The organism is uncultured Thiohalocapsa sp., assembly GCF_913063425.1.
GTDB lineage: Bacteria > Pseudomonadota > Gammaproteobacteria > Chromatiales > Chromatiaceae > Thiohalocapsa.
The window spans coordinates 56,807-172,149 of record NZ_CAJXYK010000002.1; the positions used below are offsets into that span (position 1 = coordinate 56,807).

Consider the following 115,343-nt stretch of genomic DNA (forward strand, 5'->3'; position numbering starts at 1 on the left):
AGATCATGCTCCTCGGCAAGCTCCGCCCAGCGCGCAACGACGTTGCGGTCGTCCTGGGGCGGCGTGGTCAGCCGCGAGGCATTGTTGACGCCATCGTGATAGAAGAATACACGGAACACCTCATGCCCCTTCTCCAGCGCGGCCTTGGTGAAGAAGTAGGCCGAGTCGGATGACTGGTGCTGATACGGTCCTTCGTTGACTTGGATTGCGAATTTCATGGTGACCTCGGACTGGGTGACCTTGGACCGGGCAACCTTGGGCTCGGTGACCTCGGACTGGGTGACCTTGGGCTGGGTGACCTTGGGCTGGGCGACCTTGGGCTGGGCGACCTCGGACTGAACGACCTCGGAGTGGCTGCCGGCGCCCGACGGGTGTCGGGCACCGGCACTTCTCGTGGCGTCCGGCGGGATCAGGAGCAGACCCCGGCCGGCCCGTCAGAAGCGGATGTAGGACGAGCTGTTGAAGCTGGCCCGCGCACCGCGCCAGGTATCGATGTGATACTTGGTGAACGGCAGCTCCACCTCCTCGAAGAAGCGTGGCCAGCCGATGCGCTCGATCCACTCGTTGATGCGCTCCCAATCCCGCGCGCCTTCCTTGTAGGCCTTCAGGATACGCTTGACGATGGCGGTCGCCTCCGGCCAGCGCGGCGGGTTGTTGGGGATGCCGGCGGCGACCAGCTTCTGGAAGGTCGGCTTGCCGCGGGCGTTGGAGTGGTTACCGCCGACCCAGATGGCGAGCTTGGTGTGCTCGGCGTCGTTGATCTGCATGGGCGGGCACGGCGGATAGCAGGCACCGCAGCAGATGCACTTGCGCTCATCCACCTCCAGAGACGGCTTGCCGTTGACCATCGCCGGGCGGATGGCGGCCACCGGGCAGCGCGCAACCACCGACGGGCGCTCGCAGACGTTGGCGACCAGATCGTGATTGATCTTGGGCGGCTTGGTGTGTTGGACGTTGATGGCGATGTCACCCTGGCCGCCGCAGTTGATCTGGCAGCAGCTGGTGGTGATGTGCACGCGGTTCGGCATGTTGGCGTTGCGGAACTCGTCGATGAGCTCGTCCATCATCGCCTTCACCACGCCGGAGGCGTCGGTGCCCGGGATGTCGCAGTGCAGCCAGCCCTGGGTGTGCGAGATCATGGTGACCGAGTTCTGCGTGCCGCCGACAATGAAGCCGGCGTCCTCCAGCGCGTTGATCAGCGGCTGGACGCGGGACTCTTCGGTGACCATGTACTCGATGTTCGAGCGCAGGGTGAAGTGCACATAGCCGTCGGCGAAGGTGTCACCGATGTCGCAGAGCTTGCGCAGGGTGAACACGTCGAGGATGCGCTGGGTGCCGGCCTTCACAGTCCAGATCTCGTCGCCGCTGTAGGCGACGTGGCGCAGCACGCCCGGGCGCGGGTGCTCATGGTACTTCCACTGCCCGAAGTTCTTGCGCATCACCGGATGCATATATTGCCACGGATCCGGGCAGCCGGATTCGATGGGCTCGCGCATGTCTTTGGCCATCGATGGTCCTCCAGTAAATCAGAAAACAGTTAGGTGCTGATCGAGTCAGGCGAAGCCGATCGGTGCGCGGCAGCGGCCCGGTTGGGCCCGACGCGGCGCACCGATCCCTGCGCGGGCTCGGGTCAGCCCGCAGCCTTCTCGGCCTGCTTCTCGAACCACTCCTCGGCGGCCTCGTCCCAACCGTCCATGCGGACGTACGAGGACTGACGCGGATGGCTCAGCATGTTCGGATCGGCATCGACGCCGATGCCGTCGAGGAAGTTCGCCAGCCCGATGCGCTCGATCATCTCACCGCAGCGCTCGTGCTCGAGACCGTTTTCCGCCCAGAAGTCGATGATGTTCTCGGCGAGCTCCACCATCTCTTCGTAGTCTTCTTCGGTTTCGAGCTTCTTGAAGGGCACGATGACGGTGCCCATCAGATCGCCGATCTTCAGCGTGCGCTTGCCGCCGATGAGGATGGTCACGCCCTTGTCGTCGCCGGGGTGCAGCGCCTTCGGCATGACGTTCAGGCAGTGCATGCAGCGCACACAGTCGCGGTTGTTGACGTTCAGCGTGTCGTCATCGTTGAGCGACAGGGCGTTGGTCGGGCAGCGCGTGATGACGTTGTCGATGATGTACTGACGGCCCTTGGCCTTGACGTAGACCTTCACCTCGTCCTGGTCGACTTTCATGTCGTCACGCCAGGTGCCGAGGACAGCGAAGTCGGACCGCTCGATGGCGTTCTGGCAATCGTTGGCGCAGCCGGAGACCTTGAACTTGAACTTGTAAGGCAGTGCCGGGCGGTGCACGTCGTCGGTGAAGTTGTTCACCAGCATGCGATGCGCCTTGAGCTCATTGGTGCAGGACATCTCGCAGCGCGCCGCGCCGACGCAGGACATCGCCGTGCGCACGCAGGGGCCGGCGCCGCCGAGGTCCCAGCCGTAATCGTTGATTTCGTCGAAGAAGTGCTGGGTCGCCTGGGTATCGGCGCCGATGAACATGATGTTGCCGGTCTGGCCGTGGAAGGTCACCAGGCCCGAGCCGTGCTTCTCCCAGCTGTCGGCGAGCTGCCGCAGCATACCGGTGGTGTAGTGGTTACCCGCCGGCGGCTGCACGCGCAGGGTGTGGAATTCTTTGGACTTGGGGAAGGCCTTACCGACCTCCGAGAAGCGGGGGATGATACCGCCGCCGTAGCCGTAGACCGACACGGTGCCGCCCTTCCAGTAGCCCTTGCGGGTCTCGTAGGAGTGCTCCAGCTGACCGAGCAGGTCGTTCGTGATCTCGTTGATGCGCGCGTCGCCGTGCTCGTCGCGCAGACGCTTGATGCCGGAGATGAAGCTCGGCCAGGGGCCGTCCTCCAGCTGATCGAGCATCGGGGTCTGGTGCTTGTCGATCGCCATGTCGCTGAATCTCCCGTTGAGGTCAGGTCAAACTGCTAAGACCGAATTGGCTTGAGGCCGGGTTGGGCCGGTGTCCGACGGCCTGGGCCGCCGACGCCCGCGCCCAGTAGAGTCTGGGTATTGAGCTTGCTTGCGCTCCCGCCACACACCGGCAGGCCGCTTGCCGCGAATCGCGCTGTCCAGACCAGAGTTTCTGACCAGCGCATCCCGGCAGCGGGCTCTCCCTGAGCCTGGCGGGGCGTCCGGCGGCGCGTCCGGCCGCATCTCGGGCCGCACTATAGCCAGCTCATGCGGCTGGCGACATTCCACGTTCGGGGTGGGTGGGTCCACCCCGCCTATCCCTTTGGGGATAGTTGACCCACGCACTTTTTTCTGTGGACGTTCAAGGCGCTACGACCGCCTGACGCAGCCCCGCACAAGGGAGCTGGAGTCTAGCCACTACCCCCAGGAATGTCAACGGATACTAATATTAATACCCACTCATGCCCGTCGTCGCCGCGACCGAGCGTCGCCGCCGGCGCGTTGCATTCGCCGGCGCCCGTCAGCACATAGCCGCCCAGAGACGACGACACGACAAGCGCCTCCCAGCGAAGTTCCAGATACCAGGAACGCGGGGAGGGGCTTTGGGGAAAACCCGAGCGCCCCAGCCACGCACCTCCGGCCCGGCCAAGCACCCCCGGGTGGTGTCACGCGCACCCGGATGGACTTGCGGCGGTCTGCGGGCAGTGTCCGTCGGCCGCGGGCGCTGACTGCAGGATCGGCCCGGGCCGACCACCGGCCCGCGCAGCCGGCTCCGGGCGTGTCGCCACACACAGGATCACCGATGCCGCACCCACTGCGATGCGACACCAACAAGGCAAATAACGTCATGTTGAAACTCAGCGAGATACTCGTCTCACGCAAGGACATCGAGAGCTTTTCAGGTCTCCAGGACGCCGTTCAGGACGCTGCTCGCGCCGGTGAGCGCTTTTTCCGCATCGACGTCAAGCCGCCCTATCCCGACACACCCGAGGACTGGGAGGAACGGCTCGAGGCGGCCTTCAGCGGCCTGATCCGCTGACGCCCGGCCGTGCACACGGCCCCTTTGATGCATCCCGGCGGCCAGCTGCGCTCTGTACCGGCTACGACACAGCGCACCGCGCCCGCAGGCGAATCCCACCAGGCGAACCCCATGAAGGCTTACGACATCACCCAACGGCTGACCGATACCGCCGCCGACTCCGTTGCCCGGCAGGGCGCCGAAGAGGCAGCGCTGGAGTCGCACCTGCTCGCCCTGCAGGAAGATTACGACACCCTGCAGCGCGTCGGCGCGGACGAGAGCCGCCTCGCCGACGCCAAGCTCAAGATGGCCCGGACCCTGGTGGGACTTGGGCGTGGCGACCAGGCCTGGCCCCTCGGGCGCGAGGCCTTCGATACCTTCATCGCGAACGACCAGTTCGAGTCCGCCGCGGATTGCTGCGAGGTGCTGTTTCGCGCCGAGCAGCCGCAGTCCCTCGCCGCCCTTGGCCAGGGCATCTGGCTCGCGGTGACCTACCCGGTGGACGTGGAGCTCGCCGTGGAGCTGCTGAATCACGTCGTGGACGAGACCCCGGACGACGCCGACGGCGCGGCCGTGGCCGCCACCACTGCCTTGTTCCTGGCCGATGTCCGCGGCGAAGGCACCCAGCGGGAGAATCTGGTGTTCTTCACCTCCCAGATCCTCTCCAACGTGGCGCGCCGGCACAGCGACGTGGACACCCAGGAGGCCTTCGACCTCTGGCGCGATCGCCTGGAGCTGCGCGAGCCGGACAAGTTCCTGGTGCGGCTGCGCAACGTCGTCGACGTCCTGGTGCAGGACGAGTGGTGGTTCGACCGCGATGCCCTGCAGGCGAGTCTGCCGCAGTAGGCCGCCCGCGCGCCCCAGCCGCCACCCGGCAGCCGCGCTGCCCCAGCGACCCGACACGCTTTCGCGAGAAATGCCGCACCCCATGACAGCTGGCACCCTGCCCATGTTCTGGCAAGACGAAGAAGACACCCCTCAAGTCACCGTCCCCGACGATGTCGTGGACGTTATGTTCACGCTGCAATGCCGCTCCATTCCGGTGGATCATGCCTATGCGCTGAGCCGCGCGCTGCTCGACGCCGTGCCCTGGCTCGCCGACACCGGCGCCGGCATTCATACCATCCATGTGGCGGGCTCACAGAACGGCTGGGAGCGCCCGAGCCACGGGGTGGATCAGCACCTGCTGCTGTCGCGGCGCACCAAGCTCAGTATCCGGGTGCCGCAGCAGTGCGTGGCGGACCTGACCACCGCCCTGGCAGGCCGGACCTTCGACGTCGGCGGGGCGGCGCTCGGCATCCGCGAGGGCAAGCCCAAGCCGCTCGGCAAGGAGCCGACGCTCTTCGCCCGCTACGTCGCGGGCTCCGCCGACCTCGACGAAGAGGCCTTCCTGCGCTGGGCGGCGGCGACCTTGCAGGAGCAGCTCGACATCCGCCTGCGCAAGGCCCTGTGCGGCAAAGCAACCCCGCTTGCCACGCCGGAGGGTGCCATTGTCACGCGCAGCCTGATGCTGGCAGACCTCAAGCCCGACGAGTCACTGCGGCTGCAGCAGGCGGGCCTCGGCCCGCATCGGGTGATGGGCTGTGGGCTCTTCATCCCGCACAAGGGCATCGATGCCGTCCACAAGCCCCAATGAGCCGCGCGTTGTGTGGATGACGGCTCAGCCGAATCTCACTAATATTAGCGGGTCATGATGCTGGCGCCGCTCCGGAGGCGGGTCATGCCCGGCGAGCCACCAGGGGCCAACCAGCTCAGCGCGCATCGGGCGCGCCGACACAACAGCTGACAAGAAAGTGCCGGCCCACGGCGGCGTCCGATTGGGGTCGGCGACGACGAGAGGAGCCCTTAACATGTCGATCGAAGTCAACGGCAAGACCATCGAAACCACCGAGAGCGGATACCTGACCGACCCCACCGCCTGGGACGAAGACGTCGCCCGGGTGCTGGCGGACGGCGAGGGCATCGAGCTCACGGACAAGCATTGGGACGTCATCAAGTATCTGCGTGACGAGTATTTCAACAACAACCAGAACCAGCCCATGGAGCGCCAGCTGCTGAAGGACCTGGGCAAGGTCTGGGGCAGCAAGCCCTCCAGCAAGGACGTCTACAAGCTCTTCCCCCTTGCACCCACCAAGCAGGGCACCAAGGTCGCGGGCCTGCCGGAGGTGCACCGCAAGGGCGGTTATTGAGCCGGGCGGGCGCACCCTGCGCGCGCATCCCACGTCGAGCCGGCCGCGTGCCGGCTTTTTTGCGCGCCGTCCCTGACCGCCGGCTGCTGCCCAAGGCCCCGGAAGCCCGCCTGATGAGCCCCGTCCAGGTGCCTCGCCGCGCGGGGATCGCTGCGCGCCTGAGGCCGCCCGGGCCGGCGGCAGCGCCGCCGCCCCACCACAACGACCAACATACGGCCCCGCCATGAAGCTGCGTCGGCTGCGCTACATCCGCCGGGTGCTGCTGTCGCGGCGCGCCTGGCGTGTGCGCGCGGCCTTCCTGCTGGGTGCTGTGCTGGTGGGCATCGTGTCCTCGGCGTTTGGTGTGCTGAGCGAGCAGGCCAACCGGCTGTTCTTTGTCATTGCCGACGCCGAGCCCCTCGCCCCGCTGCTGCTGACACCGCTCGGGCTGGTGCTGGTGGCCTGGCTCGGGCGACGCTTCTTTCCCGGCAGCGAGGGCAGCGGCATCAACCATGTCATCGCCGCGCTGGAAGTGCGCACCAAGGAGCGCTTCCTGACCCTGCGCATCGCCGCCGGCAAGATCCTGCTGACCCTCTTGGGGCAAAGCTGCGGCGCCGCCATCGGCCGCGAAGGGCCCACGGTGCACGTGGCCGCTGCCATCATGTATGCCATGCGCCGGCTGGCCCGGTTCCCGGCGGACTACATGGCCCGCGGCATGCTGCTGGCCGGCGGGGCCGCCGGCATCTCCGCCGCCTTCAACACGCCCCTGGCCGGGGTGGTGTTCGCGTTCGAGGAGATGCTGCGCGGCTTCACGCCCCGGCTCGCCGGCGTCGTGATTCTCTCCGTGGTGCTGTCCGCGCTGGTGTCCATGCTGCTCATGGACCAGCGCTATTACTTCGGCACCGCGGCGGCGGGGCCCACCGCACAGCTCGGCGACTGGCTCGCGGTGGTGCTCTGCGGCGTCGTGGCGGGGCTCGCCGGTGGACTTTTTGCGTTCCTGGTGCTGCGCCTGTCGCGGGCCATAGCGCCGCTCATGGCCACGCATGGGCTCGCGGTCGCCTTCGTCTGCGGGTCTGTGCTGGTGCTGATGGGGGTGCTGACGGACTACCGGGTCATGGGCTCCGGCTACGACGTCGCCAAGGCCCTGGTGCTGGAGGGTGACGCGCCCGCGCCGCTCTATCCGCTGTACAAGTTCATCGCCTCCCTCGCGTCCTACCTGAGCGGTATCCCCGGCGGCATCTTCGCGCCGGCGCTGTCCACCGGGGCCGGCATCGGCGCCGATCTGCACCGCCTGCTGCCGCTGGCCTCGCTGGAGCTGATGGTCCTGCTCGGCATGGTGGCCTACTTCGCGGGCGCCGTGAAATCGCCCATCACCGCGTTCGTCATCGTCATGGAGATGACGGACGATCAAAACACCCTGCTGGCGCTGATGGCGGCAGCCATGGTCGGCTATGGCGTCTCCTTTCTGCTGAGCCCGCAGCCGCTCTACCACTCCCTGGCGCAGATGCTCATCGAGCGCGAGGCGACGCGCAAGGCGCGCTGACCCCTCGTACAGTCCATGCCCTGAATCCGGCATCGTCATCGCCGCCCTGATCTGCCTGATGGCGGTTGCGGCCCCGACACCGACAGCGCCGATGTTGGACCGCGCGGAACGCATCGTGGCGAGCCGCTGATCCCGATCAGGCTTCCGGAGACGCCGTTCATGGGTCTCCTGCCCATCTCCGTCGCCGAAGAAAAGGGCGTGCTCGAGGCGAACAGTCTTGCGCTGCGCTGGATCGGCGTCCGCAATCCAGGACCGGGCGCCAAGATGATGGCGGCCGGCAAAGCGGACTTCATGCTGTCCACCTTCGCCAATCTGATGCCGATGGAGGCGCGACAAACAGGCACGCTGCGTTTCCTGCTCCCGCCCAGCCGCATAGCCGGGATGCAGCGCCGACGGAATCCGGGAGCGGCGGCAGTGCAAACCCCACGCGGTGGCCGACGGGAGCCCCGGATTCCGCTTCATCATGTTGCCGTTGTCCGACCCCGACCGGCCGAGCGGCCCAGCGGCCGCCGACGCCCAAAGGGAAGTCCCAGCTGAGTGCACAGCATCGGCAGGTCGGGCCGGAAACGCCGTCAGGTATCCAGCGGCAAGACTGGCCCGATTCCGAACTGGCGGAAATGCTCGTCGAATGCATAGGCGCTCGTGATGCCGAGGTTCGCCATGACGACGCGACTGGAGCAGTCAGTGAAGCTCCAACCTTTGTCCGAGAACTGCCGGAAAATCTCCCACGCTTGTTGGATATCCTCGCGGGTCATCCAGTGTAGATCCGCCAGCGACCCCTCAAGGAGTGCCGCGCCCACGCGCAGTGCGCGTTCGCGCTCGCCACGGACCAGAAGCAACGTCAGCAACATCAGACGCCGGGTCAATCGGGTCTTCGTTGCGACGACCGTCGCCAATCCCGACGGGATCATCGCCTACTACAGTCTGAGCGCCGGCAGCCTCGACGCCGAGGCATTGCCCGAGGCGTATCGTCGCCGCTTACCCCGGTATCCGGTGCCCGTCGTCTTGCTCCGACGCTTGGCTGTTGCGACCCCACACCAAGGCCAGGGTATCGGCGCCATCCTGCTGGCCAACGCCCTGCGCCGGGTCGCCGCCGCTTTCTACCGCAAATTCGGTTTCATCCCGTTGCCGAGCCGGCCCGAGACAATGTTCCTGCCGCTGGATTCGCTCCTCGAGCTGACTGTGAGCTGAGTCGCGAGCGCACCGTGTTTCGTGGTCTTGATCGTAACGACGCTCCAGCGTCGTTACGCATCCCCCACCGCTCCAGCGGCGCGTGTCGCCCGGCGCAGCGCCTCGGCCAGCCAAGCCGGACCGGACGCCACCGCCCCTCGGGTGCCCGGAACCGATACATCCAGATCCGGCCCCGGCTCATTCCTCGGGCCATTGCCCCTGCGCCTCCCACCCGTCGAGCTTCTGACCGATCCCGCAGGTCTCGCCGTAGCCACGACGGTACGCCTCGGTGACCCGCTGGGTGCGACGCTCGCGCAGGTACGCGGCAGCCGCCTTGCACACTAAGGCTGAGCGACCGTCACCCGTCTGCGCGGTTTGACGCCGCGGGATGAGGTGATACCGCTGCCCATCATGCCGGTGGAGAGGCGTAGACTGAAGCCCGAGCCCGGCCCCAAACCGATCCAGCTCTTCGAGATGACCTGTCATGACGGCCAAACGCAGCCTGCCCATCGGCATCCAGACCTTCAGCAAGATCCGCGAGGGAGACTTCTACTATGTGGATAAGACCGGCCTGGCGCTGCGGCTGATCGCGGAGGGCTCGCATTACTTTCTGTCGCGCCCCCGGCGCTTCGGCAAGTCCCTGTTCCTGGACACGCTCGCGGAGCTCTTCGAGGGCAATGCGGCGCTGTTCCAGGGACTTGCTGCCGAGCAGCGCTGGGACTGGTCGCGGCGCTTTCCGGTGATCCGGTTAAGCTTCGCCGGGGGTGTGCTGCGCAACCGAAGCGAGCTTGATGAGAAGATCGCCGAGCTGCTGGCGGAGAACGAGGCGCGGCTCGGTGTGCGCGGCGAGCAGCGCAGCCTCTCCGGGCGTTTCCACGGGCTGATCGCAGCGGCCCATGCGCAGCACGGCGAGCGCGTCGTCGTGCTGGTGGACGAGTACGACAAGCCGATCCTCGACAACATCACCGACCCGGATACGGCGCGGGCGATGCGCGACGGGCTGCGCAACCTCTATTCCGTCATCAAGGGCCAGGATGCGCACATCCGCTTCGCCTTCCTCACTGGCGTATCGAAATTCAGCAAGGTCAGCCTATTTTCCGGGCTGAACAACCTCAAGGACATCACCGTCGATGCGCGCTACTCGGCCATCTGCGGCTATACGGAGGCGGACCTGGACGAGGTCTTCGCACCGGAGCTGGAAGGGCTGGACCGCGAGCAGGTCCGTGCCTGGTACAACGGCTACAACTGGCTCGGCGAGGCCGTCTACAACCCCTTCGACGTGCTGCTGCTGTTGGACGGGCGCCAATTCCGGCCATGGTGGTTCGAGACCGGCACGCCGACCTTCCTGGTGGACGTGCTGACCGAGCGCGGCTTCTACACGCCGAGGCTCGCGCACCTGCGTGCCGACGAGGCCTTATTGTCGGCGTTCGATGTGGATCATTTGGCAACGGAGGCGCTGCTCTGGCAGACCGGCTATCTCACCTTCACCGGCTCGCGCCAGATCGGCGCCCGCTGGGAGTACAGCCTGGGCTATCCGAACCTGGAGGTGGAGGCGGCCCTCAACGATGCCTTGCTCAAACGGCTGACCGAGCAGCCCGGACAGGCCAGCGAGCTGACCAGCCGGCTCTACGACGTCCTACTCGCCGCCGACCTCGACGGGTTCCGCCAGCACATCATCAGCCTCTTCCACGCCATCCCGCACCAGTGGCACGATGGCAACCAGCTGGCGCGCTATGAGGGCTACTACGCCAGCGTCTTCTACAGCCACCTGGCGGCCCTCGGCCTCGACCTGGCCTGCGAAGACGCCAGCAGCCACGGCCGGCTCGACCTTCGCCTGCGCTTCAACGGCCGGCTCTGGCTGTTCGAATTCAAGGTGGTCGAATTGGCCCCCGAGGGCGCCGCACTGCAGCAGATCAAGGACCGGGGCTATGCCGAGAAGTACCGCGCCGAGGGCCTGCCCATGCACCTGATCGGCATCGAGCTCAGTCGTGAGCAGCGCACGTTGATGGGGTTTGAGGTGGAGACGGTGATGCCATGAGCCGCAGTCCGGCGTGTGACAACTTCCGGACCTGACCAGCGCGCCACCGCACGCCGCGCAATTCTGAGTTGAGCAACGCTGCAATCGCTGATGCAACCACCTGAAGACTTCAAGCGGCAATTCGCCGATACGATCTCACCGGAGCAGCAGTCCGTCCTCGACTTGGCGACTGGCCATCACCTCGTGCAAGCCCCGCCGGGCTCAGGCAAGACGGAATTGCTGGCACTGCGACTGGAACGCGTCCTCGACTCCGGTATGCCTGCCGAATGCTGCGCCTGTTTGACCTTCACCAGTCGCGCGGCACGCAACATGGCAACCCGCCTCGGAGACCGCTGCCGCGGCGCATTCGTGGGCAATCTGCACAGTCTGGCCAGCCGCTATCTGGGCGGGCCGGATGGGGCGGGTGCCCTCGCGGGTATTCTCGACGAAGAGGATACCGGCCTCTTCCTCGACCAAGCGGTTGCAGATGTGCTCAAAGGCTGGCGACCGCAAAGCGACGCCGAGCTGCCAACAGCGAAGACCATCGAGCGACTGCGGAAAAAACCACAAACCGGCAGTGCTCCAGGCCGATCCACTGCGGCAGGTATCGCTTTCGGATCGCCGGCCCTCGAACCATCGCAGCTGCGCAAGGCGGCGCTGCGTTTCATCCCATGGGTCGATCAAGTCTGCGCCGGTTGCCCCGATGCGGTGATCGAGTCGGCCCGCCGCCTTTTCCACGCATCCACGTCGATCCGCTTCGACGATCCCGCGCCCCCTTATTGCCAAGCCCTCCTCTGGGTCCGCGCACACTACCGCCGGCAGAAGCGGGAGCTGCGGGTGCTCGATTTCGACGATCTGCTGCTGAACTGCTGGCGACAGCTGGACACGCAGCCCGATGCCCCACGGTTCAGTTGGATACAGGTCGACGAGGCCCAGGATCTGAACGACCTCCAATGGGAGATTCTTCAACGCATCCTAGCGCCGGAGGGGCATCTCGTTGTCTACGCAGACCCGCAACAAGCGATCTTCTCCTTCATGGGTGCAAGCTATGAACGTCTTCAACAGGTGCGTCAGCGGCTTGAGCTCCATGAGCTCTCGATCAACTTCCGCTCGCTCCCATTCCTGCTGGAGATCCTCGGCCAGTACGCTCGCCAAGAGCTGCGTGCGGACTTGGACTGGCACTCGTTGGTTGCCGGTGAGCTTGGACGTAACGATCTGCTGACCATGGCCTTCGCCAATGAGGACGATGAAGAGGCATATCTGTCCAATCAGGCTGTACCGAAGATCCTGGAGCAGCACCAAGGCAGCGTGGCGCTGCTTGTGCGCACCAACCGACAAGCAGCGCGGCTCTCGGCCAGTCTTTACCACGCGGGCCTCGACCACTTCACGGTATCCAGCCAGGACCTGTTTAGGCTGAAGATCGGCAAGGATTTCATGGCCTGGCTGCAAAGTCTGGCGCGACCCGAAGCCCCGCTGCCCTGGATACGTCTACTCCAGCTATGCGGGGCCGCAAGGTCGCTGAAAGACGCCCATGAGCTGCTACGCCGAATGCGCGAATGCGCCATCCTGCCCCACTGGCTGCTCGGAGACCGAAGCGGGGAGTCCGCTCTGCCTTGGCTCGATTTGATCGCCATGCTCGAACATGGCCGTCTGGTCATCTTCGACACCGAGACAACCGGCACCAACGTCGCCGAGGACGACATCTTGCAGATCGCCGCCGTCGAGCTGATCGACGGGCGTCCGCGGCGCGAGCTTGTCGTCTATCTGCGAAGCGATCGCGACATAGGCGACTCGGTCACCGTGCACGGCATCACACCGGAGCAACTCGCCGAGAAGGGCATGGACCGACGCGAAGGACTGAGCCGCATCGTCGACTTCCTCGGCGACGCCCCACTGGTTGCCCACAACCTCGTCTTCGACCGGTTCATGCTCGACGCCAATCTCGCGCGAGTCGGTATTGAGCCACCCGACACCCGTGGCCGGTATTGCAGCCTGGAAATGGCCCGTGCACTGGACCCGAACGCCCCCTCGCACCGACTGGGCGACCTGCTGGAGCGCCACGGCCTGGAGGGAGACAACAGCCACGACGCCCTCGATGACGTGCGCGCCACGCTGCCCCTGCTGCGGCTGGTCGCGAAACTGGGGCGCGAACGCCGGGCCAAGGCCGAAGCCTTCGTGGCCGAGATCTCGGATGTCTTGCGCCGTCTGGACGCACCGCTGCCGCGGGCCTGGCTGCGCAGACGGGCGGCTTGGCTCGAAAAGACCGACTTCAAAGCCCTATTCGACGAATTGATGCGCGAGCTGCCACAAGATGCGTACGAGCCAGGGCACCGCCGCGACCTGGAAGACAAACTCCTGCGCCACATGCAACGGACCTGCCCGCCGACCACGCTGCAAGACCTGTTGCAGCAGCGTCTGCCGCCTTACCTGCTCTATCGCGAGCCGGACCTGATCCTCGATGAAGACCGCCTTGTGGTCTCCACCGTGCACCGCGCCAAAGGGCTCCAATTCGACTCGGTGCTGATCCCCGGCTGCACCGACAACAACTACCCCTCATGGTTTGCGGCAAACGATGGCGAAGAAGCGCTTCGGGAAGAAGCCCGCCTGTTGTACGTGGCCATGAGCCGCTCGCGCCGTCAGCTGGTGATTTCCTGGCCAAAGTCCACCAGCAACGACTACGGGCGGGTATTCAACGCGATCCCCTCGCGTTTCCTGGCCAGCATCCGCCCTCGCTTTCGCCACTACGATATCCCCGCTGAGCGCATCCGACGCAACCGCGATCACTTCACCTGCCCAAGCTGTGGTCGCAGCTTCAAGTTTGACGGCAGCCGACAGCATGACCGCCGTTGCTTCGCATGCGGCCATGTTCCTGGGGGGTAGTGGAGGCGCGAGGCGACGGCTCGCGACGCCCTTGAGCCTGTAACCCTTAAAATCTAAAGCAATTTCAGAGCTTTCCAGCCAAGCTTCCCTTTCTTGTCTCTGGACATGACAGACACACAGCGAATGCTGTCGATGTCGCCTTGAATGCTGCCCATCAGGTCCGGAGGCACAAAGACGCGGTCGTCGCGGCTTGCGCCGGAGATGAATCCGAAGGCACGCCCTTCGCAGCGCTCGACCTGCCCCGACTTGATTTCGACAAAGCCAGGAATCGGCGCGAACTGGACGGGGTGCCAGTCTCCAGGCGGACCCCCGCCTCGCTCAAAGCCCACCTCAATCAAGTCGCCGAGGGACTGCGATTCGATCCCGTGAAAACGCCGATAGGACAATATGCTGCCTTCTTCCGGACCGAACGCCACATGAGCGAGCGACTTGCCGGGATTGTGATGGTCAAGCACACCAATCCGGTAGACAAGTTGCGCTCGCTGACCCTCCGATAGTATTGCCTGGGCTTCTGCGCGCACGTCGGCCTCCGGTGGGAGGTTCGACCGCTGGCTCAGCTCGACAAACCAGGATGTGGAAGCGAGCTGCTGAAGCTTGGGCGGTATTTTGTACCCGCGCTCGGTACGATCGGCGAGCGCATGCTGGACCTGGACTGTTGCCTCCTCCTGACGACCACGCGCGGCCAACAAGCTCGCCAGCGACGCCCGGGTGTTGAGCACTTCTTGCGGCTGTCGAGCAAGTCGGCAGGCGTGCTGGTAGCAGATGATGGCGCGCTCCGGGTTGCGACGTTCTTCGATGTGCCCAAGCAAGCTCCACGGCCAGGCCGCATTCGCCTGACGGCGCATCACCGGTAGCAGATGCTCTTTCGCCTGCTCCCACTGATCGCGATTGAGGAGCAGTTGGCTCTTGTAGTAGTGCAGCCATTGATCGTTGGGCGCTCGATCCAACTCGGCATCCACCACGGATTCGGCCCAGTTGACCAACCCTGGTTCCGCGTCCGGGGGCGGATGTGCGGCGCCGCGACCGACGGCGTGGGCAAATCTAAGGGCCAGGCTCGCCACCTCGTGCCCGTACGGGGCATGATAGGGCTCGCGATCCTCTGCGCGCAGATGGACGGGATCCCACCAGCGGGCGAATTCCAGAAATCCACGCCATTGCCGGCTGGTTTTCAATACTTGCGTGAGCAGTTGGGAGTGCAGCAGATCGGGGCGGATTTTCTCCCCAAAGCGACGATACTCAGCGAGCAACGCACCGACGTTCGCAGCCAACTGCGCAGGCGGGATCTGATGGTTATCGAAGGATTCGACCTCGGCCTTGATGAGGTCGTAAAGCACCCAGCCGTAGGCGCGCAGCAACCAGATATCATCCGGTGCGACTGCAAACCCCTCGCGCGCCTTGTTGAGGGCGTCGTCCAAACGGTGCTCTTTACGAAGTTGAAAGATCTCTCGCGAGTCGCTCATGCGTCACTCTCCATCAGTTCATGCAGCCGTTGTAGAAGGCCGCGACTGCTGCCCTCACCACCGACTTCGCTTGCACAGGTCCATTGGCGCTTCTTGTTGTACACGAAGTCGATAGCGGAGCACACTCCTTGATGCTCGAAGGTGATCCTGACGCGGAATTGGAGGGGTCCAGGGAAATCAGGCGGATGCCGGTACCTTCAACGACCTGATCAAGTTTGCAACGAAACTCCTCGATGAAAGGCTCCAGATGATGGCTATCGGAACGCTCCGCTGACTGGATCGCGGTCTGCATCAAGGCCATCGCTTGCTCCAGCAAGCCATGATCCGAGTGCGCACCTGGGGCCGCTAAGATTCGAGACAGCCTGTGGTTGCCTTTCTAGTGGTATTGCACCCAGGCATGCTCGACGCCGCGTCGGATCTGATAGCGTTCGGCGTAGGCAAGGTGAGCGAGCGACTCGATCAGGACGGATCGGTCAGCCCAGGCATCACGGAAGGCCGCGTGATAACGGAACAGGTCTTCCTGGCCTGCGGTGAACGCGAAACGTTGCTAATCGGGATCGGCGTGCGACGCCGCAGCGGCGTTGGCATCCGGCGACGCGTCCTCAGCAGCCAAACCCTGCCAAGCCATGTCGGAGGACGCCGTGTACCGTGGCGCGTCGACGGTGACGAGCCTGGTCCGGGCTCGGGTGATCGCGGTATAGGCCCAACGGAAAAACATCTCGTTTCGGGTTCCACCGCCGCCGCTGAAGTCGATGATGGCGGTTTCCCATTCACCACCCTGCGCCTTGTGGCACGTCAGCGCATACCCGTATTTGACCTGCAACGCGTTGAAGAACGGATCATCCCGGAGGGCGATGGAAAACTCGGCACTACCCGGTTTAAGGGCGGGATGGCGCTGACGGAAATCCACGTATAGTCCGCGCACCTCCAAAGGGCTGAGCTCGCGGTCCGGTGAGTCGAGAAGATTTTCGATCAGCAGGCAATCGCTTTGCGTGACGGTATTGTCCGGTTCCTGGTAAAGGATGCGCGCTGGCCGGAAGTATAGGGAGACGCGGGCAGTTCGCTCGTGAATCTCCACATGCCTGGATTCGAAGCTGCGTCTCACCTCCTCGGACTGCGGCTTGACCTTGAGGGATACCGTGTGGGAAATCGGCGCCGGAGATACGGCTTCTACACGCGCCAAATCGCCATTGCTCAGGTTGCAACGGTAGGAATTCTTGTTGATCAGCAGTAAATCGCCCTTGGTCAGCGGGGCATCTTCATCCCCTCTGAGTCGAGCCCGCACGGCCCGGTTGAGCTCGCGGGCACGACCGTTGGTGCGGGTGACGAATACACAGCTCTTGTTGCGCTGGAGCTGCGCAAGTAGGAGGTCCAGACTCTCGGTAACAGAGTGCTGTCGAACCTCGTCGCCGCTCTCGGCGATATCGAACGCTGTGTAGGTCTGCGCATCAATGGCGTCGCGAAGCCCGGTGGCTCGCGCGAGAATCGCGCTACCCTCCTTCTGACGCATGACTTCACAAAGCTCGAAGAACTGACTTTCGAGACCATGTGCTTGAGCCAGATAGTCGGTGCACATGGCTGGCGAGTGCGTCTCACCGACCGGGGGTAGTTGCGCCGGATCGCCCACAAAGATGATCTGGCCCCGAGTGGGACGAGCGACATCCTCTCGATCAAGTCGGGCATAGTTGATCAGGTCGGTGAGGAGACGACCGGAGCCGAACTGCACCAGATCGCCCTTCGTCTCTTTGTCTCCGACCATAGACGCCTCATCGACGATAAAGACCGAGTCCATGGGATCATCGCCTCGCAGCGGAAAGTACATTCGCACCGCAGGGTCGCTGAGTGCATCTGCTGAGTCGTCCGCGCGAACCTCCGGTTGGCCGTATATTTGCCCATGCAGGGTCGCGGTGTTATAGCCCGTTCGAGCGCGAAGGATGCGTGCTGCACGGCCGGTTGGTGCAGCCAATGCCAGAGGGCGTCCGTGCTCACGCACAAGGGATGCAATCTGCCTGATCAACGTCGTCTTGCCCGTCCCGGCGCTGCCTTTGAGCAAGAATGCCGGCTTGTTGCTTGCCAGGAATACGCGGACCGCGTCGAGGGCGTCTCTCTGGGACGCGTTTAGTTTTAGAGGTTGCCGGGACTGGTTTTCGTCGCTCATAGAGGGAGTTTCGCCTATTGCACAAAACCGCGAGGCAGAGCTCCGTAGCGCGCTTCGAGCTGGTCGCGGATGACGATCCCGGCGCCGACGATGTCAAACGACTTGGGACTACGTCGACACTTTTAGGATGGTCGCGGCGCTCCGGCTCCGTCAGGCATCGCGCGCCGTTGAAGCGGCGCCTGTCGCGCAGCGCGGCGCCTTTGATCAGAGCCGGCATAGAGTGCGCTATTTGAGCTTGGCCATCACCCGGCGCAGCATCTCGCGAGTCTCCGGATCGAGGGATCGGATCTCGTCGGGATCGAGCCCCCGCAGGCGGTCGTCAAGCCCAAGCCCGCGAAGGCGCTCATCCGGCCCAAGCCCGCGCAAGCGCTCCTCGGGAGGCATCTCTTCGACTATGGCCCGACGCTCCTCGGGCGTCAGGTTGGCGATGATCTCTTGGTGGGTCTCGCGGATGAAGTCGTCGACGGTGTAGCTCATGGCGGAAAGCCCCAGTCGATGGTTGATGAATACCCGATACAGCAGTTCTTGGGCGGCGGCGGATCGGCGCCGACCGCGCAGGTGGTGCAATCCCCGACGCACATGCTTGATGCGGCTGCTGAACAGTTCCCACAGGGCGTTGCGGGGCGCGTCGGCGACGGCGTCGAGCACGATCAGGCGAATGCGCCGAACGCCCCAGTGCAGATCATGGACACCAGCATGGTCCGTGGGTTGCAGCGCACCGGGCGGCAGCCGGCGGAACAGGCCGAGCGGCTCGCGAGTGGCGACGGCGTAGAGCTGAAAGGCATGCTCTGGCAGCAGCCGCTCGGGCTCTGCGTCGTCGCCCTCAACGTCGGCGCGGGCCTGATCGTCGCCGCCGACGGCGAGCAGCTTGCGGTAGTTGACGTAGTGGCCCACCAGTTCATCGAGCGCCCAGGCGTCCAATGCCTCTTGGTGGGACTTATAGGTGAGCAGGTTGTGGGCGCCCAGGTTGTCCAGCCCGTCCGGCAGCTCGAACGCCGACGCATCGATCTCCGACCCGCCGTCGGCCCGCTCGATGATGACCACGTCGAGCTTCTGGCGTTTCTGGGCCAGTTCCTTCTCCAGCTCGACGCGCCAAGGGGTTCCGTCGAAGCGGTCGGTGAGACCGATGCCGAACCAGCGATGCCAGTCGATACGTTTGGCTTGGGGCATCCGGACATTCCAAATATGCACGGGGCAAAATACGTTGTGCGCGATTCTACAAGGTTACTCCAAGCCGAAAAAGCACACCCGCCGCTGGTGCTGCTCGCGATGGTGGTGATCGACACCATCCTGGTCGGAACCCCGAGGGCATGGAGCTTCGCGTCGGCACCACCGGCTCGGTGCTGGTGATCCAAGCCGTCTGCGCGTTTGAGCGCCGCGGGATGAGGTGATACCGCTGCCCATCATGCCGGTGGAGAGGCGTAGACTGAAGCCCGAGCCCGGCCCCAAACCGATCCAGCTCTTCGAGATGACCTGTCATGACGGCCAAACGCAGCCTGCCCATCGGCATCCAGACCTTCAGCAAGATCCGCGAGGGAGACTTCTACTATGTGGATAAGACCGGCCTGGCGCTGCGGCTGATCGCGGAGGGCTCGCATTACTTTCTGTCGCGCCCCCGGCGCTTCGGCAAGTCCCTGTTCCTGGACACGCTCGCGGAGCTCTTCGAGGGCAATGCGGCGCTGTTCCAGGGACTTGCTGCCGAGCAGCGCTGGGACTGGTCGCGGCGCTTTCCGGTGATCCGGTTAAGCTTCGCCGGGGGTGTGCTGCGCAACCGAAGCGAGCTTGATGAGAAGATCGCCGAGCTGCTGGCGGAGAACGAGGCGCGGCTCGGTGTGCGCGGCGAGCAGCGCAGCCTCTCCGGGCGTTTCCACGGGCTGATCGCAGCGGCCCATGCGCAGCACGGCGAGCGCGTCGTCGTGCTGGTGGACGAGTACGACAAGCCGATCCTCGACAACATCACCGACCCGGATACGGCGCGGGCGATGCGCGACGGGCTGCGCAACCTCTATTCCGTCATCAAGGGCCAGGATGCGCACATCCGCTTCGCCTTCCTCACTGGCGTATCGAAATTCAGCAAGGTCAGCCTATTTTCCGGGCTGAACAACCTCAAGGACATCACCGTCGATGCGCGCTACTCGGCCATCTGCGGCTATACGGAGGCGGACCTGGACGAGGTCTTCGCACCGGAGCTGGAAGGGCTGGACCGCGAGCAGGTCCGTGCCTGGTACAACGGCTACAACTGGCTCGGCGAGGCCGTCTACAACCCCTTCGACGTGCTGCTGCTGTTGGACGGGCGCCAATTCCGGCCATGGTGGTTCGAGACCGGCACGCCGACCTTCCTGGTGGACGTGCTGACCGAGCGCGGCTTCTACACGCCGAGGCTCGCGCACCTGCGTGCCGACGAGGCCTTATTGTCGGCGTTCGATGTGGATCATTTGGCAACGGAGGCGCTGCTCTGGCAGACCGGCTATCTCACCTTCACCGGCTCGCGCCAGATCGGCGCCCGCTGGGAGTACAGCCTGGGCTATCCGAACCTGGAGGTGGAGGCGGCCCTCAACGATGCCTTGCTCAAACGGCTGACCGAGCAGCCCGGACAGGCCAGCGAGCTGACCAGCCGGCTCTACGACGTCCTACTCGCCGCCGACCTCGACGGGTTCCGCCAGCACATCATCAGCCTCTTCCACGCCATCCCGCACCAGTGGCACGATGGCAACCAGCTGGCGCGCTATGAGGGCTACTACGCCAGCGTCTTCTACAGCCACCTGGCGGCCCTCGGCCTCGACCTGGCCTGCGAAGACGCCAGCAGCCACGGCCGGCTCGACCTTCGCCTGCGCTTTAACGGCCGGCTCTGGCTGTTCGAATTCAAGGTGGCCGAATTGGCCCCGGACGGCGCCGCGCTGCAACAGATCAGGGACCGCGGCTATGCCGAGAAGTACCGCGCCGAGGGGCTGCCGATGCACCTGATCGGCATCGAGCTCAGCCGCGAGCAGCGCACGTTGGTGGGCTTCGAGGTGGAGACGGTGATGCCATGAGCCGAAGTCCACCTCGTGACAGCGCCGATCGGCGGCGTGAGTAGATGTCTGCAGTGGCCGGTATGGGCTGAACCAGGTCTGACGAGGTCATTCTGTCCTCGACGCTGATCAAGGACCTTTACGCAGGACGATGCACCTGCAATTCTCTGCGACCTTCTTGCCGCAACAAGCGTTGGAGATGATTCGACAGCAAAACATCGCCCGATGCCAAGCAGCGCGAGGTGCTCAACCTGATCAACGCCATCCGGTTGCAGTCAGACGCCGACACCGCAGATTTTTACATTTCCTCAGCGCGTCAGGGGCTTCGTTCAAGTGATCGGCTGGAGCCTCGGCCTAGGCGGGCGCCACGGCACCCGCGCGGAGCAGCGGCTCGATCTCGGTCACGGTCATGGGCTCGGCGAAATAGAAGCCCTGCACCGCCGGACAGCCGTTGGCCGCGAGGAAGTCCGCCTGCCCGCGCGTCTCCACGCCCTCGGCGATGACCTCGAGGCCAAGGCTGCCCGCGAGCCCGACGATGCTCCGCACGATGGCGGCGGCGTCGGCGTCGGGCAGGGCCGCGATAAAGGACGGATCGATCTTGATGCGGCTCACGGGCAGGCGGCGCAGGTACGCGAGCGACGAGCGGCCGGTGCCGAAGTCGTCGATGGCCATGGACAGCTGCAGCCGCGCCAGCGCCTCCAGCACCTGCAGGGACTCGCCCCCCTCCTCCACCAGCAGGTCCTCGCTCAGCTCCAGCTCCACTTCCGTCGGCGCCAGCACGAAGCGCCGCAGCATGGTCTCCGCCAGGCGCGGGAAGTCCACATCCGCCACCTGCTTGGCGGAGACGTTGAGCGCGAGCCGCGGTGGCGCGATGCCGGCGTCCTTCCAGCGCGCGAAGGTCTCGAACGCATGCGCCAGCACCCATTCGCCGATGGGGCCGATGATGCCGGCGCCCTCGGCGATGGACAGGAACTCCACCGGCAGCAGCATACCGCGCTCCGGATGGCGCCAGCGCAGCAGCGCTTCCACACCCAGAATGCGGCCGTTGCCCAGATGCACCTGCGGCTGGTAATGGAGCACCAAACCGCCCTCGTCCAGTGCCCGGCGCAGCCCATTCTCGAAGGCGATGCGCTGCTGCACCACCTCGGTCAGGCGCGGGTCGTAGAGCTGGTAGCGATTGCGCCCGAGCTGCTTGGCCCGGTACATGGCCGTGTCCGCGGTCTGCAGCATGCACTCGGCGTCCCGGGCGTCCAGCGGCGCCAGGCTGATGCCGATACTCAGGCTTACGGCGATCTCCTGGTCTTCCACCCGGAAGCGCCACTGACTCACCGCCGCAAGCAGGCTGCGCGCCAGGGCCGCCACTCCCTGCTGGTCCACCGCGCGCTCGGTGACCACCACGAGCTCGTCGCCACTGATGCGCGCAAAGAGCTGGCCCGCCGGCACGTGGCGCGCGAGCAGACCGGTCAGCTCCACCAGCAGCCGATCACCGGCGCTGTGGCCGAAGGAGTCGTTGACCTGCTTGAAGTTGTCGAGATCGATAAACAGCAGCGCCAGCAGGCCGCCGCGCTCGGCGTTGCGTGCGAGCGCTTCTTCCAAACGTGCACGCAGGGTCCGCCGGTTGGGCAGCCCGGTGAGGTGGTCGTGGTGGGCGAGGCGGTCCAGCTCCAGCTCCGCGTGCTTGCGCTCGGACTCGTCGGTGATGACGCTGTCCCAGAACACGGTGCCATCGCCCTGACGCTGGGGCGTGCCGCGGCCGTGCAGCCACTTGAGCCGACCGCTCGGCGTGCGGATGCGCCATTGGTGCTCCCAGGGCGACAGCGCCTGGCGCGATTCTGCGACGGATGCCCGCATGGCGTCGCGATCTTCCGGCAGCACCATGTCCCACAGCAGCGCCGCGTCCTGCTCCACATCCGTCGCATCCAGCTCCCAGATGGTGCGGCAGCCCTCGCTGATGTAATGCACCCGGCAGCTGCCGTCGGGCAGCTCCTGGTAGCGGAAAATGGCGCCGGGCAGGTTGCCCGCGATGTTGCGCACCTGCTGCTCGCGCTCCGCCAGGGCCTTGCGCTGGCGCACGCTGTCCGTGATGTCCTGGGCGATCACCACCAGGCCCAGCATGGCCGCGTCGGCATCACGGTGCGGCACCAGGTGCAGCTCAAGACAGCGGCGGCCCGGACCCGGCAGGTCGAGCCACACCTCCTTGCGCAGCGCCACGCCGCGGCGGCAACGCTCCAGCCATGCGGACAGGGGCACCTCGGGCGCGCCAACCAGGTCGGTCAGCAGCCGGCCTGCGAGTGCATCGGGGGTGGCGTCAAGCGCCGCGGCAAAGCTCGCGCTCGCATGCTGCACGCGCAGCTCCAGGTCCAGGTAGGCGAGCAGATCCGGCACCGCCGCCAGCACCGCCTCGTTGAGGGCGAGGCTGCGGCGCAGCGCCAGGTCCGTCTCCTTGCGCTCGGTGATGTCCTTGAGGACACCCACGCGCACCCGGTCCCCCGTTTCTTCGACGCGCATCTCGCGCGCGTGATCGCTGACCCAGAGCACCGCCCCATCCGCCGCGCAGAGACGGTACTCGGCATAGAAGGGCTCGGCCTCGGCGCGGGTGCGCAGGCGCTCGCGCTCGATGACCTCGCGGTCATCCGGATGCAGATGCTCGCGCCACAGCGTATGGCTCGGCCGTTCGTCGCCGGCGGGCAGGCGCAGCAGCGTGCGCATGAAGTCGTTGACGTAGCGCGGCGCCTCGTCCGCATCGCCGGTGACATAGACCACCACGGGCAAACTCTCCACCACGCGTGACAGAGTTTGGATGCGCACCAGCAGCGCATCGCCCGCGAGCGCGGACATGACGTTGCCCGCATCCGCAGCGGGCTGCGCCGCGGTATCCTGGCGAGACTTGGCCAAGGACGGTTTCATGGCGATCCAGGCACAACGGTTCTCAGCAAGCATGAGCGCGGCGAGTGGCCCGCGAGCGCTCCCCAGGCGCAAGACCCCGATGATGGAGTCAGTGTTACCCCTTAAGGTTACTGCAACGCAGGCCGCGAATTATGTGATCCGCCGCGCTGTGACTGTGGCGAGCACCGCGCGCCCCAGGTCACCGACGACCAGCCCCGGTTGCTGCGCTGCCGTGCTTGGATCCTGCAGGCAGGGGTTGGTCATGGCCGCCCTGCTGGCCCTGGCCGGCTGCGCGGCGCAGATGCCCCAGAACCTGCGCACGCCGGCGGCGGCGCTCACGCCGGGCGACGCGCGCGCCGCACCGGAGCGCCACCTGGGCAGCACCGTGCGCTGGGGCGGGACCATTCTGGCGGTGCGAAACACCGCGACGGAGACTGACGTGGAGATCCTCGCTCGAGCGCTGGACGCTGCCGGCAGGCCCGAGCCGGACGCGCCGACTGCGGATGCAGCCGCTGGGCGCTTCATTGCCCGCTTCAATGGCTTTCTCGACCCGGCTCAGTACCCTGAGGGCCGGCAACTGACGGTCACGGGCGTGCTCGCGGGCGTGGAGACCCGCGCCGTCGGCGAGTATCCCTATCGGTATCCGGTGGTGGCGGCCACAGCCAAGCACCTGTGGCCCGAGCCCACCGCGGCGGCCGACTGGCCCTGGTATCCGGACCCATGGCTCGGCCCGCCCTGGCCCGGCTTGGGCCCTTATCCCTGGTATCGCGACCCCTGGTATCGGCCCTGGTACTGGTGAAGTGATCGCAACGCTGCGTTCCGAGCTGGTACGCCGACCGCTGCGTTCCGACCTCGGTCGGCGCTTGAGGCCGCTTGATTGCAAGACTCTGTGCTTTCTGGGGTCGCGTACTCCGTCAAGCCGGGCCTGACGGAGTACCCGCGCAGAGGGCCAGGACCGAACGCGGAACGCGTGCTCCTCCCGCAGCGTTGCATCCAGGAGCTCCAGGTTGTCAAGACCATCAGCGCAGAAGCCGAAGCTGCGCTTGCGACCCGGGCGGATCTTCCGCTTGGAGCGCTTCGGCGTCACGATCAGCTCGTCGCCGTCGAAACGGATGCAGGCACCGGCGGCGGCGTCCACCGCGCCCTGCATACTCTCCGCCGGGGGTGCATTCCAAGCTGGCTTGGATGCTGATTGGGGACTTGGGGCAAGGCGTTGCGGCAGGGGCGCGGGCAAGAGGGGCGCCTCCTCAAGCCCGTCGGCGCCCGTCGCCGAGCATCCCCATGGCCAGGAGCGAGGCCAGCCCGACAGCCATGATCGCCGCCACCATGATGAGCGAGTCGTCGAAGGTGCCGGTGCGCTCGGCGAGCTCGCCGGCGACCACGGGGGCGACGATCTGCGCGATGCCGTAGCCCAGCGTCAGCCGCGCCATGATCTGCGCCGGATGCGCCGGGTAGCGCAGCCCGACCATGGTCAGCACCAGCGAGACGATGCCGATGAAGGTGACACCGAACAGCAGGGAACTGGCGATGGCCGCGGCCGGCGACCCGCTCAGCACCGGCAGCAGGATGCCGATGATCTGCAGCACGTAGGCGATGCCGAGCGTCGGCAGATAGCCCAGGCGCCGTGCGACCCGGTCCCAGAGGATCGGCGCCGGCGCCGCGGCCAGCCCCACCAGCAGCCACATGAGCCCGCCCTGCCCCGACAGCGCCGGCTGCTGCTCGGTGATCAGCACCGTGAAGGTGGCGTTGATGGCGTAGCCGAAGCCCGCGCACAGGTAGGCCCCTTGCAACAGCCAGAGCCACAGCGGTCCGGGCTCGTTGCCCGTGTCGACCTGATGCGGCGCGAGTGGTGGCCCGATGTCCGGCCGCGGCAGCCAGCGCCAGGCCGGCACCAGCAGCAGCGCGCCGGCGCCGGTCAGCAGCCACCACTGCCCCCGCCAGTCCAGCACGGGCGCGGCCAGCTCCACCAGCAGCGCGCCCAGGACGATGCCGAGCCCGAGCCCGCTGAAGTGCAGTCCCAGCTCGGCGCGATGGCCGTGGCGCAGGAGCCAGTTCAGGATCAGCCCGGAGCCGAGCATCAGCCCGGCAGCGGTGCTCAGCCCCGCCAGATAGCGGCTCGCACCCCAGAGCACGGGCGACTCGGCCAGCGCCATCATCGCCGTCGTAACCACAGCCAGCACCAGGCCGATGCGATACAGGCGGTCCTTCAGCATCAGGTCCCTGAGCCGGCTCACCAGCAGCACGCCGGACAGGTAGCCCAGGTAGTTCCAGCCCGCGAGCCAGCCCGCCAGGGCATCGCCCATGCCCGTCTGCGTCTGCATGTACGCGAGCATGGGTGTGTAGGCAAAGCGGGCGACGCCCATGGTCAGCACCAGCGCAAAGATGCCGGAGGCGAGGACGAGCAGAGGACGTGTCGGCATCGGAATCGGTGTGGCCTTGGCGTGGCGTGGCTCAGCGAGGCGTGGGGCAGCAGTTTGCGGGAAAACGCCGCCAGCAGCGATGATGCCGCGAAAATCAGGCCCTTGGATGCGCCGTGATCGAAGACGCCTGCCGCGGCATCAAGAGACAGCGCTCCGGCGAGGGTCTGGCGCGCAGCCCCTCGCGCAACACCGCAACGACACAACGTCACCGCAGCCACTCTCGTTCCACGCTCCAGCGTGGGAGTGCCGGCCGGGCGCTTCAGTCAGGCAACCGCGCAGGCGGTGGAGGCGGTCGTCGTGCCATGTGGAGGCGACTGCACCGACGGGCGCAGCTTCAGCGGGCAGCGCCGGATCGGGCTCAGCGGGTGCGGGGAGCAGTTGGGCCGCGCGCTGGCAGTACGCTCGCGACTGGTCCCGGAAGCCGCTGGCCGCGCGGCGCAGTTCGACGAGCGTGGTCCGTGGCACCTGGCGCTGCACTGGCTGGTTGAGGCCGAGCAACGGGATGCCTGGTTGGAGCAGGCCGCCGAGATCCGGAACGAGACGGCTCACGTCGAAGAAATCCCGATTGACTACATCGAGGCGGGCGGTCGACATGGCGGCGGTGATCTGCAGGCGCGCTGGCGCGAGGGCTGCAACCGGCATCGCTTCCCGCGGCTGCTGCTGGCGACCCGCGCGCTGTTCCGACGCCAGGCGAGCGACGTGACCCGCTGGGCCAGCGCCGATGAGCGCGCGCGTGAAGCTTTGGTGACCCGGCTGGCGCGCTTTACCATTCCAGAGACCAACCCGGGGTCTGCGCGCGTGGCGGCGGAGCTGATGGAGTGGCTGCATGCCCGGATGGAAGCCATCAAGCGTGCGCCGGCGGCAGGCGCAGAGGGAGCCGCCGCAGAGGCGAGCCAGAATACCTCGGTGCCGCCCGTTCCCGGACCCACCGCGGTGCGACGGCTGACCATCTCGAACCTCCGCAACATTGCCGCGCTGGAGCTGCCCTTCGCACCCGGTCAGACCGCAACCGTCGTACATGGGCCGAACGGTACTGGCAAGAGCAACCTCTTCGAGGCCCTGTCATTGGCCCTGAGCGGCGCATCGCGGCGGTGCATTGCCTACCTGGACGACCAGGACATTGCCACAAGGCGCTCCACCAAGCACTACGTCGATCAGTACCTGTCCCGTTGGGAGGGTACGGATTCACCGCGCACACTGCTGGAAACCTCCGGGGACAGCCGTGCGCTGAAGCTGGCGGCCGATGCAACGGAAGCCCGGCGTCGGCTGCAGCACTTCGACGGCACCCTCCTCGGGCAGGACCAGGCGCGCGGTTTCGTCCAAATGCCCGGCGACGAGCTCGGCGCGCTGGCGATGGGTGCCCACTCCGACCTCGCACAGGACCTGCTCGACCACGTTCAGGAGCGACTCGACGAGGCGCGTGGACGCAAGAACCAGTTGCTCAAGCACTGGCAGCTGTCGACCCAGATCACCAAGCCCGACACCGCGGCGACGAAGATCGCCCTGGGCATGCTGAGCCAGGTGCTCGGGGCGCCGCAGCCACAGGTCGGCTGGCTCGCGGCGCTGCTAGGGGAAGGCCTGGCCGACCCCATCGCCAGCCCAATGGCCGGGCAACCGACCGCGGCAGCAGAGATCGCGGACATCAACACCCGCTGGGCAGCGTGGCCGCAGCATCTTCAGCAGACCGCCGCCCACGTCGCCAACAGCGCGCTCGCGGGTGATACCGCTGCCGGCGCAGACGCGATCATCGCGCTGATCCACGAGCATGACCAACTGCTGCGGCGCACCGGCGACATGCTGCGCACCCTCGCCGATCAATCGGAGCAGCTGAGCACGGAGCTTCTGGACCAGGCCGAGCGCTGGGGTCGGTGGCTGGAGCAGCAGACAACCGCCGCCCCGACAGGCACCGCGGTGGCCGGTGCGGAAGAACGCGCGCGCCTGCAAGCCGCGTTGACCAGCGTGCGCCGGCACGGCGAAGGCATCCGTGCCCACCTGGATCATCTGGACGCCGTCGAGCGCTTCCTGGCCCAGCATTGGCACGCGGATCATGCCGGCGACTGCCCCACCTGCGGCACCGACGTGCAGGCGCAGTACGGGCAGGATATCCACGGGCGTCTTGCGACAATGAAACAGTCCGCGGCGGAGGCCCTCCAGATCGCCCGCCGTCAGTACGCCGAGCATTCGAAGCGGCTGAAGACCCTGGATGCCGAAATGGTCAAGCTCGGCGCCGCCCCCTGCCCGCTCGATACGGACCAGCAGCTCAGGATCGCCGAGGGCTTGGCCATCGTGACGCCGCGCGAAGACGAGATCGCCGGAGTCCTGCGCGACCCGGAGCGCCGCCGCAGCTTGCTGGCGAATGCCCGCCGGCTGATTGGCGTGCCGTTACCTCCCAATGTGCAGGACACTCCCGGCGATGATCGGGCGCAGCGCGTCTTGGGGCAAATCACCGATGAGCTCGCCAAGATTCGTCACGCCCTCGCCGAGCCCGCCGCCTGGGAGGCGGTACACAAGGCGGTCCAGCAAACCCTGTCGCAGGCCCTGCAAGAGCACCTGCCGGAGACCATCGGCCGGGTCTGGTTCGAGCTGACCATGGCCTTGACGCCCGCCCGCTGGCAACTTCCGAGCCTGCCGAAGCTGCAGTCCGAGGCAACGCGGCGCAAGCACCGCATCAGCGTGCGCATGCAGGAGCGCTACGCGCGACACCTGCTGAACGAGGCCGAAGCGCACACGCTCGGCCTGGCCTGGTTTCTCCAGCGCCACCTGACCAGCGGGCGGTTCCGTTACGCCCTGCTGGCCATGGACGACCCGGCGCAGGAGATGGATCAGCCCGCGTTCCGCGACCTCTGCCGCCTGCTGGAGACGTTGTTGCGCCTGCATCGTATCCACAACCGCCCGCTCAACCTGCTGGTGCTGCTGCACCAGGACGAGCGAGCGCAGGACCTGGTCCGCGCCACCGACGCCAACCTGCTGCGCCTGGGCTGGAACCGGGCCGTACCCGGCTGGCTGCGGGAGATGCGCCTGCGCGCCGGGCCGGCGCAATTCCCGCTGCCCGTGATGCTGCTGGACAGCGAAGCGCGCAGCACCAATGCGCCGGTCGGCGACGCGACCTGATCGACAACAAGGTGCCCCATCAAGCGCGGGGGAGAACGGACAATGGAGTACGACGCCAAGCGCGCCTTGGAACTGCTGCGACTCGGCACCGAACGGCCAACCGCGGAGCTCAGACCCGGGCAGGAAGACGCGATTCGCCAGGTGATCGCCGGTGGTCCCCGGGTGCTGGTCGTACAAAAGACCGGCTGGGGTAAGAGCTTCATCTATCTCATCGCGATCAAGCTCCTGCGCGACGCGGGTCTGGGGCCGGCACTGCTCATCTCACCCTTGCTTGCCTTGATGCGCAACCAGGTTGCGGCCGCCGAGCGCATGGGGCTCAAGGCCGCAACCATCCATTCCGACAACAGGGACGCCTGGACCAGCATCGAGCACGATCTGAAGTCGGGCAGCGTCGACGTGCTGCTTGTTCATCCCAAGCGGCTCGCCAACGCCCGCTTCGTGGCCGAGGTGCTGTCCGACATCGCAGCGCGCATCTCCTTGCTGGTCATCGACGAGGCCCACTGCATCTCGGATTGGGGCCACGACTTCGTGCCCGAGTATCGCCTGATCGAGCGCATTGCAGACACGCTCCCCGGCAATCTACGGCTGCTTGCCACCACCGCCACTGCCAACAATCGGGTCATGGCGGACTTGCGCAACGTACTCGGTCCCAGGTTGGCCGTGCAGCGCGGCGATCTGAACCGCCCGTCACTGGCGCTGCAAACCATCCGTCTTGGCAGTCAGGCGGAGCGCCTCGCGTGGCTGGCCGAGCAACTGCCGCGGCTGGCCGGCAGCGGTATCGTCTACGCTCTGACCGTCAGAGACGCGAACCGGATATCCGCCTGGCTGCGGACACAAGGCATCGCTGTTGCTGCCTACACCGGAGAGAGCGGCGAGGCACGGCCCGAGCTGGAACAAGCCCTGTTGGCGAATCGCGTGAAGGCCCTGATCGCCACCACGGCGCTGGGTATGGGCTTCGACAAGCCGGACCTGGCCTTCGTCATCCACTTCCAGGCGCCGGCCTCGGTGGTGCATTACTACCAGCAGGTCGGCCGGGCCGGCCGGGCACTGGCGGGCGCCTACGGCGTCCTGCTCGCCGGCGACGAGGACACTGACATCACGGGCTTCTTCATCGATAGCGCCTTTCCCGGCAAAGCGGAGGTGCGCATGGTGCTGGACGCGTTGGAACGGCACCCCAGCGGCCTATCGCTTCGCGAGCTGGAGGGCGAAGTCAACCTGAGCAGCGGTCGCATCGAGAAAACAGTCTCGCTGCTTGCGCTCGAATCACCGGCACCCATCGTGAAACAGGGCGCAAAGTGGCAGCTCACGGCGGCACGGCTCGGCAACGGGTTTTGGGAGCGAGCCGAGCGGCTGACCGCGGTGCGGCGCACGGAGCAAGCACAGATGGTGCCGAGCTTCGCTGAACGCCTGGCAACGGCGTTGCAGCTGCCGTTTGCCCACGTCCTCACGCTCAGCGAGCAGCGCCCGGAACAGAAAACAATGGCGAACAGCGCTCAGCAGGCCCGGAACCTCGACGGTGCGCTGTCTGTCTCGGGATCAGTGCGGGCGGGTCCCGTGCTGCTTGTGGACGACATGGTGGACTCCCGCTGGACCCTGACCGTCGCCGCATGGCTGCTGCGCACCCACGGCAGCGGGCCGGTGCTGCCGCTGGCCCTCGCGTTGACTGGACACGATTGATGCCCGAGCTATCACCGAACACCCAGGCCATCCTCCTGCTGACCGCGCCGCTGATCATCGGCCGCGAGCGCGGTGGCGTCGCACCGCTGACACCGGCGCAGTACCGCAAGCTCTCGCAGCATCTGCGCGAGCACGAGCGGGCGCCGGCGGACCTCATCGACCCCGCGTCGGAGAGCATACTCAGGGCCGCTGCCGAGGCACTGGCACCGAAGGTGGACGAGGAGGCGCTGCGCGCGCTGCTCGGCCGCGGCTTTCAGCTCAGCCAGGCCATCGAGCGCTGGCAGGCCCGGGCGATCTGGGTGGTCAGCCGGGCCGACCCGCACTACCCGCGGCGGCTGAAGGCGCGGCTCAAGGACGCCGCACCGCCCATCCTCTACGGCTGCGGCGACAGCGGGCTGCTGGACGCGGGCGGCCTGGCGGTGGTCGGCTCCCGCCACGTCGACGACGCGCTGCTGCACTACACGGCAGCGATCGGCCGACTCGCGGCGGAGGCTGGCCGCCCGATCGTATCGGGGGCCGCCCGTGGCATCGATCAAGCCGCAATGAACGGTGCCCTGTCCTCCGGCGGTCGCTGCATCGGCGTCGTCGCCGCAGACCTGGAGCGCGCCGCGGTGCAGCGCGAGCACCGCGATCTGATTCTGGATCAGCGCCTGGTGCTCATTTCGCCCTACGATCCGGCAGCCGGTTTCAATGTCGGCAATGCCATGCAGCGCAACAAGCTCATCTACGCCCTCGCCGATGCCGCCCTCGTCGTCAACACGGACTCCCAAAAGGGCAGCACCTGGGCCGGCGCCGTCGAGCAGTTGGACAAGCTTCGCTGCGTCCCACTGTACGCACGCAGCGCCGACGACGGCAGCGAAGGATTGGCGGCCCTGCGGCAGAAGGGTGCGCTCAGCTGGCCGGAGCCAGGCACGGCCGCCGAGCTGCAAGAGCTCCTGGACCATCCTCCTGAGCCCGCAATGCCCCAACCAGCGTCGCCCGTGCTCGCCACCGCCCCCAGAAGCGACTCAGCCGCTGCTCCGTCGCACTTTAACCCGAACGACGCCTCGCGCCGGGACCCCGCCAGCGCACCAGCCGCAGCCGAGGAGCTGTTCTCAACCGTCCGCAGACTGATCGCGGACATCTCCGCGCCGAAGACCGAGAGCGAGATCGCCGCAGAGCTTCAGGTGTCCAAAGCACAAGCCAAGCAGTGGCTGTCCCGCCTGGTGGACGAGGGCGTGATCGAAAAGACCACCCGCCCGGTTCGCTACCGGCCGACGCCGCGGCGGCCGGTGCAGAGCAGCTTGTTCGGATGAGTCCAAGACGGGACTTCGAGTAGACCAGGCACTCCCCGAACGGTACGGCGACGTTTGTTTTCGCCGGCGGAGCGCCCCCGCTTGGCGCGGGAACGTCCGTCCAGCTGCATGGCCCTCAGCCCGCCAGCGTCTCCATGCGGATGCGCACCGTGTCGCCCTGCACCGCATCAAGGGCCTCGATGCGGGCAAGCGCCCGGTTCATGTGCGCTTCCTGCACCCGGTGGGTGAGCATGATGAGCGGGACATGCGTCTCGCCGGCGGCGGGCTCCTTCTGCTTGATGGCCTCGATGCTGATGCCCTCCTCGCCCAGGATGCCGGCGATACCGGCCATGACCCCGGGGCGGTCCAGTGCCGTCAGCCGCAGATAGTAGGCCGTCTCCACGTCGTCCATGGGCAGCACCGGCGTATCCGCGAGCTCCGTCGGCTGGAAGGCGAGGTGCGGCACGCGGTTGGTGGGGTCGGTGGTGAGCACGCGCACCACGTCCACCACATCGGCCACCACGGCTGAGGCCGTGGGCAGTGCGCCGGCGCCGGCGCCGTAATACAGGGTCGGCCCAACGGCGTCGCCCTTCACCAGCACCGCGTTCATGACGCCGTCCACGTTGGCGATGAGCCGCCGATGCGGGATGAGCGTCGGGTGCACGCGCAGCTCGATGCCGTTGGACGCCCGCCGGGCGATGCCTAAGTGCTTGATGCGGTAGCCCAGCTCGCCGGCGTAGGCCACGTCCTGGGCCTGGATGCCGCTGATACCCTCGGTGAAGGTCTTGTCGAACTGAAGCGGGATGCCGAAGGCCAGCGAGCCCAGGATGGTCAGTTTGTGCGCGGCGTCGATGCCTTCCACATCGAAGGTCGGGTCGGACTCCGCATAGCCGAGCGCCTGCGCCTCGGCGAGCACGTCGGCGAAGTCCCGGCCCTTGTCCCGCATCTCCGTCAGGATGAAGTTGCCGGTGCCGTTGATGATGCCCGCGATCCACTCGATGTGGTTCGCGGCGAGCCCCTCGCGCAGGGCCTTGATGATGGGAATGCCGCCGGCCACCGCCGCCTCGAAGGCCACCGTGACGCCGCGCTCCTGCGCCGCCGCGAAGATCTCGTTGCCGTGCAGGGCGATGAGGGCCTTGTTGGCGGTGACCACGTGCTTGCCGTTGGCGATGGCCTTGAGGACCAGCTCCCGTGCCGGCTCATAACCACCGATGAGCTCTACGATGATGTCCACGTCCGGGTCGTCCACCACGGCGAAGGCGTCGTCGCCGATGCGCCCGATCTCATTGAGGCCCTGGATGCGCTCCGGGTCGTAGCTGCGCGCCGCCGCATGGGCGATGCGGATGCCGCGCCCGGCGCGGCGGGCGATCTCGGCGGCGTTGCGGGTCAGCACCGTGACGGTGCCGCCGCCGACGGTGCCGAGGCCCAGAAGTCCGATGTTCACCGGTTCCATCGTTTGCCCTCGTATCGTTCGTATGCCCCGGGGGTGTCAGGATGCACCCTCAGGCGGGCTGGGAGGCCGCCCGCTCGGCGCCGGCGCCGTCCGCGGGCTCCTCGCCGCCCGCGGCGCGCGCGTCCTCGCGGAACATCTGCTTGATGCCGCGCACCGCCTGGCGGGTGCGGTGCTCGTTCTCGATCAGGCTGAAGCGCACATGGTCGTCGCCGTAGTCGCCGAAGCCGACCCCCGGCGACACCGCCACCTTGGCGTCGCGCAACAGCTTCTTGGAGAACTCCAGCGAGCCCATGTGCCGGTACTGCTCCGGAATGCGCGCCCAGACGAACATGGTGGCACGGGGCTTGTGCACCGCCCAACCGGCGTCGTTCAGGCCGTCGCACAGGCAGTCGCGCCGGCGCTGATACATGGCGCGAATGTCTGCAACGCACTGTTGGGAGCTCTCCAGCGCATGGATGGCCGCCACCTGGATGGGCGTGAAGGTGCCGTAGTCCAGATAGCTCTTGATGCGCGCCAGCGCCGCGACCAGGTCCGGGTTGCCGCACATGAAGCCGATGCGCCAGCCCGGCATGTTGTAGCTCTTGGACATGGAGAAAAACTCCACCGCCAGCTCCTTGGCCCCCGGCACCTGAAGAATGGACGGCGCGGTGTAGCCGTCGAAGACGATGTCCGCATACGCCAGGTCGTGCACCACCCAGATGCCGTGCTCGCGGGCGATGTCCACCACGCGCTCGAAGAAATCCAGCTCCACGCAGGTGGTGGTGGGGTTGCCCGGGAAGTTGAGCACCAGCATCTTCGGCCGCGGCCAGGAGCTCTGGATGGCATCCTGAAGCTCCTGGAAGAAATCCACGTCCGGTGTCAGGCGCACGTGACGGACATCGGCACCGGCGATGATGAAGCCGTAGGGATGGATGGGGTACGCCGGGTTCGGCACCAGTACCGTGTCCCCGGCACTCATGGTGGCCAGCGCCAGATGCGCGAGGCCCTCCTTGGAGCCGATGGTGACGATGGCCTCCGTGGCCGGGTCCAGCTCCACGTCGTAGCGGTCCGCGTACCAGCGCGTGATGGCGCGGCGCAGGCGCGGAATCCCGCGGGAGACGGAGTAGCGATGCGTGTCGCGGCGGCCGGCGGCCTCGATGAGCTTGTCGACAATGTGCTGCGGCGTCGGCTGGTCCGGGTTCCCCATGCCGAAGTCGATGATATCCTCACCCCGGGCCCGGGCCGCGGCCTTCAACTCGTTGACGATGTTGAAGACATAAGGCGGCAGCCGCTCGATGCGGCGAAAATTGGGCTTGGGCGCGACCACGGTGGGACCTCGACTGATTTCCGCGGGTGGAAAGGCACCAGAGTGTAACCGCAGGCCCAGCGGATTCAAACGCCGCTGCCCTTTCCCAAGCCTCAACGATACGAGCCACCGCATGCGGGCGGCACATGGACGCCTCTGCACCGCGCGTCGGCCACCAGCACCTTCACGAGCACAGACCCTTGCAGCCGTGACCGCGACGCACCCCTCCCAGCCGGACCCCGAGCGAGCCCCCGAGCAGGGTGCGTTTCGCTATCAACCCTTCTACTGCGAGGAGAATGCCTGGTGGCTCTGCGCGGAGCCCGCCCTGGGCGCGGGCCCGCGGCAGGTCGTGTTCATCCTCAACCGCCGCGGCGCCTGTCCGGTGGCCGCGCAGCGCGCGGCGCCGCCGGGGGCGCTGTGCTGGTGGGACTATCACGTCGTGGTACTGGACGCGGCGGGGCGCATCTGGGATCTCGACACGCGCCTCGGCCTGCCGGTGCCGGCCCTGGACTGGCTTCGCGGCAGCTTCCCTGTTGCGCACGCGCTGCCCGCGGATCTGGCACCGCTGTTTCGGGTCGTCCCCGCGGCGGACTACCGCCGGGACTTCGCGAGCGACCGCAGCCACATGCGCACACCGGCGGGCGACTGGCTCGAGCCGCCGCCGCCCTGGCCCGCCATCGGCCGCGGCATGAACCTGCCCGCGTACCGCAGCACCGCACCGGACGGCCCCGGCCGGCTGATGGACCGGGCACAGCTCACCGCCTGGCTTCGACAAAAGGCCGGGCAGCCCGAGTGCTCGCAGGGCGGATAAGCGAAGCGCATCCACCACGCGCCGGCCCGCGGAAGCGCTGCGCGTAATCTCCGCCGCTCAAGCCGACAGTGCAGACGCCACCCGATCCAGGCGCTCGCGCACCTGCGCCGCAAGCTCGGGCACCTGGGGGTTGTCCACGAGGTCCAGCACCGCCGCCGGGTCCATGAACAGCACGGACGTGCCCCCATCCTCCTCCTGACGCACCACGACGTTGCAGGGCAGCAGCAGGCCGATGTCGGGCTCCGCCGTCAGCGCCTGGTGCGCGAACTGCGGGTTGCAGGCACCGAGGATGCGATAGGGCCGATGCTCGACGTCGAGCTTGGCCTTGAGGGTGGCGGCGACGTCGATGTCGCTCAGCACGCCGAAGCCCTCGGCCTTCAGGGCCTCGGTGACCCGGGTGATGGTCTCGTCGAAACCGGCGTCGACGCGCGTGGAAAAGCCGTACATGGGCAGCTCCTGAGATGGTCTTGAGGTCGCGAATGGTCCGACCGCCGCTGCGGCGGTGTCGGTTGTGCCCGGAGATCGTTGCAGCGGCGCCGAAGTCAACACGACCAGGCGGATGACAACCGCTCGCGGCGCATGCACACTGGCGGCATGCGCTGGGCCCTGCCGATCCTTGCCATGACCATAGTCTCCACCGCGGGCGCCACACCCGACGGCCTCATCGACGACTTCCGCAGCGACACGGGTCCGTCCCGCCTCGGCACCACCTGGCGGCTGGTGACGGATCAGGTCATGGGCGGCGTCTCCACGGCGCGCATGCAGCGGCGCGAGCTGGGCGGGCGGCGGGCGCTCTGCATGACCGGCGATGTGAGCCTCGCCAACAACGGCGGCTTCGTGCAGATCAACCTGGCGCTGTCGCCGGAAGGGCGGCTGGACGCGAGCGCCTTCACGGGTGTGCGGCTCAGCGTGCGCGGCAACGGCGAGATTTACAACCTCCATCTCAAGACCGCCGCCACCACCATGCCCTGGCAGTCCTATCGCGCCGCCTTCCGCGCCCTGGACACCTGGACCGAGATCCGGCTCCCCTTCGCGAGCTTCACCCCGCACCGCCTGGTGCCGGCGCTCGACACCACGCGGCTGACGCGCCTCGGCATCGTCGCCATCGGCCGGGAGATGCGCGCCGACCTCTGCATCGCTGACATCGGCTTCTACCGCTGAGCCCAGCCGCCGTCCGCAGCGCCTCGGCTGCGGCGCGCCCGCGCCCCCCTTCCAAAGCAATCCGCCAGGTCTTCCTGCGCCCGTCGGCGCGTCTGCTGCGACGGGTACCCGGGGCGACATCGCAGTGTCCGCGCAGCTTGGCCGCAGCGCGGCTTTGCAGCCGCACGCCACATTCCCACACGCACCTGGTTACATTATTTCACTTATCTGTGAATAGTCTTTCCCCTGATTTTTATAAAAGTGAATCTGCCTAGCATGGCACAGGCGTTTGCACGGTTGCATGACAGGGCGGCACTCGTGTGCAGCTCCGGGATGACGCCATGACTACCCCGCGGTCGCGTTGCTCAGAGCGGCATTGACACAGCTCGCACGCCGCCAAAGCGCTGCTGACCCCGCCCGGGGCCGGATCTGCACGCTGCGGCCATCCCGCCCGCATGGCCGGGCGAACGCACCAAAACGGCCACCGACGCCAGCCTTTCCACACTCTTCGCCGAACCGGAGCCCGCCATGCCCGCAGTAACGACCATCGCCCCCCGCGACCAGGCCCTTCCCAGCTATCGTGAGCTCAGGCTGCACCTGGAGGAGCGGCGCGGCATCGCCTGGTGCTGGATGCAGCCATCCGCCCGGCCCTGCTTCAGCACCGCACTGCTGGCAGAGCTGAACCACTGGTTCGAGTACCTGCACCAGCATGCCGAGCGGCTCGGCGTGCGCTATCACGTCATCGCCTCCGCCGTACGCGGCACCTACAACCTCGGCGGCGACCTGGACCTGTTCCACCGGCTGATCCGGACGCGCGACCGCGCGGGACTGCGCGCCTACGGCAAGCAGTGCATCGACGCGCTGCATGCGAACCTGCGCGGCTTCGACGCGCCGGTGACGACCATCTCGCTGGTGCAGGGGAGCGCCCTGGGGGGCGGCTTCGAGGCCGCCCTGTCCAGCGACGTGCTCATCGCCGAGCACGGCACGCGGATGGGCTTTCCGGAGATCCTGTTCAATCTCTTCCCCGGCATGGGGGCCTACAGCTTCCTGTCGCGGCGACTGGACGCGAAGCGCGCAGAGCGGATCATCCTGAGCGGCGACCTCTACGATGCCGGGGCCCTGCACGACATGGGGCTGGTGGATGTCCTGGCGGAGCCGGGCGACGGCGAGCTCGCGGTGTACGACTACGTGCGCCGCGAGGATCGGGCCCGCAACGGCTATCGCGCCCTGCGCCAGGTGCGCGACCGGCTGGACCCGGTGTCCTACGCGGAGCTTCGGGACATCGTGGAGATCTGGGTGGATACGGCGCTGCGGCTCGACCCGCGGGATCTGCGCATGATGCAGCGCCTGGTGTCGCGGCAGACGGCGCTCACGGCCGCCGCGGCCTGAGCCCGGTGCAAGGCTGCCCGCCGCGGGCCGCGGGCCGCGGGCCGCGCGCCGCGTCGGCAGCCGCAGCCGAGCCCCGCTCAGGGCTGGCGGTGCGCCGGGGCCTCGGGCTGCGGCTGCCCGAGCGCTTGCAGCGTGGTGGCGAGGATCTCCCGCAGCTCCCCCAGCAGTCGCCGCGCCTGCGCGGAGTCCAGCTCGAACGGGCGCAGGCTCCGCAGCCGGCGCGCGGCGCCCACCAGCCGCCGCGCGCCGAGCTCCACGGCGCTGCCTTCCAGGGCGTGCAGGGCGCGGCGCAGGGCCGGGTAGTCCGCGTCGCGCAGGGCCTCGGCAACACCGTCCACGGCGCGCTCGGCATCCTCCCGGAAGCCCGACACCAGCTGCTCGAAAAAGCCGCTGCCGGCATCCAGGCCGCGCAGTGACGCGAGCTTGTGCGGGTCCAGCAGGGGCTCGTCGCCGCCGACGGCGCTGCCCTGCGGCGGCTCCGACCGGTTCGGCTCCGCACTCATCGCCGCGTGCGCCCCCGTGCTGTCAGCTCCGCCATCCCCGGCCGCCGCCCGCGCCACCCGGGCAATGCTGTCGAGCAGCCGGCGGCCCTCCACCGGTTTGGTGAGATAGGCATCGACCCCCGCGTCGCGGGCTTCAGCCAGCGCCGCATCCGTCGCGTCGGCGGACAGGATGATGGTCGGGATCGGGTCCTGCGGGTACATGAAGCGCTGGGCGCGAAACACCTCGAGGCCACAGCGCCCGGGCATGTTCTTATCCAGCACCAGCAGGTCGAGGCTGCCACCCTGCGCCTCCAGCACATCCAGTGCCGCCTCCCCGTCTTCCACCATGACGAGACGGTGCCCGGCGCGCTCCAGCACAGCGCGCAGCACGCGCCGGTTGGCATCGTTGTCCTCGGCGACGAGCACCTTGAGGCCGCGCCCCGGAGCCTGGCGGCGATGATGGTCGGTGAGTGACAGGATGTTCTCGGCGGCGCCGGCCGCGGCCGATCCGCGCGCGTCCATTGCCGCTGCCGCTGGGTCATCAGGGGCCTCGGCCGAATCCGCAGCGCCCGCCACCGCTGCGAGCGGCACGCGCGCCAGCGGCAGCTCGAACCAGAACAGCGAGCCCTCCCCGGCGCTGCTGCGAAAGCCGATGCGCCCGTCCATCAGCCGCACCAGCTCCCGGGCTATGGCGGTGCCGAGCCCGGTGCCGCCGTAGCGCCGCGCCGTCCCCGGGTTGGCCTGGCGAAAGCTCTCGAAGATGTGCGGCTGGTCCGCAATCGCGATGCCGATGCCCGTGTCCTCCACCTCGAAGCGCACGTCGAGGCTGGACGATGCCGCATCGTCGTCTGCACACAGGACGCGCACGGTCACGCCGCCCGACTCCGTGAACTTCACAGCATTGCCGAGCAGGTTCATCAACACCTGGCGGATGTGCAACGGGTCGCCGCGCACCGCCGGCGGCAACCGCGGGTCCAGGTGGGTGTCGAGGGCGATGCCCTTGCGCCTGGCCTCGGCGCCGAACATGGCCACCGTCTCCGACACCAACCGCCGCAGGTCCAGCTGCGCCGGCGCAATGTTGATACGCCCCGCCTCGATCTTCGAGAAATCCAGGATGTTGTCGATGATGCCGAGCAGGGTGCGACCGGAAGCATGGATGGTGCGCACAAGCTCGCGCTCCTGCCCGCGCAGGTCCGCGTCCAGCAGCAGGTCGCTGACGCCGATGACGCCGTTGAGCGGCGTCCTGAGCTCGTGGCTCATCTTGGCGAGGAAGCGGCTCTTCGCCGAGCTCGCCGCCTCCGCCTGGCGGACGGCACGGTGCAGCTTGCCGAGCAGTGCCGCCACATAGGACGGGATGATCAGCAGCACCAGCAGGTAGCTCAGGGCAAAGAAAGGGTGTGCATGCCAGTACGGCGAGCTGAGCGCCGCCAGGGAGAAACCGATAACGCTGAGCGCCGTGGCGAGCGCCAGATAGCGGGTGTCGTAGCGGAAGCCGTTGCCGACGATGACCCAGAGGTAGATCCCGAGCAGCGGCGCCCCGGACTCGCCCGACACGGCCATCATCAGCGAGGTGCCGGACAGATCCAGCAGGATACCGAAGCTGCGGCGCACATAGGCGGGCCCCAGGCCGCGGAGCGCGGCGAGCAGCAGCACCGCCGCCGCGAGCAAAAAGAGCCCGCCCACCCAGCGCACGGTCGCCACCGACTGCGCATCCGCGCCCTCGCTGCCGGCGGTGACCATGTAGAGCACGACGATGCCGCCGAGCACCAGGCGGATGATGGCCTGCTCGCGCTCGCTGTCGCCGCGCCGTTCCCCGCCACGCCGGCCGCGCAGCCAGGCGCCAAGAAAGCGCTGCCGGCCGCTGTCGGCCGCCGCCCGCGCGGGAGCATCTCGTTCGCCGTTGCGCACCATGACCTTCATCGATGTTGCCGTGGAGCCCGCCGGCAACCCCATGCCGAGTGATGATGCGTCGAGCTTAACGCATGCGCGGCTGCCTCATCCGTCGGGCCCTGCCCGCTCCCGCGAACCAGCGGCAAGTCGGCGAGGACCAGCGGCAAGGTGGCGTTCCGCACATCGCAGCAGGCCGGTGCGCCGCTTCGGCCAGCGCTCAGTCCGGGGATGCGGCGCTCGCCCCGGCGCTGACGCGGTGGATGGTCTCAAGGAGCTGTGTCACGTCGCCGTTCTTGCAGACATAGGCCGCCGCGCCCGCCTCCAGCATGGCCTGGGCGCGGTCCGCCTCCTCGTGCATGGACAGGCCGATCACGCGCACGCGCGGCCAGCGCTGCTTGATGCGGCGGGTCGCCTCCAGGCCGTCCAGGCGCGGCATGGTCAGGTCCATCAGCACCAGGTCCGGTTGTGTCTGCTCCACCGCGGCAATGGCGTCGAGCCCGTCGGCAGCCTCACCACTGATGCTGAGTCCGGGCTCGCCTGCAAGCATGGAAGACAACGCCCGCCGCATCATCGCATGGTCGTCCACCAACAGAATCCGCACCGCAACCTGCGGCGCTGCGCCGGCGCCCGCAGCAACAGAATCGGCCGCAGACGCGGCGGCGCCGGGCATGCTGTCCGCCGCCGGGCTTTTGGCCGTCGCGAGCGGCGCCGTCACTTCCACCCGGGTGCCGGCGCCGGGGCGGCTCCTGATGTCGAAGGCCCCGCCCAGCAGGTGCAGGCGCTCGCGGATGGAGAACAGCCCGAATCCGCCGTCACCGTCGCCGTCGCCGGGATGTGCCGAGACATCGAAGCCGACCCCCTGATCGGCCACCGCCAGCCGCACCAGTCCATCTGCGCCCGTTGCCAGGCTGAGCCGGACGCGCTCGGTGCCGGCATGCTTGACGACGTTGAACAGGGCCTCCCGCGCCGCTTCGAAGAGCACGCTGCGGACATCCTGGGACAGGGCCGGTGGCGATGGATCCAGCGCCAGCTCCACCTCCAGCCCGTAGCGTTGCCGCATGCGGCGCGCGAGCCACTCCAGCGCCTCGGCGAGACCGGCCTCGTGCAGGATCGGCGGGCTCAGGTCCCCCACCAGGCGGCGGGCGACCTCGGTGGCCTGCCGCAGCAGATCCGAGGCCGCCGCCAGGGCCTCGCGCAGCTTGGCCATGTCCGGGGCCTGGGGCAGTCGGCGACCGACCCGCTGCACGCTGAAGGAGGCACCCACCAACAGCTGCTGGAGATCGTCATGAATGACCTTGGCGAGCCGCTGGCGCTCGCGCTGCTCGGTGAGACTCAGCTGGCTGGACAGACGCGCCAGTTGCTCGCCGCGACGCCTGAGCTCCTGGTGCGAGCGGCGCAGCGTCAGCAGGTTACGGCAGCGCACCCGGCACTCGTACTCGTCGATGGGGCGGCTCAGGAAGTCCGTGGCGCCCGCTTCCAGGGCGTCGTAGCGCACCTGGCGGTCGTCCACCACCGTCACCACGATGACCGGGACGTCACGGCACGCCGGCAGCGATCGGACGCGGCGAATGAAGGCCAGACCATCCATGCCGGGCATCAGGTAGTCGGTGACGATCAGATCCGGTGTCTGCGCATCCAGCGTCGCGAGCGCCGCCGCGGCGTCGGCAAAGCAGCGGACATCGATGCTGGCGTCGACGCCGTGGATCACGTGCTCCAGAATCCGGCGACCGGCACTTTGGTCGTCCACCACCACCACCAGCGCCGGACCGGCAGCGCGGACGGTGGCGCCGGGCAAGTCCGTCGGCGCCGTGAGGCCGCCGTGGCTGCTCTCGCGCTGCGCATTCAACATCAGGGCACCCCAGCTTCTGAAGACCATGCCAGAGACCGCGGCGTCGCTGCCCGGCAGGTTGCGCGACCCACGCCGGCGGCGTCAGCCGCATCGCACCACCGCCGGAGGGGCCAACCGCAGCGAACAGCGTTCGTGACGCCGCGGACCGGGCCCGGATGCCGCTGTACGCCGCGCCAACGCTAGCATCACTTCAGTGGCGTCGGAACCCGGACCGAGCACAGGGCTCCTGCATGCGACCAGCGGCGCTTGTCAGCCGGTGAAAAACGGTGTTTCAACGCCGGGATGGCCGCATCCGCAGCGTCTCAGCACCTGAGGATGCGCTGGGGCGAGCACGGATTCAATGCGCGCGGACAGTCCGGGACAACCGGTCGCGCGGCCGATGGGGGTCGAGTACGGCGCCGGACGGCCGCACTCCGGGTCGCAGCCGGAGACGGCGGCGGCGGGGCTGGGGGGCGCCGCGGCGGCGTCTTTCGCCGGCCGTCTGCACCGGACGCCGCCGCGGGCGGATGAGAATGCGGGGGCGGGGCGCCGCTGCCGAAAGCGCAGGGCAGCCGACAACCCCGGGCGCCTTGGGGCCGGCGGCCGCAGCGGGCCGGGGCCGGGCCGTGCGCCTTACGAGATGCCGACGCCTACAGCATGCCGAGCTGGAGCTTGGCCTCGTCGGACATGGTGTCGGGGCTCCACGGCGGATCCCAGACCAGCTCCACCTCGACCTCGCCCACGCCGTCCACGGTCTTCACCGCGTCCTTGACCATCACCGGCATCATGCCGGCAACCGGGCATGCCGGGGCGGTCAGGGTCATGTCGATGGCGATGTCCCCGCTGTCGGCGATGTCGATCTTGTAGATGAGCCCCAGGTCGTAGATGTTGACCGGGATCTCCGGGTCGTGGACCTTGCGCAGCGCCGCGACGATGGGCTCCCGCAGGGCCTCGCCGTGGGGTGCTGCGGCAGCGGACGCAGCATCTGGGGCAGCGTCCGGGGCGGCATCCGCCGGCGCGGCGGTGGCCGCGTCGGCTTCGGTCTCGTCGCGATCAACGCCCTCTTGATGGCCGGCACCGAAGCCGGCGAAACGCGCAAGTCTGTTCATTGGCTTACCCACCGTTACGGCCTTTCGGGCCACTGGCGCCGGGCCGCACTGACGCGGCGCGGTCGGGCCCGCTACGGGTTATCGCATCCGGCACCGGGCTTGGCACCGGGCCGACTCAGAGCGTTGCTGCCTCCAGGCGCCGACCGACGGCGTCGGCCACATGGCCCGCCAGGGCCTCGTTGCCGAGCGCGTCGATCATCTCGCCGGCGAAGCCGATGCAGAGCATGCGCCGCGCAAGCCCCTCCGGAATGCCGCGCGAGCGCAGGTAGAAGAGCATTTCAGGCTCGATCTGCCCCACGGTGGTGCCGTGGCTGCATTTCACATCGTCGGCATAGATCTCGAGCTGCGGCTTGGTGTCCACTTCCGCGTTCTGTGACAGCAGCAGATTGCGGTTCGACATCTCGGCGTCCGTGTGCTGGGCGTCCTTGGCGACGTACACGAGTCCGTCGAACACCGCCTTGCCCTTGCCGTGGACGATGCCCTTGAAGTTCTCGCGGCTGGTGCAGCGGGGCAGCCCGTGGTGCACGTCCAGGTGATAGTCCAGCAGCTGCTTGTCGCCGGCGAGGTAGAGCCCCTGGAGGTCGCATTCCGCATGCTCGCCGCTGAAGCGGGTCACCAGGTCGGTGCGTGCCCAGCGCCCACCGATGCCGACGTTGATGCCGTCGTACCGGCTGTTGGCGCCCTGGCGCAGGTAGACGCCGGCGATGTGGAAGGCGCTCGGGCTCTCCAGCTGGATGCGGCGATGCTTCAGCAGCGCATCCCGGCCGAGGTCGATCTCCAGCACGGCGTTGTTGCAGTAGAGGGCATCGCCGAGGCTCGCCCAGCGCTCGATGAGCGTCACCTGCGCGCCGTCGTCGAGGCGGATCAGGTGCCGCGGCTGGGCCACCCTCGGCTCGTCCATGCCGACGGAGAGGTGCAGCAGCTCCACCGGCTTCTCCAGCACCGCGCCCCGCCCCGCGTGCAGCACCAGGCCGTCGTCCATGCCGGCGGTGTTCAGCGACGCAAAGACATGCGCGCCGTCGCCGGCAACGGCATTGACGCGCTCGGCGAGCGCCGTGGGATCCGCGGCCAGGCTCGCCCGCAGGCCGTTCATGCGCACGCCGGCCGGCAGCCCGCTCAGGTCCGAGAGCTGCGGCGCGAAGCGGCCGTTGACCATGACCACACGGTGGGCGTCGAGCCCCGGCACCAGCACGTCCTCGATGTCTTCGGGCAGCAGTGCCGACATGGGTTCGCCCAACGGCGGCTCGTCCACCGGCGTGAACCCCTGCTCCAGCAGTGTGCGCAGGCCAGTGTAGCGCCAGCCCTCGGACTTGCTGGTGGGCGCGCCCTGCGTGTGCACACGCGCCGCGGCGGCGGCGCGGGCGGCGGCGAGCCAGTCCGGCTCGCCGGCGGCCGCCTGCGGCAGCCAGCTGTCGAAGGGAGCCGGCTCCACGCCCGCCGTGGCCGGGGTCTCGGTCTTGAGTGCCTGCGCGCTCATGCCGCGGCCTCGTCGACGATCCAGCCGTAGCCCTTCTCTTCCAGCTCCAGTGCCAGCTCCTTGCCGCCGGAGCGGATGATGCGACCCTTGGCGAGCACATGGACATAGTCCGGCTCGATGTAGTCGAGCAGGCGCTGGTAATGGGTCACCACGAGCATGGAGCGCTCAGGGCTGCGCAGGGAGTTGACACCATTGGCCACCACCCGCAGCGCGTCGATGTCGAGGCCCGAGTCGGTCTCGTCGAGGATGGCGAGCTTGGGCTCCAGCAGCGCCATCTGGAAGATCTCGTTGCGCTTCTTCTCACCGCCGGAGAAGCCGACGTTGACGGGACGCTTCAGCAGGGAATCGTCCAGGTGCAGCACCTTCAGCTTCTCTTTCATCAGGCGCATGAAGGAGACCGCGTCCAGCTCCTCTTCGCCGTGGTATTTGCGCTTGGCGTTGAGCGCGGCCTTCAGGAAGTAGGTGTTGTTCACGCCCGGCAGCTCCACCGGGTACTGGAAGGCCAGGAACAGCCCCAGACAGGCGCGCTCCTCGGGGTCGAGCTCCAGCAGCTCGCGCCCCTCGAAGGTCACGCTGCCGCCGGTGACCTCATAGCCCTCGCGCCCCGAGAGCACGTGTGCGAGCGTGCTCTTGCCGGAGCCGTTCGGCCCCATGATGGCGTGCACCTCGCCGGCGCCCACTTCCAGATCGAGACCCCGCAGGATCTCCTTGTCGTCGACCGTGGCCTTCAGGCCTTTCACAGACAGCATGATTGACTCCGTCGGCTGGCGGCATCCGTCGCGCCCGTATGCGGGGCGGTGGGCCGGCTGCAGCTCGCTCGTGTGTTGAAATCGCGCGCGGTATCCGCGCGCGCGGTTGTCGTTCCCCCGCGGGCGGGCGGCTCAGCCCACGGCACCCTCAAGGCTGATGCTCAAGAGCTTCTGCGCCTCCACGGCAAACTCCATGGGCAGCTCGTTGAAGACCTCCTTGCAGAAGCCGTTCACGATCATGGACACGGCGTCCTCCTCCGACAGACCGCGGGAGCGGCAGTAGAAGAGCTGGTCGTCGCTGATCTTCGACGTGGTGGCCTCGTGCTCCATCTTCGCCGTCGGGTTCTTCACCTCGATATACGGGAAGGTGTTGGCGGCGCACTTGTCGCCGATCAGCAGGGAGTCGCACTGAGTGTGGTTGCGCGCCCCCTCGGCCTTGCCGGCGATGCGCACCAGCCCGCGGTAGGACTGAATGCCGTGCTGGGCCGAGATGCCCTTGCTGACGATGGTGGAGCGGGTGTTCTTGCCGAGATGGATCATCTTGGTGCCCGTGTCCGCCTGCTGCTTGCCCTTGGTGACGGCCACCGAGTAGAACTCGCCCACGGAGTTGTCGCCGCGCAGGATGCAGCTCGGATACTTCCAGGTGATGGCGGAGCCCGTCTCCACCTGCGTCCAGCTGATCTTGGAGTTGTCGCCGCGGCAGTCACCACGCTTGGTAACGAAGTTGTAGATGCCGCCGCGACCCTCCTCGTCCCCCGGGTACCAGTTCTGCACCGTGGAGTACTTGATCTCGGCGTTGTCCAGCGCGATCAGCTCCACCACCGCTGCGTGCAGCTGGTTTTCATCGCGCTGCGGCGCCGTGCAGCCCTCCAGGTAGCTCACATAGCTGCCCTCGTCGGCGACGATGAGCGTACGCTCGAACTGGCCCGTCTTGGCCTCGTTGATGCGGAAGTAGGTGCTGAGCTCCATGGGGCAGCGGGTGTTCTTGGGCACGTAGACGAAGGTGCCGTCGGTGAACACCGCGGAGTTCAGCCCGGTGTAGAAGTTGTCCGTGGGCGGCACGACGCTGCCGAGATACTTCTGCACCAGCTCCGGGTACTCCTGCACCGCCTCGGAGATGGAGCAGAAAATAACGCCCGCCTCCGAGAGCTTCTCACGGAAGGTGGTGGCCACGGACACGCTGTCGAAGACGGCATCCACGGCGACACCGGCGAGCGCCTTCTGCTCCTCGATGGGGATGCCGAGCTTCTCGTAGGTCTCCAGCAGCACCGGGTCCACCTCGTCCAGGCTCTTCAGCTCCTTCTTCTTGGGCGCCGAAAAGTAGGAAATGGACTGATAGTCGATGGGCGGGTAGTGCACCGCCGCCCACTTCGGCGTCGGCATCTCCAGCCACTTGTGGTACGCCGCCAGGCGCCAGTCGAGCATCCACTGCGGCTCGCCCTTGCGCTGGGAGATGGTTGCGATGACGGACTCGTCCAGGCCCGGCGGCAGGGTGTCGGACTCGATCTCGGTGACGAAGCCGTGCTCGTACTCCGATCTGACCAGATGGCCGTACTCCGCCTCGGCCTCCGCGGCCTTGGTGGAGGTCTGCGCTGCCGTCTTGGCGTCGCCGGGAAGGACGTCGTCGGGTGTTGCACTCATGGCTCGCTCCGATTTCTGAGTAGATTACTCGGTTATTGTATTGTGCGTTTGCACGTATTCAAGGCGCAGGTCGCAGGGAATCTCGGGTCCCGGAGCCGCAGGGCGCTCCAGGCGGCGGCAGAGTCGATGCACACGGCGCGGGTTTCAAGTCCGCGGCCGGCGCCGACGCCCGCAGCAGGCGCCTTCGCCGTGATGGCGCCCGCCTGCGCAAAGCACAAGGCCGGCCCAGGTACGCCGAGCTCAGTCGCCCTCCCGGGTACGCCGACTTCAGTCGGCCTCCCGGGGACATCGGACTTCAGTCCGCCGCCGGCACATAAACCCCGGCCACCGGTGCCCCGCAGCGATGCAAGGGGCAGTCGATTGCAAGCGACAATTATTTGCATTATCGTTCATGTTCCCCGTAGCCGGCCCGATGCGCTCAGCGGCGGTGAGTGGCACGGGCGGCAACTTGGCTCTGGCTTAAGCCGGCCTCCTCACGGCGCGTCACAGCGGCCACGTCGGACCGGCGGCGCTGCCGGGTGGCCGGGGCTGGGCGGTCGGCGCTGGGCGGTCGGCGCTGGGGCCATCAGCGCTGACCATGACAGCCCAACGACCCCGAGCCCGCGACCACGGCCGCTGGTCCCCGGATGACTGGTGGTCATTATGGCAGTGCACGGCGCCGACGCCAGCCCGGCGGGCGCAAAGGTTTCCTGATGAGGCGCGCCTGCCGGCCGGGTCAGGCGCTGCGCCCGGCCCCCGTTGCGGGTATCTGGGCGCCCCCGTCGATGCCGCAGCGTGGCAACTGCTCGCGGATGGCGGCCAGCAGGACATCGGCGCCTGCGGTCTTGTCGACATAGGCGCAGGCCCCGGCGGCGAGCATGGCGGCGGCACGGTCCGCCTCCTGGTACATCGACAGGCCGATCACGCACACCCCGGGGTGCTCTGCGCGCAGCTGCCGCGTTGCCTCGAGCCCGTCCATACGCGGCATGGAATAGTCCATCAGCACCAGCCGGGGCGCCAGCCGTGCCACCTGCTCCAGCGCCTCCGCGCCGTCGCAGGCCTCTCCCACCACCGTCAGGTTCGGCTCGTCCGCCAACAGCGCCTTCAGGCCCTGGCGGACCATGGCATGGTCGTCCACCAGCAGCACCGACACCTGTGCCGGCTCAGCGCCTGCGTTGCCGTCGGGCGACCCGGCACCGGCGGCTGCGCCGGCCGCCTCGGCGCCGATCGGCAGGTCCCGCTGCGGCGGCCGATCCGACGGTGCCCGCAGCACCACGCGGGTGCCGGCGCCGGGCCTGCTGCCGATGTCACAGCGACCGCCCAGGCAGCGCAGCCGCTCGCGCATGGCGAGAATGCCGAAGCCCGTCCCATCGGTGTCCCCGGCGGTGAGTCGGGCGGTGTCGAAGCCGCGGCCGGCATCCCGGACTTCGAGGCAGAAGCACCCGTCGTCGTCGCGGCAGGTCACCACCTCGGCCTGCTCGCACTGGGCATGCTTGACGACGTTGAACAGCGCCTCGCGCACGCATTCGAAGAGCACGCTGCGCACGTCCTCGGACTGAACCGGGATGTCCACTTCGAGCCGCAGGGACACATCGAGCCCATGGTTGTCATGCATGGTACGGGCAAGCCATTCCAGCGCCGCATCCATGCCCACGTCGTGCAGGATGGGCGGACCGAGATCCGCCACCAAGGTGCGCGCGGCATCCACCGACTGGCGCAGCAGGTCCCGCAACGATGCCAGCGCGTCCTCGATGTCCGCGCCGACGGCGGTGGCGGGCACCAGCCCCGCCTTGCGCACCCGGCGCGCCACGCGCTCCACACCCATGGCCGCGCCCACCAGCAACTGCTGAAGATGGTCGTGCAGGACCTTGGCCAGGCGCTCGCGCTCGCGCTGCTCGGCCAGGGTCAGGGCCGAGGTGAGTCGGCCCAGCTGCTCGGCATGGCGCTCCAGGGTATCGTGGGACTCTCTGAGGGCATCCTCCGCGGCCTTGCGGTCGGTGATATCCATGGTGGTGCCGACAGTTCCCTGGCATTGGCCGTCGTCCGCATAGACCGGCCGGGCGAAGGTCTCCACCCAGCGCCATTCGCCGTCTGCGCGGCGGACCCGACACTGCCCCTGAAAGGCCTCGCCCAGGCCGAGCTTCGCGAAGAAGGCCTCGCAGTAAGCGTCGCGGTCGTCGGGGTGGAGGGCGTCGAGCCACTGCCGGCCCAGGCAGGCGGACTCGGCCCGGCCCAGGTACTCCCGGTAGGTCTTGTTGACCATGGTGCAGTTGAGGTTCGGGTCGTTGACCCAGACCAGCACGGGCAGCTCGTCCGCCATGATGCGAAAGCGCCGCTCGCTCTCGCGCAGGGCCGCCTCCGCCTCGCGCCGGGCCTCTATGCGCTTGCGCTCGGTGATGTCTTCGTAGACCACCAGCGCGCCGAGCTCGCCCACCGACAGCGGCGCGGCACTGACCTTGAGCCAGCGCCGGTCGCCGTCTGCGCCCACCAGCACCATCTCCTGATCGCGCACGACGGCGCGCTCCCGCCAGGCGCGTACCGAGGCGTACTCGGCGGCGGGCAGCGGCGAGCCGTCCGGGCGCTGGATGGACCACTCGGGTCCGTCGATACGCCGGCTGGTGTGCTCGTCCAGGCCCACGCCCAGCATCTGCTCGGAGGTCGGATTGGCCTCGACGATGGCGCCCTCGCGATCGCAGACGGTGATACCGAGCGGGAAGTGCTGGAACAACGCCTGATACTTGGCGAGCGCCAGATCCCGTGCCGCTTCGGCCCGGCGTCGCTCGGTGACGTCCACCGAGATGCCGGCCACCGCCGTCACCCGGTCCGCCGCATCGCGCAGCGGGAAGCGGGTCGAGAGCAGGACACGTGTACCCTGCGGCCAGGGAATCACATCCTCCGAAGATTCGGTCTGCAACGACACTGCAACAGCCTGGTCTTTAGCGGCGATCTCGGCCGCCGCCTCAGGCGGCAGGATGTCCTCCGGGCGCTTGCCCTGAACCTCCGCATTCGTGTGTCCGAGCAATGCCTCGCAATGGCGGTTCACCAGTGTATAGCGTCCTTGCAGGTCCTTGATAAAGATCCCCACCGGCGCGTTGTCCAGCATGCTGCGGAAACGTGCTTCGGAGTCGCGCACCGCCTGCTCCGCCACCCGTCGCGACTCGACGTCCACCAGCACACCGAACTCCCGGGCCGATTCCAGCTCCTCCCGCCGCCAGCGACGCGCGTGCCGACGTACCGTCTCCCGCCAGGCGGCGAAGGACTTGCGCGGACTGATGCGCCCGTCCGCGTCGACAGCGGCGGCCTTGTCCGGATTACCGCCCCAGGTGACGTCTTGCAGCAGCTCACCGCGAAAGCACAGAAGCTTGAGGCCGGTGGCGTCCGACAGGGGCTGCATGAGCACTCCCGAGGCGGTGTCGGCCAGATCTTCGGTGCCGGGGAAATCGCGGCTCAGACAGTCCGTGGCGAACAGGTGCGCGCCCGGGCTCACGGCGCACTCGCCGAGCCGGGCCGCGAGTGCCGCGCAGCGCTCCGGCGGCGGCGTGACCCCGCCGGTGACCACCGGCCCGTCCTGCACCAGGGCGACACCGTCGGCGGCAACGGCATCCAGCACGTCCCGGAGCTGCGGGCCGCGAATCAGGTCAGCGAGGCCATCCCCCGCGCGCATGCCGGTGATGACGCGCTCGCGACAGGCCTTGAGCTGCGCCCGGTAACGCTCGGAGTGCTGCGCCTCCAGCAGCGCGATCTGCGTGGCGAGGTCCTGCGCGAGCCAGCCCACCAGCTCCCGCAGCCGGCCCGGCAGGGATCGCGGGCTGCCGTGATGGCAGGCGACCAGCCCCCAGAGCCCGCCGTCGCACACCAGGGAGCCGGTGAGTGTCGCCCGCACGCCCATGTTGCGCAGGTATTCCAGGTGCACCGGTGAGACGGCACGCAGCGCACTGAGCGACAGGTCGATGGGCACGGCGTCGACGTCACCCGGTGCCGCCCGCAGGGGTGCGGGCGGGGCGTGCACGTCGGCGACGATGCGCGTGGGGCTGCGCAGGTACAGCGCCCGGGCCTGCCGCGGGATGTCCGAGGCGGGATAACGCAGGCCGAGATAGGGCTCGCAGGCATCGGTGCGCGCTTCCGCGATCACCTCGCCATGCCGGTCGTCGGGGTCGAAGCGGTAGATCATCACCCGCTCGAAGCCCGTCAGCACCCGCAGCAGCTTCGCCGCAGCGTCGAGCCTGCGCGAAAGGGTCGGCTCGGCGCGCACGGCGCGCATGCCGGCCAGGGCCTCCCGCATCCGCCCATCCACTTCGGCCGCTGTCCAGTCCGCGGGGTCCGGCTCCAGGTCCAGCACCAGCTGCGTGCCGCTTGCGTGCACCGAGCACCAGAAGCCCGCCGCCGGCGCCGCGGGCGGGCGCCACGGGAAGGTCGCGGGGTGCACAGGCTGTGCCTGCCAGCGCTGGGCGGCGGTGCGCACGGCGGCGGCGAGATCCTCACCCAAGGCGGCTTCCAACGGCCGCCCCAGCAAGGTCTCGGCTGGGAGCCCCAGCAGGTCTGCCGTATTGCGCGAGGCCCGGCGCACCGTCAGCGTCGCCCCCGCCAGCACCAGCACCACCCCCTGCGACTGCACCGCCTCCGGATACTCGATGGGCTCGCGGTCGCACAGACTGAGATCCGGCATTGGGGTGGTGTCCGGCGTCAAGGCTGTCCTCGCTCTGGTGTCGTTATGCTGGGCGCAGGCGCGCCGCGTCGAGTCGAGTCGCCGCAGCGCCCGCCCTGCGGCGGCGGGCACGGGGCATGCTAACGCCTGCAAATGCCGAGGGCATTTCTCTGAGATTGCAACACTCTGCGCAGCAGTGCCCAGCCTCAGGCGACGACCGACCGCGAATCCCTGAGCAGATGCCGGCACGACTCCGTATCAGCGCGGGCAGCGTGCACCCATGTCAGGCCGCTCGGCCGGCGTGTGTCCGGGCGACCATGGTTGGGACGAGTGCCTGTGATCGACCGCCCGGATGACGGATAATCCCGCGTCGCCGCCGGCGACAGCATCTTTCACCAGGCCCGGGATTCCCCGGGCAGCCGCAACCCGACAGTCCGACACCCCCATGCCCCCCGCCCAGGACGCCGCCGCCCCCGAGCCCATCCAGACCGCCGCAAGCCAGCTCTCGGTGCTGGAGGTGAGCGTCGCCTACGGCGACAACACCGTGGTGCAGGATGTCTCCTTCGTGCTGGAGCCCGGCAACATCGGCTGCCTGCTGGGGCCGAGCGGCTGTGGCAAGACCACACTGCTGCGCGCCATCGCCGGCTTCGAGCCCCTGAGCCGCGGCGAGATCCGCCTGCACGGCGAGCTGGTTTCCCGCCCCGGCTTCACACTGGCACCGGAGCAGCGGCAGATCGGCATGGTGTTCCAGGACTTCGCCCTCTTTCCGCACCTGAGCGTGAGCCGCAACATCGCCTTCGGCCTGCGCGACCAGCCCGCCGCCGCCCGCCGGCGCCGGGTCGGCGAGCTGCTGGAGCTGGTGGGGCTCACCGGTGCCGCACGCCAGTACCCGCACGAGCTCTCCGGCGGCATGCAGCAGCGGGTCGCCCTGGCCCGGGCCATGGCGCCGCGCCCGCAGATCCTGTTGCTGGACGAGCCCTTCTCCAGCATGGATGCGGACCTGCGCGAGCAGATCGCCCGCGAGGTCCGCGACGTGCTGAAGCGCGAGGGCATCACCGCCATACTGGTGACCCACGACCAGCTGGAGGCCTTTGCGATGGCCGACCTCATCGGCGTCATCGGCGGCGGGCGGGTGCACCAGTGGGGCAGCGGCTTCAGTCTCTACCACGAGCCCGCGGACCGCTTCGTCGCTGACTTCATCGGCCAGGGCGTGCTGCTGCCCGCGAGCGTCCATGACGACATCCGCGTCAAGACCGAGCTCGGACGCATCGCCGGAGAGCATCCCCACGGCCTCGCCCCCGGCACGCCGGCGGAGGTGCTGATCCGCCCCGACGACATGGTCTACGACGAATCGAGCCCGCGGAAGGCCGTGGTGGTGGAGCGCGCCTTCCGCGGCGCCGAGTTCATGTACACCCTGAGGCTCGGCAGCGGCACCGAGGTGCTCTGTCTGGTGCCGAGCCACCACCGCCACGCCGTGGGCGAGGAGATCGGCGTGCGCCTGCAGGCGGATCATCTGGTGGTGTTTCCGGTGCGGGAGGGGGAGTAAACGTGAAATGACCATCGAAGATCCCGTCGCGCTGGCACTGAGCGGTGAGCGCTTCGCCGCGCGCTGTCGCATCCGCGCCGACGATGCTGCGGCGGCGCTGGTGCGCGCCCGCGAGATCTGCCTGGAGCAGACCGTGGAATTCCCGGATGCGCTGATCCCGAATACGGCCATCCGCGAGCAGATCGTCGGCGCCCCGGATGCGCCGGTGGCCGTCGGCGACGGCGCCTGGGACGTGACCATCCGTTACCCCGTTGAAGCCGCCGGCGGCGAGCTGACGCAGCTGCTGAACGTGCTTTTCGGCAACGTCGCCCTGCAGCCGGGCGTCAGGCTCATGGACATCGCGCTGCCGCCCGCCCTGGCGCAGGGCTTGCCCGGGCCGCGCTTCGGCATCAGGGGGCTGCGCCGGCTGCTCGACGTGCACGACCGGCCCCTGCTCTGCACGGCGCTCAAGCCCATGGGCCTGTCCGCGCCGGCCCTGGCACAGCTCGCCTATGAGCTGGCGCTCGGCGGCATCGACCTCATCAAGGACGACCACGGGCTCGCCGACCAGCCCTTCTCGCCCTTCGCCGAGCGCGTGCCCCGCTGCGCGGCGGCCGTCGCCCGCGCCAACCAGGAGACCGGCCGCCGCTGCCTCTATCTGCCGAACGTCACGGCGCCCGCCGCCGCCGTCGGGCCCCGGGCGCGGGCCGCACGCGACAGCGGTGCCGGCGGACTCCTGTTCTGCCCCGGGCTCGCGGGCTTTGATGCCATGCGCGGGCTCGCCGCCGATGACGACCTCGCACTGCCCATCCTGAGCCACCCCGCCCTTGTCGGCGGCCTCGCGCTCAGCCCGGACACGGGTCTCAGCCCGCGGATGCTCTACGGCCGGCTCAACCGCCTCGCCGGCGCCGATGCCGCCATCTTCCCACACCTGGGCGGGCGCTTCGCCTTCTCCGCGGCCGACTGCCGGGACATCGCCGCCGGCTGCACCGATGCCATGGGCGACACCGCCCCCATCTTTCCGGTGCCCGCGGGCGGCATGAAGCTGGCCCGGGTGCGCGAGCTGTGTGAGTTCTACGGCCGCGACTGCATGCTCCTCATCGGCGGCGACCTCCACGCCCTGGAGCCCGGCGAGGACCTGGTGAGCCGCTGCCGGCGCTTCGTGGCCCTGGCCGCAGGCTGACGCCCGCGGCTGCGCTCACTCCGCCCCCTTGGCCCCGACGCGCAGCAACGGCAGCAGCAACAGCGAGCCCAGCACCATGGCCGCGGCGGCAAGGTAGAGCACGGTGTCGAAGCCGAAACGGCTCGCCAGCACCCCTGCCCCGAAGGCGGCCGCCACACTCGCCAGCGCCGTGGTGGAGTTGAGAATCCCCACCGCCTCCCCTTCCGCCATGGTGGACAGCGCCGCCGCCCAGGCTGTGCCGGCGACGATGAGCGGCGACCAGGCCACCGGCAGCAGCACGAAGGCGAGCGGCCCCAGCACCGCCACCCCCGCCGGCTGCCAGATGGCCAGTGCCGCCATGGCACCGACAGAGGCGAGGCTCATGAGGCTGCCGGCGAGCACCACGGCACCGTCGCCGATGCGCTGCCCGAGCACACCCGAGGGCGCATAGGCGAACACGCCGATGCCGGCACCGACGGCGTAGTAGACGGACGAGGCCCCGGCACCGACGCCGTAGACCTGCTGCATCAGCAGCGGATACAGGTTGTAGACCAGCCAGGTGCCGAGCATGATCAGCAGCCAGCACAGCATGAAGAGCGCGTAGGGGCTGCGCAGATCCGCGAGGAAGCGCCCGAGCAGCGCCCCGGTGGCGGGGCCGATGTGGGCGTGCGGGAACATCTGCCGCGGCGGTGCGTGCCGACGCGCCGCAACGCCCTCGCCAGGCCCGGCGGCCGGCGCCGCGGGCGCGTGCTGCGCCACCCGCCGCCCCCGCGGTGCACCGATCAGCCCGAGCAGCAGGCCCGGCAGCATCAGCGCGGCGGACGCCAGCATGCCCCAGGCCGGCGCCTGCTGGAGCAAGGCCGCGAGCCCGAGACCCGCCGCCTGGCCGACGCCGTAGCAGGTCTGCATCCAGCCGATGCGCCGGTCCCACTCCTGGCGCGGGCGAAACTCCACGATGAACATCGACGCCACGGTGTTGGTGGCCGCGACCCCGAGCCCCTGAATCAGCGCCAGCACGAACCATTCCAGCACCGTCTGCGCATACGGAAACAGCCCGAGGCCGACGGCCAGCAGCAGATAGCCGGCGGCGTAGATCAGCCGATGCCGCCCGCTGCCATCCGCCAGGGCGCCGAACAGGGGTGCCGTCAGCTGGCCCATGTACAGCGCCGCAACCACCAGCCCCGCCTCCGCCGGTCCCGCCGCCCCGCCGACGATCAGCGGCACCAGAATCGGCGCGGTGCCGAGCACCACCAACCCCTGAAAGGCATAGCCCCCGTACCAAGGGGACATGGACGCGAATGGGCCTGACTGCATCCCCGACGACTCCCGACTGCTGCGATGACGCGGCGGCGACCATGCCACAGGGACTGACCCCATGTCGATGTGCAGGAAGGCCGCAAGCCCGGAGCGCAATCAGCACATGCTCACCCTGATACGGTTCCTGAGCCTCGCGGAACACTGATGTACGCCTGACGACTCCGCCAGGCCGACGCCAAGCTCCGGCCGGCGCTTCTTGCGTTGCCGCAGTTTTGCACGGGCTGCGGTTGCCGCTGTCATCCCGTTGCCGGAACCGGACGGTCACCGGCCGCCGCCGCGGGTGAGGTCCACGACGGGCGAGAGCCAGCCCTGCCGCCCCCAGGGATGCCCTTCCCAGATGAGCTGCTTGAGCCCGGTGCCGCAGAGCCGGACGCCGCCGACACCGGCGAGGGCGCTGTCCAGGCACAGCAGCGGCACCTGCGGCCGCAGCCAGGCCGGCACACCGGCCTCCTGGAACAGGGTCTTCAGGTCCGCTGCGGGCCGCCCGGGACGGGCACAGCGCAGCCCTGGGACGCCGAAGCACACACGCACCTGCGCCGGCATCGCTGCGTCGTGGAGCACCCAGCGCAGGGTCCCGAGCGGGGGCGGCAGTGACAGCGACGCGGCTCCGGGCAGCGGCAGCAGGCAGCTGCCGGGAGCCGGCGGCTCCGGCAGCGGGGACAAGGCGTACAGCGCATCCCGATGCCGGCGCACCTCGCAGCCGGGCCAGGCCACCAGCGGCTGGCGGTCGGCGCCCGCCTCCAGCACCTCCGTCGTGATGCGGCGCAGCCGATCCGCGTCCGGCACCGGGAAGTCCAGGCGCAGGAGCCAGCGGCGCAGCACCAGGCGCTGGCGGGGACCGGACAGTCGACGCAGACCGGCCATCGAGAGCGCCCGCGGGAGCACATCGCCGGTGTCGCCGGCGGCGCCGAGCCCTTTCAACAGCGCGTCGGCGAGCTCGTCCAGCAGCGCCGCCGCCTCGGCGCAGTGCGCCGCGGAGCGCGCCAGGGTGCGGTCCAGCGCGGGCCAGCGCTCGCGCAGCCGCGGGATCACCCGGTGGCGGAGGCGGTTGCGGTCCAGCGCGGCGTCGGCGTTGCTCGGGTCCTCCACCCATTTGAGGCCATGGGCGCGGGCATAGTCCAGGATTGCCGCCCGCGGCAGCTCCAGCAGCGGGCGCAGCAGGGTGCCGGCGCCGAGGCGGGCGCGGGCGGGCATGGCGGCAAGCCCGTGCGGACCTGCACCGCGGAGCAGAGCGAGCAGCAGGGTCTCGGCCTGGTCGTCGCGGTGCTGGGCGGTGGCCAGCGCCTCGCCCGGTTGCAGCAGCGCCCCAAAGGCACCGTAGCGGGCCTCGCGGGCAGCGGCCTCAGGGCTCTCGCCGGCGGTCGGTTGCAGCCCGAGCTGCAATACCTTCAGGGGAATCCCGAGCGCTGCACAGACCCGCTGGCAGTGCGCCACCCAGGCGTCCGCCGCCGGCTGCAGGCCGTGGTGCACATGCACCGCGGCAAGATCCAGGCGCAGCGGCACACGCAGCCGGGCGGCGGCGTGCAGGAGTCCATGGGAGTCGAGCCCGCCGCTGTAGGCGATCCAGAGCCGCCCGCCGGCGGCGGGGGCCAGCGCCGCGGCGAGGCGCGCATCGGTGAGCTGGTCGGCGGGCCGCATGACAAGCCGGCTGGAGCCCGGCCGGGTCAGGTCAGTGCCCGACGCCTCAGTCCTTGAGCCGGCCGTAGCTGCGGAGCCGATCGTAGCGGGTGGCCAGCAGCTGCTCCATGGACATGGCTTCGAGCTCGCCCAGGGCCTCGATGAGGGTGTCGCGCAGGGAGCCCGCCATGGTGTCCACGTCGCGGTGGGCACCGCCCAGGGGCTCGGGCACCACGGCGTCCACCAGGCCCAGGTCGTAGAGACGCGAGGAGGTGATGGCCATGGCCTCGGCGGCGAGCTGCGCCTTGTCGGCGCTCTTCCAGAGGATGGACGCGCAGCCCTCCGGCGAGATCACCGAATAGGTGCTGAACTGGAGCATGATGAGCCGGTCGCCGACGCCGATGGCCAGCGCCCCGCCGGAGCCGCCCTCGCCGGTGACGGTGCAGACGATGGGCACCCGCAGCGTGGCCATGACCTGGAGGTTCCGGGCGATGGCCTCGCTCTGGCCGCGCTCCTCGGCACCGACGCCGGGATAGGCCCCGGGGGTGTCGATGAAGGTGAAGATGGGCAGCCCGAACCGCTCGGCGAGCTGCATCAGCCTGAGCGCCTTGCGGTAGCCCTCCGGTCGCGGCATGCCGAAGTTGCGGTGGATCTTCTCTTTGGTGTCGCGGCCCTTCTGGTGGCCGATGATGACCACGGCACGGCCGTCGAGGCGCGCGAGACCGCCGACGATGGCGTGATCGTCCGCAAAGGCACGGTCGCCGTGCAGCTCCTGGAAGTCCTCGAAGATACGCCGGGCGTAGTCGAGGAAATAGGGCCGCAGCGGATGCCGGGACAGCTGCGAGACCTGCCAGGGGGTGAGGCCGGAGAAGATCTGCTCGGTGAGCGCGCGGCTCTTCACCTGGAGATGCTCGATCTCCTCGGCGATGTTGATCTCGTTGTCGTCACCGACGTGCTTGAGCTCCTCGATCTTGGCCTCGAGCTCGGCGACCGGCTGTTCGAAGGGCAGAAAGTTCAGATCCATAACCGCCCGATTCTACCGCGAGAGGAACCCCCGAGGACAGTGAGGATGTGCTGCAAAGGTCACCTGGACCTGAGCGGCGGCACCGGTGCGGCCGCCCTGGGCCGGCACCGCGATGCGTGCGGGTCGCCGCGCGCTCAGCGCTCCTGCTTGCCCTCTCCATCCGCGTCTGCATCCGCATCGACGATGCGCACCTGCTGCCGCCCGGCGCCCTTGGTGGGCTTGCCCGAGCCGTCCCGGGACAGGCCGATGGCGATGGCGATCATCAGGATCACGGCGATGACGAGGACGATGTTGGTCAGCAGCATGACAGGCTCCGGCCGCGGTGCATGAGACCGACGATTCTAGCATCAGGCCGTCATCGCCCCGCAGCGTCGTCCGGCGCAGGGTCGGCAGCGTCCGGGGACCGACCCCGGGACCGATCCTCAGGGATCGCGCCCGCCTCCGCCGGCTGCACGGCGCCCGCCGCCAGGCCGAAGCCCAGCACACCGTCGCCGAAACGGGCGTTGACGGCATCCAGGGTCTGCGCGAGCCGGTTGTCCCGGCGTGGGGCATCGGCGGCCTCGAACAGGTCCCGCTGGTGCGGCTGCGGGCCCGACTGCGGCCCCAGCTGCGGTTCCGTGAGGGCCGCCAGACCCAGGCCGATGAGCCGCACCGGCGCCTGCGGCAGCCCGCCGTGCTCGAACAGGCGCCAGGCCTCCGCCAGCAGCACGCGCTCGCTGTCGGTGGGCGCCGCGAGCCGACGCTGGCGGCTGTGGGTGACGAAGCCCGCGTAGCGCACCTTGAGCGTCACGACGCCGCCGGCGAGGCCGCCGGCACGGGCGGTGTGTGCCACCTCGCCGGCGAGCTGGCGCAGCCGCGCATGCAGCAGCGCCGGGTCGGTCTGGTCCTGGGCGAAGGTCGTCTCCTTGCTGATGGACTTGCGCGGGGTATCCGGCACCACGTCGCTGGGGCCGATGCCGCGCGCCTGGGCATGCAGGGCCGCCGCAAGCCGCGGCCCCAGGTGGCGCTGCAGCTCGGCGATGGGGCGGCGGCGCAGATCGGCGACGCTGCGGATGCCGAGCCGCTCCAGCCGCGGCAGCGTGCGCGCGCCCACCCCGCGCAGCACCGCCACCGGCTGCGGATCCAGAAAGGCCTGGACCTGGTCCGGCGCCACCACCGTGAGCCCGTCCGGCTTGCGGTACTCGGAAGCGAGCTTGGCGATGAGCCGGTTCGGGCCGATGCCGACCGACGCCGTCAGCCCACAGGCGTCGCGGATGCGCCGCTTGGCGAGCGCGCCGATGGCCGCGGGTGGGCCGAAGAGCCGCTCCAGGCCGGAGACGTCCACGCAGGCCTCGTCGATGGACACGGCCTCCACCAGGGGCGAGATACCGTCCAGCTCGCGGCGGATGCGCCGGGAGACGGCGGCATAGTGCGCCATGCGCGGGCGCAGGTAGACGGCATCCGGGCAGCGGCGGTACGCCTCGGCAATGGGCATGGCGGAGCGGATGCCGAAGCGCCTGGCCTCATACGAGCAGGTGGCGACCACCCCGCGCCCGCCCGGGCGCGCCCCCACCACCACCGGGCGACCGCGCAGGCTCGGGTCGTCGCGCTGCTCCACCGCCGCATAGAAGGCGTCCATGTCCAGGTGCATCACCCAGCGCTGCATGCGCCACCCCGCCTGGGCTTACTCCACCACGGTCACCGCATCACCCACCTGCATGCGGGCGTAGACGAACTTGGCGTCGTCGTGGCGCAGGCGCACACAGCCGTGGGAGGCGTTCTCGTTGGGCACATAACCCTCGTGCACCCAGTAGGGCCCCCGGAACTGGAGCGCATAGGGCATGGGCGTGGGCCAGTTGAAATAGTTGGTGTAGCTGCCGGAGCGCTTGTCGATGTCCTTGGCCGTGACCCGGAACTCACCGCGCGGCGTGGGATGCTCGGCGACGCCGGCGGAGACCTTGCCGGACCAGACCAGGCGCTCGTCCTCGTAGTACTCGAAGCGGCGATCGCCAAGCAGGATCTTGAGCTCGCGGGCGTCCGCCGCCGGCAGGGTCGCCGGGTCCGGCGGCAGCGGGATCACCTCCTGCGAGACGGGCGCCAGCTGGGCCTCGCGCCGGGCGACCTCGGAGACATTGCCGGCAAGGGCGGTAAGGCTCTGCTCGGCTTCGACGGCGACAGGGGCGACGCCAGCGACAACGCCAGGGGGCGTGCCCCTGGTCTCGGCGGCAATGTCGTCCGGCAGCGGCGGATAGGGTTGCGTCGCACAGCCGGCGAGGAGCAGCACCGGGCCGAGCAGGAGCAGCAGAGGTGTGTGCATCGGGTCGATTCCTGGTTTTGATCACGCTGTCGGAACGGTGCGGGTCCGGCCGGGTGCGAGCCTCACCACAGCCCGCCGGCATGGGGTGGCGACGGTCTCGCAACAGGGGCGCATCTGTCAGGCTGACGCGATGTCAACATTTATTGACAATCATCAACCAAGCTTCGCTGTCAGGTTCCATAATGGCGCCATGCAGATGCGAACCCGACCCCCACGCGCCGCCGGCCTGCGCCCCGCCAACCACGGGCGGCGCATTGAGCGCGAGCGCCGCACCATCGCCGCGATGATCGGCATCTACTGCCGCGACCACCATGGTCAGGCCACCGCACCAAGCCCTGCCGGCACCGGCCCCACGCCGGACAACGCGCTGATCGGGAGCCCCGATACGCGGGACAGCGTCGGGGACGCGCTGCACGCAGACCACTGCCCGGACTGCGCCGAGCTGCTGCGCTACGCCAACCAGCGGCTCGACGTCTGCGTCTTCGGCGAGTCGAAGATGCCCTGCAACGACTGCAGCGTGCATTGCTACAGCGCGAGCCGGCGTGGGCGCATCGTCGAGGTGATGCGCTACGCCGGCCCGCGCATGCCCTGGCGGCACCCGCTGCTCGGGCTCATGCACCTCGTGGACAAGCTGCGGGCCAGGTTCTGACCCCGCCCGTCGCGCAGGCGCCCATCGCCGGCGCGCCGGCGCCGCCCACCGGCCTCAGCCGATGGGCGACACGCCCATGAGCCAGCGGTGCAGAAACAGAATGAAGGCGACGTAGAGCACGAGCCCGCCCACCACGGCGATGAGATCGTTCCACTTGCCCGCGGGTGCCGAGGGCACCGACGGCTGCTCGCGGCGCTTGAGCGAGATGCGGTCCGCCACGGCCCAGGCGAGGAAGCCGCCGAACAGCAGCAGATCCGCCAGCGTCCCGTTGGCGAGCAGGTGGGCCGTGGCCCAGATCTTTACCGCCAGCAGCATCGGGTGCTTCACCGCGCGCTGGATGCGCCCCGGCAGATAGGCGGCCAGCAGGAAGGTGAAGGCGGGCACCATCAACAGCAGTGACACGTGCCGCAGCCACACAGGCGGCTGGTACAGCAGCACCGGGTCGGTAGTGCGGGCCGCGCCATAGCCGAGGATGATCAGCACCAAGCCCACCACGGCGATGGCGCCGTAGCCGAGCTTCCACGGCACCTCGCCGAAGCGGCTCACGGCCTGCGCCCGCCAGTGCGGGCGCACGATGGAGACGGAATGGACGCCGAGGAAGAGCGCCAGGCCGAGGATCAGTTGCAGCATGAGGGGTCCTTGGAAAGCGTCGGCAAAGGGTGGCGGCTGATGCGTGCGGGGATCGGCCTCGACCTGCTCAGGCGTCGCGTTGCAATGCGTCGCCGCCCGGGCGAGGCGCCGCCGGCCGCGGCCAGGCACTCAGGATAGCCTGCACCACCGTGGCCAGCGGAATGGCGAAAAACACCCCCCAGAACCCCCAGATGCCGCCGAACACCAGAATCGCAACGATGATGGCCACGGGGTGCAGGTTCACCACCTCCGAGAACAGCACAGGCACCAGCACATTGCCGTCCAGCGCCTGGATGATCAGGTAAGACAGGGTGAGCCACAGGAACTGCGCGCCCCAGCCCCACTGGAACCAGGCGATGAGCACCACGGGCACGGTCACCACGGACGCGCCGATGTAGGGGATGATCACCGACAGCCCCACCAGCAGCGCCAGCAGCATCGCATACTTGAGGTCGAAGGCGGTGAAGGTCGCGAAGCTCACGGCCCAGACGATGAGGATCTCCCAGAACTTGCCGCGGACGTAGTTGGACAGCTGCCGGTCCACGTCCCGCCACACCGTGCCGGCGATGGCCCGATGACGCGGCAGGTAGCGCCGGAACCAGCCCAGAATGAGGTGCTTGTCCTTCAGGAAGAAGAACACCAGCAGCGGCATCAGGATCAGGTACACCAGCAGCGTGATGACGCCCACCAGCGAGGACAGGGACACCGACACGAGCGTCTGACCGTAGCCCACCACCTCGCTGCGCATGGCATCCATGGCGGCATCGATCTGCGCGGCACTCACCAGCTCCGGATAGCGATCCGGCAGGGCCATGAGCAGATGCTGCCCCTGTGCCAGCATCTGCGGCAGCTGCTGCACCAGGTCCGACACCTGCCGGTACACCAGCGGCAGCACCCCAACCAGCACCGAGATCACGAACGCCAGGAACAGCACGAACACCAGCAGCACCGCCGCCAGCCGCGGCCAGCCGTGGCGCTCCAGCACCAGCACGAAGCCCTCCAGCAGATAGGCGATGACAATGCTCGCCAACACCGGCAGCAGCATCTCGCCGAGCACCAGCACCACGGCGCCGATGATGACGACAGACACCGCCAGCACCATGACCTGCGGGTCCGAAAAGTGGCGCCGGAACCAGTCGCCCAGCACCTGCATGGGGTTGGCAGGGCGCGGCGGAGGGTCTTCGTGGCGGGATACGATCTCCTGCTGAGGAAGCGCGGACAAGGGGCTGCTCCGGCGGCGGCAAGGCTGGGGATGGGCGGCGGGACGGTGGGCCGGCGGTTAGGCGGCGTTCAGGCGGCGGTCAGGCGGTGCTCACTCAGCTGGCAGGCCGCGTGCGCCGCTGCCGGCCACGCCTCGGCCTGGGCCGGGGCCGGGGCCGGGGCCGGGGCCATCCGACCAATCACGCGCCCGGGCTCAGGCGCCGTCGTCCCGCATGGCCTCGAAGCGCGCCGCGAACAGGGCCTCGAGCTCGTCGATGACGGCGGCGGCGGCACGGCCCTGGAGCACGTGAGCGGCCATGAGCGCCGAGGTTTCGTGCAGCATTGTACCGCTGTCCAGCATCGGATAGCTGCGTCGCAGGCGTTGGATGGCGGCCACCACGGACTCCTCAGGGGGGCGGGGCTCCAGCCGGGGCTCCGCCAGGGCGGCCTGGTCGGCCCCATCGCCCGCTGTGCGCTGGCTCTCCCGCTCGGCCAGGAACTCAGCAAAAGCCAGTAGCGTCTGTTGGGACGCGGCATCCAGTGCCCGGAACCGGCGCAGCAGCCGCCGCTCGTCCGCCGAGCCCGGCTGCGCCTGCATCGGTCCTTGTGGCAGCGTGAGGGGCGGCAGCATCAGGCAGGTCGCTCAGACGACATCGTGGGACTGGTGGCTCTTGCAGTAGGCGCGGGCGAATTCCAGCAGCTCTTCCATGACCCGAAGCTTGAACTTCTGCTTCTGGTGCACGAAAGAGAAGGGTCGCACCAGCGGCGGGTCCAGCGCCAGCGTCACCAGGGTACCGAGGCTGAGCTCCTTCTGCACCGTGGCCTTCGAGACCACGGAGACGCCCATCCCCGCCTCCACCGCCCCTTTCACCGCCTCGGGGCTGCCGAGCTCCATGGACACCTTGAGACCGGCGGCGCAGTCCGGCAGGCCATCGAGGTAGTCGTTGATGACGTCGCGCGTGCCGGAGCCCTCCTCCCGGCAGATGAACGGGAAGTCGAGCAAAGCGCTGAAGTGGATCTGCTGATTGGCGGCGAGGGGATGTCCCCGCGGCACGATGGCCACGAGCTGATCCTGCTTGCAGGTCTCCACCACCAGGTTCCGGTTGCCCACCGGCGACTCCACCACGCCCAAGTCGATGGCATTGCTCTCCACCATGGACACGATGCCGTCGCTGTTGGACACCTTGAGGTGGATCGAGACCTCAGGGTAGCGCGCGTTGAAGTCGCCGAGCAGCGTCGGGAGCATGTAATCGGCAATGGTGGTGCTGGCACCGATGGTGAGCGCGCCGCTGATCTCGCCGGTGATCTCGCGTACGCCGTTTTCCATCTCGCCGTAGAGCTCGAAGATGCGGTCCGCGTACTCGAACACCCGGTGGCCGGCGTCGGTGAGGCTGATGCGGTTGTGGGTGCGGTCGAAGAGCCGCGTGTTGAAGTGCTCTTCGAGCTGGCGCACTTGGAAAGTGACCGCCGGCTGCGTCATGTGCAGCGACTCAGCCGCCTTGGTGAAGCTCAGCATCCGGGCCACGGTGTGAAAGACCTGCAACCTGCGGTCGGCCATCGCGGAACCTCGACAGGGAAAAAACAGCGCGCCCCGGCGGTCGGACCGACGCCCGGGACATGCGCCCGGCCGCCGTCGGATGTCAGGGGCTGGTGTGTCGCAGTGCCCCGTCCGACACGCCGCATGTGCGACAGGCAGCTGATCTTCGGCGCGGCTGCGTGCACTTCCACCACGGCCGGGAGACTGGGCACCGATAGATTGCACTTATAGCACATCGCTGCCCGCCGCACCGATTTTTCCACAAAATTCAGATGCTTTCTGTGTGGATACCCGAGCAGAGGCGGCTGCCTGACCGGCGCTTCGGCACCGCTGTAACCCCGTGCCCCGCAACACGCATATGTGAATTCACAACATAACTGGAAAAATGCAACAGAGTGGCGTATCTTTACCACCCAAGCCGGCCCCAGACACGGGCCCAGACGCCGGCCCAAGGTGCAGACAACGACCATCCAACGGGGGATTCCAGCGATGCGCCGCATGCATTTTCCGCTCTCCGCGGTCGCCGCCGCAGTGCTTGCAGTCTGCGCTGCTGAGCGCAGTCACGCTTCCGGCTATGCCGTGCCCGAGCTCTCCACGGCTGGGCTCAGCACCGCCAATGCCATGGTGGCCAACCCGGACGAGCGCGGCGCCATCATCTACAACCCGGCGGCCATGGCCTTCCATGACCAGAGCCTGATCAACGCCGGCATGCTGTTCCTGGGTCCCGATCTCAGCGTGGACATCCCCGGCGGTGGCGGCGATGCCACGACCGCGGACTGGTTTGTTGCACCAATGATACAGGCGTCGATTCGCATTGACGAGCGCTGGTCCGCCGGCCTCGGCGTCACCGCCCCTTTCGGCCTGGAAACCCGCTGGGCCCCGAACACCTTCCCCGAGCTCACCGGTACCGCGCCCCTGCCCTCGCCGCCCTTTGCGCCGGGCAGCCGCATTCCGCTGAGCCCACAGCCCACGCAGAGCAAGCTTGAGATCCTGGACTTCACGCCCACGGTGACCTACCTGGTGACCCCCCAGCTCGCCGTGTCCGCAGGCGCGGACATCTACTGGGCGAAGGCCGCGCAGCTGGACTCCACGCTGACGCAGCTCGAAGGGGACGGCGGCGGCTGGGGCTTCAACCTGAGCGCCATGTACGTCAAGGATCGCTTCAGCGCAGGCATCAACTTTCACTCCGCCCCCACCCTGACGCTCGACGGCACCTACTCGGTGCTCGATCCGCGCCTGGTGGCCATCGGTGCCAACCCGAGCCAGACGGCATCGCTGGACCTGGACCTGCCCTGGCGGCTCCAGCTCGGGGTGCGCTACGAGGTCATCGAGGACAAGCTCGCTGTGGAATTCGACTGGACGCGCACCGGCTGGAGCGAGTTCCAGGAGATCGAGGTCAAGGGCGACCTGAACGGCGCCATCCTCAGCCGGGACGAGAACCAGTGGGATGACGCTGACGCCTTCCGGATCGGTGCCACCTATGACGTGCGCGACGCAACCCAGCTGCGCGTCGGCTACGCCTTTGATAAGACACCGCAGGGCGACGATTACTTCAGCGCACGGGTGCCCGACAACGACCGCCACCTGTTCAGCCTCGGCGTGGCCCAGAAGCTGAACGAGCGCATCCAGGTGGAGTTCGGCTACATGTATGTGCTGTTCGAGGACCGCGACTACCGCAGCAGCCGGCCCTACGACCCGCTGACGGCGCCCGCCGAGATCAACGGCACCACCGCATTGAACGGCGACTACTCCACCGACGTGCACATTTTCGGGCTCGAAGTGAGCACCAGCTTCGACGCCTTCTGATTCACCGGTGTCGGCCGGCAGCGGCCGGCGCCGAAGCTTCCCCCAAGGCGCGGCAGCAAGTCGCGCAACCTTAAAGGCCGCCCCGGATTGGGGACGGCCTTCTTTTTCGCCCGACAAGCGCCCTCCGGCAGGACCTGCGCCGCAACCCGGCGGGCTCTGTCATTCCGTGCTGTGCCGATGCCGTCGACACCTGGGCCAAGCCTGATGCGGAACGGCCGGGCGTCGGTGCAGTCAAGCACTGCGCCTGCTGCCCGGCACTGGGTGCCCGGCCCTGGGTGCCCGGCCCTGCAGCGATCCGTCGCGGCGGCTGCCTGCCGACAGGGGCCGGGTGGACCGCCGCCGCGCGCGTCAGATGTAGAGGCAGATGTCGCTGTCGCCGGCGAACTCGAAGAAGGCCGCGGCGCCCGCGTACTCGATGCCGTCGATGAACTCGGACTGGTCCATGTCGAACAGATCCACCGTCATCTGGCAGGCGATGAGCTTGACTTCTGCCTCCTGGCACAGCTCGCGCAGCTCGTCCACGCTGGCCACGCCCTTGGACTTCATTTTCTGCTTCATCATGGCCGTCATCATGCCCTGCATACCGGGCAGCGCGAGGCCAAGCACCGGGAACCACTTGTCCATGCCCATGGGCATGGGCATGCCGGGGTTCCCGAGGGGGGTGACTTCCAGGGCCAGCTTCTTCTTCAGGAGCTGAAGGCCGTAGAAGGTGAAGAAGATCTGCGTCTCGTAGCCCAGGGCCGCGGCCGTGGATGCGAGGATGAAGGGCGGATAGGCCCAGTCGAGGGAGCCCTTGGTGGCGATGATCGCCAGCTTCTTCTCGTCCATCGTGTCCTCCAGGCGGACCCGGCTTCGGGCCCGTGTCGTCGTTGGCTTGTGGGCGCTCGGCGCTGCGGAGCGCCCGGTGAATCGGGAGCGCCCGGCCGGACGCCGGAGCAGACGCCGCCCGCGCGCGGTCCGCCGCTGGTCAGGCCTTCTTGATCATGAAGTGGAACTTGCCGCCGTCCTCTTTGGACTCCATCAGCTCGTTGCCGGTCTGCTTGCTGAACGCGTCGAAGTCCTTGACGGACCCCGGATCGGTGGCGATGACGTGCAGGATCTGGCCCGCATCCATGCCGTTCAGGGTCTTCTTGGCGCGCAGGATGGGCAGGGGGCAGTTGAGGCCGCTGGCATCCAGTTCCTGATCGAATTCCGCCATGTGGTTGTACCTCCGCAGGCTCGTGGGGTGAAGGTTGCAGAATATAAGCAAATCAGCAACCGCAAAGATTCTGATTATTAGGCAAAAACCCAGTGCGACGCAACTGCCGTCGGGCGCCGGGCACCGGGCACCGGGCGCCGGCTGCTCCGTCCGGCCGCGCCCTCAGCCGGCGTCGAGGTGACCGATATCGTAACCGTGCCGGGCCCAGGCGATGATGCCGCCGCGCAGATTCAGCGCGTTGTCGTAACCTTGTTGCGCCAGGAACTGGCAGGCATGGTAGGAACGAGCGCCGCTGCGACAGTAGAGCACCACGTCTTTGTCCTTCGGCAGCTCCGCGGCGCGCACCGGCAGCAGGTGCATGGGGATATGCTTGGCGTTGGGTATCGCACCCTGGGCGACCTCCGCCGGCGTGCGAATATCCAACAGCAACAGGTCCTCACCGCCGGCGAGGCGCGCCTGAAGGGTTTCTGAATCGATCTCGTTGACCACGAAAGCACCTACCCTTTGCCCAAGTATTTCAGTATATTAAAGAATCTTCACAGACTCGGCAATCGGCAGCCGGCGGCAAGCGCCCCCTGCCGGTGGTTGGGGATGGGTCTCAGCGGGCGCCGTTTCCAGTGAGCAGGCGCAGTTCCGACACCATTGTCGCACTGCACTGAGCTCGGGGCCGCCCTGAGTGCCATCTCCGTTTCAGCCCCACTGAGGGCCGCAGCCGCGGCCGGACGACCATGGATCTACTTCCCATCTTCCTCGACATCAAAAACGAACCCTGCCTGGTGGTGGGCGGCGGGCCCATCGCGCTGCGCAAGCTCGAGAACCTGCGCCGATCCGGCGCGCGGGTGCGCCTGGTGTCCCCCGCGCTGGTGCCGGAGCTGGCCGCACGGGTGGAGGAGGACCCGGCCATCACCTGGTATAAGCGCCGCTTCGACGACGAGGACCTGCTCGACATCCGCCTGGCCATCGCCGCCACGGATGACCGCGCCGTGAACCGGCACATCGCCGCGCTGGCCAAGGCGGCGCGGGTGCCGGTGAACGTCGCGGATCAGCCCGAGGACTGCAGCTTCATCATGCCGTCCGTCATCGACCGCTCGCCGGTGGTGGTGGCGGTGTCCACCGGCACGGCATCGCCGGTGCTGGCACGCATGATCCGGGCGCGGCTGGAATCCCTGGTGCCGGCGGGCTACGGGCGCCTCGCGGAGCTCTGCGCGCGCTACCGGGACCAGGTCAAGGAGCGCTTCGAGCGCCAACGCGACCGCCGGCGCTTCTGGGACCGGGTGCTCCAGGGTGGTGTCGCCGAGCGGGTGTTTTCCGGCCATCTGCAGGAGGCCGATGCCCACATGGAGCGCGAGCTCGCCGCCGGCGGCAACCCCACGGACCTGGGCGAAGTCTATCTGGTGGGCGCGGGGCCGGGTGACCCGGACCTGCTCACCTTCCGGGCACTGCGGCTGATGCAGCAGGCGGATGTGGTGGTCTACGACCGGCTCGTCGCCAAGCCCATCATCGACATGGTGCGCCGCGACGCAGAGCACGTCTACGTGGGCAAGCAGCGCAACCAGCACACCATGCGCCAGGAGGAAATCAACAAGCTCCTGGCCCGGCTCGCCAAAGAGGGCAAGCGCGTGCTGCGCCTGAAGGGCGGCGACCCCTTCATTTTCGGTCGCGGTGGCGAGGAGATCGACACCCTGGCCGCCGAGGGCGTGCCCTTCCAGGTGGTCCCCGGCATCACCGCCGCCAACGGCTGCGCCTGCTATGCCGGCATCCCGCTGACCCACCGGGACTATGCCCAGTCGGTGACCTTCGTCACCGGGCATCTGAAGGACGGCACCATCAACCTGAACTGGCGCCAGCTCGCCGAGCCGCATCAGACCATCGTGTTCTACATGGGACTGGTGGGCCTGCCGGTGATCGTGGACAAGCTGATCGAGCACGGCGTGCCGCCGCACATGCCCATCGCGTTGGTGCAGCAGGGCACCACCCACATGCAGAAAGTCTACCCGGGCACCCTCAAGACGATTCTCTCCCGGGTGGAAGAGGACCCGCCTGAGCCGCCCACGCTCATCATCGTCGGCGAGGTGGTGAACCTGCGCGACAAGCTCAATTGGTTCAGCACCATCCCGGACCGCGAGCAGGGGGCCACGACGCCCCTGCTGCCGGGCGATTGAGGCACGCCGTCGCCCGCCCCGACGCCGTCAGGCCCGACCGCGCACGCCGCCGCTGGCTGGGCGGGCTGCTGGCGGGCCTCGCGCTCGGCGCACCGCTCGCGGCAGCACAGACCGCCGGCGCGGCGCCGGAGCGCCCGACGCTGCGCCTGGGTGTCGCCGCCAGCGGCCCGCCGCTGGCCTACTTCCGCCGGGGCGTGCTGCGCGGCCTCAGCATCGATCTGGCCCAGGCGCTGGCGGACGGCCTGGACCGCGACCTTCAGATACAGGAGATGCCCGAGGCACGGCTCGTGGATGCCCTGCGCGGCGGGCGTATTGACCTGATGCTCTCCACCCTGCCGGAAGCCGACCTGCGGGCGCTCGGGCTTGCCGCGAGCGCGCCGCTCTTCCAGACGGGGCAGATGGCCCTGATCCGCGCCGCCGACGTCGCCCGCTTCGGACGGCCCGTGGACATCATCACCACGGCGGCCCGCGTCGGCTACCAGCAGGGCACCGCCGGTGCGCGCTTCGTGCAGTCCCGCATGCCGCGGTCGGAGCGGGTGCCCTTTGCGGACGTTGCGGACGGCATCGCGGCGCTGCGCGTCGGCGAGGTCGACCTGTTCATCCACGCGGCACCCACGGTCTGGGCCGTCGCCGCGGACCGCGCCGAAGAGCAGCTCATCGGCATCTTCCAGCCCCTCACCGACGAGCGCGCGGCCTGGGTGGTGCGCGCCGAGGAGCGCCTGCTCCTCTCCGCCATCGACATGGTCCTGCGGCGGTGGCGTGAGTCCGGCAGACTCACGCAGATGGTGAACCGCTGGATGCGCACGCGGGTGGAGGTGGCGCCCTGAGTCAGCAGCCCATCGTCCGCTGCCGGCCGTCGCGCCGGCGGGCCCAGCCTGCGGGCGGGGCTGCGAGATCGCCGGCGGCCCGGTCAGGAGTCCGCCGGCTGCACCGTGGTCAACCCCAGGGACTCCCAGGCCTGCATGCCACCCCGGTACCATTTGATGCGATGCGCCGGATAGCCGAAGCCGAGCAGGGCCTTGATGTTGGTGGGGGACTGGCCGCACCAGGCGCCGTTGCAGAAGAACACCAGGGTCTTCACGGCATCGAAATTCCAGATGCCGTCGGCGCTCGCCGCACCGAGCTCCAGCTGCAGCAGCTCGGCGATCTGCTCGGGCGACGCGAAGGCGGGGTCGAGCCGCTTGTAGGGGATGTTGACGGCACCGGGGATGGTGCCGCGGGCCACCCATTCCTCGGTGCGCGAGTCGATGAGGAGCACCCCCGGGTCGCCGTCGGCGATGCGCTGCATGTAGTCCAGCACCTCCAGCTCGCCGATGGTCTCCACCCCCGGCGCGATCTGCATGGGCTGGACACAGTACGGTGGGCAGGGCCGGCCGGTCTTGTCGTAGGGCGGCTCGATGCGATGGCTCGGGTCCTGGTAGCGCAGCACCGTTATGGTCTCGCCGCCGTGCGGCATCTCGATGTAAGGCAGATCTTCGGCGATCTTGACGCTGAGATTCTGCAGGTCGAACACATCTTCATCGGTGCTCGCGGCAAGGGCGGCCGACGCCGCCGATGCCAGGATCAACGCCGACAGCGCCACTCGGCCCAAGGCCCTGCGCCGCACGCCGCCCTTCTGCGCACCCCTGCACCGTCCATCAGTGAGGAAACAACCGATGTCCGAGTCCGAAGCCCCCGCCAGCCCCGCCGCCGACAAGCCGAAGCGGCGCCGCTGGCGCGGACTGCTGGTGAATCTACTGGTCGTATTGGTCATCTTCTTCGGGGTCCAATGGTATAAGTCGCGACCGCTCGCCTCCGGCAGTGCGCCGCCGCTGTCGGCGCAGACCGTGCTTGGGGCCGAGGTCAGCCTCGCCGCCCTGCGGGGCGAGCCGGTGCTGGTGCATTTCTGGGCCACCTGGTGCCCCACCTGCAAGCTGGAGGAAGGGAGCATCAATGCCCTGAGCCGGGACTATCAGGTCGTCACCGTCGCCATGCAATCCGGTGGCGAGCGGGAGATTGCCGGCTACCTGCGCGAGCGCGACCTGGGCTTCGACGCCGTGGCCGACCCCTACGGCGAGATCGCGAGCACCTGGGGCGTGCGCGGGGTGCCGGCGAGCTTCGTGCTGGACGGCGACGGCGAGATCCGCTTCGGCGCGGTGGGCTACACCCCGGGCATCGGGCTCCGGGGGCACCTCTGGGCGGCGGGCCGGGAGTGAGCCGCAAGAGCCTTCGCGCCAACCGTCCTGCACCGGTACGCCGGGTGGCCGCTGCGCGCACATTGCGGCGGCGGCGCCTGTGGATATAATGGGCGCATATTAGAATGCATCGATATAGGAGCAGACCATGCCCACTTACGATTACCGCTGCGAGGCCAACGGCCGCGTCGTCGAGGTCAGCCACCGCATGAGCGAGAAGCTCGCCACCTGGGGCGAGCTCTGTGAGCGTGCCAACCTGGACTGCGGCGACACCCCCGCCGACACCCCGGTGCAGCGCCTCGCCACCGGCGGCAACGTCATCGGCAGCAGCAACCTCGGCAGCGGCTTCGACCCGGCACCCGCCTGCGGCGCCGGCGGCTGCGGCACCGGCATGTGCGGGCTCAACTGACCGGATTGCGCCCTGCTGGGCAAATCGTGGACCAGTCGTGGGCTCATCGTGGGGTCCATCCTGCACCAGTCGTGAGACAGTCCTGAGCCAGCCCAAAACTCATTGCTGACGCCTGCCCCGGGGCCGCGCAACGCGGCCCCGGCGTCTCTACCCTCCCCCAACAACCCGTCTCGTCACGCGGCACCACGCCGCAGGCCCCTCCACGCGACCCCCGCCGCCGGGCTCGAACGTCCAAACATGGCGGCCATGAGGGAGCCACGCCGCACGACCACTGATGCCAACTCGTTGCGGTGCAGACAAGTCACCTGTTCCGCCGTGGCCGTCGCGTCGGTGCGTTCAGCCCCAATTTCCCGAGGTGACATCGACAGCCACCACCGGAGCCACCCGATGACCGCCACCGACAGCCCCTGGCCCAAGCTCCTCTACAGCGAGTGGGCCGACACCTGCACCACCCTGCACCTCTGGACCCAGATCGTCGGCAAGATCCGGCTGGCGCAGAGCGCCTGGATCAACCACTCCTGGCACGTGACGCTGTATGTCACGCCCCGGGGGCTTACGACATCGCCGATGCCCTGGGGCCGCGAGCAGTTTCAGATCGATTTCGATTTCATCGACCATCGGCTGGTCGCTACCACCAGCACCGGAGCAACGCGGGAGATGGCGCTCTCGCCCATGTCCGTGGCGGCCTTTCACCGGCGTTTGTCCGCGCTGCTCGGGGAGCTTGGTATCGACGTGCACATCAACGCACTACCGAACGAGGTGCCGGACCCTATCCCCTTCCATGCCGACGAGCAGCACGCCAGCTACGACGCGGATGCGGCACACCGCTTCTGGCGCGTGCTGCTGCAATGCGACCGGGTATTCAAAGTCTTTCGCGCGCGCTTCACCGGCAAGTGCAGCCCGGTGCATTTCTTCTGGGGCAGCAACGATCTGGCGGTGACGCGCTTCTCGGGCCGCCCGGCACCCGAGCACCCGGGCGGGGTACCGAACCTGCCGGACCCGGTGACACGCGAGGCCTACAACCAGGAGGTGAGCAGCGCGGGCTTCTGGCCCGGCGGCGGGCCCCTGGATCAGGCCGCCTTCTACAGCTATGCGTATCCGGTGCCGGCGGGATTCGGCGAGCGCCGGGTGGCGCCCGACTCGGCCTATTTCGACCCGACCCTGGGCGAGTTTCTGCTGCCCTACGAGGCGGTGCGCACCGCGGATGATCCGGACGGGACATTGCTCACGTTTCTGCAGAGCACTTACGAGGCGGCGGCCGAGACGGCGCGTTGGGAGCGCAGGCAACTTGAGCGAGAGCCGGTGCGCCCGCGTTGAGCCCCCGGCGTTACTGCACGTCCCGTGGGTCATGTCAGCACTGAACCGCGGGACGAGCCTCAAAGCACCGGCACTTTCTAACTACGCAATACACGAAAGACGCGAAAAGCGGCGGTTTTGCGGACTACTCGGGCGTCTTCGCGGCCTTTGCGTGTTGCGTAGGTCTCGTTCGCAGAGGCTCAGCCGCGACGCGCGCGACGGACACGACTTTCGCGACCTTGAGTCACAGAGCGCCGATGCTGCGCCGGCCCCTGTGCGTGCTCAGGCGATGCTCTGATAGTACAGGTTCTGCGGGTGGTTGGCCTCGGCGAAGAAGTACCAGCGCTCGGCCAGCAGGCCCAGGTATTGGATCACGAAGGCGGCGATGGGCAGCGTCGGCGACTCCAGCACATAGGAGATGCCGATGAGGAACAGCGGCACCGGGAACACCAGCACCAGGAAGCCGATTCGCACCAACTTCAGGAATTCCGGGCTCTGGTGATGAAAGAATTCGCGGGTGTTGAAGGAGCTGGCCGTAAAGCCCTGGGACTTCTGCACGATCTTGCGGTGGCGCACGCCGATGGCGGTCTGCAGCGTGCTCTTGTGCTTGAGCGTGGCGTTGCGGATCAGAGAGGCGACCCGCGTTGCGAGCCCGAGCAGCGTGAAGATCACCGCCCAGGTGCCATAGAAGCCCACCAGGTGGTTGCCGAGATAGGCCGAATAGGCCGCCGCCAGCATGAAGCCGGATGCCATGCCCAGAAAGGTGAAATTACCGATGGTATAGGGCGAGTGCCATTCCTCCAGAAACTTGACGCTCGCGTAGATCATGCCGGTGCAGACGAAGAGCGTGAAGGCCACGAAGACGCCGATGAAGCCGAGCACCATGGTGACATCCATGGGCAGGGCACCGTCTCCCGCCACGATCCAGGGCTGGGTCCAGCCCAGGTAGTGGAACAGGCCGTATAAGAACACCACGCCCATCATCATCGGGAGCACGATCACCTCCCGCGAGAGCCACGACGTTCGCCACATGGACGCCGCCCGCCAGGCCCGCTCGGGTCGCCCGAGATGGAAGAAGGACGCGCCGAGCCCGCCCACCAGCAGCGCCAGTGACAGCACACTGCCGACGGCATAGAAGTTCGCGCCCTGGGGCTCGATGAGCTTGATGCTCGCGTAGAGCTGCCCCGTGAACAGGGCGAGGAAAAGCCCCTGCCCGGCGCCGATGAGCGTGGTCAGGAAGATGACGGAGAAGGCGGGATGCATAGGGTTGATTCCGGTGTCGTCGCCCGGGCAGCGCGCGCCCGGCCATTGTCCTAGTTTCTTTGTGGTTTCCGGCGTACGCCAAAGCGGTGCTGCCAAGCGTCGGGCGCCCATAGATGGGCACCCGGCGCGGCGGCTTACCAGGTCACGTCGTCGAGGGTCTCTTCTCCGGTGTAGACCGTGATGTCTTCCTTGGTCAGCGGATTGTCGGCGCGCTGCAGCTCATCCTCGCTGATGTGCATGCGCGTCTTCTGCCGCGGCAGATAGTGGTTGGCCGGCTTGGTGCCCCACTCAGGCATCAGCGCATAGCCGCCGCGCTCGCGGATGGCCACCGAGACCTCGGAGTCCGGGTCGTGCACATCGCCGAAGAGCCGCGCATTGGTGGGACAGGCCAACACACAGGCGGGCTGGCGCTCTTTCTCTGGCAGTGACTGGTCGGTGATACGGTCGATGCACAGCGTGCACTTCTTCATCACCTGCTGCTGCTCGTCCAGCTCGCGCACCCCATAGGGGCAGGCCCAGGAGCAGTATTTGCAGCCGATGCACTTGTCGTAGTCCACCAGCACAACGCCGTTGTCCTCGCGCTTGTAGCTCGCCCCGGTGGGGCAGACGGGCACGCAGGGCGGCTCTTCGCAATGCAGGCAGGACTTCGGGAAGTGCACCGTCTCCGTCGCCGGATAGCTGCCGACCTCGAAGGTCTGCACCCGGTTGAAGAAGGTACCGGTGGGATCGGCGCCATAGGGATTCTCATCCACCATGGGTCCGGCCCAGCCGGAGGCGTTCCACTGCTTGCAGGAGGTCACGCAGGCATGGCAGCCGACGCAGACGTTGAGGTCGATGACGAGGGCGAGTTGGGTCATGAAACTACCTATGGCCTATATGCATGATGCGTCGCGTGGTTGGGTACAAAAGGCAGAAGTGCAGGAGTGCATGACGGAATCCAGACCACGGGCAAGGGCGACGCGCTATTTCTTGAGCTGCGGGTCAGCCGCTTCGATGCTGCTGCGCAGTTTCGCAATGATCCGGCTGACCTCATTGCCGTCGGCAATCAACTGACTGAACGTTCGCTGATCGATATATCCCAGATCGAACGCCACATACACCTGGCTGCGAACTTCCGCCGCCGAGCCCCGCGCGATGGCAAGAAAACGCTTCAGCTCCGCGTTGCTGTAACGCTCAAAGCCCTCGGCGATGTTCGACATCACAGAAATGGCCGCCCGCCGAATCTGGTCCCTGAGGGCGAAATCCTTCGCCAGCGGCCCGTCGCTGCTGATCTGGTAGATCGCTTTCGTCAGAGCACGCGCCTTGCGCCAGCCGACGACATCCTCGAAGCGCTGAATTCCTCGCACAGTGTCTCCGCCCAGGCCAAGCTGCTTACAGGGCGCCGCAGCCATACGTCGCGCTTGCGGCACCCTGCACTGTCGCACTTCGCACTATTGCACTTCGCACTATCTGCACTCGCAGCTATTTCCTCCCAAACACCCCCGCCACATACGACTGCCACCGCGAGCGGGGCCGTGCGGCCTGACCGGGCAGCGTCTTCATGGGTGCGAACTGGGGCTCGGTGACCTGACCCTCCTGGGCGCCCTCGGCCTTGTAGATGCGCACCCGCAGGTCGAACCAGGCCGCCTGGCCGGTGATGGGGTCGGAGTTCGAGAAGTGTCTGCCGGCGCCGCCGTCGGGCAGCTCCTCGCCGATCAGGTGGTTCAGCAGGAAGCCCTTGGTGGCCTCGTCGGCCTTCGGGTCCAGCGCCCAGGCGCCAGCGGCCTTGCCGATGGCGTTCCAGGTCCAGACGGTGCCGGGCTCCACGGCCTCGGAGTATCGGCACATGCACTTCACCCGCCCGAGATGGGATTCCACCCAGATCCAGTCACCGTCCTCGATGCCCTGGGCGATGGCGAGCTTGGGGTTCACGAACAGATAGTTGTGGCTGTGGATCTGCCGCAGCCACGCGTTTTGGCTGTCCCAGCTGTGGTACATGGCCATGGGCCGCTGGGTGAGCGCCGCCAGCGGGAAGCGCGTCTTGTCCACCAGCTGGCCTTCCAGCGGCTCATAGTGGAAGGGCAGCGGGTCGAAGAAGGTCTCGATGCGCTCGCGCAGGTGCTCCGGCGGCTGGCGCCCGGGCCATTTGCCCTGGGCCGCGGCGCGGAAGCGTTGCAGCACCTCGGAGTAGATGTGCAGCGTGATGGGCTCGGCCCAGCGCGTGAGCGCATGCGCCCGGGCCCAGTGCAGGTAGCCCTTGTTCCAGTTGCGCATGTACTGATAGCTGCGCGGCAGCTCATGGTGGAAGACGCAGCCGTTGGCGGCGTACTGCTCCCATTGGCGCGGATTGGGCTCGCCCTTCAGGTACTTCTCGCCGAACTTGCCGCGCCAGCCGGCCAGGAAGCCGATGCCGGAGCCGGGTGAGGTCTCGTAATTGACGATGAAGTCCGGATAGTTGCGGTACTTCGGCGTCCCGTCCTGCTTGGTGAAGGCCGGCAGCTTGAGCCGTCCGCCCAGCTCGATGAGCACGTCCTGGAAGGGCCGGCACTCGCCCTTCGGCGGCAGCACGGGCAGGCGCACCGCATCCACCGGCCCGTCGAACTCCGAAATGGGCCGGTCCAGCATGGAGAGCACGTCGTGGCGCTCCAGGTAGGTGGTGTCCGGCAGCACCAGATCGGCGAAGGCGACCGTCTCGGAGGCAAAGGTGTCGCACACCACCAGGAACGGGATCTTGTACTCGCCGTTCTCATCGGTGTCGGTGAGCATGTGCCGTGCGGCGGTGGTGTTCATCGACGAGTTCCAGGCCATGTTGGCCATGAACAGGAACAGGGTGTCGATGGGATAGGGGTCGCCGCGCCAGGCGTTGGTGATGACGTTGTGCATCAGGCCGTGGGCCGCCAGCGGGTACTCCCAGCTGAAGGCCTTGTCGATGCGCACCGGCTTGCCGTCGTCGTCGACGAAAAGGTCTTCGGGCTTCGCCGGCCACCCGAGCGGCAGACCCTCCAGCGGCGCCTCCGGCTGCACGGCATCCGGGTGATTCGGCGGCTTCGGGCAGGGCGGGATGGGCTTCGGGAAGGGCGCGCGGTGGCGGAAGCCGCCGGGGCGGTCGATGGTGCCGAGCACCGTCATCAGGATGCTCAGGGACCGGATGGTCTGGAAGCCGTTGGAATGCGCCGCGAGCCCCCGCATGGCGTGGAAGGCCACCGGGTTGCCGGTGACGGTATCGTGCTCCTTGTCCCAGCAGTCGGTCCAGCGGATGGGCAGCTCGATTTTGTGGTCACGGGCGGTGACGCCCATCTCGTGGGCAAGCCGTCGGATGGTGTCCGCCGGGATGCCGGTGATGTTCTCCGCCCACTCCGGCGTGTAGGGCTCCACCCGCTCCTTCAGCAGCTGGAAGGACGGCTTCACCGGGGTGCCGTCCGGCAGCTCGTAGCTGCCCATGAGGCGCGGGTCCCCGCCCTCGGTGTGGGTCAGCACGGGGCCGTTCTTGTTGCGGTCCCACCAGAGCTTGTTCTGCGGGTCGGTGCAGCCCTCGGTGATCTCCGCGTCCGGGTCACGGTAGAACATGCCGTGGTCGTCGCGGCTCGGGTCGTCGATGACCAGCTCCGGGGCATTGGTGTACTGGACCAGAAACTCCCGGTCGAACAGGCCGACTTTCAGGATCTCGTGGATCAGCGCCAGGAAGAGCGCGCCGTCCGTGCCGGGCTTGATGGGCACCCATTCGTCGGCGATGGCGGAATAGCCGGTGCGAATCGGGTTGATGGAGACGAAGCGCCCGCCACGGCGCTTGAACCTGCTGATCTGGATCTTGAGCGGGTTGGAGTGATGGTCCTCGGCGGTGCCGATCATCACGAACAGCTTGGCCCGCTCCAGATCCGGCCCGCCGAACTCCCAGAACGACCCGCCGATGGTGTAGATCATGCCCGTGGCCATGTTCACGGAGCAGAAGCCGCCGTGGGCGGCGTAGTTCGGCGTGCCGAACTGCTTGGCGAACATGCCGGTCAGCGCCTGCATCTGGTCGCGGCCGGTGAAGAGCGCGAATTTCTTCGGGTCCTCCGCCCGCAGCCGGCCCAGGCGCTCGGTGAGCATGTCCATGGCCTCGGCCCAGGAGATTTCCTCGAATTCCGACTCGCCGCGCTTGGCGCCCGGCTTGCGCTTCAGGGGCTTGGTGAGCCGCGCCGGCGACACCTGCTTCATGATCCCCGAGCTGCCCTTGGCGCAGATGACGCCCTCGTTGAGCGGATGGTTCGGGTTGCCCTCGATGTAGCGCACCTGGCCATCGCGCAGGTGCACGCGGATCCCGCAGCGGCAGGCGCACATGTAACAGGTGGTCTCCTTGACCTCCGTATGGCCGTCGGCTTGATCGGTGTGGACTGCGGGATCTTGCATGGTGATTTCCGGGGCTGGTGGGGTCTGGGGCGAGTCGCTCGGTACCGGCGCGCGGGTGATCCGGGAGCAGGCGGCCGCAGCGAGGTCAGCGCCAGGCTGCCGGCGGCACCAGGTCGCGTCCACGGGAGCGTGCCGCTCCGTCTAATGCTCGGCCGGGGCGCCGAAAAACCCTGCAAGGGAGATCGCACCGCGGCCACTCAACGCGCTCAATATACAGAATCGGAACATTCTAATGTTCCGCGCGCAAGGTTAAGAGGCTCGCGCACGCATTCAAGGATGCGGATCACGGGGTTTTTGCTCGCCGGCCTTGCCGGTTTCCCCATGACGATATGGCGCAAGCGCCCGGCGCTCAGACGCGCTCGGGATCGCAGCCGGCAGTCGTTGCCCGGGGAGCAGTTGACCGAGTTTCAGGGGGCACGCCCCGCAGCCGCCGGCCGGAGCGGCCCCGGTCGAGTGCGGTACAGGGTCCGGGACGCCGACTCAGGATGAGCCGACGGCGGCGTGGACGGTGTGGTGGGCGGGCGCCCGCGGGACATCCCGGGCCGAGGGCGGGGCCTTTATCCGTCGCGCACGTCCGGGTCCACCTCGAAGCCTGCGCCGGCCTGGGCCAGGCGCAGCGGCGCACCGAAGAAGGCCAGCACTGTCAGGTCTTCCTCGATGTCGAAGAAGGCGTGGTCGCACGCCGTGTGCACGTACATGATGGAGCCCTTCTGCACCAGCTGGTCTTCGTTGCCCACCCGCAGGCGCGCCCGACCTTCGAGCACGAGGTAGAGCTCGTCTTCCTCGTGCGCGCTCTGCATCTCTGTGGAGCCCGCCGGCAGGTGGTAGATGGAGCAGCTCAGCGACGGCGTGCGCAGAACCTCCTGAAAGCGCGGCGTACCGGTCTCGATCTTTGCGAGCAGTGCTTGCAGATCGAAGAGCAGCCACTGGTGATCGGTCATGGGTTGACTCTCCGGCTTCAGGGGTGGCGCTGGCTCGCAGAATGGAAGACTGATGGTATTGCGAATACTTGACATTCGCAATACCATCCAAATCTGCGTCATCAAAGCGTCACACTACCCCAACACCAGGTCAACGTGGAGTTTTCCATGCGCTCGCCACCCTACGACGAGCTCGCCGAGCCCGGCGGCCGGAACCACCGCGAACAGGGCGAGCACAGGTCGCAGCCTGCCGCCGGCACCGCCGCGGCCTCGCCGCTGCGCGGCTGGCGCCTGGCGCTGGCGCGCCTGCTCGCGCGCCATCCTGAGCGCCAGAGCCCCCGCCGGCGCCGCTGGTCTCTGTTGCGTGCGCTCGCCGCAGACACGCCGCGTCGGGACCGGCGCGCACAACCACCCGGCCGGTTCTGATTCGCACCCTGTCAAGCGACACCCGCTGGCAGGCCGCCGACATCAACCGGACACAACCCTTCGGTACCCTGGTGCAGCAGCGATATACCTGCACTGGAGGCCCCGCATGCGACCCAAGCCCGCCTGGAACAGACGCGAGCTGCTGCGCGCGCTCGCCGGCCTGCCCCTCGCCGGCCCCGCTGCCGCCGCCTCAGCGGCCATGCTCGCCACACCCAGCTTCCCGCAGGACCCCTTCAGCCTGGGCGTGGCATCCGGTTATCCGCGCCCGGACGGCATGGTGCTCTGGACCCGACTCGCGCCCGAGCCGCTGGCCCCCGCCGGCGGCATGCCGCCCGAAAGCGTCCCGGTGCGCTGGGAAGTGGCGCGGGACCAGAGCTTTCGGCAGCTCGCAGCGGCCGGCACCGCCTACGCCACCCTGGACTGGGCGCATGCGGTGCACGTTGAGCCCTACGGGCTGGCGCCGGACCGGGAGTATTGGTACCGCTTCCATGCCGGCGACGCCACCAGTCCGCCCGGGCGCACCCGCACCGCACCGGCGGCGGATGCGCTTGCGGATCGGCTGCGCATCGGCGTCGGCTCCTGTCAGCACTATGCCTATGGCTGGTACACGGCGTATCGGCACGCGGCCGCGGACCAGCTCGACCTCTTCCTGCACCTGGGCGACTACATCTACGAGGCCTCCCGCGGCACGGGCGTGGTGCGCTCGCAGGGTGTGCAGGAGCCGGTGCCCCTGGAGGACTACCGCCGCCACTACGCCCTGTACAAATCGGACCCAGACCTGCGGGCAGCGCACGCGAGCTGCCCCTGGCTCCTGGTCTGGGACGACCATGAGGTGGACAACGACTACGCCGGCAGCCGCTCCCAGGACGACGACACACCGGCCTGGTTTCTGGCCCGCCGCGCCGCCGCCTACCGCGCCTACTACGAGCACATGCCGCTGCCGCGGGGCATGGTGCCCTTCGGCCCGCACATGCGCATCCACACCCGCCTCGGGCTCGGGCGGCTGGCGACCCTGCACATGCTCGACAACCGCCAATACCGCAGCCCCCAGCCCTGCCCGAAGCCGGGACGCGCCGGCTCCAACTTCATCAGCGGCGACTGCAGCGAGCGGCTGAATCCCGACGCCACGCTGCTCGGTGCCCGCCAGGAGCGCTGGCTCGCCGCCGGCCTGCGCGGCTCGGGCGCCCGCTGGAGCCTGCTCGGCCAACAGACCCTGATGGCGCACGCCGACGGCCGCGAGGGCGACGGCGAATTGTTCTTCTCCGACGGCTGGGACGGCTACCCCGCCGCCCGCAAGCGCCTGCTGGACCTCTTCGCCGAGGGCGCCTGCGCCAACCCCGTGGTGCTCGGCGGCGACGTGCATTCCTTCTGGGTTGCGGACCTGAAGCCCAACTTCGCCGACACGCGCGCCCCCGCCGTCGCCAGCGAATTCGTCGGCACCTCCATCAGCTCCCCGCCGCCGCCGGAACACCGCATCCAGGCCGTGGTGCGCGAGAACCCGCACATCCACTATGCCACCGGCGAGCACCGCGGCTACCTGCGGCTCACGCTGACCCCAGCGCGGCTCACCGCAGACCTGCGTGCCGTCGCGAGCGTGCGCGAGCGCGATGCGACCTGCGACACGCTGGCGAGCTTCGTCGTCGAGGACGGCCGGCCCGGACCGGTGGCGGCCTGAGGCGCACCGGGCCAGGCCGCGCCGCTCACCCAACCAGAGCAGCCACGGCGGCCGCGTGCCGATCAGGATGGTCGGGGCGCGGGCGTCAGCCGGGCTTGCCGTCCACCCGCGGTGCCACCAGCATCGGGCCGCACACGCCGGTGAAGAGCGCAAAGGCGCCGACCCAGCAGAGGCCCGCCGCGACCATCCAGGTCAGGTACAGCTCCGGCAAGGCCCAGACACCCGCCGTGCGCAGCAGTGCCGCGAGGTTCACCAGCACGAAGGCGACCAGCATGAGCCGGCTCGCCTGCATGGCGCGGCCGGTATGGCCGAGCGTGACCCGGGTCATCATGCCGAGGGTCAGCACGCCGATGGCGCCCGCCGTCAGCGCATGCACCGCGATGCTGGGCGGCAACAGGCCGAAGGCGGCGCTGCCGTCCAAAAGCAGTCCCAGCGCGAGCCACAGGAAGCCCAGATAGAGCACCGCCAGCATCGGCCGGCGCCAGGCGCGGCGGTCATGCCAGCCGGCGAAGCGCACCAGCTGCAAGGCGCCGGCGGCCATGCCCGCGACGCCGGCGAGCCAGCCCACCCACTCGCCGGGGCGCCCGCCGCCCGGCTCTGCGACATGCAGCACGAGCAGCGCCAGCGCGGCACCGAAGGTCAGCGCCTCGATCCGGTGCCAGGTCTTGGGTGCCGCATCCGGCAGCGCGGCGCGGGTGAAGAAGGGCATGACCCGCCCGCCCACAAGCAGGATCACGACCACCACCAGGTCCAGCATCAGCCGCTGGCCCCGCGCCGCCAGCCCTGCTCCCAACCCGTCAACGAGCCCCATGCCGGCCAGGCTCGCGAGCAGCGACGCCAGCGTGCAGCCCGCGAAGACAGCGAGAAAGAGTCGGTTGGCCGGGTTCGGGCCCTGCCACAGGGGCCGCCACAGCGACAACGCAAGGGCCGGGAAGAACGCGATGTCGAGCAACCCCACCAGCCAGCCGGGGGCGGAGAGCCAGGGGGCGACGCGCGCCGCCAGCCAAAGCCCCACCAATGCGGCCAGCAGCGGCCCACCGGCCGTCGGCAGGCCGCTCCAGTTGCGCGCGGCCGTCAGCAGGAAGCCCGCGATCACCGCCGTGGTATAGCCGAACAGCATCTCGTGGGCGTGCCAGTTGCTGCCGGCCTGATAATCCGGTTGCCCCACCCAGCCGTACAGCAGACCGAGCCACAGCAGCATGGACACCACGGCGAACAGGCCGGCGGCGAGAAAGAACGGCCGAAAGCCGAGCGCCCACAAGCCGCGCCGGCGCAGCCGGAAGCCCGCCGGGTCGCCGGTGGCGGCGGGCGGCGGCTGCCTGGGGATGGCGGTGGGGAGGCGCGCGTCGGGCATGGCGGGTCAGATGCACCGGCGCTCAGACAGTCTGTCCGGCCCCTGCACCCGCGCCGTCGGCACCGCCGGCGAGCAGTTGGGCACGCACGGACTCGACCCAGCGCGTCAGCCGTTGCGGCGTCAGGTCGGCCTGGTTTTCCTGATCCAGCACCAGACCGCAGAAGGCGCCGTCGCCGAGATCGGCGCGGGAGCGCTGATAGTCGTAACCGGCCGTGGGCCAGGCCCCGACCACCGCGGCACCGCGGCCCCGAAGCTCCTGGTACAACACCCCCAGCGCATCGGCGAACTCATCCGGATAATTCACCTGGTCACCGAGCCCCACCAGCGCCACCACCTTGCGCTTGAAATCCACCGCGTCCAGCTCCGGCACAAAGGCCTCCAGCGCTGCCGGGAGGTCGCCGCAGCCGGTGGTGGAGGTGGCGAAGAGCAGGGCGCCGAAGCCGTCCATCTGTGCCGCATCGGTGTCGTCGAGGTTGTGCACCACGGCCGCGCCTTTCGGCAGGTACTGCTGCTGGATCAGCCGGGCCAGCTCGCCGGTGCCGCCGTTCTCGGACGCGAAGAAGATACCGATGGGGGCCATGATGCGCTCCTCTGTCTGGGTGCCGGCGGGCGCTGTAACCTCGCGCGGGCGGTGGGTTGGGCTGGGGCTCGTGGTGGGTGGCAGTACGCGCGCTGGATGCGCGCTGGCTTGCTGTGCTTATCCTACTCGGCCTCGGCGTTGGGCGCGGCGGCGGCATCGGCCTGGGTGTAGACACGCTGCGCAATTGTTTGCGTCCAGGGTGTATTCGCCGCAGTTGTCGCAGATTTGGGCCGGCACCGGTTTGATGACCACCAGCGTCTCGCCTCACGTCAAGGAGACGGTGACTTGGCCGGGGACCATCCGGCCGGTCTTGCAGGCGATGCAGTTCATCGGTTTCATTATGGTGACGGTAACCGTAATACCTCGATTCGGAGGCCGCGTACGCAATTGCGTATAACGTCCCCGTTTTTTGATTGTGTCGGGCGACCCCGTGCGCCAGCGGCCGGGCGATCTGATAGGGTGCCTGCCCCCGGCAACCGCTGGTGGCCCTGCGCCTGGACGGAACGCCCAGCCCACCGGTCTGGAACGCGTGCCCGCATCTGGCGACGCGCCGGTGTTGCAGCCGGTCAATAGCCAATCGCGGCGTTGCACCAGGTATCCACTGTTGTGTTGTGACAGCCCTGGCGCTGTCGCCGGCTCATCAACGCGCTGTCTTCTGCACCGCTGCAATGCCCCGCATGACCACTCGCTCCGCTGCCACGGCACCACCGGAATCAGCCCGTGGTGATGCCGACAGCGCCAACCAAGCCATCGTCATCCCCGTCATGCTGGCGGGCTCTGCGCTGTGGGGCCTGTACTGGCTGCCGCTGCGGTGGCTGGAGCAGGCGGGGCTCGGGGGGCTGTGGGCGCTGACCTTCATCTACATCGGGGCGACGGCGACGCTGGGGCTGGTGGCGCGACGGCATTGGCGGGCGGTGGCGGCGGCGCACCGGCGGTTGCTCGGGATCGCGTTGTCGGCGGCGGTGTCGGGCATCGCCTTCGGTCTGGGCATGATCGAGGGGCAGGTGGCGCGGGTGCTGATCCTGTTCTACCTGTCGCCGCTGTGGGCGGTGCTGCTGGGGCGGGTGCTGCTGGGGGAGCGGCTGCTGGCGGTGACGGTGCCGGCGCTGGTGCTGGCGCTGTTCGGGGCGGGGCTGATGCTGCTCTCGGATCTGCGCGGGCTGGACCGGGGCCTGCTCGGCGCCTTCAGCCCGGCGGATCTGCTCGGGCTGGTGGCGGGGTTTGCGTTTGCGCTCACCAATGTACAGCTGCGGGCGGCGCGGGGGCTGCCGGGGGCGCTGCGGAACCTGGCATCGGTGGCGCTGGTGCCGCCGCTGGCGGCGGTGGCGGCGGCGGGTGCGGGGACCACCTTCGACGCCCCCTGGTGGGCGCTGCCGGCGGCGCTGGGCGTCGGGGTGGTCTGGATGAGCAGCATGATCTCGGCGACGCAGTACGGCATCAGCCGGCTGCCGTTGCAGCGCTCGTCTGTGCTGCTGCTGTTCGAGCTGGTGGTGGGTGCGGTGTCCGCGGCCTGGCTGGCGGGGGAGGCGCTCGGCCCGGCGGAGCTGGCGGGCGGCGCCTGCATCGTGCTGGCGGGGCTGGCGGTGGTGTGGCTGCGGCGGTGAGGCAGGTAGTCGCCCCGCCTGGGGGCGCCGAGTTTCACTCGGCGACCCTGCGCGCACCAAGCCGCAGGGTCTCAGGGCAAGACGACGGACCGCGGATGATCCCAAGTGCAGGGACGGCAGCCACAACGCTTCGATCCGGACAAAACGTCAGTAATTACATATAACGTCCCCGTTTTTGTCCCCATTTTTCTGCGGTTGTTCGGGTTGCGGGCGGACCGCGGCGGGCAGTCGGCGGAAATGCCTCGGCGCTGCCCGCGGGGCGCCCGTCCATGGGCTCAGTGCTGCTGCCCTCAGCGGCACGCACGCCGCCTGCGAACATGCAGAAGCGCAGCGCCGAAGGACATCAACAGCAGCGTGCCCGGCAGCGGCACCCTGAGGCTGCCCGCACCGGCGCTGTCCGCGCTGAGCGGCTGCGGGTCGAAGAGGTCGCCGTCGAACAGCTTGATGCTGGACAGGGTCAGTGCGCTGATGCCGGGCTGCTGCGCCAGAAAGGTCACGGTGGCGAGCAGGAATGTATCCGGCTGGGTGCTGAAGTCGAGCAGTCCTGAGGCCTCTGCGAGCCGCAGCACGCCGCTGCCGGCGTTGCTGTCGTCGCTCAGGTCAAACTGCACGGAGAACGGATCCACCAGCGTGGTGCCCAGGCTGTAGGACTGGTATTCGGCGACGATGGGATCGAAGGTCAGGTCGAAGTCGAAGCTGCTGAGGTCCTCGGTGTCGAGTCCGGCGACGACGATGTCGATGTCGATGAGCTGGCCGGTGTAGAGCTTGGCGCTGACGGGCTCAAGGCTGAGCTCGATGGGGGCCGCGTGGGCCTCATTGCCGGCGAGGCTCAGGCCCGCAGCGGCGGCGCAGAGCGGCAGCGCAGCGAGCAGGGCGTGGGCTTTGGTCATGGTGCAGGGTCTCCTGGCACGGGTATTCGGATGGACCCGGCGCCGGTGCAGCCGCAGCAATGGCGTCGCACCGGCGCCGGCGGCTCAGTTGCGCAGCTTAAGGATCAGGAGCCGTGCATCGCGGATGGAGACGACGCCGTCACCGTCCAGGTCGCAGGCGGGGCACTCGCTCGCGGGCCGGCGGAGATGGCCGCGCATGGCCATCACGTCGTCTCGGGCCACGACGCCGTCGCCGTCCGCATCCCCGCGCGGGCTGTAGAACACCGTGAGCCGCGGGCGGCGCGCCAGGGCGTCGGTGCCGGTGTAGAGCTCGGTGGCGATGTCCCAGCCGTCCGTGCTCTGGTTGAGGATGAGCCAACCCTCCTCGCTCGCGCCGGCGGCCCAGGCCTGCACCGTGGGCGTCACGTCGAAGGTGGTGTAGGTGCCGCCCTGGAGGTTCGGCTTGCTCTCATCCGGCGCGGCCACCGCCTCGCTGTCGTCCACCTGCACGCCATCCCCGCCGAAGCTGTTCCAGCTGCTGGTGCCGTCCCAGGGCGTGAGCATCTGGTGCAGACCCACCGGCCCGTTGGTGGAGCTGGTGATGTAGAAGCGCAGCTCGGCGCCGGTTACCACGGTGTCCGCCGGCAGGCTGGCGAGCAGGCCGTCGAAGCGGATCAGGCCGTGCGACATGCCCGGGCCGCCGTAGTCGCTGGTGGCCTGGTCGAAGCTCAGCTCCTCCGCTGCGAAGCTCGCAGCCGGGCTCGCGGAGGCGATGGCGATGACCTGGCTGCCGGTGTAGCCGTCGGTGCCCTCGCTCAGCACCACGCGCAGGCGATTGTCCACCGGCGTGCTCACCAGCACGGCGTCGGACCAGTCCGAAGAGCCGAAGACGTTGTTGGCGCGCACCCGGTACTCGTAGTCCGTGCCGTCCACCAGCTCCGACTGGCTGAAGCTCGTGGTCTCCGGGTCCAGGCCGCCGGCGACGGTCTCCCAGGTGCCGTCCGCGCCGACCCGCCGGTCGACGCTGATGTTGCTGACGTTGGCCGGGTCCTCGGTGTTGGTCCAGCGGATGGTGATGTCGGTGTAGGAGGTCGCCTCGCCGGTGAGGCCCGTCGGCGCGCTCGGCGGCTCCCCGGACAGGGCCTCGAAGGGCAGCTTGATCTCATCGCCATAGAAGGGCGCCGCATGCAGCGTGATGCTGCTCGGCTTCTCGTACGGCGCGTCATCGCTCACCTCGCCCACGCCCTCGACGTAGTTGACCAGCTCGCCGTTCTCGTAGCGGGCGGTGACGACGGTGCGGATGCGCAGCTCCGCGGGTACCCCGTCCGCCGCAGGAATGACGTGATTCCACTTGAACTGGTTCAGTGACGCGCTGTCGAGGGTCCAGCTCTTGTCATCGTCGTCCGCGCGGGGCGTGGCACCCCAGCTGCCCTCGCCGACGTAGAGCACGCCGTTGTCGTCATCGCGCACGAAGCCCATGTCGTTGCCGTCGGCATCCGAGCGCACCAGCGGGAAGGTGAACTTGTGGTTGTGGGTGTCACTTTCGTTGGCGACGGTGAGGCCGTAGTCGTCGAACAGATCCGCCCAGTCCAGCTCGTGGTCGTTCTCCGCCTTGGTGGAGGTGTGCGGGCGGATGGGCTTGTGGTAGCCGGCGATCTTGAAGGTGTCGTTGGCGTGCGCGGCTAGGTCGCTCGCGAGCCAGAGCAGCTGCTGGTCGTGCGCCGCCTGCATGCCGTTCAGGTAGAACTGCGAGTTCAGGTTGATCACGTGCAGCAGGCTGCCGCCGAAGGTCCAGGCGCCGTAGCTGTAGTCGGCGGACTGGGCCGGGTCGGTGTTGCCGGAGTCGAACAGGTTGTAGAGGACTTCAAAGTCGCCGTCCTCGTGGTTGCCGTGCACGGCAAGGATCGGATACATGCGCCCGTCGCCGGACTTGGTGCCCTCGGACCAGTCCGTCAGCCATTGCAGCCAGCTGGCGTCACTGGTGCCGTCGCCGGAGTTGAAGTCGCCGGTGAAGAGCACGAACAGCGGCCGCAGCTTGGCCACCATTTGGTTGGACCAGCGCCCGGCCTGAAGCGCATCGCCGGAGGACTTGGTGTCGCCGCCGGTGATGTAGGTGAAGGCCTTGGGCGTGTTGGGCGCGGTACGGAACCACATGCACTCGCCGGCGCCGTCCGAGTCCGCGATGACGAAGCGATAGGCCGTATCCGGCAGCAGGCCGCCGAGCTTGGCGAAGTGGTTGTTCATACCCCGATACGGGGTGATGCGCTGCGGCGCCTGGCTCATGGCATAGCTGCCGAGCTCCGACAGGCAGCCCTCGGCGGGGTCGTAGAGGTCGTAGTGGACGGTGGCGCCGCTGCCGCGCACCTGGTCCCAGATGACGTTCATGGTGGTGGCCGGGTCGTCCCCCGGTGACCAGCTGAGGCGCACGCGGTAGCTGGACGGCGTGGTCTGCTCGCCGATGAAGCGCACCACCAGCTCCGGGGCCAGGGCGCTGTTGCCGTCGAAGGACTCCGCGGTGCGCTGGCCCTGGCCCTGGATGATGAAGGCCATGGCGTTGCCTTCCTGCCAGCCGTCGCGGTCCACGATCTCCTGCACGATGGCCGCGAGGTCCGGCGTGCGCTGGTGCTCGCCGCCGGGCAGCCCCTCCTCTGTGACGGTCCACTCGGGAATGCCTGCCCAGTCCACCGACGCGGTGGTCTTGGCGCGACTGGAGATGTTGTAGGGCGTATCGGCGTAGGACGCCGGGTCGTCCGCCGCCTCGCCCCAGATGGTCACGGCGAAGGGATCACTGTTCTTGTCGCCCTCGTCCACGGCGAACTGCAGATGCGCGGAGAGGATCTGCGCGTCTTCCGGAATGGTGACATCCGTGAGCCGAATGCCGATGGTCTGCCGGCGATCGGGCTCACCCTCGTGGTCCTCCACCAGCTCCAGATCGGAGCTTGCGATGTCCAGCACGCCCGGGCCGTCATCACCCTCTTCGGCATCGTCGTCGGAGGCGGCGACCCGATAGCGCTCCAGCGACGGCACCACAAGCACCAGCTCGGGCGCCAGGTCCGCCACATCCACCTCGTCGATGGAGCCGTCAAAAGACTCCGCGGTTCGTGTGCCGCTGCCGGTGAGCACGAAGCCCATGGCGTTGCCCGCCTGCCAGTCCGGCTGGTCGACAATCTCCTGGACGATGGCCGTCAGGTCCGGCGTGCGCTGCGCCGCATCGGCGGCGTGCTCCAGCTCCCAGTCTGGAATGCCGGACCAGTCCGCCTCGGCCGTGGTCAGAAGCCGGCTGCTGATGTCGTTCAGGGCGTCGGTGAAGGCGGCGGCATCGGCCGTCAGCTCGCCGCGGATGGTGACGTTGAAGGGATTGACGTTCTTGTCGTCCTCATCGGTGCGGAACTGGATATAGGCGCCGAGAATCGGCAGCCCCTGTGGCAGGTCCAGGCCCGCGAAGCGCAGGCCGATCAGCTGCGGAACACCGGGGTCGTCTTCGGTGATTTCGAGGTCCGAGCTTGTGAGGTCCACCGCACCCGCGGCCTCCTCGGCATCGTCGCTGCTCGCGGCGATGTGATAGCGCAATGTCTGATTGGCCGCGGCCGGCGCCGCCAGCATGGCCGCCGCCAGGAACGCGGAGAAGAGTACCCCCGCCGCGCGCGGCAGGTGGCGTGTGGGTCGGTACATCGGTGCCCCCGGGTGAGCTGATAGATGAACGGCAGGCGAGGGGCCGCTGCCGAAGGCCTGGGACCCATGCCGGCGCCGGGCTCTTGCCCAGCGGCGACGCGCCGCCGGCCCAGGCCGGGTAGTGACGGCCCGGTGGGCTTCAGACGGCTCCAGGGCCTGGAGGCTTCTGCAAAGCCGCCTCCAGCATTCCGGAAAACCCCTCAATCATATGGGTATTAACCACGATCCGTGTAGCCATCTACCCAGACGCGGCGGCTATGCTAGCGAGCCGATGTGACGGGACTGAGAAGCAGCTGTTGCGATTTGATGGCGATGCATGTCGCGAGCTGCGTCAGCGCAGGCGCAGCCGCACCGGGCGCAGGTGGTAGGCATGGCGGGTCTGGGTGTGGTCGAACACGGCCACCCAGAGCAGGGTGCCGTCGGTGATGGCGACGTCCCGGCTGGAGCCCGTGTCCAGGCGCCGGCTCAGCTCCAGGGACCAGCGCCCGTCCGCCCAATGGCCACGGGCGGCGATGTCGCCGCGGTCGCCTGTGAGCCGGCCGGTGGGCAGCACGCTCGGCAGCAGCGTGCCCACCGGCAGGGTGTCCGGGCCGTCGGCGTAGGGGCGGGTGTCGTTGAATTCGATCCAGGCCGGCTCCGGTGCCGTTGCCGGCGGCGCCGGTGGTGCGCCGCCGGCCGCCTCCGGCAGGGCCAGATCCCGGGGGTCCTTCGGCAGGCGCAGCGGCTGCGTCCGGCCCTCGCTGAAGAACTCCCAGTTCATCTCGTAGCCGCTGAAGGTGCCGGGCGGGTCCTTGCGGTAGCCGCCGGTGTAGCGCGGCAGCCAGGCGCCGCTGTCCGGGTCCCGGGTGCGCGGCGTCTGCGCCGGGGCGGGCAACGGCGGGCCGAAGAAATTGTCGTCCGCCTGATGCTCGGCGTCGTTGCGCACGGACTTCCAGTGCCAGACGTCGAGGATGCCGCCGTCGGTGGTGTAGTGCAGGCCGCGACCGCCAGGCGCCTCGGGCTCGCCCCGCAGCGGCTGCGCACCCAGGTGCACCGAGGTCAGGGCCGCGAGCGGCCTGCCGGGCGGCGCCAGCATGAGGGCGAGCTTGTCCTCGTACCAGCGGTTCTCGTCGGCACTGCGGTAGGCGGTCTGCAGGATGCGCCAGCCCTGGGCTGTCTTGAGCAGCGGCACATGGGCGGTGCTGCGGGTGGGGTCGGTCCACTCGCAGAGCAGGTAGACACGCTCGCCGTCGTGGACGCCGCGCAGGGTCAGGATGCTCTCGCCGCCCGGCAGATTGGCGCCGTTGGCGAGTGCGATGCGCAGCGCGGGGGCCTGCGCCCAGGCGCGGTCGTCCACGCGGCCGTCCAGCACGGGCAACTCCACGGCCCGCGGCAGGGTCAGGTCCCGCACCAGCACGCGGTCCGCGACGACGGCGGCGACGATCAGACCCAGGCTCACCGCCGCCGCCCAGGCGCCGATGCGCAGGTGGGCCGGGCGCGGCAGCAGGATCGCGAGCAGGCGCCGCACACCGCCGCCGGCGAGCTGTAGACCGACATGCGCCGCGGCATAGCCCAGCAGGCCCCAGGCCGCCATCCGATGCAGCGCCTCCAGCAGCCGGCGCCCGCCGGGCGGCGCAGCACCAAGGTATTGCAGGGCACCGGTGCCGGCCGCCAACAGCAGCAGACCAAAGGCGAGCCAGTACAGCACCAGGTCCAGCCGGCGCAGGCGGGCCGCGCGGTCGCCCGCTGCCCCCATCCGCGGCAGTCGCAGCAGCCGGCGGCCGAGACCGCTTCGCACCTGATACAGGGCATAGGCCAGCATGGCCGCCAGCACAAGGGCACCGGAGATGAGATGCCACAGCAGCGCCGCCCCCTGCGGCAGCACCGGGGCCAGTGCGGCGGAAACCAGGGCATCGGGGGCATCTGCGGCGATGCGCAGGCCGGTGGCGAGGCTCACCGCCAGGGCCAGCACCAGCAGCCAGTGGAGCAGCACCGTCGGCAGCGGCGCGCGGCTGAGCCGCTGTGTCGGTGAGCCTTGCGGCGGGGAGGGCTCGGTGGCGCCGACCTCCGCGCGGATGCGCTGAGGCCGGGACGGCTGCCGGCCCGCGCCGGTCGCAACGGCCGTCCGGGTTGCAGGGGACATCGCGGCTTGGCTGGATTGGTCCGGATGAGAGAGGACCGGGGCGGCAGCCCCGGGTCATTCGGCGGCCAAGCCTAGCGGGCGTTCATGACGATTTCTTGATGCTCGCGCCGGCGGGCGGCATGGGACTGTCCCGGGTGAGGCTGCAGGGAGCGGGTCGGGCACGGGGGTCGGGCACTGGGGTCGGGCACGGGGGTCGGGCACGGGGGTCGGGCAGGGGCCGCGCACGGGCCGGATGCCCGTGCGCCGAAGGTCGCTGTCACCAGGACTTGTAGGGCAGGAACTTGCCGTTCAGTGTCACCACCACGCGGTCGCCTTTCGGGTCCTCCTGCTTGGCGACGTCCATGGAGAAGTCGATGGCGCTCATGATGCCGTCGCCGAACTGCTCGTGGATGACCTCCTTCAGGGTCTCGCCGTAGACGCCGACGATTTCGTAGAAGCGGTAGATCAGCGGGTCGGTGGGGATGGTCTGGTCCCAGACCTTTTTCGGGAACTCGGTGAGGGCGGCAGCCACGTCCGGGCCCAGGCCCAGGGCCTCGGTGCAGGTCTTGGCGTTGGCCTCGCTCAGGCTGTTCATGCCGAGGCAGGCGGAGCACAGGAACTCCGGCGCCAGACCGACGGCGCCCCCGAGCGCCTCCCAGGTCATGCCCTTGGCCTTCTTCGCGTCCAGGATGGCGGTCTTCATCTCGGTCTTGGTCATGCGTCGGCACCTCGTCGTGCGGCTGAAGAAACTGGATGGGAGCAACCGGCAGAAGGCAAGCAAGCCTGGTGCCAAGGCACGCCGACGCGGATCGTTGCCGGCGTGAAGCTCGGAATCGAGATTGCCGACTGGAATTGTCAGGCATTGTCGACACTCGCGGCCGAGCACGACGCCGACGAATGTCGCCAAACCGGTGCGCTCGGTGCGCCACCCTGCGCCGTGACTGGGCAAACACGGCATCTGCAGGCCATGGCACGGTCTCTGCACTGGCCTCCGGCAACCTTCACTGCCGGAACCATCGCATGGCTGCCAGCGTCTCCGTCGATTTCATCACCCACACCTTCAAGGGCCAGAGCGCACCGACGCTCAAGGACGTCGAGCTCAGCATTCGCCCTGGCGAGCAGGTGGCGCTGATCGGCCGCAGCGGCTGCGGCAAGTCCACGCTGCTGCACATGCTGGCGGGGCTGATGCTGCCGACGGAGGGCTGCGTGCACATCCGCGGCCACATGGTCACCAAGCCGAGCGCCAAATGGAACATGATGTTCCAGAAGCCGAGCCTGTACCCCTGGATGTCGGTGCGGCAGAACGCGGAGCTGGGCCTGCTCTTCGCCGGGCGCCGCGATCCGGCGCGCATCGATGCGCTGCTGGATCTGGTGGGCCTCGCCGACAAGGCAGACGCCAATGTCCAAAGCCTCTCCGGCGGGCAGCAGCAGCGGGTGGCCCTGGCGCGCTCGCTCGCCACCTCCCCCGAGCTGCTGCTGCTGGATGAGCCCTTCTCGGCGCTGGACGCCTTCACCCGCGCCGCGCTCCAGGACGAGGTCTCCCGCATCGCCCGGCAGGAGAAGCTCACGCTGGTCATCGTCACCCACGACATCGATGAGGCCGTGGCCATGGCGGACCGGGTGCTGATCATGGCGGCCAACCCCGGGCGCATCGTCGGCGAGATGGCCATCGACCTGCCGACGCCCCGGGAGCGCGCCAGTGCCGAATACAGCCGCGCCCGCGAGCAGCTGATGACCACCTTTGACGGACTCGTCGGCGACGGCCGCAGCACAGCGGCGCCGAGCGCGGACACCCAGGACGCGGAGCCCCAGCGCGCCGCCGCCTGAGCCGCCACAGCGCCGGCAACCGATCCCCTTCCCCGCCGAGCCGCCCCAGAAGCGGCCGGCGCCCACCACTGAGGCTGGCAACCGGATTTCCTCTCCACAGCCGACCATCGCAACCCAAGAGGCACCCTCCATGAGCCAGCACGATGACGATCTGAATTACCTCTTCGAGCACGAGATGTCGCGCCGCGACTTCATGCTCGACCTGCTTGCCAAGGGCGGCCTCGCCGCCACCATGGCGAGCCTGCCGGGCCTGCTGAACGCCGCCGAGCCGCCGGAGGACGAGGTCGTGCGCATCGGCTACATCCCCATCACCGACGCCACCGCCCTGCTGGTGGCCCACGCCAACGGATATTTCGAAGAGGAAGGGCTGAAGGTGGAGAAGCCCACGCTGATCCGCGGCTGGTCGCCGCTGGTGGAAGGCTTCGCCGCCGGCAAGTTCAACCTGGTGCACCTGCTGAAGCCCATCCCCGTGTGGATGCGCTACAACAACGACTTCCCCGTCAAGATCATGTCCTGGGCGCACCTGAACGGCTCCGCCGTGGTGGCCGGCAAGCACCTGGACGCCAAGGACTTCAGCGACCTCGCCGGCAAGCAGGTTGCGGTGCCCTACTGGTACAGCATGCACAACATCGTGCTGCAGATGGCGCTGCGCAACGCCGGCCTGAAGCCGGTCATCAAGGACCAGACCGCGGAGCTGGCAGCGGACGAGGTCAACCTGATGATCATGCCGCCGCCGGACATGCCGCCGGCGCTGGCGTCCAAAAAGATCGACGCCTTCATCGTCGCCGAGCCCTTCAACGCCGCCGGCGAGCTGCTGGCGGGCGGCACCATGCTGCGCTTCACCGGCGACATCTGGAAGAACCACCCCTGCTGCGTGGTCTGCATGAACGAGCAGACCGTCGCCGCCAAGCCGGAGTGGACCCAGAAGGTCATGAACGCCGTGGTCAAGGCGCAGATCTACGCCCAGCAGAACAAGGGCGAGGTGGCGCACATGCTCTCCAAGGATGGCAAGAAGTACCTGCCCATGCCGGCCAAGGTGGTGGAGCGGGCCATGACCTTCTACGGCCCAGACGACTACACGGACCCGAACGCCAACCGCCACGTCGCCGAGTGGCAGAACGGGCGCATCGACTTCCAGCCCTACCCCTACCCGAGCGCCACCAAGCTCATCGTCGAGGAAATGAACAAGACCCTGGTGGGCGGCGACACCACCTTCCTGAAGGATCTCGACCCCGACTTCGTGACGCAGGACCTGGTGAACTACGACCACGTCAAGGTGGCCATGGAGCAGTTCATGGACTGGTCCAAGGTGCCGGGCATCAACCCGGACGACCCCTACACGCGTGAAGAAGTGGTGGTGCTGTGACGGCGGCCGAGGGCACCCTGCCGCTGACCGCGGAGCCGGCGCTCACCGGCGGCGAGCAGCGCCGCTCGGCCGGCGGCCGGCCGGCGAGGCCGGCGGCTGCCGACGCAGGCGCACCGGCACCGCCGGGCGGTGCCGGCGACGCGGGGCGCAGCGCCCCCGCACGCAGCGCCGTCATCGAGCGACCCGCGCGCCACTGGCACACCCGCACCTTCCGCTGGCCTGCGGTACGGGCCTTCCTGCTGTCCACGGTGGCCTATCCGGCCCTGGGCATCGCAGTGCTGCTGGCGCTCTGGTGGCTCGGCGGCTGGGCCATTGCAAGTAACGAGGACGTGTCCGCCTTCGCCGGCTTCGCGCCGGCCCCGGCCTTTGCGGCCCTCGGCGAGCTGGTCGCCTCCGGCGATGTGTGGGGCACCATTTACCCGAGCCTGTACCGCATCGGCATGGGCCTGCTCTGGGCCTTCGTCATCGGCGTGCCGGTGGGCGTGGCCATCGGGCTGTCGTCGGCGCTGCGGGAGGTCACCCACGTGCCCTTTCAGTTCCTGCGCATGATCAGCCCCCTGGCCTGGATGCCCATTGCGGTGCTGGCCTTCGCCACCTGGGACGGCGCCATCGTCTTCCTGATCACCGTCGCCGCGGTCTGGCCCGTGCTCTTCTCCACCGCCCAGGGCGTGCGCCGCATCGACCCGCTGTGGTTCAAGGTGGCGCGCAACCTGGGCGCCGACGGCTGGCAGATGCTGCGCCGGGTGATCATGCCCGCCATCGGGCAGGACATCTTCGCGGGCTTGAGGCTCGCGGTGGGCGTCGCCTGGATCGTGCTCGTACCGGCGGAGTACCTGGGCGTCACCAGCGGCCTGGGCTACGCCATCAACGACGCCCGCGACACGCTGGAGTACGACACCCTGGCAGCCATCGTCGTGGTCATCGGCATCATCGGCTTCCTGCTGGATGGCCTCTGCGTCAGCCTCATCAAACGCTTCTCGTGGCGGCAGGCGGACTGAGACCGGCGGCAATGCCGGCGGCGTAAGGCCTGCGGCCGATGGCCGCATCCAAAGTCCGGGGCCTGGGCTCGCCGGGTCGTCGGCGGCATACCGCCGCGTCGGCCGCTGCCTGCGGCGGTATCAGGACGGCTGCGGCCACCGTGGACTTGCCGCGCCGGCTGGGGCCGAGAGCCAGCATCCCGAGCCCGTGGTACACCACCACCGCCGCAGACAGGCCGGGGAGCCCCCCGAGGGAGCAGGCGTGCCGCAGCGCGCAGCATCCGTTACAGCAGGGCCCAGGCCTCGGCGGCGACGCGACCGGTGTCCTCGTGCGTCAGGTCCTTGACCAGCTCGCCCTTCACCGCGCGCTTGAGCGGCGCGTCCATCACCTCGCGCAGCAGGCCCATGAACTGCGGCGGCGCCATGATGCAGAGCTGCTCGAAGCGATGGGCATGGAGCCCCTCGCGCAACAGCGCCACGACTTCGCGGGCGAAGCGCATGGCCTCTTCGTGCTTGGGGTCGGTGCTCGGCTCCATCGCATGGCGTTGCTCGCCGCGGGAATCGAAGGCTCGGCCCGGCCGGTCGCTCTCGATCTCCTCCCCCTTGAGGCGCGCCTCGGGGTGGACCAGGTCCTTGAGCTCCGCGAGGGGCTGCCCGCGGCCCTCCAGCGCGTAGAGCCGCGCGCGGGTGGCATTGCTCACGATCACCCAGGTCTTCATCGTCGATACCTCTCTGGTCAGTCCGGCCTTGCGGCCCGCCGCGGCGATCACCGTGCGCGGACCACACCCTACCTTCAAGGTAGACGCCGAAGCGGACTGCTCACAAGGCATCACCGGGCGCGGCGCCGATCGGTGCAGTTACCTCCACCGAAGGCAGGTCCACCGGAGCGCCCGGAGACAGCCGGCTATGGTGGCGATTGCCCCGCGCTGTGCGACCGTGCGACGACGCTGTCAAGATCAGGTTACCGTCCCCGAATTTTGGCGCTTTCTTTTTCTGCACAGGGCTGCACAGGTTGGCGTCGCCCTATTTCGAGGCTGTCAGCCGAAGCCGAGGACGGATTTGACGGCGTCCTTGAAGAGGTCGATGAAGGCGGGGCCGAACACGGCAACCCCCACCACCAGCAGGGTGATCCAGGCGATGCCGATGGCGATCCCGGCGAGCACCAGCAGGCCGTCGCGGGTAATGAGACCGATGGAGGCCATGGCGATGCCGATGCCGGGCAGGGTATTGGTGGCCGGGAATGGAATCAGGATACTGGCAATGAACACCACGAACACGGCGCCCACGATGCGCTCCGCCGTGGGCCCCGACAGCAGCAGCAAGCGCGGCCGGGCGAGGGTCTCGATCCAGCCGAAATACTTGCGCGCGCCGGCGGCCATCTGCACCAGACCGGACTTACTGAGGCGACGCTCGCCGAAGCGTTGCGGCATCCAGGGCTCCGGGCGCCCCATGGCCATCTGCACAGCGATGGCGATCATCGGCAGGGAGACGATCTGGGGAATGCCGTAGAGCAGCGGGATGCACACCGGAATGGCCAGCGCAAACAGCATCAGGCCGAAGGCGCGCTCACCCAGGGCCTGGGTGAAATCGTGCAGGGTCATACCGTCGGCGGGAGCCTCATCGGCGATGACTTCCAGCGCGGCGATCAGGCCGCGGCGGGGCGCCGCCTCCTCCGCCTCGTCGGCGGCGGCGTCAACGGAGTGCTCGTTCATGGCAGGTGTCCTGTAGTCAACAGCGCAGGGCCGAAAGCAGCGCGGATGGTACAGCGCTCCGCCCCACCGCGCGCGCCCTCAAAACACGGAGACGAATTTGGGAACAAGATACGGGGACGGTAACCTTAACTTGAGAGATAGACATGATGCCAAAGAAACGGGAAGAAACGGGGACGGTAAACTTAACTCAAACAGCACTGGCCTTGCGGAGCTCGATGTTGAACGACGGCACACCAGTCCGCTGAATTTGATATACCGTCCCCTTTTTATGTGTCCCCAATTTTTGTGCTGAATTGAATATACCGTCCCCGTTTCTTATCCCCGTTTCTTCGTGTGGCGGACCGGCGGCAACTGCGTTGCCCCGGGCCGATTGGCCCGTTGCTTGCTTGCGCAGTGACCACTTTGTCGTCAATGCCGAGCATCCATGTCCACGTCCGACACCGCCATTACCCTGGAATCCGAGCTGCTGGTGATCCAGCAGGCGGCGCGCATCATCAGCCGCAGCGATGACCCGGAGGCGGCAATCCAGGGCATCCTGCGGCTGCTCTCCCAGCTGCTGGGCCTGAACCGCGGCCGGGTCCTGCTGGTGGACCCAAGCACCGCCACCCTCGCCATCCGCTATGCCTATGGCCTGACGGACGAGGAGCGCGCCCGCGGGCGCTATGCCTTGGGCGAGGGCATCACCGGCCGTGTGTTCCAGACCGGTCAGATGGAGGTGGTGCAGGACATCGACGCCGAGCCGAGCTACCTGACCCGCGCCGTCGCCCGCGGCGTGCTGCCGCAGGAGCCGGTGGCCTTCCTCGCACTGCCCATCCAGCAGCACGAGCAGACCATCGGCGTGCTGGCGGTGCACCGGCTGCGTCAGCGCGAGCGGCCCTTTCAGCGCGACCTTGCACTGTTGCAGGTCATCGCGACACTCGTCGCACAGGTGCTGCGCGTGAATGATCTGGTGGCCGAGCGCACCGCCCAGCTGCTGTCTGAGAACCGGCTGCTCAAGAACCGGCTGGAGAGCCGCGGCGCCTCCTACGGCATCATCGGCCAGAGCCCCGCGCTGCACCAGGCCATCAACCAGACGCTGCAGGTGGCGGCCACCAAGACCACGGTGCTGCTGCTCGGCGAGTCCGGCACCGGCAAGGAGCGCTTCGCGCGCATGCAGCATGTGGCGAGCAAGCGCGCCGACGGGCCCTTCGTGAGCGTCAACTGCGCGGCCATCCCGGCGAACCTGCTGGAGTCCGAGCTGTTCGGCCACGAGAAGGGCGCCTTCACCGGTGCGCAGGCGGTCAAGAAGGGGCGCATGGAGCTCGCCGACGGCGGCACGCTGTTCCTGGACGAGATCGGCGACCTGGACCTTGAGCTTCAGGCCAAGCTGCTGCGGGTGCTGGAGTACAAAGTCGTGCAGCGTGTGGGCGGCACCCGCGATATCCCGGTGGACGTGCGCATCGTCGCCGCCACCCACCAGAACCTCCAGGAGGCCGTGAACGACGGCCGCTTCCGCCTGGACCTGTTCTACCGGCTGAATGTGTTCCCGATCCGCCTGCCGCCGCTGCGCGCGCGCGCCGGCGACGTGCCCATCCTCGCCCGGCATTTTCTCAACGCCGCCAACCAGGAGTACGGCCGCAACCAGGTGTTCGGCCCCGGCGCCCTGGAGCTGCTGGAGCGCTTCGGTTGGCCCGGCAACATCCGCCAGCTGGAGAACCTGGTGAAGCGCGCCGTGCTCATGAGCACCGAATCCGTCATCCGCCGTGACCTGGTGCAGGAGATCCTCGTCGAGGAAGAGGGCATCCGCCAGCCGGGCGCCGCCGGCGCGGGCACGGAGCCGGGCGGGCTGTCCATGGCGGCCCCGGCCGGCGCGGGCGCATCGCGCGCCCCGGCGGACCCCGTGCCGCTGCACCACAGCGAGCCGATGACGGCGCCGGGCGCCGGCGTGCCCGGCAACCCCTTCGACAGCGCCGAGCCGGGGCTGCGGCCCTATGCGCGGGTGCGCCACGACGAGCGCGACCACATCGAGCAGGCCCTGCGCCGCCACCACGGCAACAAGACCCGCGCGGCGCTGAGCCTGGGCCTCACGCCTCGCCAGCTGCGCTACCGCATCGTCAAGCTCGGCATCGCCACGGAGTGAGCGGCCTGAAGCCAAGGTGGACGCCGGCGCCCGCAACCTCGCCGACATTGTCGACAAAACCGGTGCGCGCCCTGTCGAATTGTCGACCTCTCTGGTGTGACAATTTCCAAGCGACTGTTATTCTTCGTCTTTCATAGCAGGCACGGTCATTGCTTTCACGGGGTTGAGCTGCAACCAGGTCCAACGTGACCACCCACAACCCACGGAGTCAGCCCCATGAGCGCCACCGCCGAGACCGTTTCCGCAACCATCGACTACCTGCGCCCCATCGACGCCGAGGGCCTCACCAAGCTCGGCGAGAAGGGCAAGGCCAACCCCACCAACGTCGTCACCCTGAAGGCCAAGACGGTCTGCGAGGGCCAGTTCCGCAATATGACCTATGTGCGCGACCTGGCGCCCATGCTCATCGACGAGCCGCCGCACCTGCTTGGAGAAGACAACGCCCCCAACCCGTCCGAGGCGGCGCTCGCCACCCTCGGCGCCTGCCTGGCCGTCGGCGTGCACGCCAACGCCACCGCCCGCGGCGTCAAGCTCTCCAAGCTGGAGCTGCACCTGGAGGGCGACATCAACGTCACCGCCGTCTGGGGCACGGGCGACCTGAACCCGGCCAAGCCGCTGGGCTTCACCGACATCCGCGTCACCATCGACGCCGAGGGTGATGCGCCGAAAGAGGTCATCGACGAGATCATCGCCCACTCCAACACCTGGTCGCCGGTGGCCAACACCATGCGCCGCCCGGTGAACGTCAGCGTCGATCCGGCCTGAGCCCGCCAGCAGCGATGCAACCCAGCGCTGCAACCCAGCGCTGCAACCAAGCGCCGTAACCGAGCGCCGCACCCCGGCGCCACGCCCAAACCCAGCGCGGCAGGCCTGCCCGACGACGGACCGCTGCACCGGCACGACCCGGTGCAACCGGCCCAGCGCCGCCGGCCCTGCCGTCCTCGCCCGCCACCGCTTTCGGAGTCGTACCCCATGAGCGCCGCCGTCCAGATGCCCGAGCCCACGGCCGCAGGCCGAATCATCCCCGCTGTGCCCACCGCCGATGAGCTGGTGGCGGCGACGCAGGACGTGGTGGAGCGCGAGCTCGCCCCGCTCACCGCCCGCATCGACCGGGAAGGTCTGTACCCCAAGGCCGTCATGCACAGCCTCGGCGCCGCCGGCGCCTTCCGCGCCCACCTGCCCGATGCCCGCCCGGACGGCTGCCACGACTTCGGCGCCGCCATCCGCGCCATGGCCGCCGTCTCCCACGAGTGCCTGTCCACCGGCTTCGCCACCTGGTGCCAGGACACCTGCGCCTGGTACCTGCAGATGGGCGAAACCGAGGCCCGCGACCTGTGGCTGGAGCCGCTGGCGTCCGGCCGGGTGCTCGGCGGCACCGGCATGTCCAACACCATGAAGGCGTTCTCCGGCATCGAGGACCTGCGCCTCACCGGCGAGCGGGTGGACGGCGGCTACATCGTCAACGGCAGCCTGCCCTGGGTGTCCAACCTGGGCGCGGACCATGTCTTCGGCACGCTCTTTACGTTGAGCGGCGACACCGCCCGCACCGTCATGGCGCTGGTGGACTGCAGCGCGCCGGGGTTCACACTGCGCCAGTCGGCGCACTTCGTGGCCCTGGAGGGCACCCGCACCTTCGCCTGCCTGTTCGATAACGTCTTCATTCCGGACGCCCACATCATCGACCACGACGGCGCCGCCTTTCTGCGCCGTGCCCGCGCCGGGCTGGTGCTGCTCCAGTTCGGCATGGGCGCCGGCAACATCCAGGGCTGCATCGATGTCTGCCGCGGCGTGGAGCACCAGCTCGGGCATGTGAATCAGTTTCTGGACGACCGCCCGGACGAGCTCCAGGAGGAGCTCGACGACATCGTCGAGGCGGTGCTGACCCTGGCCGAGACGCCCCACGAGGCGTCCGAGGACTTCTTCCGCGAGATCCTGCAACTGCGGCTCGCCGCCGGGGAGCTGGCCCTGCGCGCCTCCCAATCCGCCATGCTGCACACGGGTGCCAAGGGCTACCTCAGCAGCGCACCCGCCCAGCGCAAGCTGCGCGAGTCCTACTTCGTCGCCATCGTCACGCCGGCCACCAAGCACCTGCGTAAGGAGTTGGCGCGGATGGATTCGGAAGGGGCGGGCAGCTAGGGGCGGGGGGCGAGGGGGCGGCATGGTCGTCAGAGCCTGGGGTTACGCTGCGCTGCCCCGACCGACGCCTCGCACCTCGTTACTCGCTACTTGTTACTTTCACAATCAACAACTTGTCCGCTTCAATCAGGAATCGCAGGATTTGCCATGCACACCTTCTCCACCCCACTTTCCGCCGACGAAGCCATCGACAAGCTCAAGACCGGTGTCGAGGGCGTCGGTCTGCGTGTCGTCGCCCACATCAACGGCCAGGCCAACGCCAAGCTGATCGGTAAAGACGTCCCGGCGGATCAGATCCTGGAGATCTTCCGGCCGGACTTCGCCATCCGCGTCTGGGACGCCTGCAAGCCCGCGGGCCACGACATCCCGCTGCGCATCCACGTCTACGAGGACCAGGGCACCACCAAGGTCGCCTGCCGCATGCCGAGCACGGCGTTCGCGGCCTTCGACAGCCCGGCCCTTGCCGAGATCGGCACCGAGCTGGACGCCCTCTTCGAGCAGATCCTGGCGCAGGTGCCGCGCGCCTGAGCCGCCGCCCGCCGTCCCTCCTGCCACCCCCCTTTCACCCCCCAGGCCACCCCCCAGGCCACCCCCGGAGCAGTACCCATGACCGAGACCCCCTACCGCAAGTGGATCTGTGACGCCTGCGGCTACATCTACGACGAGGCCAAGGGGGACCCGGACGGGGGCCTGCCGCCCGGCACCCGCTACGATGATATGCCCGACGACTGGCAGTGCCCCCTGTGCGGGCTGCGCAAGGCGGACCTGCGCCTGCTGCCGGACGCACCGCCGCCTTCCCCGGTGTCGGACGTGCCGAGGCGACCCACAGCCGGTCCTGGGCTGCGCCGCCGGCACTTCGGCAGCGCGGAGCATCTGGTCATCGTCGGCGCCGGCGTCGCCGGCTGGTCCGTGGCCGAGGCCGCCCGCCGCCGCGACCCGGCCCTGCCGATCCTGCTGGTCACCGCCTGCGAGGGCGCCGTCTATGCCAAGCCGTCGCTGTCCACGGCGCTGGCCCACGGCCGGGACACGCAAAGCCTGGTGGACGCCACCGCCGGGCAGCGCGCAGCCGAGCTCGGCATCGAGGTGCTGACCCGCACCCGGGTGCTCAAGATCGACACCACGCGGCGGCGGCTCATCACCGCCCGCGGCGGCATCAGCTACGGCCGGCTCGTGCTTGCCCTGGGCGCCCGCCAGCGGCGCCTGGACATGGCCGGTGACGCCGCCGATGCCGTGCTGCGGGTCAACGATCTGGCGAGCTACCGCGGCCTGCGCGAGCGCCTGGACGCCGGCCCCAGGCAGGTGACCCTGGTGGGCGCAGGGCTCATCGGCTGCGAGCTGGCGGACGACCTCACCGCCGGCGGCCACGCCGTGACCCTGGTGGACCCGGCGGATCGGCCCCTCGCGGCCCTGCTGCCGGCGGATGTGGGCGGCGCGCTGCGCGAGCGCCTGGCGGCGAAGGGCGTGCAATGGCGGCTCGGCAGCACGCTCGCGGCGCTGGACCATGCCGGCGAGCGGCTGCGGGCGACCCTCGCCGACGGCACGCGCTTCGACACGGACATCGTCCTCTCCGCCGCCGGCCTGCTGCCCATCACGGAGCCCGCCGCCCGCGCCGGTCTCGCGGTGCAGCGCGGCATCGTCGCCGACCGCCGGCTGCGCACGTCGGTGCCGGGCGTCTACGCCCTGGGCGACTGCGCCGAAGTGGAGGGGCGCTGCTTCAGCTACATCGAGCCCATCCGCCGGCAGGCCGAGGCCATCGCCGCGGACCTCGCGGGCGAGGATGCCCCCTTCCTGCCGCTGCCGCCGCTGGTGCGGGTGAAGACGCCGACGCTGCCCATCAGCGTCTGCCACGGCCATGTGGCCGCCGGCGGCGCAGCCACCGCGTGGCAGCGCATCGCCGACGACCACGAGGGCATGCGCCTGGAGCAGCCGGATGCGACGGGCCCCGCCTTCATCCTCACCGGCAGCTATGCCCAGCTCGGCGGCGAGCTGTACCGCGCGCACCTGGGCTGAGCCGGACGCGAATCGGCGCCGCTCTGCGCTGCCTGGTCAGCGCACACCCTTGTGTGGAGCAGCCATCGGGGCGGGGTGCGGACTTGAGCCGTCGCGCCGGCCGCCGTCAGTCCGGCAGCATGGCCCTGAGCAGGCCCCAATCGGCGATCACCTGCTCCGCGTAGGCCACGGCGGCGTCCAGCAGTGCGTCACCCTCCTCCGCCAGCACCGCCGCCGCGGCGGCCTCGAAGCGCGTGGAGCGCCGGTCGCCGCGGGCATGGGCCAGCGCCAGGGCCTCGCCACAGGCGGCGGCGTACTGCGCCAGCCCTTTTCCCGGCTTCTTCTTCGCCAGCGCGATGTCCTCCGGGTCGATGCCCACCCGCGCGTGGTGGCGCGAGCGCACCAGCCAGTGCTTGTCTTCCCACACCGCCTCGTCCAGGACCATGTCGGGGCTGCGCTGCATGCGGCGCTGGCAGTCCACGGTGAGGTGCGCCGGGGCCAGTCGGTTCTCCGGGCGCAGACCCGGGAAGTGGTGCAGCGGACCCGACAGGCGCTGCTGTTTGACCTCAACCACATGGCAGAGCGGCAGGTCGGCGTCGCCGGCGGAGTCCTCCGGGCCCACCAGCAGATAGAACCGATCCAGGTCCACGGAGCCGGTGCCGGCACCCAGGCGCCGCACCAGATCCAGCACGGCGTCGTCCACATAGGGCCGGAAGGCCGCTCGCACCTGGTCGGCACGTGCGGGCTCCAGCGTGCTGAAACGCTGCGGGCGGTCGCGAAAGCGCGGGCGGCCGTCGCGCACCTCCACCTCCTTCGCAAGCGTGCTCTTGGTGGCGAAGTCCCGACCGCCGGCCCGGCGGCGCCGGGCCTTCTTCCAGGGCTTGCGCAGCACATGGCCGCTCGAAAAATGCGTCATGGCGCTGTCGCGCCGCTCCGGGTCGTTGACGCCCTCCAGGCAGGTGCGGCGGTAGGCGGCGAGCAGGGCGTGGCCGGCTTTGCGTGCGTCCTTTGCCGTGGCGGCCGTCAGCCGGTCCGGCGCGTCGACGTCATCGGCGTCATACCGCCCATCAAGCACGCCGGCGCAGTAGTCGGCAGCCAGCACCAGACTCGTGATGCAGCGGGCGAGATCCCAGGCGGCATGGCCCAGACAGGCATCGTCATAGTCGTTGGGGCAGAACACGACGCTGTCGCCGTGGGAGCCTTCTTCGGTGAGGAAGCCGAAGTTGGATGCATGGCAGTCCCCCATCACCCTGGTCACCGGCACCCGCTCCAGCAGCGCCGCCGGCAGCGCCAGGACACCGCTCGCCAGGTCTGCATAGTAGAGCTGCGCCGAGCCGCGCAGGAACCGCAGCGGGCTTGCGGCCATTTTGCGGTGCTTGGGCATGGGCTGGGACGCAGCCTCGCCGGCGCCGGGATCGACGCCGTCCACGCGGGCCAGCTCGGCGCGGATCAGCAGCCGGCGCTCGGTGTTGTTCGGATCGTGCATGGGTTTCTCATTCAGGGCGGCGGCGGAAACACCACCTCGCCGCCGTCCGCCGTCAGCAGCCGGATGTCCACGGGTGTGCCGGTGGCGTCCAGCTGCACCCGGCCCAGGGCGCTGCCGTTGTAGAGGCGGCGGTGGGGGTTGCCGTCCGGGCGGCGGGCACGCAGGCGCAGACGCCGGCGGCGGGTGAGCCAGTTGAGCGGGGAGCGGGTGCCGTAGAGCCAGAGGTTGAGGCGGTCGAACCAGCCGAGCAGGGTGTGCGGGAACTCGTTCTTGAGGCCGCTCGCCGTGATCTGCCAGATGCGCGGGGTGTTGGTGCGAAAGCGCAGCACCGCGTCGTAGACGAAGCTGTAGTGGACATCGCCGGAGAGGATCACGAAGTGCTGCGGCGTGCGCCGGTGGCGGAAGATGTTCAGCATGACATTGGCCGCGCCCGGGTGCGCCATCCAGTTCTCGGCGTCCACCAGCAGGGCGTGGCCGAGCCAGGTGAACACCCGCTGCACGTTCTCGATGAGCTTCACGCCCAGCACCGGCGCCGGGGAGACCATGACCACGGCGTCCGCGTGCATCAGCGTCTGCTGAAGCTCCGAGAGCTCCTCCCAGTCCATGAGCCCGGAGGGCTTGGCGAGGCTCGACTCGGACCACCAGCGGTGGGTGCGGGTGTCGAGCACCACCAGCTTCGGCACTGTGGGCAGGCTGTAGTGCCAGTGCTCGAAGTCGAGCAGCCGGTCGATGAGCCGGTCGCGGGGCTCCAGGCCGCCGGGGGGCTCGGTGGCGAGCGGCGGCACGGGGGCGGGCTCTGCCGGTGCCTCGGGGGCATCGAGGGCCGCCGGCGGTGCGGGCGCGTCCGGCGGAAAGCATGCCAGCGCGGCATCCAGCAGCTCGCCGTGGCGGTCCGGGTCGTTGCCCCAGCCCTGGAACAGCCAATAGCCGATGAGCGCGTTGCCGATGATGCGCCGGGAGAAGGGATGGCTGTAGGCGGCCTCCTCCCAGCCGCGGGTGAGGTTCCAGTCGTCGGTGATGTCGTGATCGTCGAAGATCATGTAGACGGGCAGGTGCGCGAGCGCCCGGCGCACCCGGGCGAGCCCATCGCGAAAGCGCTCGATCACCGGGCACTCGGCGGCATAACGCGCGGCGAACGGCGCCGGCAGCGGCTGGGGCGGGCGCTGCGGGTCCAGCTCGATGCGGGGCCAGAGCGCCGGCGACCAGACCAGCAGGTACATGGCCGCCACCTCGGCCAGGGTGATCAGGTGGTTGTGCGCGGAGGCGGTGGTGAAGATGGGCTTCTTCGCGCCGCCGAAGAAGATGTCCTGGAGCGCGCGGTTGGCGCGGGTGTGCGGCAGGAGCTGCTCGCGCCGGTAGTAGCCCGCGGCACTTTCCAGCAGCGCGGCGCTGTCGGCGACGGTGCCGCCGGTGAGCCGCTCCGGGTAGAGCCCGAGCAGCGCGATCACCTGATGGATGGCGGCGAGCATGGGCCCCGCCACGTCGTCGCAGTAGATCTGATCGCCGGTCATCACCAGCAGCGCCGGGCGCGCCGCGGCGTCCGCGGGCGCGGCGCCGATGAGGTCGTCCAGACGCAGCAGGGTGTCCGGGCCGTCGAAGTGGGGCTTGCGGCAGGAGCCGTGCACCAGGTCCGCAAGCCGCGGGCGGATCACCAGCGTCGGGCGCGCATGCCCCGGGTAGCAGAGGTCCGGCAGCAGCTCCGCGAGGCCCTGCTCGCCGCCGGCCGCCATCACGCGCAGGTCGTATTCGAGCAGCTCATCGGCGGGCAGCGGCTCCGCGGGCTTCAGGTCCAGGAGCCGCACGAAGGCATGCTCGCCGATGCGCACCTGGGCTGCGGTGGCGCCGGGAAAGTCCTCGGTCAGGAAGGGCTTGGCGGCCCCCGCGCGGTAGAGGTCGAGCCGCAGGTCCACAGGCTCGCTCAGCACCAGCCAGATGACCAGACGCTCAGGCGTGACCCGGCGCAGCATGGGGCCGGCGAGGATGGGCGGCAGGGCGGCAGCGGTGGTGGAAGACAACAGCGCGAGGCGGGCTCGGTGGGCAGGCGGCGGTGAACTGCCGCCATTCTAGCCGTTGCGCCCCCGCCGCCGCCTGCCCCTGTGGCAAGGGCCCGACCAAGCTCAGAACTCGACGGCCAACTGCGCCACGAAGCTGTTGCCGCTGTCGCCGGTGCCGCCTTCGCCCTCGCTGTAGTCGCTGTCGTTGCGGTACTCGAAGGACAGGGCCGTGTTGTCGAAGAGGCCGATGGACCAGCCGATGAGCCAGCTTTCTTTCGGCAGCTCCAGGCCGATGGCCTCGTCGGTGCCCTGGTAGGCGACGGCGGCGACGGTCTCTTTGCCGAGCACCGGGAAGCTGTAGCCGAGCTCGATGTTCCAGGCCGACGGCCGCGCACCATGATCCTTGTAGCTCAGGCTGTCGGGATCGAAGTCGTCTGTGGCGGAAAGGTATTCGCCGATGAAGTTGAACTGGCCGACGATCACGGCGAGGTTGGCGGTCCAGCCGCCGGTGCGATCAATGGGGTCTGTGCTGAAGCTGTCGGCGCGGGGATCTTCGCCTTCCACCAGCTCGTCGAAGGTGGCATTGCGGTTGTCGGCCACCGTGTCCTGAAGGCTGTCGGAGTCGCCGAGGTTATTGATCCAGCCGACACCGCCGGCGACGGTGATGTCGTCCTGCTCCCAGGCGTAGCTCAGGTTGGCGCCCCAGCTGCTGATGCGGTTGTCGCCGTTCAGCTTGTGGTCGCCGTTGAAGCCGTAGACGCTGCCGCCGAACCCCTGGTGGACGAAGCCGAGCTCCGCCGCGGTCTCGCGCGTCTCGCCGATCTCGAGCGTCAGCGGGTCTGACACCAGGTTGGTCTCATAGGCACCGAAGGGCACGTAGACCTGGCCGACGGTGAAGAAGACCGGCGCGACATCCGGGTTGTAGAGGGTCGCGAAGGCGAGGTCGACCTCCAGGTCGGTATCGTCTTCCTCGTAGAGCAGGGCAGCACCGATCTCGACCCAATCGGTCACCTGTGCGGCGATGCCGAGCTCGAAGGTGGCGAGCACGAGGTCGGACTCGGAGGGGGCGTCGAAGGGCTCGAAATACCCCGCCTCCACCTCGATGAGGCCGGCGATCTGGATGCGCTCGAACCAGCCGCCGCCGGCACGCTTCTCTTCCAGGGCCTCGTCGAGTCGCTCCACGCGCTCAGGCGCGCCCTCCAGCGCCTGCTTCTGCTCGGCGATCTGCGCCGCCTGGCGGGCGTTCTCTTCTTCCAGTTGCAGGACCCGCTCTTCCAGCGTCTGTGCCCTGGCGGTGCCGGCGACGCCCGCGACCAGGGCGAGTCCCACGGCGGCTGCGATCGGTTTGGTGTGCATAGTCGGACCTCCGGTTGCGCCTGCGCCGCGGCGTGCGGCGCAGGCGCGTAGGATAATCTATAAAATCGTATGATCCCGCTCGCGCAAGCGGGTCACCGGCGCGCGTTCGGGGCAGCAGCCACTGCGGGCGCGCCCGGCTGGGCTGCGCCCGGCGCACCGACATGCGCTGGATCGCGGGGCGGCTCAGAGCTCCGTGGCGTGAATCCAGAGCACCGCGTCCTGGGACAGCGCCTTGCCCTCGTGCTCTTTGACCGGGCCGGAGCCCAGGCAGGCGAAGCCCCAGGTGCCGGGGCGCGGGATGCCGAAGGTGAACAAGCCGTTGGCGTCGGTGATGGTGGCGATGGCGGTGGGCGGCACCGGACCCTTGGTCTCCTTGCTGAAGGCCTTAGCGGCCATATCCACGTCCGAGTTGATGTACTCCACCTCGCACTCGACGCCGGCGGCGGGCTCGCCGTCGGAGAGCAGCTGCCCGGTGAAGGTGCCGCCGGCGAAGACCTGATAGGGCTTGTCCATGGGCACGATTTCCGTCGGCAGACCGACGGGCTCGCTCCACCCGGTGGGCATGGCGCCCTTGTTGAGAATGGTCTTGGTGATCTGCTGGATGTAGATGTCCTCGGCGCCTTCCATGTACGGCGCCGGCACCAGCGCGAAGATGTAGTCGCCGTTGCGGCGCACCTTGTAGGTGGTGGTGTAGGCGCCCGCCGGCTCGCCGCTGGCACCCGACCATTGCACCGCCTCCAGACTGTCCTTGAGATCCGTCTGCTTGCCCTTGAAGACGACGAAGAAGTCCTCCGGCACGCCCATGTCCATGGCGTTGGTGTTCTCCATGGGATGGCCGAACACCAGGGCCAGCGGGACATCGCCCGGCTGCTCCAGCATGACCTCCGGCGTGTAGAGGAGCTGGAAGTGGGCCTGTGCAGGGCCGGCGAGGGTGGTTGCCGCCGCCGCGGCAATGAGTGCGGTCGTCTTCATGGAGACTGACTCCTTTGCTGCTTGATGAAAGGCCGGAGCACGGCCGGGCCGTGCCGACGTGGAGCGCTGTCGACGGCCCGCTGGCGGCGGCTGGCGGGGAGTCGTTGGATGTGTCCGGGGGAAGGGCTTGGCGCGGTGGCGTTGCGCCTGCGCGATGCCGTTATTCGACGATGTCCTTGCCGGAGATCTCGATGTCGTGCCCCGGGCCGGCGTCGAACACCACGGTGTAGTCGCCGTCGGGCTTGTCGAACTCGACCTCGCTGTACTCATTCAGCTCGCCCTCGAGGATCGGGTTGCCGTTGCCGTCCACGACGCGGATGGCGACACCGGCGGCGGACGAGCCGTCGGAGAAGCCGCCTTCGCAGAGCACGGTGCCGTCGCCCATGTCGTAGCAGGCGCAAAGCGGTGTGTGCGCCGACACGGCGGTGCTGAAGGTGAGGCTGGCGACCGTCAGCACCCCGGCGCGCAAAGCCACTGCGGTGGGATAGGGGATGCGGAGGAATTGTCGCAAGGCAGGTCTCCTGGGGTTCTGAAGTGGTGAGGGTCGGGAGTGGTGGCGGTTGCGGGTGCTGGACGGGCGCGGTGCAGACAGCAGGCGTGCAGACAGCAGGCCGGTGTTCAGCGCGGCGACCATGGCCCTGAAGATTACAGGGCTTTCGCCTTAATGTAAATAGCAATAATTCGCAATAGCGTTTTCTTGCCGATCTCTGTAGTCTGCGTGACAGTCTTCAAGGGCTGCCCCGCTGCCCTGCGCCGCAGTGCGATGCCGGCGGGTCCGCGGCCTGTGAACCGCCCGACCCGAGTGTTCTCATGCCCAAGCACTTACGCTTTGCCTGCCGCCGCCGTCTGCTCGCCCACCGCGCGCCGACGGCACGCTTCCCAGCGCGACAACCCGGTCTGCACCGGTGCTGAGCCTGAACGACATCCGCCCCGGCGGTCGGGTGCGCATCCGCCGGCACCTGTCCACGGGCGCCGTGCGCCAGCGGCTGCTGGACCTGGGTCTGATGCCGAACGCTGTCGTCACCGTGGTGCGCAGCGCACCGCTCAACGACCCCATCGAGCTCAAGCTCGACGCCTCCAACGTCTCACTGCGCCGCAGGGAGGCGCGCACCATCGAGGTCTCGCCACTGGAGGCCGACGCCGCGGAGCCTGACCATGTCTGAGCCCAGATCCGAGCAGCCGCATCGAAAGGACGTACAGGTGGCCCTGGCCGGCCAGCAGAACGCCGGCAAGTCCACGCTGTTCAACGTGCTGACCGGCGCCCGCCAGCATGTCGCCAACTACCCCGGCGTCACGGTGGACAAGAAGCACGGCCAGTACAGCGACGACCTGGGCACCGTCTACACCGTGGACCTGCCGGGCACCTACAGCCTCACGTCCTTCTCGCTGGAGGAGCGCGTGGCGCGCGAATTCCTGCTCGGCGAGCGCCCGGACGTGACCGTCAACGTGGTGGACGCGTCCAACCTGCGCCGCTCCCTGCACCTGACGCTGCAGCTGCTGGAGCTGGAGCTGCCGCTGGTGCTGGCGCTGAACATGATGGACGTGGCCGCGAGTCGCGGCATCCAGGTGGACAAGGACCTGCTCGCCCGGCGCCTGGGGCTGGCGGTGGTCACCACCGTCGGCCGCAAGGGCGAGGGCCGCGAGGCGCTGCGGCAGGCCATCCGCGGCGTCGAGGACGGGGCGACCGCCACCGAACGGCCGCACCCCGCGGCCGTGGTGCGCTACGGGGCGCTGGAGCCCGCCATCGAGCAGCTCATGGCCCGCTTCGCCACGGAGCCCAGGCTCTCCGACCTGCCCCGGCGCTGGCTGGCGCTGCAGTTGCTGCAAGGGGACACGGCCGCCGTGCAGCTGCTGGCCGAGCGGCTCGGTGACGACGCTGCCCGCCCGCTGCGGGAGACGGCCGGTCGCTTCATCGACGCCTTCGAAACGGCCGCCGGCATCGAGGTCTCGGATCATGTCGTCAGCTGCCGCGACCAGGCCGTGGAGCGGCTGCTCAAGGGCGCCGTGCAGGGCGCAGGCAACGGCCGCCCTTCGCTGACCGAGCGCATCGACCGCTTCGTGCTGAACCGCTGGGCGGCGCCGTTCTTCCTCGTCGCCACGGTCTTCGCCATCTACCAGGTGTCCATCGTCTGGGGCTACGAGATCACCACCTACACCTGGCCGCTGCTGGCCAAGGCGCGGGAGCTCATCGCCGGCCTGCTGCCGGGCGCCGATTTCCTGGTGGACCCCTACACCCGCTCCCTCGGGCTCTGGCTGGTGGATTCAGCCAACACGCTGCTGAACTACGTGCCGATCTTTCTGATCCTGTTCGCGGCCATCGCCATCATCGAGGACTCGGGCTACATGGCGCGCATCGCCTTCATCCTCGACAAGATCCTGCACCGCTTCGGCCTGCACGGGCAGAGCACCCTGCCCCTGATTCTGGGCGGCGTCTTCGCCGGCGGCTGCGCCGTGCCCGGGGTCATGGCCACCAAGGGCATTCCGGACACGCGCGCGCGCATGGCGACCATCTTCACCGTGCCCTTCATGAACTGCCTGGCCAAGGTGCCGCTCTACACCTTACTGCTCGGCATCTTCTTCGTGGAGCACAAGTCGCTGATGCTGTTCTACATCTCCACCATGACCATCGTCTTCGCGCTGCTGGTGGCCAAGCTGCTCACCAAGACGGTGCTGCGCGGGCAGGAGACCTCCCCCTTCGTCATGGAGCTGCCGCACTACCACCTGCCGACGGTGACAGGCGTGCTGCGGCGCTCCTTCGAGCGCACCTGGCAGTACATCAAGAAGGTGGGCACCGTGGTGCTGGCGGTGGCGGTGGTGGTGTTCGCGCTGCTGCACCTGCCGGGGTTGTCGGCGGAGCGCAAGGCCCATTACGAGGCCGAGGCGCAGGCAGCGGTGGAGCGCTTCGCGGCGGCGCTCGAAGGCAACACCTACCGCGATGTGGCCCTGGGCGGGAACCTGGTGCCGCTGGTGAGATACTTCACCGACTACAAGCGTGCCAAGCTGAACGCCACGGGCGCCGCCGGCTCCGCGCGGGTTACCGAGCGCTTCCAGGCGCGCAATGCGGACTTCTACCCGCTGGTGAAGCCGCCGGCGGGGGATCGCGACGCGCGCAAGGCCTGGCGGGAGCTGCGCAAGCTCGCCCGCGCGCGGCAGGGGCTGCGCAAGGACATGCGCGAGGAGCGGATCAGGACCTCGCTGCTCGGTACCATCGGCCGCGGGCTGGAGCCGGTGACGCAGCTCGCGGGCTTCGACTGGAAGATCAACATCGCGCTGCTGTCGTCCTTCGCGGCCCGGGAGAGCAGCGTCGCCACCCTGGGCGTGCTCTTCCAGCAGGACGAGGACCAGAACGCCACGCTGGAGGAGCGCATGGGCGCCGAGACCCGCGCCGGCGGCGCCACGGCGCTGCTCGCGGTGTCCATGATCCTGTTCTTCGCGCTCTATCCGCCCTGTCTGGCCACCACCATCATGGTCAAGGTCCAGACCGGCTCCTACCAATGGATGCTGTTCGCCATTGTCTTCCCCACCCTGCTCGGGCTCGGCGTGGCGAGCGCCGTCTACAGCATCGGCACCGCGGTGGGCGCCACCGGTATCCAGGCCATGTCCGCGGTGTATTGGGGCGCGGTGGCGCTGCTGCTGGTGGTGGGCCTGGTCAGCGACCGGCAGGCGAGCCGGCGGCTGCGGGCGCGCCTTGCCGAGACCTGAGCCCGTGCTCCGTGTGTCTTGTGCCGTGGGAGCGGCATCCCTGCCGCGACGCCCTTGCGCTGCGCCCTGGAAGACCGTCGCGGCCGGAGGCCGCTCCCACGGCGGCGACCGCGGGCACAGCGTCAGCCTAACCCATCGGCACCCCCCACCCAGAACGGACGAGCCGATATGAGCGAAGCGGACAACAAACCGCAGCCGAGCGAGGCCCAGCCAACGTCTGCGGTGCCGGACATCGATACCCAACCGGCGACGAGCTGGGTGGATTGGGCCGTGGTGGCCGCCGTGCTCGCCGTGGCGCTTTGGTATCTCTACCGCAAGCTCTGGGCGCAGCGCGGCGACTGCAGCAGCTGCGCTAAGGGCAAGAGCGGCTGTGCCGTGCAACAGGCGTCCAAGGCGGCACAGACCAAGCGCACCGTGCACGTGCCCGCCGACCAGATCGAACGGGGTCCATCCTGATGCAGAACGCCGTGAGGTCTACTGCAGCACAGACGTCTGGCGGCGGACCCGTGGGCGCCCTCGCCGCGGAGAGCACAACAGGGCCCGCACCGGCCATCGAGGTGCAGCGCCTCGCCCACCGCTACGGCAGCCGGGTCATCTACGACGACCTCAGCTTCGCGGTGCCGCAGGGCAAGGTCGTCGCCCTGCTCGGCAAGAACGGCGTCGGCAAGACCACGCTGATCCGGCTGCTGATGGGCTATCTGAAGCCGAGCGGCGGCCAATGCCGGGTGCTGGGGGAGCCATCCCATGCCCTCTCGCCCGCGACACGCGCGCGCATCGGGCTGTTGTTCGAAGGCCACCTCGCCTACGACTTCATGAGCATCGCCGAGATCGAGCGCTTCCACCGCCCGTTTTACCCGCGCTGGCGGCGGGATCTGTTCTACGATCTGGTGGACCGGCTGCAACTGCCGCATGAGCACAAGATCGCCAACATGTCCTGCGGCCAGCGCTCGCAGGTGGTGCTGGGGCTGATCTTCGCCCAGGACCCGGACCTGATGATCCTGGACGACTATTCCATGGGCCTGGACGCGGGCTACCGCCGGCTGTTTCTGGACTATCTCAAGCGTTGTCTCGAGCAGGGCGGCAAGACCGTCTTCGTCACCTCCCACGTGGTCCAGGACATGGAGTCCCTGGTGGACGAGGTGATCTTCCTGAAGCGCGGCGGCGCCGTGCTGCAGATGCCGCTCGCGGCGTTTCGTGACGGCTTCCGCTGCTTCCGCTTCGACCCCCGGGGTGGCCCCATGCCGGCGCCCGATGCCCTGATCGAGAACGTCGACCTGCACGGCCGCGAGCCGCT

Annotated in this window: 94 protein-coding genes (2 of these 94 running past the window's edge); 41 read left to right on the plus strand and 53 right to left on the minus strand. The window is 68.6% G+C overall.

The features are described 5' to 3' along the window. From tusD to dsrA, 3 genes are all read right to left on the minus strand, one after another. A protein-coding gene (tusD, locus tag QZ607_RS01225) for a sulfurtransferase complex subunit TusD (RefSeq protein WP_295878696.1) crosses the window boundary here: on the minus strand, positions 1-218 show its 5' portion. 175 nt of this gene lie to the left of the window's left edge; only the first 218 of its 393 coding nucleotides appear in the window; its start codon is at positions 216-218; the stop codon falls past the left edge of the window. A gap of 216 nt (positions 219-434) precedes the next feature. Beyond that, positions 435-1,508, minus strand: coding sequence for a dissimilatory-type sulfite reductase subunit beta (gene dsrB / locus QZ607_RS01230; protein ID WP_295878700.1), 1,074 nt, complete (start codon positions 1,506-1,508; stop codon positions 435-437). 122 nt (positions 1,509-1,630) lie between these two features. Continuing rightward, positions 1,631-2,887 carry a dissimilatory-type sulfite reductase subunit alpha gene (gene dsrA / locus QZ607_RS01235; RefSeq protein WP_295878703.1) on the minus strand — a complete coding sequence of 419 codons (1,257 nt, stop codon included), beginning with the start codon at positions 2,885-2,887 and terminating at the stop codon, positions 1,631-1,633. An 868-nt stretch (positions 2,888-3,755) separates the two neighbouring features. Here dsrA and QZ607_RS01240 point away from each other — a divergent pair. The 6 genes from QZ607_RS01240 to QZ607_RS01265 all read left to right on the plus strand — a co-directional run bounded on the left by QZ607_RS01240 (position 3,756) and on the right by QZ607_RS01265 (position 8,174). Beyond that, entirely contained in the window at positions 3,756-3,947 is a 192-nt protein-coding gene (locus tag QZ607_RS01240) for a sulfur relay protein DsrC (protein ID WP_295878706.1), read from the plus strand. A 111-nt stretch (positions 3,948-4,058) separates the two neighbouring features. After that, on the plus strand, positions 4,059-4,772 hold the full coding sequence (locus tag QZ607_RS01245; RefSeq protein WP_295878708.1) for a hypothetical protein: 714 nt from the start codon (positions 4,059-4,061) through the stop codon (positions 4,770-4,772). A gap of 103 nt (positions 4,773-4,875) precedes the next feature. Then, positions 4,876-5,562: a type I-MYXAN CRISPR-associated protein Cas6/Cmx6 gene (cas6, locus tag QZ607_RS01250; protein ID WP_295878710.1), complete on the plus strand. Its 687-nt coding sequence runs from the start codon at positions 4,876-4,878 to the stop codon at positions 5,560-5,562. A gap of 214 nt (positions 5,563-5,776) precedes the next feature. Continuing rightward, positions 5,777-6,115: a TusE/DsrC/DsvC family sulfur relay protein gene (locus tag QZ607_RS01255; protein WP_295878713.1), complete on the plus strand. Its 339-nt coding sequence runs from the start codon at positions 5,777-5,779 to the stop codon at positions 6,113-6,115. Positions 6,116-6,338: 223 nt separating this feature from the next. After that, the gene (locus QZ607_RS01260) at positions 6,339-7,637 is read left to right on the plus strand and encodes a chloride channel protein (RefSeq protein ID WP_295878714.1); all 1,299 of its coding nucleotides are present in this window, start codon (positions 6,339-6,341) and stop codon (positions 7,635-7,637) included. Positions 7,638-7,796: 159 nt separating this feature from the next. Continuing rightward, complete coding sequence (locus QZ607_RS01265; protein WP_295878716.1) at positions 7,797-8,174, plus strand: hypothetical protein; 378 nt, start codon at positions 7,797-7,799, stop codon at positions 8,172-8,174. Between the two features lie 35 nt (positions 8,175-8,209). Here the strand turns inward: QZ607_RS01265 and QZ607_RS01270 are convergent, their stop codons facing one another. Next, on the minus strand, positions 8,210-8,533 hold the full coding sequence (locus QZ607_RS01270) for a hypothetical protein (protein WP_295878718.1): 324 nt from the start codon (positions 8,531-8,533) through the stop codon (positions 8,210-8,212). Between the two features lie 13 nt (positions 8,534-8,546). Here QZ607_RS01270 and QZ607_RS01275 point away from each other — a divergent pair, with 13 nt between their 5' ends. The 3 genes from QZ607_RS01275 (at position 8,547) to QZ607_RS01285 (ending at position 13,704) form a co-directional block, all read left to right on the plus strand. Further along, positions 8,547-8,828, plus strand: coding sequence for a GNAT family N-acetyltransferase (locus QZ607_RS01275; RefSeq protein ID WP_367268140.1), 282 nt, complete (start codon positions 8,547-8,549; stop codon positions 8,826-8,828). Positions 8,829-9,291: 463 nt separating this feature from the next. After that, positions 9,292-10,845: an ATP-binding protein gene (locus QZ607_RS01280; RefSeq protein WP_295878721.1), complete on the plus strand. Its 1,554-nt coding sequence runs from the start codon at positions 9,292-9,294 to the stop codon at positions 10,843-10,845. A gap of 90 nt (positions 10,846-10,935) precedes the next feature. Then, positions 10,936-13,704 (plus strand): 3'-5' exonuclease, encoded by a 2,769-nt coding sequence (locus QZ607_RS01285; RefSeq protein WP_295878725.1) that lies wholly within the window; start codon positions 10,936-10,938, stop codon positions 13,702-13,704. A 53-nt stretch (positions 13,705-13,757) separates the two neighbouring features. Here the strand turns inward: QZ607_RS01285 and QZ607_RS01290 are convergent, their stop codons facing one another. The 4 genes from QZ607_RS01290 to QZ607_RS01305 all read right to left on the minus strand — a co-directional run bounded on the left by QZ607_RS01290 (position 13,758) and on the right by QZ607_RS01305 (position 18,492). Then, positions 13,758-15,164 carry a hypothetical protein gene (locus QZ607_RS01290; protein WP_295878727.1) on the minus strand — a complete coding sequence of 469 codons (1,407 nt, stop codon included), beginning with the start codon at positions 15,162-15,164 and terminating at the stop codon, positions 13,758-13,760. 13 nt (positions 15,165-15,177) lie between these two features. Continuing rightward, positions 15,178-15,480 (minus strand): hypothetical protein, encoded by a 303-nt coding sequence (locus tag QZ607_RS01295; RefSeq protein WP_295878729.1) that lies wholly within the window; start codon positions 15,478-15,480, stop codon positions 15,178-15,180. A gap of 231 nt (positions 15,481-15,711) precedes the next feature. Then, positions 15,712-17,322 (minus strand): ATP-dependent RecD-like DNA helicase, encoded by a 1,611-nt coding sequence (locus QZ607_RS01300; protein ID WP_295878731.1) that lies wholly within the window; start codon positions 17,320-17,322, stop codon positions 15,712-15,714. A 225-nt stretch (positions 17,323-17,547) separates the two neighbouring features. Then, on the minus strand, positions 17,548-18,492 hold the full coding sequence (locus QZ607_RS01305) for a hypothetical protein (RefSeq protein ID WP_295878734.1): 945 nt from the start codon (positions 18,490-18,492) through the stop codon (positions 17,548-17,550). A 308-nt stretch (positions 18,493-18,800) separates the two neighbouring features. Here QZ607_RS01305 and QZ607_RS01310 point away from each other — a divergent pair, with 308 nt between their 5' ends. Continuing rightward, entirely contained in the window at positions 18,801-20,354 is a 1,554-nt protein-coding gene (locus QZ607_RS01310) for an ATP-binding protein (RefSeq protein ID WP_295878738.1), read from the plus strand. 333 nt (positions 20,355-20,687) lie between these two features. Here QZ607_RS01310 and QZ607_RS01315 read toward each other — a convergent pair whose 3' ends face one another. Further along, the gene (locus tag QZ607_RS01315; RefSeq protein WP_295878739.1) at positions 20,688-23,228 is read right to left on the minus strand and encodes an EAL domain-containing protein; all 2,541 of its coding nucleotides are present in this window, start codon (positions 23,226-23,228) and stop codon (positions 20,688-20,690) included. Positions 23,229-23,481: 253 nt separating this feature from the next. On the opposite strand from QZ607_RS01315, the gene QZ607_RS01320 reads away from it, so the two are divergent. Continuing rightward, positions 23,482-24,018, plus strand: coding sequence for a Slp family lipoprotein (locus tag QZ607_RS01320; RefSeq protein WP_295878741.1), 537 nt, complete (start codon positions 23,482-23,484; stop codon positions 24,016-24,018). A gap of 448 nt (positions 24,019-24,466) precedes the next feature. Here the strand turns inward: QZ607_RS01320 and QZ607_RS01325 are convergent, their stop codons facing one another. Further along, positions 24,467-25,639 carry a YbfB/YjiJ family MFS transporter gene (locus QZ607_RS01325; protein ID WP_295878743.1) on the minus strand — a complete coding sequence of 391 codons (1,173 nt, stop codon included), beginning with the start codon at positions 25,637-25,639 and terminating at the stop codon, positions 24,467-24,469. 297 nt (positions 25,640-25,936) lie between these two features. Between QZ607_RS01325 and QZ607_RS01330 the strand changes: the two genes are divergently transcribed. The 3 genes from QZ607_RS01330 to QZ607_RS01340 are packed head-to-tail and all read left to right on the plus strand — an operon-like array spanning position 25,937 to position 31,722. Further along, a complete protein-coding gene (locus QZ607_RS01330) occupies positions 25,937-28,750 on the plus strand; it encodes an ATP-binding protein (RefSeq protein ID WP_295878746.1) in 2,814 nt (937 codons plus the stop codon). A 42-nt stretch (positions 28,751-28,792) separates the two neighbouring features. Then, positions 28,793-30,427 carry a DEAD/DEAH box helicase gene (locus QZ607_RS01335; protein WP_295878748.1) on the plus strand — a complete coding sequence of 545 codons (1,635 nt, stop codon included), beginning with the start codon at positions 28,793-28,795 and terminating at the stop codon, positions 30,425-30,427. Beyond that, complete coding sequence (locus QZ607_RS01340; RefSeq protein ID WP_295878750.1) at positions 30,427-31,722, plus strand: DNA-processing protein DprA; 1,296 nt, start codon at positions 30,427-30,429, stop codon at positions 31,720-31,722. Before QZ607_RS01335 ends, QZ607_RS01340 begins: the two co-directional genes overlap by 1 nt. Positions 31,723-31,837: 115 nt before the next feature. Here QZ607_RS01340 and QZ607_RS01345 read toward each other — a convergent pair whose 3' ends face one another. Next, positions 31,838-33,154 (minus strand): homoserine dehydrogenase, encoded by a 1,317-nt coding sequence (locus tag QZ607_RS01345; RefSeq protein WP_295878751.1) that lies wholly within the window; start codon positions 33,152-33,154, stop codon positions 31,838-31,840. Between the two features lie 49 nt (positions 33,155-33,203). Then, positions 33,204-34,460 (minus strand): alanine transaminase, encoded by a 1,257-nt coding sequence (gene alaC / locus QZ607_RS01350; protein WP_295878754.1) that lies wholly within the window; start codon positions 34,458-34,460, stop codon positions 33,204-33,206. A gap of 187 nt (positions 34,461-34,647) precedes the next feature. Between alaC and QZ607_RS01355 the strand changes: the two genes are divergently transcribed. Next, positions 34,648-35,250 (plus strand): hypothetical protein, encoded by a 603-nt coding sequence (locus QZ607_RS01355; RefSeq protein WP_295878755.1) that lies wholly within the window; start codon positions 34,648-34,650, stop codon positions 35,248-35,250. Positions 35,251-35,307: 57 nt separating this feature from the next. On the opposite strand, the gene QZ607_RS01360 is transcribed toward QZ607_RS01355, so the two are convergent. Beyond that, a complete protein-coding gene (locus tag QZ607_RS01360) occupies positions 35,308-35,697 on the minus strand; it encodes a DUF302 domain-containing protein (RefSeq protein WP_295878757.1) in 390 nt (129 codons plus the stop codon). A 174-nt stretch (positions 35,698-35,871) separates the two neighbouring features. Between QZ607_RS01360 and QZ607_RS01365 the strand changes: the two genes are divergently transcribed. Both QZ607_RS01365 and QZ607_RS01370 read left to right on the plus strand, forming a co-directional pair. Then, a complete protein-coding gene (locus QZ607_RS01365; protein WP_295878759.1) occupies positions 35,872-36,411 on the plus strand; it encodes a CIA30 family protein in 540 nt (179 codons plus the stop codon). A gap of 507 nt (positions 36,412-36,918) precedes the next feature. Then, on the plus strand, positions 36,919-37,779 hold the full coding sequence (locus QZ607_RS01370; protein ID WP_295878761.1) for a crotonase/enoyl-CoA hydratase family protein: 861 nt from the start codon (positions 36,919-36,921) through the stop codon (positions 37,777-37,779). Positions 37,780-37,856: 77 nt separating this feature from the next. Here QZ607_RS01370 and QZ607_RS01375 read toward each other — a convergent pair whose 3' ends face one another. The 7 genes from QZ607_RS01375 to QZ607_RS01405 form a co-directional block, all read right to left on the minus strand. Beyond that, entirely contained in the window at positions 37,857-40,181 is a 2,325-nt protein-coding gene (locus tag QZ607_RS01375; RefSeq protein ID WP_295878764.1) for an ATP-binding protein, read from the minus strand. Between the two features lie 187 nt (positions 40,182-40,368). Next, on the minus strand, positions 40,369-42,027 hold the full coding sequence (locus tag QZ607_RS01380; RefSeq protein ID WP_295878766.1) for a response regulator: 1,659 nt from the start codon (positions 42,025-42,027) through the stop codon (positions 40,369-40,371). A gap of 602 nt (positions 42,028-42,629) precedes the next feature. Next, the gene (locus QZ607_RS01385; protein WP_295878770.1) at positions 42,630-43,088 is read right to left on the minus strand and encodes an SUF system Fe-S cluster assembly protein; all 459 of its coding nucleotides are present in this window, start codon (positions 43,086-43,088) and stop codon (positions 42,630-42,632) included. A gap of 115 nt (positions 43,089-43,203) precedes the next feature. Then, positions 43,204-44,565 carry a Fe-S cluster assembly protein SufD gene (sufD, locus tag QZ607_RS01390; RefSeq protein ID WP_295878771.1) on the minus strand — a complete coding sequence of 454 codons (1,362 nt, stop codon included), beginning with the start codon at positions 44,563-44,565 and terminating at the stop codon, positions 43,204-43,206. Continuing rightward, positions 44,562-45,314: a Fe-S cluster assembly ATPase SufC gene (gene sufC / locus QZ607_RS01395; protein ID WP_295878774.1), complete on the minus strand. Its 753-nt coding sequence runs from the start codon at positions 45,312-45,314 to the stop codon at positions 44,562-44,564. The genes sufD and sufC overlap by 4 nt, the downstream gene beginning before the upstream one ends. Positions 45,315-45,446: 132 nt before the next feature. Next, a complete protein-coding gene (sufB, locus tag QZ607_RS01400; protein WP_295878776.1) occupies positions 45,447-46,955 on the minus strand; it encodes a Fe-S cluster assembly protein SufB in 1,509 nt (502 codons plus the stop codon). A gap of 715 nt (positions 46,956-47,670) precedes the next feature. Next, a complete protein-coding gene (locus QZ607_RS01405) occupies positions 47,671-51,621 on the minus strand; it encodes a PAS domain S-box protein (protein ID WP_295878779.1) in 3,951 nt (1,316 codons plus the stop codon). A gap of 403 nt (positions 51,622-52,024) precedes the next feature. Here QZ607_RS01405 and QZ607_RS01410 point away from each other — a divergent pair, with 403 nt between their 5' ends. Then, positions 52,025-53,125 carry an ABC transporter ATP-binding protein gene (locus tag QZ607_RS01410; RefSeq protein ID WP_295878782.1) on the plus strand — a complete coding sequence of 367 codons (1,101 nt, stop codon included), beginning with the start codon at positions 52,025-52,027 and terminating at the stop codon, positions 53,123-53,125. Positions 53,126-53,132: 7 nt separating this feature from the next. Next, positions 53,133-54,287, plus strand: coding sequence for a RuBisCO large subunit C-terminal-like domain-containing protein (locus QZ607_RS01415; protein WP_295878785.1), 1,155 nt, complete (start codon positions 53,133-53,135; stop codon positions 54,285-54,287). 15 nt (positions 54,288-54,302) lie between these two features. Here QZ607_RS01415 and QZ607_RS01420 read toward each other — a convergent pair whose 3' ends face one another. From QZ607_RS01420 to QZ607_RS01445, 6 genes are all read right to left on the minus strand, one after another. Continuing rightward, positions 54,303-55,580, minus strand: a complete 1,278-nt coding sequence (locus QZ607_RS01420) for an MFS transporter (protein ID WP_295878793.1) — start codon at positions 55,578-55,580, stop codon at positions 54,303-54,305. 264 nt (positions 55,581-55,844) lie between these two features. Continuing rightward, the gene (gene tilS, locus QZ607_RS01425) at positions 55,845-57,221 is read right to left on the minus strand and encodes a tRNA lysidine(34) synthetase TilS (RefSeq protein WP_295878795.1); all 1,377 of its coding nucleotides are present in this window, start codon (positions 57,219-57,221) and stop codon (positions 55,845-55,847) included. A 46-nt stretch (positions 57,222-57,267) separates the two neighbouring features. Continuing rightward, positions 57,268-58,224: an acetyl-CoA carboxylase carboxyltransferase subunit alpha gene (locus QZ607_RS01430; RefSeq protein ID WP_295878797.1), complete on the minus strand. Its 957-nt coding sequence runs from the start codon at positions 58,222-58,224 to the stop codon at positions 57,268-57,270. Between the two features lie 134 nt (positions 58,225-58,358). Further along, positions 58,359-58,529: a hypothetical protein gene (locus QZ607_RS01435; protein WP_295878800.1), complete on the minus strand. Its 171-nt coding sequence runs from the start codon at positions 58,527-58,529 to the stop codon at positions 58,359-58,361. Between the two features lie 50 nt (positions 58,530-58,579). Beyond that, on the minus strand, positions 58,580-59,869 hold the full coding sequence (gene dinB / locus QZ607_RS01440) for a DNA polymerase IV (RefSeq protein ID WP_295878803.1): 1,290 nt from the start codon (positions 59,867-59,869) through the stop codon (positions 58,580-58,582). A gap of 18 nt (positions 59,870-59,887) precedes the next feature. Next, positions 59,888-60,520: a L,D-transpeptidase gene (locus QZ607_RS01445; RefSeq protein ID WP_295878806.1), complete on the minus strand. Its 633-nt coding sequence runs from the start codon at positions 60,518-60,520 to the stop codon at positions 59,888-59,890. 190 nt (positions 60,521-60,710) lie between these two features. On the opposite strand from QZ607_RS01445, the gene QZ607_RS01450 reads away from it, so the two are divergent. Next, entirely contained in the window at positions 60,711-61,169 is a 459-nt protein-coding gene (locus QZ607_RS01450) for a nitrous oxide-stimulated promoter family protein (protein ID WP_295878809.1), read from the plus strand. Positions 61,170-61,223: 54 nt separating this feature from the next. Here the strand turns inward: QZ607_RS01450 and QZ607_RS01455 are convergent, their stop codons facing one another. The 4 genes from QZ607_RS01455 to QZ607_RS01470 all read right to left on the minus strand — a co-directional run bounded on the left by QZ607_RS01455 (position 61,224) and on the right by QZ607_RS01470 (position 64,557). Beyond that, complete coding sequence (locus tag QZ607_RS01455) at positions 61,224-61,799, minus strand: NnrU family protein (RefSeq protein WP_295878814.1); 576 nt, start codon at positions 61,797-61,799, stop codon at positions 61,224-61,226. 67 nt (positions 61,800-61,866) lie between these two features. Next, positions 61,867-62,952: an AI-2E family transporter gene (locus QZ607_RS01460; protein ID WP_295878966.1), complete on the minus strand. Its 1,086-nt coding sequence runs from the start codon at positions 62,950-62,952 to the stop codon at positions 61,867-61,869. 261 nt (positions 62,953-63,213) lie between these two features. Next, a complete protein-coding gene (locus tag QZ607_RS01465; RefSeq protein ID WP_295878821.1) occupies positions 63,214-63,630 on the minus strand; it encodes a hypothetical protein in 417 nt (138 codons plus the stop codon). A gap of 12 nt (positions 63,631-63,642) precedes the next feature. Then, positions 63,643-64,557 carry a LysR family transcriptional regulator gene (locus QZ607_RS01470; RefSeq protein ID WP_295878823.1) on the minus strand — a complete coding sequence of 305 codons (915 nt, stop codon included), beginning with the start codon at positions 64,555-64,557 and terminating at the stop codon, positions 63,643-63,645. Between the two features lie 468 nt (positions 64,558-65,025). Between QZ607_RS01470 and QZ607_RS01475 the strand changes: the two genes are divergently transcribed. Next, positions 65,026-66,342: a porin gene (locus QZ607_RS01475; RefSeq protein ID WP_295878826.1), complete on the plus strand. Its 1,317-nt coding sequence runs from the start codon at positions 65,026-65,028 to the stop codon at positions 66,340-66,342. Between the two features lie 348 nt (positions 66,343-66,690). Here QZ607_RS01475 and QZ607_RS01480 read toward each other — a convergent pair whose 3' ends face one another. From QZ607_RS01480 to QZ607_RS01490, 3 genes are all read right to left on the minus strand, one after another. After that, on the minus strand, positions 66,691-67,170 hold the full coding sequence (locus QZ607_RS01480; RefSeq protein WP_295878827.1) for a DsrE/DsrF/DrsH-like family protein: 480 nt from the start codon (positions 67,168-67,170) through the stop codon (positions 66,691-66,693). A gap of 139 nt (positions 67,171-67,309) precedes the next feature. After that, positions 67,310-67,540, minus strand: a complete 231-nt coding sequence (locus QZ607_RS01485; RefSeq protein ID WP_295878829.1) for a sulfurtransferase TusA family protein — start codon at positions 67,538-67,540, stop codon at positions 67,310-67,312. A 162-nt stretch (positions 67,541-67,702) separates the two neighbouring features. Beyond that, positions 67,703-68,029: a rhodanese-like domain-containing protein gene (locus QZ607_RS01490; protein ID WP_295878831.1), complete on the minus strand. Its 327-nt coding sequence runs from the start codon at positions 68,027-68,029 to the stop codon at positions 67,703-67,705. Positions 68,030-68,268: 239 nt separating this feature from the next. Between QZ607_RS01490 and cysG the strand changes: the two genes are divergently transcribed. Both cysG and QZ607_RS01500 read left to right on the plus strand, forming a co-directional pair. After that, on the plus strand, positions 68,269-69,702 hold the full coding sequence (gene cysG, locus QZ607_RS01495; RefSeq protein WP_295878833.1) for a siroheme synthase CysG: 1,434 nt from the start codon (positions 68,269-68,271) through the stop codon (positions 69,700-69,702). Continuing rightward, positions 69,699-70,529 carry an ABC transporter substrate-binding protein gene (locus QZ607_RS01500; protein WP_295878835.1) on the plus strand — a complete coding sequence of 277 codons (831 nt, stop codon included), beginning with the start codon at positions 69,699-69,701 and terminating at the stop codon, positions 70,527-70,529. Before cysG ends, QZ607_RS01500 begins: the two co-directional genes overlap by 4 nt. Before the next feature lie 83 nt (positions 70,530-70,612). Here QZ607_RS01500 and QZ607_RS01505 read toward each other — a convergent pair whose 3' ends face one another. Beyond that, positions 70,613-71,284, minus strand: a complete 672-nt coding sequence (locus tag QZ607_RS01505) for a rhodanese-like domain-containing protein (protein ID WP_295878969.1) — start codon at positions 71,282-71,284, stop codon at positions 70,613-70,615. 73 nt (positions 71,285-71,357) lie between these two features. Between QZ607_RS01505 and QZ607_RS01510 the strand changes: the two genes are divergently transcribed. The 3 genes from QZ607_RS01510 (at position 71,358) to QZ607_RS01520 (ending at position 73,602) form a co-directional block, all read left to right on the plus strand. After that, positions 71,358-71,897: a protein disulfide oxidoreductase gene (locus QZ607_RS01510; protein ID WP_295878839.1), complete on the plus strand. Its 540-nt coding sequence runs from the start codon at positions 71,358-71,360 to the stop codon at positions 71,895-71,897. A gap of 127 nt (positions 71,898-72,024) precedes the next feature. Then, a complete protein-coding gene (locus tag QZ607_RS01515; protein WP_295878841.1) occupies positions 72,025-72,285 on the plus strand; it encodes a zinc ribbon domain-containing protein in 261 nt (86 codons plus the stop codon). 387 nt (positions 72,286-72,672) lie between these two features. Further along, positions 72,673-73,602 carry a DUF5996 family protein gene (locus QZ607_RS01520; protein ID WP_295878843.1) on the plus strand — a complete coding sequence of 310 codons (930 nt, stop codon included), beginning with the start codon at positions 72,673-72,675 and terminating at the stop codon, positions 73,600-73,602. A gap of 261 nt (positions 73,603-73,863) precedes the next feature. Here the strand turns inward: QZ607_RS01520 and soeC are convergent, their stop codons facing one another. From soeC to QZ607_RS01545, 5 genes are all read right to left on the minus strand, one after another. After that, positions 73,864-74,844 carry a sulfite dehydrogenase subunit SoeC gene (gene soeC, locus QZ607_RS01525; protein WP_295878845.1) on the minus strand — a complete coding sequence of 327 codons (981 nt, stop codon included), beginning with the start codon at positions 74,842-74,844 and terminating at the stop codon, positions 73,864-73,866. Positions 74,845-74,978: 134 nt separating this feature from the next. After that, positions 74,979-75,701, minus strand: a complete 723-nt coding sequence (gene soeB, locus QZ607_RS01530) for a sulfite dehydrogenase subunit SoeB (protein ID WP_295878846.1) — start codon at positions 75,699-75,701, stop codon at positions 74,979-74,981. A 105-nt stretch (positions 75,702-75,806) separates the two neighbouring features. Next, positions 75,807-76,190: a four helix bundle protein gene (locus QZ607_RS01535; RefSeq protein ID WP_295878849.1), complete on the minus strand. Its 384-nt coding sequence runs from the start codon at positions 76,188-76,190 to the stop codon at positions 75,807-75,809. A gap of 115 nt (positions 76,191-76,305) precedes the next feature. Next, positions 76,306-79,212 (minus strand): sulfite dehydrogenase subunit SoeA, encoded by a 2,907-nt coding sequence (gene soeA, locus QZ607_RS01540; protein ID WP_295878851.1) that lies wholly within the window; start codon positions 79,210-79,212, stop codon positions 76,306-76,308. Between the two features lie 557 nt (positions 79,213-79,769). After that, positions 79,770-80,153: a cupin domain-containing protein gene (locus QZ607_RS01545; protein WP_295878853.1), complete on the minus strand. Its 384-nt coding sequence runs from the start codon at positions 80,151-80,153 to the stop codon at positions 79,770-79,772. 147 nt (positions 80,154-80,300) lie between these two features. On the opposite strand from QZ607_RS01545, the gene QZ607_RS01550 reads away from it, so the two are divergent. Together QZ607_RS01550 and QZ607_RS01555 are read left to right on the plus strand one after the other, a co-directional pair. Next, positions 80,301-80,558 carry a hypothetical protein gene (locus QZ607_RS01550; RefSeq protein ID WP_295878856.1) on the plus strand — a complete coding sequence of 86 codons (258 nt, stop codon included), beginning with the start codon at positions 80,301-80,303 and terminating at the stop codon, positions 80,556-80,558. Positions 80,559-80,664: 106 nt separating this feature from the next. Beyond that, entirely contained in the window at positions 80,665-82,233 is a 1,569-nt protein-coding gene (locus QZ607_RS01555; RefSeq protein ID WP_295878859.1) for an alkaline phosphatase D family protein, read from the plus strand. A gap of 85 nt (positions 82,234-82,318) precedes the next feature. Here QZ607_RS01555 and QZ607_RS01560 read toward each other — a convergent pair whose 3' ends face one another. The 3 genes from QZ607_RS01560 to QZ607_RS25790 form a co-directional block, all read right to left on the minus strand. Then, positions 82,319-83,587 (minus strand): NnrS family protein, encoded by a 1,269-nt coding sequence (locus tag QZ607_RS01560; RefSeq protein ID WP_295878861.1) that lies wholly within the window; start codon positions 83,585-83,587, stop codon positions 82,319-82,321. Between the two features lie 22 nt (positions 83,588-83,609). Then, the gene (locus QZ607_RS01565) at positions 83,610-84,167 is read right to left on the minus strand and encodes a flavodoxin (protein WP_295878864.1); all 558 of its coding nucleotides are present in this window, start codon (positions 84,165-84,167) and stop codon (positions 83,610-83,612) included. A gap of 117 nt (positions 84,168-84,284) precedes the next feature. Further along, positions 84,285-84,419 carry a YgiT-type zinc finger protein gene (locus QZ607_RS25790; protein WP_367268137.1) on the minus strand — a complete coding sequence of 45 codons (135 nt, stop codon included), beginning with the start codon at positions 84,417-84,419 and terminating at the stop codon, positions 84,285-84,287. Positions 84,420-84,844: 425 nt separating this feature from the next. Between QZ607_RS25790 and QZ607_RS01570 the strand changes: the two genes are divergently transcribed. Beyond that, entirely contained in the window at positions 84,845-85,771 is a 927-nt protein-coding gene (locus QZ607_RS01570; RefSeq protein ID WP_295878868.1) for a DMT family transporter, read from the plus strand. 290 nt (positions 85,772-86,061) lie between these two features. Here the strand turns inward: QZ607_RS01570 and QZ607_RS01575 are convergent, their stop codons facing one another. The 4 genes from QZ607_RS01575 to cynS all read right to left on the minus strand — a co-directional run bounded on the left by QZ607_RS01575 (position 86,062) and on the right by cynS (position 93,131). Next, a complete protein-coding gene (locus QZ607_RS01575) occupies positions 86,062-86,661 on the minus strand; it encodes a cohesin domain-containing protein (RefSeq protein WP_295878869.1) in 600 nt (199 codons plus the stop codon). 84 nt (positions 86,662-86,745) lie between these two features. Then, on the minus strand, positions 86,746-90,312 hold the full coding sequence (locus QZ607_RS01580) for a DNRLRE domain-containing protein (protein ID WP_295878871.1): 3,567 nt from the start codon (positions 90,310-90,312) through the stop codon (positions 86,746-86,748). 331 nt (positions 90,313-90,643) lie between these two features. Next, positions 90,644-92,434 (minus strand): ethylbenzene dehydrogenase-related protein, encoded by a 1,791-nt coding sequence (locus QZ607_RS01585; RefSeq protein WP_295878874.1) that lies wholly within the window; start codon positions 92,432-92,434, stop codon positions 90,644-90,646. 256 nt (positions 92,435-92,690) lie between these two features. After that, on the minus strand, positions 92,691-93,131 hold the full coding sequence (gene cynS / locus QZ607_RS01590; protein WP_295878877.1) for a cyanase: 441 nt from the start codon (positions 93,129-93,131) through the stop codon (positions 92,691-92,693). 302 nt (positions 93,132-93,433) lie between these two features. Between cynS and QZ607_RS01595 the strand changes: the two genes are divergently transcribed. From QZ607_RS01595 to QZ607_RS01605, 3 genes are all read left to right on the plus strand, one after another. Continuing rightward, positions 93,434-94,240 (plus strand): ABC transporter ATP-binding protein, encoded by an 807-nt coding sequence (locus tag QZ607_RS01595; RefSeq protein ID WP_295878879.1) that lies wholly within the window; start codon positions 93,434-93,436, stop codon positions 94,238-94,240. Positions 94,241-94,370: 130 nt separating this feature from the next. Then, the gene (locus tag QZ607_RS01600; RefSeq protein WP_295878881.1) at positions 94,371-95,606 is read left to right on the plus strand and encodes an ABC transporter substrate-binding protein; all 1,236 of its coding nucleotides are present in this window, start codon (positions 94,371-94,373) and stop codon (positions 95,604-95,606) included. Continuing rightward, positions 95,603-96,604, plus strand: coding sequence for an ABC transporter permease (locus QZ607_RS01605; protein WP_367268138.1), 1,002 nt, complete (start codon positions 95,603-95,605; stop codon positions 96,602-96,604). The genes QZ607_RS01600 and QZ607_RS01605 overlap by 4 nt, the downstream gene beginning before the upstream one ends. A 263-nt stretch (positions 96,605-96,867) precedes the next feature. Here QZ607_RS01605 and QZ607_RS01610 read toward each other — a convergent pair whose 3' ends face one another. Together QZ607_RS01610 and QZ607_RS01615 are read right to left on the minus strand one after the other, a co-directional pair. After that, positions 96,868-97,302, minus strand: a complete 435-nt coding sequence (locus QZ607_RS01610; protein WP_295878884.1) for a host attachment protein — start codon at positions 97,300-97,302, stop codon at positions 96,868-96,870. A 318-nt stretch (positions 97,303-97,620) separates the two neighbouring features. Next, a complete protein-coding gene (locus QZ607_RS01615) occupies positions 97,621-98,295 on the minus strand; it encodes an exopolysaccharide biosynthesis protein (protein ID WP_295878885.1) in 675 nt (224 codons plus the stop codon). 424 nt (positions 98,296-98,719) lie between these two features. Here QZ607_RS01615 and QZ607_RS01620 point away from each other — a divergent pair, with 424 nt between their 5' ends. From QZ607_RS01620 to QZ607_RS01640, 5 genes are all read left to right on the plus strand, one after another. Continuing rightward, the gene (locus tag QZ607_RS01620; RefSeq protein WP_295878888.1) at positions 98,720-100,414 is read left to right on the plus strand and encodes a sigma 54-interacting transcriptional regulator; all 1,695 of its coding nucleotides are present in this window, start codon (positions 98,720-98,722) and stop codon (positions 100,412-100,414) included. A gap of 216 nt (positions 100,415-100,630) precedes the next feature. Next, positions 100,631-101,179, plus strand: coding sequence for an OsmC family protein (locus QZ607_RS01625; protein WP_295878890.1), 549 nt, complete (start codon positions 100,631-100,633; stop codon positions 101,177-101,179). Between the two features lie 207 nt (positions 101,180-101,386). Continuing rightward, positions 101,387-102,550: an acyl-CoA dehydrogenase family protein gene (locus QZ607_RS01630; RefSeq protein WP_295878891.1), complete on the plus strand. Its 1,164-nt coding sequence runs from the start codon at positions 101,387-101,389 to the stop codon at positions 102,548-102,550. Between the two features lie 147 nt (positions 102,551-102,697). Next, complete coding sequence (locus QZ607_RS01635) at positions 102,698-103,078, plus strand: DUF302 domain-containing protein (protein WP_295878893.1); 381 nt, start codon at positions 102,698-102,700, stop codon at positions 103,076-103,078. A 78-nt stretch (positions 103,079-103,156) separates the two neighbouring features. Beyond that, positions 103,157-104,560: an FAD-dependent oxidoreductase gene (locus tag QZ607_RS01640; protein ID WP_295878895.1), complete on the plus strand. Its 1,404-nt coding sequence runs from the start codon at positions 103,157-103,159 to the stop codon at positions 104,558-104,560. A 106-nt stretch (positions 104,561-104,666) separates the two neighbouring features. Here QZ607_RS01640 and QZ607_RS01645 read toward each other — a convergent pair whose 3' ends face one another. The 5 genes from QZ607_RS01645 to QZ607_RS01665 form a co-directional block, all read right to left on the minus strand. After that, positions 104,667-106,025, minus strand: a complete 1,359-nt coding sequence (locus QZ607_RS01645) for a DUF2252 family protein (RefSeq protein ID WP_295878897.1) — start codon at positions 106,023-106,025, stop codon at positions 104,667-104,669. An 11-nt stretch (positions 106,026-106,036) separates the two neighbouring features. After that, positions 106,037-108,040, minus strand: a complete 2,004-nt coding sequence (locus tag QZ607_RS01650; RefSeq protein WP_295878899.1) for an alkaline phosphatase D family protein — start codon at positions 108,038-108,040, stop codon at positions 106,037-106,039. Between the two features lie 102 nt (positions 108,041-108,142). Further along, positions 108,143-109,375 (minus strand): LbtU family siderophore porin, encoded by a 1,233-nt coding sequence (locus QZ607_RS01655; protein ID WP_295878901.1) that lies wholly within the window; start codon positions 109,373-109,375, stop codon positions 108,143-108,145. 183 nt (positions 109,376-109,558) lie between these two features. Continuing rightward, positions 109,559-110,347, minus strand: coding sequence for a DUF4198 domain-containing protein (locus QZ607_RS01660; RefSeq protein ID WP_295878904.1), 789 nt, complete (start codon positions 110,345-110,347; stop codon positions 109,559-109,561). A 160-nt stretch (positions 110,348-110,507) separates the two neighbouring features. Further along, complete coding sequence (locus QZ607_RS01665) at positions 110,508-110,858, minus strand: hypothetical protein (protein WP_367268139.1); 351 nt, start codon at positions 110,856-110,858, stop codon at positions 110,508-110,510. Between the two features lie 394 nt (positions 110,859-111,252). On the opposite strand from QZ607_RS01665, the gene QZ607_RS01670 reads away from it, so the two are divergent. The 4 genes from QZ607_RS01670 to QZ607_RS01685 form a co-directional block, all read left to right on the plus strand. After that, positions 111,253-111,510, plus strand: coding sequence for a FeoA family protein (locus tag QZ607_RS01670; protein ID WP_295878905.1), 258 nt, complete (start codon positions 111,253-111,255; stop codon positions 111,508-111,510). Then, positions 111,503-114,049, plus strand: a complete 2,547-nt coding sequence (feoB, locus tag QZ607_RS01675; RefSeq protein WP_295878907.1) for a ferrous iron transport protein B — start codon at positions 111,503-111,505, stop codon at positions 114,047-114,049. Before QZ607_RS01670 ends, feoB begins: the two co-directional genes overlap by 8 nt. Positions 114,050-114,217: 168 nt before the next feature. Next, positions 114,218-114,505, plus strand: coding sequence for a hypothetical protein (locus QZ607_RS01680; RefSeq protein WP_295878909.1), 288 nt, complete (start codon positions 114,218-114,220; stop codon positions 114,503-114,505). 50 nt (positions 114,506-114,555) lie between these two features. Then, a protein-coding gene (locus QZ607_RS01685; protein ID WP_295878911.1) for an ATP-binding cassette domain-containing protein crosses the window boundary here: on the plus strand, positions 114,556-115,343 show its 5' portion. It continues 130 nt past the right edge of the window; only the first 788 of its 918 coding nucleotides appear in the window; it begins with the start codon at positions 114,556-114,558; its stop codon lies off the right edge, out of view.

Coding starts and splice junctions, on each gene's coding strand:
- QZ607_RS01290 (WP_295878727.1), bottom strand. CDS start 15,164: ATGAGCGACTCGCGAGAGATCTTTCAACTTCGTAAAGAGCACCGTTTG.
- QZ607_RS01550 (WP_295878856.1), top strand. CDS start 80,301: ATGCGCTCGCCACCCTACGACGAGCTCGCCGAGCCCGGCGGCCGGAAC.
- QZ607_RS01635 (WP_295878893.1), top strand. CDS start 102,698: ATGCACACCTTCTCCACCCCACTTTCCGCCGACGAAGCCATCGACAAG.
- QZ607_RS01375 (WP_295878764.1), bottom strand. CDS start 40,181: ATGAAGGTCATGGTGCGCAACGGCGAACGAGATGCTCCCGCGCGGGCG.
- QZ607_RS01365 (WP_295878759.1), top strand. CDS start 35,872: ATGACCATAGTCTCCACCGCGGGCGCCACACCCGACGGCCTCATCGAC.
- QZ607_RS01280 (WP_295878721.1), top strand. CDS start 9,292: ATGACGGCCAAACGCAGCCTGCCCATCGGCATCCAGACCTTCAGCAAG.
- soeC (WP_295878845.1), bottom strand. CDS start 74,844: ATGCATCCCGCCTTCTCCGTCATCTTCCTGACCACGCTCATCGGCGCC.
- QZ607_RS01340 (WP_295878750.1), top strand. CDS start 30,427: ATGCCCGAGCTATCACCGAACACCCAGGCCATCCTCCTGCTGACCGCG.
- dinB (WP_295878803.1), bottom strand. CDS start 59,869: ATGCAGCGCTGGGTGATGCACCTGGACATGGACGCCTTCTATGCGGCG.
- QZ607_RS01345 (WP_295878751.1), bottom strand. CDS start 33,154: ATGGAACCGGTGAACATCGGACTTCTGGGCCTCGGCACCGTCGGCGGC.
- QZ607_RS01640 (WP_295878895.1), top strand. CDS start 103,157: ATGACCGAGACCCCCTACCGCAAGTGGATCTGTGACGCCTGCGGCTAC.
- QZ607_RS01415 (WP_295878785.1), top strand. CDS start 53,133: ATGACCATCGAAGATCCCGTCGCGCTGGCACTGAGCGGTGAGCGCTTC.
- QZ607_RS01680 (WP_295878909.1), top strand. CDS start 114,218: ATGAGCGAAGCGGACAACAAACCGCAGCCGAGCGAGGCCCAGCCAACG.
- QZ607_RS01420 (WP_295878793.1), bottom strand. CDS start 55,580: ATGCAGTCAGGCCCATTCGCGTCCATGTCCCCTTGGTACGGGGGCTAT.
- QZ607_RS01660 (WP_295878904.1), bottom strand. CDS start 110,347: ATGAAGACGACCGCACTCATTGCCGCGGCGGCGGCAACCACCCTCGCC.
- QZ607_RS01410 (WP_295878782.1), top strand. CDS start 52,025: ATGCCCCCCGCCCAGGACGCCGCCGCCCCCGAGCCCATCCAGACCGCC.
- QZ607_RS01335 (WP_295878748.1), top strand. CDS start 28,793: ATGGAGTACGACGCCAAGCGCGCCTTGGAACTGCTGCGACTCGGCACC.
- QZ607_RS01370 (WP_295878761.1), top strand. CDS start 36,919: ATGCCCGCAGTAACGACCATCGCCCCCCGCGACCAGGCCCTTCCCAGC.
- QZ607_RS01265 (WP_295878716.1), top strand. CDS start 7,797: ATGGGTCTCCTGCCCATCTCCGTCGCCGAAGAAAAGGGCGTGCTCGAG.
- QZ607_RS01305 (WP_295878734.1), bottom strand. CDS start 18,492: ATGCCCCAAGCCAAACGTATCGACTGGCATCGCTGGTTCGGCATCGGT.
- QZ607_RS01465 (WP_295878821.1), bottom strand. CDS start 63,630: ATGCTGCCGCCCCTCACGCTGCCACAAGGACCGATGCAGGCGCAGCCG.
- QZ607_RS01615 (WP_295878885.1), bottom strand. CDS start 98,295: ATGAACGAGCACTCCGTTGACGCCGCCGCCGACGAGGCGGAGGAGGCG.
- cysG (WP_295878833.1), top strand. CDS start 68,269: ATGGATCTACTTCCCATCTTCCTCGACATCAAAAACGAACCCTGCCTG.
- QZ607_RS01310 (WP_295878738.1), top strand. CDS start 18,801: ATGACGGCCAAACGCAGCCTGCCCATCGGCATCCAGACCTTCAGCAAG.
- QZ607_RS01555 (WP_295878859.1), top strand. CDS start 80,665: ATGCGACCCAAGCCCGCCTGGAACAGACGCGAGCTGCTGCGCGCGCTC.
- dsrB (WP_295878700.1), bottom strand. CDS start 1,508: ATGGCCAAAGACATGCGCGAGCCCATCGAATCCGGCTGCCCGGATCCG.
- tilS (WP_295878795.1), bottom strand. CDS start 57,221: ATGCGGCCCGCCGACCAGCTCACCGATGCGCGCCTCGCCGCGGCGCTG.
- QZ607_RS01475 (WP_295878826.1), top strand. CDS start 65,026: ATGCGCCGCATGCATTTTCCGCTCTCCGCGGTCGCCGCCGCAGTGCTT.
- QZ607_RS01620 (WP_295878888.1), top strand. CDS start 98,720: ATGTCCACGTCCGACACCGCCATTACCCTGGAATCCGAGCTGCTGGTG.
- QZ607_RS01580 (WP_295878871.1), bottom strand. CDS start 90,312: ATGTACCGACCCACACGCCACCTGCCGCGCGCGGCGGGGGTACTCTTC.
- QZ607_RS01285 (WP_295878725.1), top strand. CDS start 10,936: ATGCAACCACCTGAAGACTTCAAGCGGCAATTCGCCGATACGATCTCA.
- QZ607_RS01485 (WP_295878829.1), bottom strand. CDS start 67,540: ATGGCGGAATTCGATCAGGAACTGGATGCCAGCGGCCTCAACTGCCCC.
- QZ607_RS01320 (WP_295878741.1), top strand. CDS start 23,482: ATGGCCGCCCTGCTGGCCCTGGCCGGCTGCGCGGCGCAGATGCCCCAG.
- QZ607_RS01450 (WP_295878809.1), top strand. CDS start 60,711: ATGCAGATGCGAACCCGACCCCCACGCGCCGCCGGCCTGCGCCCCGCC.
- QZ607_RS01560 (WP_295878861.1), bottom strand. CDS start 83,587: ATGCCCGACGCGCGCCTCCCCACCGCCATCCCCAGGCAGCCGCCGCCC.
- soeB (WP_295878846.1), bottom strand. CDS start 75,701: ATGACCCAACTCGCCCTCGTCATCGACCTCAACGTCTGCGTCGGCTGC.
- QZ607_RS01435 (WP_295878800.1), bottom strand. CDS start 58,529: ATGCTGCTGACCAACATCGTCCTCGTCATCGCCGTGATCCTGATGATC.
- QZ607_RS01470 (WP_295878823.1), bottom strand. CDS start 64,557: ATGGCCGACCGCAGGTTGCAGGTCTTTCACACCGTGGCCCGGATGCTG.
- QZ607_RS01255 (WP_295878713.1), top strand. CDS start 5,777: ATGTCGATCGAAGTCAACGGCAAGACCATCGAAACCACCGAGAGCGGA.
- QZ607_RS01460 (WP_295878966.1), bottom strand. CDS start 62,952: ATGCAGGTGCTGGGCGACTGGTTCCGGCGCCACTTTTCGGACCCGCAG.
- cas6 (WP_295878710.1), top strand. CDS start 4,876: ATGTTCTGGCAAGACGAAGAAGACACCCCTCAAGTCACCGTCCCCGAC.
- QZ607_RS01595 (WP_295878879.1), top strand. CDS start 93,434: ATGGCTGCCAGCGTCTCCGTCGATTTCATCACCCACACCTTCAAGGGC.
- QZ607_RS01510 (WP_295878839.1), top strand. CDS start 71,358: ATGTCCGAGTCCGAAGCCCCCGCCAGCCCCGCCGCCGACAAGCCGAAG.
- sufC (WP_295878774.1), bottom strand. CDS start 45,314: ATGCTGTCTGTGAAAGGCCTGAAGGCCACGGTCGACGACAAGGAGATC.
- QZ607_RS01515 (WP_295878841.1), top strand. CDS start 72,025: ATGCCCACTTACGATTACCGCTGCGAGGCCAACGGCCGCGTCGTCGAG.
- QZ607_RS01630 (WP_295878891.1), top strand. CDS start 101,387: ATGAGCGCCGCCGTCCAGATGCCCGAGCCCACGGCCGCAGGCCGAATC.
- QZ607_RS01655 (WP_295878901.1), bottom strand. CDS start 109,375: ATGCACACCAAACCGATCGCAGCCGCCGTGGGACTCGCCCTGGTCGCG.
- QZ607_RS01455 (WP_295878814.1), bottom strand. CDS start 61,799: ATGCTGCAACTGATCCTCGGCCTGGCGCTCTTCCTCGGCGTCCATTCC.
- QZ607_RS01480 (WP_295878827.1), bottom strand. CDS start 67,170: ATGGACGAGAAGAAGCTGGCGATCATCGCCACCAAGGGCTCCCTCGAC.
- QZ607_RS01380 (WP_295878766.1), bottom strand. CDS start 42,027: ATGGTCTTCAGAAGCTGGGGTGCCCTGATGTTGAATGCGCAGCGCGAG.
- sufD (WP_295878771.1), bottom strand. CDS start 44,565: ATGAGCGCGCAGGCACTCAAGACCGAGACCCCGGCCACGGCGGGCGTG.
- QZ607_RS01300 (WP_295878731.1), bottom strand. CDS start 17,322: ATGAGCGACGAAAACCAGTCCCGGCAACCTCTAAAACTAAACGCGTCC.
- QZ607_RS01610 (WP_295878884.1), bottom strand. CDS start 97,302: ATGAAGACCTGGGTGATCGTGAGCAATGCCACCCGCGCGCGGCTCTAC.
- QZ607_RS01645 (WP_295878897.1), bottom strand. CDS start 106,025: ATGCACGATCCGAACAACACCGAGCGCCGGCTGCTGATCCGCGCCGAG.
- sufB (WP_295878776.1), bottom strand. CDS start 46,955: ATGAGTGCAACACCCGACGACGTCCTTCCCGGCGACGCCAAGACGGCA.
- cynS (WP_295878877.1), bottom strand. CDS start 93,131: ATGACCAAGACCGAGATGAAGACCGCCATCCTGGACGCGAAGAAGGCC.
- QZ607_RS01575 (WP_295878869.1), bottom strand. CDS start 86,661: ATGACCAAAGCCCACGCCCTGCTCGCTGCGCTGCCGCTCTGCGCCGCC.
- QZ607_RS01625 (WP_295878890.1), top strand. CDS start 100,631: ATGAGCGCCACCGCCGAGACCGTTTCCGCAACCATCGACTACCTGCGC.
- QZ607_RS01600 (WP_295878881.1), top strand. CDS start 94,371: ATGAGCCAGCACGATGACGATCTGAATTACCTCTTCGAGCACGAGATG.
- QZ607_RS01260 (WP_295878714.1), top strand. CDS start 6,339: ATGAAGCTGCGTCGGCTGCGCTACATCCGCCGGGTGCTGCTGTCGCGG.
- QZ607_RS01325 (WP_295878743.1), bottom strand. CDS start 25,639: ATGCCGACACGTCCTCTGCTCGTCCTCGCCTCCGGCATCTTTGCGCTG.
- QZ607_RS01360 (WP_295878757.1), bottom strand. CDS start 35,697: ATGTACGGCTTTTCCACGCGCGTCGACGCCGGTTTCGACGAGACCATC.
- feoB (WP_295878907.1), top strand. CDS start 111,503: ATGTCTGAGCCCAGATCCGAGCAGCCGCATCGAAAGGACGTACAGGTG.
- QZ607_RS01240 (WP_295878706.1), top strand. CDS start 3,756: ATGTTGAAACTCAGCGAGATACTCGTCTCACGCAAGGACATCGAGAGC.
- QZ607_RS01520 (WP_295878843.1), top strand. CDS start 72,673: ATGACCGCCACCGACAGCCCCTGGCCCAAGCTCCTCTACAGCGAGTGG.
- QZ607_RS01385 (WP_295878770.1), bottom strand. CDS start 43,088: ATGAACAGACTTGCGCGTTTCGCCGGCTTCGGTGCCGGCCATCAAGAG.
- QZ607_RS01585 (WP_295878874.1), bottom strand. CDS start 92,434: ATGTCCCCTGCAACCCGGACGGCCGTTGCGACCGGCGCGGGCCGGCAG.
- QZ607_RS01545 (WP_295878853.1), bottom strand. CDS start 80,153: ATGACCGATCACCAGTGGCTGCTCTTCGATCTGCAAGCACTGCTCGCA.
- dsrA (WP_295878703.1), bottom strand. CDS start 2,887: ATGGCGATCGACAAGCACCAGACCCCGATGCTCGATCAGCTGGAGGAC.
- QZ607_RS01445 (WP_295878806.1), bottom strand. CDS start 60,520: ATGCACACACCTCTGCTGCTCCTGCTCGGCCCGGTGCTGCTCCTCGCC.
- QZ607_RS01565 (WP_295878864.1), bottom strand. CDS start 84,167: ATGGCCCCCATCGGTATCTTCTTCGCGTCCGAGAACGGCGGCACCGGC.
- QZ607_RS01245 (WP_295878708.1), top strand. CDS start 4,059: ATGAAGGCTTACGACATCACCCAACGGCTGACCGATACCGCCGCCGAC.
- soeA (WP_295878851.1), bottom strand. CDS start 79,212: ATGCAAGATCCCGCAGTCCACACCGATCAAGCCGACGGCCATACGGAG.
- QZ607_RS01430 (WP_295878797.1), bottom strand. CDS start 58,224: ATGGATCTGAACTTTCTGCCCTTCGAACAGCCGGTCGCCGAGCTCGAG.
- QZ607_RS01570 (WP_295878868.1), top strand. CDS start 84,845: ATGACCACTCGCTCCGCTGCCACGGCACCACCGGAATCAGCCCGTGGT.